This window comes from Psychrobacter sp. 1Y11 (assembly GCF_052259045.1).
Lineage (GTDB): Bacteria > Pseudomonadota > Gammaproteobacteria > Pseudomonadales > Moraxellaceae > Psychrobacter.
In genome coordinates, this window is the sequence record NZ_JBQQER010000012.1 from 1 (window position 1) to 84,438 (window position 84,438).

Here is an 84,438-nt window from a genome sequence, read left to right on the forward strand (position 1 = left end):
ACTTGAGCCAAGCACGCCGATCAAACCTAGCGAACCATTAACGCCACTTGAGCCAAGCACGCCGATCAAACCTAGCGAACCATTAACGCCACTTGAGCCAAGCACGCCGATCAAACCTAGCGTGCCTTTAACACCACTTGAACCTAGTACGCCTATCAAACCTAGTGTTCCTTTAACGCCGCTTGAACCAAGTACGCCAATCAAACCTAGCGTACCATTAACACCGCTTGAACCAAGTACACCCATTAAGCCTAGTATTCCTTTAACCCCGCTAGAACCTAGCACACCAATCAAATACCCAGAACCACAAAAAGACCGTGCTGATTACTATCTATTAGGTTTCTTTGACTATAACGGTGCAGGTGAGACGCGCGATATCCGTTCTGACTTACTAGGCTCTTTCCAAGCCATGATTCAATTTGGGCAGAATCATACGGTAGATCCTCACGGCAACGAAGCAAAAAACATGCCGCGCCTAACCGCAGAAAAAGAGGCGTTATTACTGGTTACGCCTACACTTGAGATGGGTGCGATCAATGAGCTGGTTGCTGAGATTTACCAAGATGGCCTGCTATTACGCAGGGTCAATTTAGACGACCCGACCCAAATCCCAAACTCTGATCAAAACAACAGCGATGATAGACCACGTGTCGCCTATAGTAAGCGGGCTTGGTCAACCAAACTCAACTGGGAAGAGGTACAAAGCGGCCTCAAAGTTCGCATCGTCGATGCGCAAAATCGTAGCGGCGAATTGTCAGAAGATAAGATAGATTTTGCTGCTCCAGGCGAATTGATATTGACCAATATTCGTCTTGGTCTTTTGAGCGCAGTGACTGTAAATAACAATGGTCATTATATGCTGCTACAACCAGAAAAGGCGGGCGCAGATTATTTCCAGACCATTCCAGCAGCACAAATGACTATCGCTAAATACGATGACGTCGTGCTTGATCGGGTGATGGTAGCGAACGGTACTATTTATGATACGGCTTCAGGTAGTAGCTCTGAGGGCGGCGTATATAGTGGCGACATGCGCGAAAATACCGCAAAATCAACTTTTGGTGTTGGTATTAACCTCGCCAATTGGGGTGTCACTAGTGCTTCTATGCAAAGCCAAGAACAGCCGCAGCTCACCCAAAACGTCAATGCGCATCACGCTCGTGGCAAATACGCGAACGGTATCTTCAACCATGGCTTAAGCGGTGGTAATGGCATGCTGACTTTGATCGATTCGGTCGGCAATGAATTTAGTCACGAAATTGGCCATCATTATGGATTGGGGCATTACCCAGGTAAAGTTGGCGATAAAAAATTCTGGTCAGAGCACCATGCCGATAGTGGTTGGGGGTTCATGCCGCTTAGAAATAGAATGCGGGGTAACTTTGAATGGTGGCGTAAAGATGTCGGTCCCGGTACTGAAGACTCACCTACTTTCTTAGGTCAATATGGCTATGGTCGTGACGCCATGTCGGGTGGCTCTAATAACAGTGACATCTCGCGCTACACCCATTACACCGGCTATAGTACGAAAACCAAAATTCAGCCAGCCTTCGATCGTTACATGTTTGCCAGTGACTCAGTGACGGGCTATAAAAAATGGAATGCTGAGCGTCAAAGAATGCAGATCGTACAACCTAAAGTGCCAAGATCTAATAATGTTTGGTACAACAGCGCCGATGGCAACTATTTAAGACCGCGTTTGCAGGGCGTGCCTGTCTATACTATTTTAGGCGGTTATGACCCTGTTGAGCAAAAGGGTATTATTTATCCGGCAGCGCGTGGTAACTGGGGTAACGTCTTTGATTTACCGGCGGCGAGTAGTTCAGCTGACGTCGCTAGCTGCTGGCTGACCGTTACTTATAGTAATAATATGGTTAATAACATTGCCCTTGCCCCTCATCGTATGAATGGCAATGCCAATAAATTTCATGTCAATTTAGCAATCTCTGAAAATCCTAGCAAAGTCAATTTGTATTGTAAAAAAACCAACGAAGCACAGGTATTATTATCTTCAACGACTATTGGTCCATATAGCGACCCCATCAAGCCAGCCGTTACCTTTGGTAAAGAGCATGGCTTTAGCGCCTTAAGAAAAATCGAATTACCACTATTAGAGCAACAACTTATCACCCAAGCGGCCAACCCGACTATCAATTTGGACGCCGAGGGTGAGCTGATATATCACTCTTATAAAGATGATCGTGATGCGCTCAGTCAAGCGCTCAGCCCGCTTGCCTTTCAGGTACTCGAGCGTTATGAGCAGCAACAACAGACCATGTATCGCTTAAATCGTTGGGTCAATGTGTATCGTGATGATTTAGTCGAGGGCGGGCCGGAGGTCATCACTGCCTTTCAGAAGTTTATTGCAGAGTTAAATCTACGGGATGACCAACCTTTAGCAGATGTCAGTTCACTGCTTAATGGCAATAACTGCCTAAAAGTTGAGACATTAGAAGATGGTAAGCTCAATGCTTTTATCAGCGGACCAAGTGCTTGCACAGGAGATGACTCTGAGCAATGGATTCAAGACAGCAAAGGTCGTATCCATAATAAAATGGCGATAGATCAGTGCCTCATGCCGCAAGGTGGCAATGTCATTAACCTAGCCCCTTGTGATGATCAAGCAAGCTCGCAAGTTTGGCAAATGGATGTATCCGCCAACGCCATCAAGCAAGGCAATCAATGCTTTGACTTAGAAAATGGCTATTTAAATAATAATCGAGCCCGCTTAATTCGTTATGGTTGTAATAATGGCGGTAATCAAAAATGGACGATGCTCACACAAAACTCAAGCGTGATATTATCTAGCGCTGGTAAAAACCTACCATTAATTGTAGATATTATGCAAAAACAAAAGATTATGGCAAGTAATAGACAAATTCAATTAGCAACTGTAGATACTGTAGAAGAGCCGTCAATGCTAAAGAAATTGAGCACGACGATAAGTACTTGGTTTTACAGTCTAATCATATAGTAAATAATTGTACAGAAATTCTTACTTACTCATGTACCTCTGGTGTTTAGCAGAAATGAACTAGGATAAAAGAAGCGCCAAGCCTCATTCTCACCTTGACCAATAAATAAGCTCTTATATCGTATAGGGGCTTGTTTATCGTCGCTTATTTTATAATATATAGTTACTCATTATATATTTTATAGTAAGGTAGTTTACTCTTAAGACTTTTCATTTAAAAAGGCTCGCTTAGTTATTTTTGATGAGTAAGACTTAACACTATTTTTGGAGTCTGCAGCAGTGAGCGAACATACTAATAATAAGAAAAATTTACCGCATCGCTTAGTAGCCATGATTTTGCGTAGCTTTGAGCAGTTCGCAGGCCTTCTATCGATGCAAACCTTAACCAACCTCCCTGACCGTCTAAAAAACTTATGGCAAGTGCTACGCAGCTCTTATTGGTTTATTCCTACTACTTGCGTGCTAGCGGGTATCTTATTAGCGCCACTGCTGATCAGCATTGATCAGCAGTTTGATCGTGCTGCAGTGAGCGAAATCAGTTTTGCGTTTACTGGCAGTGATGAGGCGGCGCGGGCGATCATGACGGCGATTGCAGGTGCAGTATTGGGCGTCGCTGGTACGACCTTTTCGATTACCATTGCCGTACTATCTATGGCCTCATCACAGTTTGGCCCGCGGCTATTACGTAACTTTTTAACCGATACGCCCAATCAGTTTGTGCTTGGCGCTTTTATTGGTACCTTTAGTTATAGCCTACTGGTACTTAAGTCTATTCATAAGCAAGACGTTGATTTTGGCGTTCCTGAGTTTGCGGTGACCTTTGCTATCGTTATGGCGATCATTTGTGCCTTGCTATTGGTGTATTTTGTGCAGCATATGGTACATGCTATTCAGGCTTCACATGTGATTCAAGGCGCTAGCTATGATGTCATTAATAGCGTCGAATACTGGTATCCTGATCATTGTGACATTGAGCATCAGCGCCATGTGGCGCGCGGCGATGTCGATGCCTATCAGACGTGGTCTGCTACGGTTATGTATGCGCCAAGCTCAGGCTATTTGCAGCAAATTTATATCGAATCGCTTATTGTGCTTGCGCAGGACTATGGCGGCGTCATCCAGCTGTGTAGCAATTTAGGCGATTTCGTCACTGATCAAAACGTGATAGGCTACTTTTATCAGCGTCCGCCTCATCATAGCAGCGATGTGCAAAAGTCTAAAACACCTGATTTAGTGGTATTACCGCGTACTCCTGATGGCGACTTTTGGCGTCGCTTTGCCGCCAACCTTCACATCGAGCGTCGTCCTTCACACTTAAACGATATCTCCTATAAATTAGGACAAATAACTGAGATTGCCATACGCGCCCTCTCCCCTGGTATCAATGACCCACGCACCGCTGTTAATTGCGTACAGTCGTTGACGGTGTGTTTGAGTACCATGATGCGCCGCCAGCAGCCAAGTCCTTATCATTTTTATATACCGCCGCTTGATGGAGATAGCGATGACGTGGCTGTCAATCAGTCCGATAAGGCGATACTGTCACTGGTCACAAAAACGCTTGAGGTATCAGACTTTCTTGACACCTCACTGGGGGAAATTCGCCGCTACGCGATCGCTGACTTAATGGTACTAAAGGCGCTGTGCCGCGCTATGACCGACCTCAACTGTGCTCGTGTCAATAACGCTCAGCGACAAATGCTGATGCATGAGCTAACTTTGATTGAGCGTGCTGGCCGTGCGAACCTAGCTCACAGCGAGCTGGTTGATGATCTGAGTGCCATGTGCGAGCAAGCGAGGCAGTTTATTCAAGGTGATGATGCACAGCGTCAGCACTTTACTTATACTAGTACCTTTGCAAGCCATATCAATAAAGCGTTAGCAAGCCAATCTAGGTAATTTAACACTATAAATTTTGCGTTTTACTCTGCCCTTATATTTACCTTTACCTGAGACAACTTTATGGCATCTACCTCCGGCCTAAGCATCCTTGAGATCAGTGCTATCTTCCTATCGATAACCGCGCTGCTAAGCTACGTCAATCACCGCTTTATCGGCTTACCAACCACTATCGGAGTGATGGTGATCTCCATTTTGCTCTCGATCTTTGCTATATTTTTGGGATTTTTGGGCTTCGATCAGCTGATCGATTACGAGATCAGCTTATTAGATCAGCTTGATTTTACTGAAGTCTTGCTAGATGGCATGCTCTCTATGTTGCTGTTTGCTGGTGCTCTGCATGTCAACATCAGTGATTTGCGCCGCTATAAGCTTCCTATCGGTATATTGGCCTGTATTGGCACTATCATCTCAGCGGTTCTTATTGCTACCGCGATTTATTTGATGCTACCGCTGCTAGGTTTTGGCCTACCTTTTATTTGGTGCTTGTTGTTCGGCGCTTTAATCTCACCGACAGATCCTATCGCAGTGATGGGTATCTTGGCCTCTGCGGGCGCGCCCAAAAGCTTAGAAACCGTTATCGCAGGCGAGTCGTTATTCAATGATGGTATCGGCGTTGTTATCTTTGTCATTTTGCTCGGGATTCTGACTAGTGGTGATATCCCAACCGCTAATTATGTGGCGCATACTTTAGCAGTTGAAGCTGGCGGCGGTATTGTTTTTGGCTTAGTGTTAGGCGCGATTTTGTATTATATGCTCAAAAGCATTGATAGCTATCAAGAAGAGGTGCTCTTGACTTTGGCAGGTGTCATTGGCGGTTATGCGCTCGCTAGCTATTGGCACTTGTCAGGGCCACTAGCGATGGTGATGATGGGCTTAATGGTCGGGAATCGCGGACGCGCCTTGGCGATGAGTGATAAGACGCGTCACTATATTGACCTGTTTTGGGAGCTCATCGATGAGATTCTAAACGCTATTTTATTTGTCTTAATCGGTCTTGAGATTGTGATAATTGCTTACTCTAGCAACCTATTTATCGCTGGTGGCCTGACCATTATTATCGCTTTACTAGCGCGCTTTATTGTCGTGGGTATGACTACAAAAACTTTTAGTCGACAGCTTGACTTGCCCGATGGTGCTTGGAAAGTATTAACTTGGGGTGGTTTGCGCGGTGGTATATCCGTCGCCTTGGTATTACAGTTACCCATAGGCGCTGAGCGCGATATTTTATTGGCCTTGACCTATGCCGTGGTTATATTTTCAATCTTAGTACAAGGCTTGAGTGTCGGCAGGGTCGCAAAGAGCATTCGTCATGACGAGCCTCCAGCAAAAGCGATTCTATAAGCTTTAGTAGTTCTTATCTAAAACCTAGCCGGCAGCACTGTTATATCAAACCTTTACGTTTCATATTGCGATAAACCACAATGACAATGATAACGTTCAATATGAGGATGAATAATTTAAACCAGTCAAAAGGGCTAGCAAACAGATAATACAATTCAACCGGAATAAATATACCGTAGCCAAGCACGCTGAACCAATAAGCCCAAGTCCTATCTTGCCATAAGCCATAAGCCTCGATAAAACGAATACTCGCGTAAATACAGATAAAGAGTAAAAATAACGGCCAATTCTCACTGGCTCGCTGCGCAATCGCGACGCTGCTCTCAACCTGCGGAGCTAATAGCTGTCCAAAGTACTGCTGCCAAGACACCGTCGCTGTCATCAGCCATTGCTGAAGGTCGCTGTGCCATAGCCATAGTGCTCCTGCCCCTAACAGCGCGCCCACGCCTTTGACAATCTCGTAAAGGGCAACCGCTTTTATCGATTCGCTAGCCGCGCTTTTATTTGGCCTAGCCGTGTTAGACAAAGAAAGTCTCCACAACTCGGCCCTGCAGCTGCTGCGCAAAGAACGGCGTATTTTTGCCATTAGAAAGCATCGTCTCGCTCGTCACTTGCCATTCCACATTCGGATCTACCAAGATTGCGCCACCTGTGTTTTCATACTGAGCGCTGATACCGGCAATTTTTGCTGGATTAAGGCATATCTTATCGACCAACTGATTTAAGGTTAAAATCTTATCACGTACCAGCTGACAAGCAAGCGCCATAAAAGTATCGAAGTTAGAAATGCCTGGGGTGCTCTCAGCAAAAGGCGCTTTTTTGGCGGTCGCATTAAGAGGTTCGTGATGACTACAGATCGCATCTATCGTGCCGTCCTGTAGACCACGGCGCAGCGCTTGCTGATCAGTGTTACTACGTAGCGGCGGCAACACATAAGCTTGGGCATTAAACCCTTCCAAATTGTCATCGGTGAGATACAATTGATGCATAGCCACGTCACAAGTCACCGGCAAGCCTTTATCTTTCGCCCAGCGCATCAGCTCAACTGAGGATTTGCAAGACAACTGACTAAAGTGCGCGGCAATACCAGTCTCCTCCACCATCAATAACTGCGTAGATAAGGCCACGGTCTCAGCGATCCAAGGAATACCTTGGAGACCATGATATGAGGCAATGTAGCCTTCATGCGCGACCCCTTCACCAGAGAGACTTGGCTCATCAGGATAAAAAAAGACTTTTAAACCAAAAGTGGCCGCATACTCTAAAGTGCGCAATAACACTAGATCATTAGCGAAAGGCTGACGTGCATTTGAAACAGCAATACAGCCGCCTTTTTTTAGGCCGGCAATGTTAGAGGGATTATCGCCTTTTAAGCCTTCGGTCAAGGCACCAAGGATATGCAAATAAATACCGCCATCTTCAAGCGCGCGCTCACGCAGGCCCTTGAGCAGCGAGCCATTTTCTAAAATGGGGTTGGTATCCGGCGGAATCACCACATGCAAAAAGCCATTAGCCCGAGCAGCACGTCCTTCTGAGATTAGCGTACCATGCTGCTGTTGCCCCGGTTCGCGCAGACGCGCGCATAGATCAACTAGTGGCGGTAATACCCACATCTCGCGATCAGTTGCTGATGTTGCTAACTGTGCCGTCGCCGTGTCTGGCAGTGATTTTTTGAAGGCTTCTGGGAGTAAGTTGTGCATCTGAATATCAGAATTTGTGTAAGTTGTCATGAGCGTTATTACCGTGTCAATAAGGAGTATAAATAAGAGTAAAATAGCGTAGCGGGATATTAGGGTCTGTTTGACCTTGCCTCTCTGTCACTGACAAATCTTAGCTACGGGCCGCTTGATGCGCGCGCTGTCCTTCCATCGCCAAAGCCAACACCGCCATACGAATAGCCACCCCATTACTGACCTGCTTTAAGATTACCGACTGTACGCCATCTGCCACACTAGAGGCAATCTCAATGCCGCGGTTCATCGGCCCTGGATGCATAATGAGTGCATCAGGCTTGGCTAGTGCGACACGCTCAGGGGTGATGCCGTAATGTTTGTAGTACTCACTTGATGAGGCAAGCAGCGGCGAGCCAATCCGTTCGTTCTGTATTCTAAGCCCCATAATGACATCGCAATCGGTGACACATTCATTCATATCTTCATAGACATTTACACCAAAGCGCTCGATACCTTTAGGTAAAAGCGTTCGCGGCGCAATCACTCGGATATCTTTAACCCCTAACGTTTGTAGCGCACTAATATCTGAGCGTGCTACGCGTGAATGCTTAATATCGCCAATAATCGCCACCGATAGCTCCTCAAACGGTCGCCGCGCTTCACGGTGGATCGTGAGCATATCGAGCATGCCTTGGGTTGGATGCGCGTGCCAGCCATCACCGCCGTTGATGATGGCAATATCTGGGGTGACCTCTGTGGCCATGAAGTGCGCCGCTCCTGAAGCCGAGTGACGCACCACAAAAATATCCGCGGTCATCGCTTGCAAGTTCCATAGCGTGTCGCGTAAACTCTCCCCTTTTTTGGTACTTGAGCGCGCAATATCGATATTGAGCACATTAGCGCCCAGACGCTTTTCTGCTACTTCAAAGGTCGTGCGTGTCCGCGTTGAGGGCTCAAAGAACAAATTCATTACCGTACAACCCTCAAGCTCAGGCCGATTCAGTAACTGCCCTTTTTCATCAATAAAAGTCTCGGCCTTGGCGATGATGCTTTGAAGTTGCGCCTTATTAAGTCCTTCTACCCCTAAAAAATGGCGGATTCTGCCATCGTCGTTGAGCTGCGGGCGACTAAGAGAGATATCGAGCTGCTTGTGGATAGCTCTAGGATCGACCTTAGCGTAGTCCGTGGGCGAGGTATTAGCGGTTGAACGGGTATCATTAGAAGTTGTCATAGTCGCGAATCTTTATTATTAATTTAGAAGAAAGATTTTATAAAATGGGTTTTATATAGATCTAGAGGCTCTAAGCTGTAAAATTATGAGCTAACAGCAAGCCTATAATCACAGACAAAAAGACTTTATAGCACTTATTTGCTACACTTTACGTGACTGCACTGCTGTCGTCGATAAGATAATAACAAATCAGTAGCAAAGTCAGTAATAAGGATAGTGTAGCTGATTTTAGTAGTCGCACAAAGGCACCGTGTTGTCTATTTATCGCGCTTATTTATCGCGCTTATTTATCACGCTAAGGCATTATTGCCTGTTTAATAATTTTTGCAAGCACAGATAGCACTAGAATAGCCCTAGATAAGCGATGAGAATAAAATAGTAATTACTCATATTGTATCGAATATTATCGGATAACTATTGAACAAATAGAGCGCTTTGAACTTCCGTTGCCCAATACTTTTAACCTCTACCTTTATACCTCTTAGGAAACCCTATGATTACTTTGGCACAATATTTAAATGAACACTCCACAAACCCCGCGGTCACTAAACTTATTACGACGGTTACTGAGGTGGGTAAAACCATCTCAAAGTTATTACAAAAAGGCGCTTTAGCGGACATCTTAGGAGAAGCGGGTAATCAAAACGTCCAAGGCGAAGAGCAAAAGAAGCTCGATGTATTAGCCAATGACTTATTGTTAGAGGCTTTAGCGAACAATAAACATTGTGCAGGGGTGGCCTCAGAAGAGCTCGATCATGCGACGCCTGCTAATAAGGACGGTAGTCTACTTATATTGTTTGACCCCCTTGATGGCTCATCGAATATCGATATCAATATGGCAGTGGGTACTATTTTTTCTATCTTGCCGTATCAGAGTCAGGGGCAAGTCAGTGCAGATAAGGACTTTTTGCAAGCCGGCAATAAACAATTAGCCGCTGGTTATTTGTTATATGGTACGTCTACCGTATTAGCACTCACCATTGCCGATAGCGTTGTTATGTTCAGTCTAGACCCAGACACTGGTGATTATCTTCTGATAGCAGACCAGGTGCAAATCGATGCGGATACTAGCGAGTATGCTATCAACGCCTCTAACTATCGCTACTGGCAGCCGCCTATGCAGCAGTATATTGACGAGCTGATCGCTGGCAAGACTGGCGAACGCGGCCGCGATTTTAATACTCGCTGGGTGGCAGCAATGGTCGGCGATGTGCACCGGATCTTATGCCGCGGTGGTCTGTTTACCTATCCATTCGATAGTAAAGATCCTAACAAGGCCGGTAAATTGCGCTTAATGTATGAAGCCAATCCGATGAGCTTACTCATAGAGCGAGCGGGCGGTATGGCAACAGATGCCGTTACACGTATCTTAGATATTGAACCCACCGATATTCATCAGCGCGTACCGGTGGTGCTCGGTAGCAAAAACGAAGTGGATTACGTAAAACAGCTACACTCAGCGCAAGATAATCAATAAGGTCAGCTAGCTTAGTTGCAGCTTTTGCTTTGCCGTCTTTCGTCTTTATTTAAATTGTTCCCTTAACTTAAGTTATTGATTATGACCCTCAGACCTATCGAGCGCATTACCTCGGATAAGAACCAAGCGGTAAAGCTAGCAAAGGCGCTACTTACTCAAGCTCGCCAGCGCAAAAAACAGCGTCAGACTGTCATCGAAGGCGTACATTTGCTAGATGCGGTATTACGTAGTGATTATCCGCTAGTACAAGTGTTATTAGCAGAGTCCATGCAACAGCACCCAGAAGTTCAGCAAGTGCTCAGACGTTTGCCCACTTATACCAGCATTGCCGTTTTATCCGACTCTTTATACGCCAGCATCCGTAGTTTAGGCGCGGGTATCGATATTATGGCCATTATTGATATACCTAGCCCTGAGCTGTCGTCTGTTACTGAGGATTGTTTGATACTAAACGATGTACAAGATAGCGGCAATGTCGGGACTTTGCTACGTACCGCAGCGGCTGTGGGTATTAATACTGTGCTCTGCACTACCGCTACTGCCCAAGCTTGGTCCCCTAAGACCTTACGAGCTGGCATGGGGGCTCAGTTCGCACTTGATATTTTTGAGGGTTTGAGTATTGAGAATATTCTAGAAAAAGTCAAAGTGCCGCTGTTAGCCACTAGCTCCCATACCAATACTCTTATCTATCAGCATGATTTGCGCAAGCCTCTTGCTTGGATTATGGGTCACGAAGGTCAAGGGGTTAGCGATGAGCTGATGCAGTGCGCGACCTCTATCGCGCTACCGCAGCCCAACGGTCAAGAGAGCTTGAATGTGGCTATCGCAGGGTCGCTATGCCTATACGAGACTTTGCGGCAAAGACAGTATAGCTAAAATCCCTAACCTCTTATGGTTTCAAGCGATAACTAGCTGACATATGGGTTCGCTCGTAGCCATTTAGTGGCTAAAAACTTCGTGCCTTTACTCACCGGCATGCCAGCGTGTAGGCTCAAAGGTTCAATACTACCGTCAAACTTGGTATTAGCAAAATATAATGCCATTCCTTTTTTGGGTCTGACTTCTAAATTTATCTTAGGAAAGTTAGTACCGCCGCCAGCCTCTACATCCGATAGATACATCAGCAAAGTACCTACGCGTTGGCCGCCTTTACCGATATTTTTTTGATAATTTTCATTTTTAGGATCAAAAAAATCATAATGTGGGCGATACTCTTGGCCCTTACTATATTGTAAAACCTGTAACCCTTCACCATGAACCACTGGCCAATGTAATAAGGCTTCTATCCTATTTTCTATCGTCGTTATCAATGGCGTAGCGCCGCGTTGAAAGCCGTAGCTTTTACTGGTTCTAGCATCGTGCTCTGCAAAAGTACCATCGACAGGGCTTACAACTCGAGAGTCTCGCATTTTCCCTTCAGTACTGCTTATCAGTTGATCACATTCTTTATGACTTAAGAAGCTCTCAATAACAGCGACAAAGGGAGGGTAAAAAGTCGATGCCAGTCTAACAGTCTTATCCGGCAGAACTATCGAGTTATGACTCATATCCATATAAGGGAGATTGATAGTACCTGATTGCTGCGACATCAGCTCATAAGCTGCGCCATAAAAACCTCTTTCAAAAAGCGTGTTAATGATTTTATGATAGGCAACGCCGCGATCTATATTATTTGCGATCCACTGCTGCCAAGTGGGTTCTAATTGTAAAATTGCATTCATACTTACTCTTTCTCCTCTCGTCCATGAAAATTATCTTAATAGCATTATAGAGTCATATATTAGACTAAACAAAGCCTGTATCCAATAACCCTGCCCTAACCAATAACACTTAGGTTTAGGGCGTGTTTTTATAAACTATCAACTTATCTCACAATAAAAACTCAGCCTAATAAAAAGCCCCGCTATATCATAGCAGGGCTCGTGTAATGCAAATTAAGTATATTGATAGTATGAGGGTTTAAGCCTTATACTTTGCTAGTCAATTCAGGTAAAGCTTCGAATAGATCCGCTTCTAAGAAGTAATCAGCAACGCTAGCAATAGGCGCTTCTGGATCATTATTGATCGCCACGATAACTTTAGAGTCTTTCATACCTGCTAAATGCTGAATTGCACCAGAGATACCAGCGGCGATATACAGTTGCGGCGCAACGATCTTACCTGTTTGACCGACCTGCATATCGTTTGGAACATAGCCTGCGTCTACAGCGGCACGTGATGCACCGATAGCAGCGCCCAGTTTATCCGCTAGAGGCTCAATGTATTTAGTGAAGTTTTCACCATTTGCCAAGGCACGACCACCAGATATGACGATACCTGCTGAAGTCAACTCTGGACGATCTGAGGCGGCCATTTCTTCATTAACAAAGCTTGACTTACCTGCATCTTGTACATTATCGATAGTTTCAACGGTAGCTGAACCACCTTCACTTGCTACTGGATCAAAAGCAGTCGTACGTACAGTTAAGACTACTTTTTCTTCAGAGGTTTTCACCGTTGCAGTCGCGTTACCGGCATAGATAGGACGCTCAAAGGTTTGTGCATCTACTACTGCTGAGATCTCAGACAGCATGCTAACGTCAAGTAGCGCTGCAACGCGAGGCATGAAGTTCTTACCGGTTGTGGTAGCAGCGGCAACGATATGGCTGTAATCGCCAGCGATATCCGCTACCAATAGCGCAACGTTTGCTGCTAGTTGATGCTCGTAAGCGGCATTATCCGCTAACAAGACTTTGCTGACGCCTTCAGCTTTTGCCGCTTCATCAGCAGCTGCTTGTGCGCTACTGCCAGCAACTAGTACATGAACGTCATCACCTATCTGTTTCGCAGCGGCAATAGTATTTAAGGTTGCCTTTTTTAGACTGGCATTGTCATGTTCTGCATATACCAAAATGGCCATTGTTCTTATCCTTTATATATTCGCGTAATCGTTTATGTGCTTTAATATCTATGATGGCAGCTTCTGTGATACGTCTTATTCTCTAGTCTCTGTCTTATAAGAAAACTTATAAGAAGTTATATTTTGAGAGAATTCATGCCTATCACTCTGCCAAATCTATAGTTTAAATTAGATTACTTTAGCTTCATTTTTTAGCTTATCAACCAACTCATCTACAGACTTCACAGTGATACCGGCTTTGCGTTCTGCTGGCGGCTCAACTTTAGTGATCTGCTGCTTAGAGGCCATGTCTACGCCAAAATCAGCTGGCGTTTTTTCGTCAAGTGGCTTCTTCTTCGCTTTCATAATGTTTGGTAGCTTAGCGTAGCGTGGCTCGTTTAGACGCAAGTCAGTAGTAATAATAGCAGGTAGATCTAAAGCAACCGTTTGCAGACCGCCATCAATCTCACGAGTGACGTTTACTTTGTCGCCTTCTACTTTGACCTCTGAAGCGAAAGTACCTTGACCCACGCCCATTAGCGCCGCTAACATCTGGCCCGTTTGGTTGTTGTCGTCATCAATTGCTTGCTTACCTAACAAGATGATATCTGTACTCTCGCTTTCAGCGATATTCTTTAGGATTTTGGCCACTTGTAATGGGTATGGCTTCTCGTCAGTTTGAACAAGTACACCACGATCAGCACCTAGTGCTAGAGCTGCACGGATCTGCTCTTGTGACTCTTTTGGTCCGATTGAAGCGACGATGATCTCATCAATGACGCCTGCTTCTTTTAGGCGTACCGCCTCTTCTACAGCGATTTCATCAAATGGGTTGATAGACATTTTAGTGTTTGATAAGTCTACACCTGAATTATCGGCTTTGACACGAACTTTTACGTTATAATCAATGACACGCTTGACCGCGACTAATGCTTTCATACGTTCCTCGTTTATGAATATTATGAATTAAAGCCATTCATTGATGGCTATTATGAATCTTACTTTTATTAATCTTACCTTTGACACAAAGTTCACTATAGTAAGTAAGCTGAACTGTGATGAATGTTTACACTTAGCTTATAAGACCCGACTATCTTGCGTGAGCAAGGCTTTTAGGTCAAGATGACGCCGTGAATAATGGGTCATAAATTTATAAGCATTTGGATAAATACTATAATTGAAATTATAATGGACTTACTACTTTTTCTAAAGCCTTGTTATTAGTACCCTTTATAGCATCAGTCACCAACGAATTGCTTAACTTTTTGTTATTATTTCGAAAATATCTCAACCCTACCTTTCTGCTCAATGCCGTTATCGTAGGCTGTTACCAAGATTTTATTATCCCGAATATCATCAAATAGTGACCAGTCAGGACTTGTATCACTGGTTTTTATGACGCTTATATCAGCTGTTGTTTCCATAATTACTGCAAAAACTTCCGTTTTAGATTTTATACCATTTTTACGAAGAATTTGCTTGATATCATTCTCGCTTAATTTTGCTTGTTTTAAATTATTATAAAGATACTCTCCATTCGCCATCAAAATAATAGGCTGATTATCTATAAGCGCTTTAAAGGATTTGAACTTTCGTCTAACAATAGAAAGTAGCGCTTGCAACGTGAACAGCATACCAATGGCGAACACGCCTTGAAGTAGCGAAGTCGATTTTGACAATACGGTAGAAGCCAAAATACTACCAATACCAATAGTCATAGCTAGATCATAGCTCGATAACTTTGAGAAACTCCGTAAGCCGACAATGCGAGTAAATAATATCAGAAAGAAATAAAACCCCATGACTGACAGCGCTATGCCGACAACTTGTTGCCAATCAATCGAAAACCAAGTTTGCCAGTCCATATTCTTATCCAAGTAGTTTTGACTTTATAGATGACACTCATTGTAAGATATCAATCGAGTTTTCCTTGTTACTTTCTTTTTATTATGTCTCTTAAGCTGTTGAACATTGGTAAGTAACGATGTTTCTTAAAGACGATGTTTCTTCAAAAAAGCGTTTAGCTATTTATCAACAATCGCTTATAGAACTCATCCAAAATTTAGACAAAAAAAAGCAACCTTATCAGAGGTTGCTTTTGCTATACAGTCTAAACAATAGGGTTGTTGTTATCACAACATAGTAATCTGTGCGTGTAAATTTACAAGTAAGATTGACTGAGTCTCAGTCGTTACTTACAGGAAATACACTTAAAGTGCTTCGATTTGCTCAGCTTGGGGACCTTTTTGGCCTTCACCTAAAACAAATGATACTTTTTGGCCTTCAGCTAGAGTTTTGAAACCACTACCTTGGATAGCGCTGTAATGAGCGAATACATCTTGTCCACCATTATCTTGTGCGATGAAACCAAAGCCTTTAGCTTCATTAAACCACTTTACGGTGCCTTCAACTTTATCAGACATAATTTTTCCTAACTCTTAAACGATTGGTGAGACATAGGTCATCACCGATTAATTGATAAATACTCATCTACCTTCGGAGGAAAACCTTTAACCAAACACCGTAATTTATCTTAGCGATTGCTTACAGTTATTGGCTTACAGCCTACGAGTATTCTTTGATTATAGCAGCTTTTATTAGTAGTAACAGGTTAAATTAGAAATTTTTGTAAACTTTTACTTGCCAATGAGTCAGTCTTATGTCCATAAATAATAAAGGAGATTTAATTTGCTATAGGTAGCCAAGGAGAAGCTAATACCAGTAAGCACAAAGCAAAGAATATCAGCGCAAAAGATTGGCTATAGGCTATATATTTAACCGGTACGACCAAATCTGAGGGTGAGTCTGGAATGCCTTTACGCTTAAGCAGTCGGGTGCCATATATCCAGCCAAAGACGGTATAGATGCCATAAGCGGCTGGCACAGCCACAGCAAGTGGCGCTAAATCTATGGCGTATAAGGCGATTGTTGAGACAAAAAACCAGGCGGTATCTGCAAATGAGCTGAACTTAAAGAGCGCTGACTTAGGGAGCTTACCGTCACTACGCTTGAGCATTGAGCACTCGATCCAAATCAGAACAGCGACTACGGCGCTAAGAGTAATATATGCGAACTGCGGCGTTAGCCAGTCTAGATTTGATAATTGCACAACACAACCTATAATTTGGGAATGAGATTTAATTTTGGCTTATTTTACGCTTAGTCTAGAGAGACGCGCTTAGGTCAACAGTTACGAGGTATACAGTAACCCTTTATATAATATATCGTGCTTTATAAAAAACAGGTTCAAAGACTAAGGTGAGTGTTTATATGAGGCAATCCCAATTAGTTTTCAAGCTCATTGCTAGATTAGACACCTCTTTTGCTCGCCTATAAACCTTCTATTTATAAAAAACCCATGCTATCAAGCTGATAACATGGGTTAATGTTTTTAATAAAACTAAAATCTCAAAAATCAGACTTTAAAACTACAGAGATAACTCATTGAATTGAGTTTTAGTTTTTATCTTTGTCGATAATTTTATTACCACCGATCCAAGGCATCATACCGCGCAATTTAGCGCCAGTAATCTCGATTTGATGCTCAGCGTTGTTACGACGACGGGCAGTCATTGACGGATAGTTCGTCGCGCCCTCAGAGATAAACATTTTCGCATACTCGCCTGACTGGATGCGTTTTAGCGCATTACGCATCGCTTCGCGTGATTGCTCATTGATGACTTCGGTGCCCGTTACATACTCGCCGTACTCAGCGTTGTTACTGATAGAGTAGTTCATATCAGCGATACCGCCTTCATACATCAGATCAACGATAAGCTTGAGCTCATGTAAGCACTCAAAATAAGCCATCTCTGGCGCATAACCGGCTTCAGTAAGCGTCTCAAAGCCCATTTTTACTAGCTCTACTGCGCCACCGCAAAGGACTGCTTGCTCACCGAATAGATCCGTTTCAGTTTCATCTTTGAATGTGGTCTCGATGATGCCTGAACGACCACCACCTACGCCTGCAGCGTAAGATAGGGCCAACTGCTTGGCTTGACCTGAAGCATCTTGATAGATAGCGATGAGATCAGGAATACCGCCGCCTTTAGTGAACTCGTTACGCACCGTATGACCAGGCGCTTTTGGCGCGACCATAATGACATCAAGATCACTGCGTGGCTCCACTTGATTATAGTGAATCGCAAAACCGTGAGCGAACGCTAATGTTGCGCCTTCTTTGATATTCGGCTCGATCTCATTATTATAGAGCTCTTTTTGGAACTCATCAGGCGTCAGAATCATTACTACATCAGCGGCCTTTACCGCTTCAGCTACTTCTGCAACTTTTAGCCCAGCGTTTTCAGCTTTTTTTCTGGAGCTAGAGTTGGCACGTAGACCAACTGTGACGTCTACGCCTGAATCTTGCAAGTTTAACGCGTGAGCATGGCCTTGTGAGCCGTAACCGATAATGGCGACTTTTTTACCTTGGATGATAGATAAATCACAGTCTTTATCATAAAAAACGTTCATACAGAGTCCTTTTCCTTAATCATGGAGAGCCATGGCTAGTAAATGCTTATAGCATCGCCAATCTTTTTAATAATTGTACGCTATAAGCTTATTGTGAATATTGAGTTATCACCTTTTAAATAGTAATAACTGACAGTGTTAGTTTAGACAGCAAAACTTAATAGTTTTTATACACTTAGCGTTTTTTCGCCGCGGGCAATGCCTATTACGCCAGAGCGGACGACTTCAAGCACGCGCTCACGACCAATAGTGTCGATGAAACCGTCAAGCTTGGCTTTATCACCAACGATTTGAATAGTGTATAAGCTAGCATTGACATCAACGATCTGCGCGCGAAAGATATCGGCGCTACGCTTAATCTCTTCACGGACATTGCCGGTCGCGCGTACTTTAATTAGCATCAGCTCACGCTCAACGTGAACCGTTTCTGATAGGTTAAGCACTTTAACGACTTCAATGAGCTTATGCAACTGCTTAGTAATTTGCTCTATTTTTTCTGGAGAAGTAATCGTCGTTAGCGTCAAACGCGAGATAGTGGAATCATCGGTTGGGGCGACGTTCAAGGTTTCGATATTATAGCCGCGCTGCGAAAATAAGCCGACCAATCGCGACAACGACCCTGCTTCGTTTTCCATTAATACCGAGATCAGATGTGGTTGTTGCATTAAGTACGCTCTCCTTTGGTTAGCCACATATCACGCATTGTCTGTCCGGCAACTTGCATCGGATAGACGTGTTCATTACGATCAACATAGACGTCGATAAATACTAGCTTATCAGTCATCGCCATAGCTTCTGCTATTTGTGCTTCCATGGTTTCAGGATCGGTAATCTTTATACCGACATGCCCGTAGCTCTCAGCGAGTTTTATAAAATCGGGTAAAGAATTCATATAAGACTGAGCATGACGACCTTCATATAGCATGTCCTGCCACTGCTTAACCATGCCAAGCTGCGCATTATTGATATTCAAGATTTTGACGGGCAGATTGTACTGTAAGCAAGTCGATAGCTCTTGGATATTCATCTGAATAGAGCCTTCGCCGGTGATACACACCACGTCGCGATCTGGACAAGCCAGCTTAGCTGCCATAGCATAAGGCAGACCCACACCCATTGTGCCAAGGCCACCTGAGTTTAGCCATTGACGCGGCTCTCTATAGGTATAATAAAGGGCAGCAAACATCTGATGCTGACCGACATCGCTTGTGATAATAGCGTTGCTATTGGTTACTTTATCTAAAGCTTGTACCACGCTTTGCGGCTTAATACCGTTTTCAGTGCTCGTGTCATAACGTAGGCCATGACGCTTACGCCACTCATTTATCTGTGACCACCAATCAGTTAATGCAGGCTGATCAAGCTCCTTATCATTCCCTACGCTCTCAAGCATATCAGTCAAGACGGATTTGACATCACCAACGATAGGAATATGAGCGAAGATAGTCTTTGAGATAGAAGCCGGATCGATATCGATATGAATAATCGTCGCATTCGGGCAGAATTTTTTGACATTGTTGGTAACACGATCGTCGAAACGTGCGCCTACTGCGAGGATAACGTCAGCGTGATGCATACTCATATTGGCTTCATAAGTACCATGCATACCGAGCATCCCTAGAAACTGCTCGTCAGTACCATCAAAAGCACCCAAGCCCATCAGTGTATTGGTTACGGGTAGATTCAGACGATGCGCAAGATCGCGAAGCTCCTCATAGGCGTTACTCCAAATTACGCCACCCCCTGAGTAGACTACTGGGCGCTTCGCAGCTAATAAAGTCTCAACCGCTCGTTTGATCTGACCGCCATGACCTTTTTGTGAAGGCTGATAAGAGCGCATTGATACCGATTCTGGGTACTCATAAACGTATTTTTCGCTTGGCGCTGTCATGTCTTTTGGCACATCGATAACGACAGGACCCGGACGACCTGAGCTTGCGATATGGAAGGCTTTTTTGACGATGGTTGGGATTTCGCTAGCATGACGCACTTGGAAGCTATGTTTGACGATTGGACGCGAGACGCCAACCATGTCAGTCTCTTGGAATGCGTCTTCACCGATTAGGCTACTAGGTACCTGCCCTGAGATCACTACCATCGGCACTGAGTCCATAAAGGCCGTAGCAATAGCCGTTACTGTATTGGTCGCGCCTGGGCCTGAAGTTGCAAGTACAACACCCGTATTACCCGTCACTCGCGAGTAGGCATCGGCCATATGGCCGGCCGCTTGCTCATGACGCACTAAGATGTGCTCAATAGCTTCCTGTTGGAACAGGGCATCATAGATATGTAGGACCGCGCCACCGGGATAACCGAAGATATACTTGACGCCTTCATCAGTTAGCGCTTGTATCAGCATCTCAGCACCAGAGAGCATGACAGGCTCATGCTCAGCAAGCTGCTGCTGCTTTTCTTCAAAATGTTTGGCGGCGTTAGCCGTTTGCGTGTGTCCGGTCATATTCGGACTTTGCGTAGTTTGCGTCACTATCATCACCTTTATTTACAGCGCAGATGCAGCTTTTATGAGTATAGATCAGGGCATAAGAACTTATATGCTTTAATCTACTACCCAAGATTGTGCTTATCTTTGTCCATAGAAGAGTATCTACTCACTATGCAAAAACAGCTCGGCTTTATAAAAAGCATAAAGCAGCTTGCTACTTGAACACAGCCATTTTAAGGTCAGTTTTGTGAGGAGGTATATCGATATATGATGACTAGATGCGAGTGCATCTATAAAAGAGGCTTTCTATTATTCAAGTACTAACCAAATACCAATAAAGCGTTACTACAATAAAGGCTAATAGGTCACTTAATCACCAAAGATAAAAGAGTTTAAACTCACTAATAATCATTATTACGATTGCGTCTTAGTGTCTTTGCGTAAGCTATCTAGCTTTAAATTTTGCAGCATCAAAATCAGTTTGTAACATTCATACGCCATTATTTATGGCAACAAACCGATGCGTCGGTAAAGGTGTAAAAATAATAAAGTTATCTTAGTCATTGTAGACCGATAAGTCCGGAGACAAATAGCACAAACAACAATAGGCCAATAGATGACCGCTATCCTTGCTTTGCTATTGTCACAAAGAAAACAAAACTATTAAGCCGCCGATAAGCATCCTAATAGACTTTATTTTCAAGTGCTACGGCAAAATTATAAATGCCGCTCACTGACCAACTGTTATTATAGTCACTGTTTTAGTTATTATTGTCAAGAGAAACTTATGAAGCCCGAGCCCAACTATAAGTTTTAAAATAGCCTTTGAAACAAAATCTTTGGTATTATGTTTTGAAGGTTTTTATTAAATTGAGCTAAGTTTTTTTAATTATGTATAATGTGGCTAGGCTTTGATACTCATATAGATATCGATAGATAAACACTCCCTGTTTTTTCATTGGCAAAAAGGATTCTGATAATGGCTTACGTCCCCTTGACAACTATCGCTTCTAAGCTTGTTTTTGGCTTGCTGACTTGCAGTATTTTATTATTATCTATGAATGCCAGTCATGCGATTCAGGTTTATAAGTCGATTGGAGCGCATGGGGAGATCAAATATAGCCAACATCCTCCGCAAAATGGCAAAAATATCGAGATGATTGAGTTTCGCAGTGATGGTCGCCAAACCGATGCTGGTCAAATGGCTAATAGAACAAGTGACAGTCCAGATACTATTCCTAAAGACGCTGAAGCACAGCGAGTTGAGCAGCTTGAGGCTCGTATTAAAGCTCAAGAAGCCAATGCCAATGCTCAGCGCTGCCAATCGCTACGTAATAACCTAACCAATCTCAATGTGGGTGGACGCATCTATGAGATGGACGCTAGTGGTAAGCGCGAATACTTAGATAGCCGTGAGATTGAGCTTAAGCGCGAGCGAGTACAACAAGCGATTAACCAGTATTGTGGCTAAATCGTTTTATACGCTCACAATTAGGCCACGCTGCCGCAGTCTAAACGGCTAAGCCCTGGATCACATGACGAACGGCGGCTGGCATATCTTGTGCTTGCATGCCGCGCTGCCCTATCAACAGTGATGAGCGACAATTATCATTCATACCTAGTTTCAATAAGGTATCTCCTGCTAAGCCATGAATGACCACTGCCTGTCTGAGACTTCGCGCTTCATCAGCTAAATCCAACTGTGCTATCAGTCCTGCACATACTCCTGATAGCACATCACCCATACCCGCCGTTGCCATTCCGGCATTGCCAGTAGCGCAAACATAAACTTTCGATTTAGCTTTACTATGTTTATCGTTTAGATTCTGCTCTAATATCAGCGTCCCTGCCCCTTTTAGTACCCAATCACCGCCATACTTGTCAGCGCCGTGCTTAATGGCGGTTAAGCGATCTTCTTCTATTTCGCTAATCTTTTTATCTAACAGTCTCGCCGCCTCACCACTATGCGGTGTTAAGTACACTTTATGCCGATTGCTGTGCGCCTTTAACTTTTTAATTAAGTTATGCTTCTCCCTCTGCAAAGTCGCCAAATGGTATAAGCCATCCGCATCGATGACCATAGCTTTATCTGCTTCAATGCTAGCGGTAACATAAACGACAAATAAGTCTTTGGCTTTATCATCTCGGCCAAGTCCCATGCCTATAGCGATAACGCTAGCATCTTTAATCAAGGTTTTGACACCCTTAACATCGTGCAGATCGATAGTCATTGCATCAGGTAATGACGTCAGTAACGCCCCATGAAAAGCGTCATGGCAGGCTACTGTTATTTTGCCAGCTCCAGTTGCCATCGCACTAGAAGCGGATAAAATTGCCGCACCGCCCATGCCTTGCGAGCCGTCTATACGGTTGCCACCTATCACTAGAACGTGACCATAACTGCCTTTATAGCTGTTTTGCTGGCGCGGCGCTAAGGCGTAAGCGGTCTTCAATAAAGTAGCTACAGGCGTTATGGAGCTGATAGGTATGAGCGGGATATCCAAAACTTCACCAGTATAATCTTTACCATCTTTGGTATGTAAGCCTAGCTTGCGCGCGACAAGGCATAAAGTAATATCAGCGCGTATTGCCAAATGATCAAATACTTGCCCTGTTGAGGCCACAAGACCACTAGGAATATCTACCGCCACCACCAAAGCACGGTCACACTCAGTCAGTTGATTAAAAGTGGTAATCGCTTGCTGATAAATACCTGTTGGTGCGCGATCCAGACCGATACCGAAGATAGCATCGATATAGACATCAGCTCTGGATAAGTTACCTTCACCAAACTCCTGATCTTCAAACCCCTGGTCTTCAAAACATAGATAAGAGCAACCACTGGTTAATGCCAAGCGTTGGGCTTTAAGGGCATCACTGATCTGCTCTGTCTCCTTCTCGCTATTTTTAGCGTTATAATTATCGCCCTTGTCGATAGCTGTCATGCCAACAGTCATGACTTTGACTTGCCAGCCCGCTTGCTGCAAATATAAAGCAATCAGCCAACCATCACCGCCATTATTACCTCGTCCCACCCAAATAATGGCGCGTTTACCTCTATTGTACTGCTGAGTAGCGAGGTGAACATTATCATAACTCAGCCAGCGGTTTTTTTTACTTTGCATGCTATCTTCGATGTTTATAATACGCTGCGTCATCTGCCAAGCCGCCTGCTGCATCAGAGCAAAACTGCTATAGCCTTTGGCAAACCATTCTTGCTCCATAGCATAGACTTGCTGGCTGTTATACAAAGCGATGGGCATCGTTGCGGAACTCGAAAGCAACTCTTTAGTGGTAGACATAAATAATCCTTATATGGTTTAGAGTACAAAGAGATGCTAATAAGGGTAGCAAATGCCGGCGACGGCTTCTGTATGGATATCATCAGTATTGTGCTATCTTTTTTGGGTTAGCTCGCTTGTCATGGCATAATAGCTTTCTAGAACTCGTTCACTCATCCCTCTATCTCAGCCAATTATCTTAGCCTATGAAATCATCTCCCACCCTGATACCTAGCACTGACCAACCTACCTTTACCTCACCTAAAGAGATAAAGCAGTGGATTAAAGCGCAAGCGCAGGATTTAGGGTTCGCAGATTGCGGATTTATATCCGTACAGCATCCTTTGTTTGCGCAGCAGCTTGAACAGTTGCAGCTTTGGCTCGCCAAAGGTTATGAAGGGCAGTTGCAGTTTATGCATGGCAACCATCATCTACGCGCTCATCCTGAACAGTTAGTAGAAGGCGCTAAGACTATTATTAGTGTGCGTATGAACTACTTGACTGATGCCCCTAAACCGCGCACCGTTGAAGATGAGGATCGCCCAAATCAGGGTATTATCGCGCGCTATGCTCGCGGGCGCGACTATCACAAGACCATGCGTAGTCGCCTCAAACAGTTGGCTCTGAGAATAGAAGCGATGCTGCCGGAATGGAGGCATTTAGCGATTGGAGCTGATATCGGTGCAGATAACGACTTCGTCTTTCGGCCTTTTAGTGATTCTGCGCCTATTTTTGAGAGACCCATCGCCGATGCAGCTGGACTGGGCTGGACCGGTAAGCATACGTTACTGCTCAATAAACAAGCCGGTTCTTTTTTTGTATTAGGCGAGCTGTTCATTAGTCTAGAGCTGCCTGATGATCAGCCGATTACAGCGCATTGCGGTAGCTGCCAGGCTTGTATTGATATCTGCCCTACTAAGGCAATCGTAGCTCCGCATGAGCTTAATGCAGCAGCTTGTATCTCTTATTTGACCATTGAGCATGACGGTGTTATCGATGTTAAATATCGCCGTGCTATTGGTAACCGCGTGTTTGGCTGCGATGATTGTCAGCTAATATGCCCGTGGAATCGTTACGCCAAGATTACGACCGTTGAGGACTTTGCTCCAAGGCACAAACTCGATAGCAGTAGTCTGCTTGAGCTGTGGCAGTGGAGCGAAGCCGATTTTTTACAATACACGCAAGGCAGTCCGCTTAGGCGTACAGGCTACGTGAACTTCCTACGTAATATCGCTATCGGCCTAGGCAATGCTAACGCTAGAAAAAATAATATCGAGCAATTAAAATCCAAGCTTGGTGTGCACAATGACATATTGGACGAGCATATACACTGGGCTATAGAAGAGCAAGTTATTAGATTAGCAAACTAGCCGATAGTAACCGTTCTACTTCAAAACAAACGTAAGAAAAAACGCCTCTTACTATGTAAAAGGCGTCTTTGTACTATCTATCGTTAACTATTATATTAGCTAAATTCTAACTAAAAACATTATTATGGCTTAGGGATGCGTAGTACTTGACCGGGATATATTTTATCTGGATCAGATAACATAGGCTTATTGGCTTCAAATATTTTCATATAATCACTCGATGAGCCATAAACGTCTTGTGCGATTTTAGATAAGCTGTCCCCTGATTTAACCGTATACATCGTCGATTCTGGTGCATCTTCTTCGATATCGATATTGTCAATAACTTTGGCCACGTTTTGTACGTTACCGATAGCGATAATGGCTTTTTCGCGATCCGCTTGAGTCTTTGCATTACCACTGATCTCAGCGGTATCAGTAGAACCATTATATTTGACTTTCAGATTGCTGATTTGCAAATTCTGCTGCTGAATACGGCGCAGTAAAATATTGGCCACCGATTGAGCCGATGGTTCGCTATCTTTTACTGGGGTATTGGCATCTGCTTTTGTTTCTTTTTTTGCATCGTGCTTGTCATCATCACGATTAAAAATTTTATCACCAATATCTTTTGCGAAACTGAACATTCCCATCTAATTACTCCTTAAATATTATTGTTTGTTGTGTACTTAATGAGTATAACAAAGACAATAGCTTTGGGTAGTAGCGGTATGTTGAGTAATGTTAAGCTTATGAAAACTTATGTCATTTAGAAGATAAGCTAAACATGCTACCAGTTTACGATAGCAAACATAAAACAAAAAAAAACCGCTTATCTATTAAGATAAACGGCGTAACAATTAGCTAATGACAGGTTAAAAAAACCTAATTATAGCTGAGCTTGTACATAATCAATGGCTTTTTGCACTGTAGTCAACTCTGCTGAGTCTTCATCAGGGATAGTGATACCAAAATCACTTTCAAAAGACATGACTAGCTCAACTAAATCTAAAGAATCAGCGCCTAAGTCTTCCATGAAAGAAGCTTCATTTTTGATATCTTCAACATTCATACCTAACTGCTCTGCTACGGCAGATTTTATTCTTAGCTCAATATCATTATTGCTCATGTAGAGTACTCCTTGGTGTCTATCAATTTGAGAATTATAGCAATTATCTAAGGTGTTAAGGACTCGGTTGGACTACGATAGTGAGGGCTGGTACAGATAACCCAATATCGTTGTCAGTCTTAGCCCGAGTAACCAATTGCTATAATACAGGGGTTTGGCCTAAAAGTGTCCGTTATTATAACAGCATTTATTAGAGTTTACACTCGTTCACACAATTTTTTATAGTGCTAATGTAATCTTTTAGTATTTAGCTTTTTTGTGCTGTTTATTACATGTACATGCCGCCATTGACTGGAATGACCGCTCCTGTGATATAGCTGGCCTCATCACCTGCTAAAAACAGTACGGCAGCGGCGATATCTTCTGGTTGACCTAAGCGGCCAATAGGTACAGCATCTAACATAGAGTTGAGTAGCCGCTCGTCAAGCTCATCGGTCATATCTGTTTCGATCAGACCAGGCGCCACACAATTGATAGTGACTTGTCGTGAGCCAATCTCGCGCGCTAAAGTACGACTAAAACCTTCCAGACCTGCTTTAGTCGCTGCATAGTTGGATTGTCCAGCATTACCCATCTTGGCGACCACTGAGCTAATATTAATAATACGGCCACGGCGCGCTTTCATCATACCGCGAATCGCACGTTTACTCATACGGTATACGGAGGTGAGGTTAGTATCAATAACACTTTCCCAATCCTCATCTTTCATGCGCATCAGTAAGCCATCTTTGGTAATACCTGCGTTATTGACCAATACTTGTACGGCGCCATAAACACTCTCGATCTCTTCAAACAGCTTATCAATCTGCTCAGGATCGCGGACATCTAACACACGGCCTATACCGCCAGAGTCATGCAAATAATCATCAATAAGGGCGGCCCCTTTCTCAGTCGTTGCGGTACCAATGACAAAGTGACCTTCTTTTGCAAAGCGTTTGGCAACAGCCTTGCCTATGCCTCGGCTAGCACCAGAAACTAAAGTAATCGTGCGACTCATGATAATGCCTCCACTAATTTATCAAGGCGGGCAGGCTTATCCGTTGGATAGCTCGTAATAGGCTGCGCTTGACGCTTGGCCAAATTACTCAGTACGTTACCGCTGCCACATTCAATTAGAATATTGATTTGTTTATCCGCGAGCTCTTGCATAGTCTTTGACCATAACACTGCTTCACTGAGCTGCTCAGTCAAAGCTTGCTTAATGCCGGGTGAACTGGTTTCAACCCGTGCATGACGGTTTTGAATAACCGGAATCGTCGCTTGATCAAAATTAATAGCTGCCAAAGCTTCAGCTAGCGCTTGGCTAGCCGGTTCCATTAAAGCGCAATGCGAAGGCACGCTTACTTTAAGAGGAATAGCTTTTTTGCCCGTATTTTGTACTTTGTCGATGACAGCAGCAACGCCAAGAGCATTGCCTGAGATTACCACTTGCCCCGGACTATTGAAGTTTGCAGCGTTGACGATAGCGTCGTCCACATGCTCAGTCGCTTGCTCACATAAGGTTTTAACGCGGCTATCTTCGAGACCCAATACCGCCGCCATAGCGGTATCGATACCGGCGACTGCTTCTTGCATTAACTGACCACGTGTATGTACTAGCTGTATTGCATCAGCGAAACTAAGCACTCCAGAAGCACACAATGCGCTGTACTCTCCAAGAGAATGCCCTGCTAAGTAGCAAGGAGCAATATTCGCTTCAGTCAGCTTTTCTTGTAAGATACGCCAAATGGCGATACTCGCAGCTAATAGAGCTGGCTGAGTATATTGCGTCTGGTTTAGCTTTTCTTCATCCTGACAAATCGCCCACAAGTCCTCTCCCAGCGCGGTGCTGGCCTCAGCGAAAGTATCACGAATCTGCGGATAAATCTCGCTGAGCTCTGCGGTCATACCGACTGCTTGCGCACCTTGCCCAGGAAAGACAATTGCAATACGGGGTTTTGTTGTTATCGTATCAGGCGTTAATGCCATAGCCAATATTCCTTAGTGATTAAAAGCGCTTTTAACAATAAGCAAATATAATAAACATTCTAGTTATCATAACTGATTTTAGCCGCTCATCGTCTGTATTAATAACTTGTTTATTCGTGATTCAAAATAACCATGAGCAAACTATACACTGCTCAGCTTCATTATCATAGTTAACAACTGTACTCAGAGCATTATAACTATGATGAATTGCATCGATTAAAGACAAGCTATTAAGATAGACTTAACCAGTTAATAATTTATCAAATTTCAGATAACAAAAAGCCAAGCCACCGCGCTATACAATGTAGGATAGCAAGATAACTTGGCTTTTTTATAATCTTCTGGTTCAACAGTAAATATCATTATTAATAGCAGCTATCATCATTATAGCTAGCTACTATATTTAATGTGTTTACTTATTAAACAATAGATTATGCGTCTTGAGCAACTTTGAACAACTGACGACCGCGATAGAACCCGTCTTTAGTCATATGATGACGACGATGTTTTTCACCAGTAGTAGCATCTACGCTAAGCTCAGCCACTTCCATACGGTGGTGTGAACGGCGCATGTCACGACGAGAACGGCTTTTACGACTTTTTTGAACAGCCATGATATAGCTCCTATACTTAAAAAAAGGTAAGCTTAAAATTCAGCTTTAATCGATACTGACTTAAGCTTATGATCTATCAAACATCAACCACGAAAACTTAACACAGTACTAAATTAATGAGTTTGCTATCTATATTACTTGCCGATTGAGTCTAACTAAACCTTAGATTACGATAGGGTTAGCGGCCAACAGCGACTTACTAGAATGCAATAAACGGGATATTATACGCGGGTTTGTCAAATTAATAAAGCCCTGTGACAAACTCTTCTATCCCTATGCCTAAAAAAGACTACAGCTTGCCTTTGAGCGCTGATAAAGCAGCAAAAGGGTTTTCGCTCTCTTCTTCTTCTGGAATTTCTCCAAACTGCTCAACACTCATTTCACAATCATCATGTTTTGGTGCTAAAGGCATCTTGAGCAGCAGCTCATCTTCAATAAGCTTCTTAAGCGGTAGTAGGCGCTCAGGGGTCTGGTTGTCAACTATTTCCTCAAGGAGCAAATAGTCTTGCTCTTCATCCATTGAGCTTGCCTGACTCTCATCATCTAACAGCGCAATATCATAATCATCGGTCAGAGCCGTAGCTACGGGCTGCAAACAGCGTTGACAAGGCAGCCATACCTCGCCTTTTGTCTCAAAGGATAAATGTAAAACATTATTACGACGATATAGATGCGTGTGCAGTGGCAAATTAGCTTGTTGATGCTCATCCGTCAATGAGGTGGCTAAGCGCTCAAAGGAGGTAGGATCAACCTCACCTTGCCATTCAAAGCCAGTATCTTCCCATTTAGTTAAAGAAATATATTCAGGTATACGCGCAAGAGATGGCGCTTGATTATCATTAGTAGCAGCCTTTGATACAGAGTTAGTTTGAGAAGGTGACATAAGCGGCCTCGCTGATCAAAATGGGGTATAATATTGCTTGCCATACTAACCGAAAGCGCGCTAGGACACTAGAGCTAGTATGTTACTGTTTTTGCAGCGTAAAAACTGCGATTCATTAGCCCTGACAGCTATTCTTTTGCCCGTTATGTTTAGTCTTTTAGCACTAATTTTACGATTTATTTTTCTATATAATTATTTTTATGACATTACAAATTCCTACAACTGATACTCAACCTGAATTTTCTACTCTGTTGACTGATGATGACGCAGATACACTATTAGCGGCGCTCAATGGCTTAGCTATGGATGAAGGTCGTTTGCCTAGCTTGAGTAACAACAGTCTTGAGACCAATCTCAATGGCTTTGACGCTAATGATCTAAAGCGACTGGAAGACGATGATAAAGCCACTACAGCTTTAATGCAGCTATTTAATCAGCTATTTATCGATCAGCAAGTACAACTGGTACGCGGTGGTCATGAGCCTGAATACTTTCCAGCGCATAACGGCGAGTTGGCTCGTATTGAATTCGCACATGGATTTTTTAATAGTGCTTTGCATGAGATCAGCCACTGGTGTATCGCAGGCAAGGCTCGTCGGCAACTTAGCGACTTTGGTTACTGGTACGCCCCTGACGGTCGTAGTGAAGCTCAGCAGCACGCGTTTGAGCGCTTAGAGATCAAACCGCAAGCTTTAGAGTGCTTATTTACCTTAGCCTGTCAGCGGCCTTTTCAAGTCTCCCAAGATAATCTATTCGCTGATTTTGATAGCAGTCACAGCACTTTTGCCAGTGACGTCTATCGGCAAGCGCAAAGCTATATTGCTCAGCCGCAAAGCTTACCTAGAGATGCTCAAACCTTACTAAAAACACTTTTGGGCCTATTTATGAATAAAGACAGTCATTTGACTTATTAATAACAATAGTCATTTAACGATTTACCATCATTTGTAACGTCTCGCTACTACTATCTAAAACCTTTTTGATTTTATACTGTGTATTGAATAACCATTTATTTAATGTAAATGAGAAAAACAATAAACGAGGAGCCATTATGCAAACGCTGTATGTTCATCCGGAAAATCCGCAACCTCGGCTTATTGAACAAGCCGCTGCTATGCTGCGTGATGATAAGCTCATCATCTATCCAACCGATACGAGCTATGCATTTGGCTGTCGTTTGGGAGCGAAAGACGCGCTAGAAAAACTGAAACATATACGCGCTCTTGACGATAAGCATCAATTCACTTTATTATGCCGTGACCTAAGCGAGATTGCCACTTACGCCACGGTTGATAATATCCAATTCAAACAGCTCAAGGCACACACCCCTGCTCCTATCACCTTCATTTTAAATGCCACCAAAGACGTTCCTAAGAAATTGGCACACGCGAAGAAAAAGACCATTGGTATTCGCGTACCGAGCAACCCTATCGCGCAAGCATTACTGGAAGCGATGGATGAGCCTATCTTGACTAGCTCACTTATTTTACCTGACCGTGATGACATCTTAGATGACCCTTTCGATATCGAAGAGCTGTTAGATAATCAAGTCGATGGCCTAATTAATGCCGGCATTAAAACCACGAAGCTGACCACTATCGTTGACATGACCAACAGTCAACCTGATATTATCAGACAAGGCGCGGCTGACGTGAGTGATTTGCTCCTTTAAATCATACAAGCTCAAAACGATTAAACACAAAAAAGCGCCAATCAATTGGCGCTTTTTTATATAACATTCAGATTGCTTATAGATTAGTCACGATCAACTAACTCTACATAAGCCATTGGCGCATTATCACCATCACGGTGACCGCATTTAACGATACGTAGATAACCACCTGGGCGCGCTTGATAACGAGGACCTAGCGTGCTAAATAGTTTGCCTACCATAGCTTTGCTACGCATACGGCTAAATGCCAAACGGCGATTAGCAACGCTATCTTCTTTTGCTAAAGTAATTAATGGCTCGGCAACGCGGCGCAATTCTTTAGCTTTAGGTAAAGTTGTTTTGATCAGTTCATGCTCAAATAATGAGTTAGTCATGTTCTGGAACATTGCTTTACGATGACTGCCGGTACGACCCAGCTTGACTCCACTCTTACGATGGCGCATAGTCAAATATCCTTAATGTTTAACGGCTGCGATAAGAGAAGCGATCATCAACCCGCAGGTCAGCTGGTGGCCAGTTATCTAGGCGCATCCCAAGCTCTAAATCTTTAGACGCAAGAACGTCTTTGATTTCGGTTAATGACTTCTTACCAAGATTTGGGGTTTTTAGAAGTTCAGTCTCTGAACGTTGTACCAAATCACCGATATAGTAAATGTTTTCAGCTTTTAAGCAGTTGGCTGAGCGAACCGTTAGTTCAAGATCGTCCACAGGGCGCAATAGCACAGGATCGACCTCTTCTTTTTCTTTCACAGGCTCAGGCGCTTCTTCAGCTTCTAAATCAACAAAGATAGAAATCTGTTGTTGTAAAATAGTGGCCGCTTTACGAATTGCTTCTTCTGGATCTATAGTGCCATTAGTTTCAAGCTCAATGATGAGACGATCAAGGTCAGTACGCTGTTCAACACGAGCGTTCTCTACTTGATAGGCAACACGAAGCACAGGGCTAAAGCTTGCATCAAGCTTTAAGCGACCAATTGCTTTGGTATCACCATCTTCACGGCGCTGATTTGCTGGCTCATATCCACGACCCATTACTACACGCAAACGCATCTTAAGATGACCGCGCTCACTCAATGTACCCAATACTAAATCTGGGTTAATAATGTCTACATTGTGCGGCAAGTCAATATCTGCAGCAGTAATGGTGCCTGGACCTTGTTTATCCAAGGTCAAGAATACTTCATTTTGGTCATGAAGCGTCAATGCCAAGCCTTTTAAATTCAAAAGCAAGTCAAGCACGTCTTCCTGCAGACCCTCTAAAGTTGAGTATTCATGGTCAACACCATCAATCTCAGCTTCAATGACTGCAGCACCAGGTAATGAAGATAACAAGATGCGACGCAGGGCATTCCCTAAGGTATGACCAAAGCCGCGTTCTAACGGTTCGAGCGTGACTTTCGCAATCGTCTCGTTAACCGTATCCACGTTAATGGCATTCGGCGTTAGAAACTCAGTTGCATTTAGCATCATGATGTCACCTCGATTTGTTTATCTGGATTAATTAACGTTAATGGCTCAATGCTATAGACATAACATTGAGCAGTACGTTACTTACTTAGAGTATAGCTCAACGATCAAGCTTTCGTTAATTTCAGCAGGTAGATCAATACGATCTGGAGCATGCTTAAACGTGCCCTGTAGTTTGCTGTTATCAACATCAAGCCATTCTGGAATGCCACGTTGTGACGCTAGTTCAATAGCGTTTTTGATACGTAGCTGTTCGCGAGACTTCTCTTGAATAGCAATGACATCACCATCTTGCAACTGGATCGATGGAATGTTCACACGAACAAACTCATCACGACCAGCTCTTTTTACCATAACGGTGCGATGGCTGACTAGCTGACGTGCTTCAGCGCGAGTTGAGCCAAAGCCCATGCGGTATACCACGTTATCCAAACGACTCTCAAGCATAGCTAGTAGGTTTTCACCCGTAGCACCGCGCTTACGCGCCGCTTCTTTATAGTAGTTTGCAAACTGACGCTCTAGTACACCATAGATACGCTTAACTTTTTGTTTTTCGCGTAGCTGTAGAGAATACTCTGAGCTTTTGTTACGGCTAACGCCGTGCTGACCAGGTGGACGACCAGCTTTCTTTGTTTTAACATCATACGGCTTAACACCAGACTTAAGGCCTAAGTCAGTACCTTCGCGACGTGATAATTTGAGTTTTGGTCCAATATAACGGGCCATTGTTCTGTCTCCTTTAAGCTCTTATTATTAAAAGCTTCGTCTCTAATATTAGACGCGGCGCTTTTTCGGCGCACGGCAACCATTGTGTGGGATTGGGGTTACATCAGAGATGCTGTTAATTTTATAACCCAATGCACCTAGTGCTCTTACCGCAGACTCACGACCCGGTCCTGGTCCTTTGACCAAAACATCGACATTCTTAACACCATATTCTTGCGCCGCTTTACCAGCAACTTCAGCTGCAACCTGAGCTGCAAATGGTGTAGATTTACGTGAACCACGGAAGCCTTGTCCACCTGAAGTGGCCCAAGCCAATGCATTACCTTGACGATCGGTAATCGTTACAATGGTGTTATTAAAAGACGCATGGATATGGGCAACGCCCTCCGATACTGAACGACGAGTCACCTTTTTGCGACTACGAGTGTCTTTAGCCATCTTTTAGCTTCCTAAGTTAATTATCTTTTGAGAGGGCGTGTCGGACCCTTACGAGTACGAGCGTTGTTTTTGGTATTTTGACCACGAACAGGTAAGTTACGACGATGACGGATGCCACGGTAACAACCTAGATCAACCAAACGCTTGATATTCATTGACACTTCACGACGAAGATCACCTTCAGTCATGTATTCTGCAACTTGTGCACGGATAGCATCTAACTGTGTATCATCTAACTGACTGACTTTAGTAGTAGGGGCAATGCCAACTGCTTCTAAGATTTTCTGAGCAGTGGTACGACCTACACCGAAGATGTAAGTTAGTGAAATAACAGCATGCTTATTATCCGGAATGTTTACGCCGGCAATACGAGCCATTGATTTCTCTCCATTAAAGAAAAATATGCATTATTCATCATAAATAGCGCATTTTTTCAGATTTGTTGCTGTTAATACCGAACTGCTATTTTTTCTGCTTTAAAACTTTTATTGGCATTAACAAACAATAAAAATAGCATTAAAGCAAAAGCAATAAAAGTTTCTGGTATGAACTACGGCAAGTGGCGGATGATATCGCATCCGCCACTTTTTTTCAAGTATTAATTTAATAAACTGCTTAGGCTTAGAGCCATGACAAGTTATCAATTAACCTTGGCGTTGCTTGTGGCGCGGTTCTGCTGTGCAGATAACATGTACACGACCTTTACGGCGTACAATTTTGCAGCTACCACAAATCTTTTTTACTGAGGCTTGAACTTTCATGGAATGCTCCTTGAATAACCACCGCACTCTTCTATGACTGAGTGGGCGATTGAATTAACGTCTGATCATGGTATTGATGGGTCATCAAATGCGCTTGAATTTGCGAAATGAAGTCCATTACCACAACCACCATAATCAGTAGCGACGTACCACCAAGTTGGAACGGCACACCAAATGAGGATTGAACGACCATCGGCATCAAACAAATAACCGTCATGTACATCGCGCCTATGAAGGTCAGTCGATTTAAGACATGGTCAAGATAACGCTGAGTTTGTTGTCCGGGGCGAATACCTGGAATATACGCACCACTACGTTTAAGGTTTTCAGCAACCTCGCGTGGACTAAAAACTAATGCCGTATAAAAATAGCAGAAGAAGATAATCATCGCGCCGAACAGTACCAAATACAGCGGCTGTCCAGGAGACAACACTAACGCTATATTTTGTAATATCTTTTGGGTAAAAGTAGGATCAGCAGATTGACCAACCCATTGTCCTAAACTCGCTGGAAACAATAACAAGGAGCTGGCAAAAATAGCAGGAATAACCCCTGCCATATTTAATTTCAGCGGCAAATGCGACTGCTGCTGAGCATAAATTTTGCGACCTTGTTGCTGCTTTTGCGCATAGTTTACGGGGACACGGCGCTGAGCACGTTCGATATAAACGATACCCGCGGTCACCGCGATGCCTAATACCACAAAGATAAAAAGTACAATCAAGTTCATCTGCCCTTGATTGACCTGTTCAATAGATTGAGAAATCATACCTGGCGTACCGGCAACAATGCTCGCAAAAATCAACATTGAAATACCGTTACCTACGCCGCGCTCTGTAATCTGCTCACCAAGCCACATTAAGAACATAGCGCCTGCAACCAGTGAGGTCACAGCAGGAATATAAAAAGTCAAACCGCTAGATAAAGTCAGATTTTGACTGATCAAACCGGCACACATCCCTAATGACTGCACTAGCGCTAAAGCAAGCGTCCCTTGACGGGTATACTTGTTCAGCGTGCGTCGACCTGCCTCCCCCTCTTTTTTGAGGGCTTCAAGCGAAGGTACAACTGCGGACATCATCTGTACAATAATTGACGCTGAAATGTAAGGCATGATACCTAGTGCCATAATCGACATACGTTCAAGCGCTCCACCTGAGAACATATTGAACATGCTCAAAATAGTGTTTTCGTTACGCGAGAACAGATCTGCCAAATTAACCGGGTTAATACCCGGTACCGGAATGTGCGACCCTAAACGATAAACAATCAATGCGCCGATCAAAAATAACAAACGCGTCCAAAGCTCATCATACTTACGTATAAAAGCAAAAGGATTGAGCGGAATACCACTTGAGGTCATTGATTGTTTTGACACGTTACTACTCCTCGATGCTACCACCAGCAGCTTCGATTGCTTGCTTAGCGCCTTTCGTTACTTTGATACCTTTAAAGGTATAAGCTTTAGTAACTTCACCTGATAGCATAACACGGGCACGTTTCATGTCGTGACGGATAAGATTAGCTGCTTTTAGAGTTTCTAAGCTAACCACATCGCCTTCAACTTTATTCAGCTCAGACAAACGTACCTCAGCGGTAGTCATTGCCATTTTACTGGTAAAGCCAAATTTAGGTAGACGGCGATATAAAGGCATTTGGCCACCTTCAAATCCTGAACGAATGCTAGAACCTGAACGTGATTTTTGACCTTTAACACCGCGGCCACCTGTCTTACCAAGACCTGAACCGATACCACGACCACGACGCTGGGCGGTTTTTTTCGCGCCAACACCTGGTGATAATTCGTTTAATCTAAGTCCCATTACGCTTCCTCCACTTTTACCATGTAGTTGACGCGATTGACCATACCACGGGTTGAAGGAGTATCTTCAACTTCTACAGTATGATTAATACGGCGTAAACCCAATCCTTTCAAGCTCGCTTTGTGGCTCTTGAGGCGATGGGCACCTGATTTAAATTGAGTGACTTTCATTTTTTTCATCGTAACTCACCTAGTCTAAGTTAACCCAAGATTTCGTCTACAGATTTACCACGTTTCGCTGCCATCTTTTCTGGAGTTGACATATCACGTAAACCGTTAAATGTCGCGCGAACGACGTTGGCGGTATTGGTAGAACCATAACATTTAGTCAAAACATCTTTGACACCAGCAACTTCTAATACCGCACGCATTGCGCCACCAGCGATAACGCCAGTACCTTCAGATGCAGGCTGCATAAAGACTTTACTCGCACCATGACGTGCTTTGATCGGATGATATAAGGTAGCTTCGTTTAGCTCAACCGTAATCATATTGCGTTTTGCTGCTTCTAAAGCTTTTTGAATAGCAGCAGGCACTTCGCGGGCTTTACCACGACCGAAACCAACGCGACCATTACCATCACCCACTACTGTCAAAGCAGTGAAAGAGAAGATACGACCACCTTTAACCACTTTTGCAACGCGATCAACGGTAACTAGGCGTTCTACTAAACCATCGCTTTGTTCATTTTTATCATTTCTATCGTTTCTAGCCATGATTAAAACTCCAATCCATTTTCGCGAGCAGCTTCAGCTAAAGCTTTTACTCGACCATGATATTTAAAACCACTACGGTCAAAGGCAACTTTAGTAATGCCAGCTGCTTTTGCGCGTTCTGCGATCATTTGTCCTACAGACGTCGCTGCATCAGCGTTACCAGTCGCGCCTGAGCGCAAGCTGCTGTCTAAGGTAGATGCCTGAGCGATCACTTCACCACCGTTTGGAGAGATAATCTGGGCATAGATGTGCTTTGGCGTGCGGTTTAACGTTAGACGATTAACGCCTAAATGACGGATATGTGCACGGGTTTTCTTAGCTCGACGCAGACGAGCTGCTTTTTTATCAAACATGTCCTCTCACCTTATTTTTTCTTGGCTTCTTTGCGAATCACCTTCTCGTCACTATAACGAATACCTTTACCTTTGTAAGGCTCTGGTGGACGGAAACCACGGATATTAGCCGCTGCTTGACCAAGCTGCTGTTTATTGTTTGATTTCAAAACAATCTCAGTTTGCGTTGGTGTTTCAGCTGACACGCTTTCAGGCAATGTATATTCTACTGGATGCGAATAACCTACGTTTAAGGTTACTTTATCGCCAGCAGCTTGTGCGCGATAACCAACACCGATGAGTTGAAGGCGTTTTTCGAAGCCTTCACTAACGCCAGTAACATGATTGTTAAGCAAGGCGCGAACGGTGCCAGTGTGCATCATGGCTTCTTTTGAGTCGACTGTAGGTGAGAGAATGATAGCATCATCTTCCTGTTTCAGCTCGACCAATTCATGCAGGTGTAAAGACAAAGTACCATTCTTGCCTTTCACTTCGACCTGCCGATCGTTCAAAGTAACACTTACGCCGTTTGGCAGTGTCACTGGGGCTTTAGCCACACGAGACATAGGAATATTCCTTAAAAAAATTAAAACATCTGTTAGCTGACTACCATCAAAACATAAATTAAATTCAGTTAGGATAATAGCGAAAAAACTAACAGGCTAAAAAGCGTGTTAGTTTATCATAATTGATCTTGATTAACACCTATCAATTTATAATTAGTAAGTGCTGATGTGATATCAGGCTTACAGCTATTCAAAAAATAGTCTGTAAGCTTAATAAGATACAAATAGACTTTATCGTTTTATTGCTTAGCAAAAATGCTGATTAAGCAACAAAGGCAACGATTTCACCACCGATACCAGCAGCGCGCGCAGCACGATCACTCATGATACCTTGACTGGTTGAAACGATAGCCACACCCATACCTTGCTTAACAGTAGGGATGTTATCTTTGCCGCGATGCTGGCGTAGACCAGGACGGCTATAACGTTGAATCGTTTCGATGACAGCTTTGCCCTCGAAGTATTTTAATTCAATAGTTAATGTCGCTTTATTGTTCGCTTCTTCGCTAACTTCAGCGCTGGCTACATAACCTTCACTAACCAAAAGATCAGCGATAGATTTACGTAGTTTTGAGCTTGGCATAGCTACGGACACTTTATTAGCCATTTGTGCGTTACGAATACGGGTTAGCATATCCCCAACAGTATCTTGCATACTCATGTGATTACTCCTTACCAGCTTGCTTTACGAACACCAGGCACATCGCCTTGCATGACACGCTCACGCAGAATATTGCGTGATAAGCCAAACTTACGGAAATAGCCATGAGGACGACCAGTGATAGCACAACGATTACGTAAACGTACTGGCGATGAGTTGCGTGGCAGAGCTTGTAGCTCTAACATCGCATCCATACGCTCTTCATCACTTGCGTTCATGTCACTGATAGTTTCTTTTAGCTTCACACGCTTTTCAGCGTATTTAGCAACCATTTTTTCGCGCTTTAATTCGCGATTGATCATGCTCTTCTTTGCCATAACGTCTTTACCTTATTTAAATGGGAAGCCGAATGCTTTGAGTAACGCACGACCTTCTTCATCAGAGCTTGCTGACGTAGTAATTGTCACATCCATACCACGGATACGATCAATCTTATCAAAATCTACTTCTGGGAATACGATTTGCTCTTTGATACCCAATGAGTAGTTACCACGTCCGTCAAAAGCCTTAGGTGAAAAACCACGGAAGTCACGAATACGAGGAATCGCAATAGCAATGAGACGATCTAAAAATTCGTACATTTGCTCACCGCGAAGCGTTACTTTACAGCCGATTGGCCACTCTTCACGAATTTTGAAACCAGCAACTGATTTGCGTGCTTTGGTAACCACAGGCTTTTGACCAGCAATAGCGGTCATATCTGCTACGGCACCTTCAAGTAATTTCTTATCTTGTGATGCGCCGCCGACACCCATGTTCAATGTGATTTTAGTGATTTTAGGCACTTGCATCACATTTTCTACACCGATTTCTTTTTGAATCTGTTGCTTAAGTTCATTGTTATATAAAGCTTTTAATCTTGCCATTACTATTACACCCTTAGTGTCTTACGCAGTCGCCACTACTTCACCGTTTGAGCGATAAACGCGTTGTTTAACGCCTTCATCATTCGTCTGATAAGTAATACGGTCTGCTTTTTGGGTTTGCGCATTTAAAATTGCGACATTTGAAATATGCAAAAAGGCTTCTTGCTTAACGATACCACCTTCAACACCAGTCGCCTGATTTGGCTTTTGATGTTTGGTGACGATGTTAATGCCTTCAACTTTGATGCGATCGTTTTTAACAGCTTGTACAGTACCTTGCTTGCCTTTGTCTTTACCAGCAATCACGATAACTGTATCGCCTTTACGTAATTTAGCCATGGGTTACCTCACAATACTTCTGGTGCTAGGGATACAATTTTCATAAACTGATCACCACGTAGTTCACGAGTTACCGGTCCAAAAATACGAGTTGCAATAGGTGCTTTATTTTGATTGAGCAATACCGCAGCATTGTCATCAAAACGAATCACTGAACCATCAGGGCGACGAACGCCTTTTTTGGTACGTACAACTACCGCATTCATCACGTCGCCTTTTTTAACACGACCACGAGGAATAGCTTCTTTAACCGTTATCTTAATGATATCGCCGACAGATGCATAACGACGATGAGAACCACCCAGTACTTTAATGCACTGAACTCTTCTTGCACCGCTATTGTCTGCAACTTCCAGCATAGATTCGACCTGAATCATAGCGTTACTCCACACGTATGAGCAATAAAAGCCAGTTGCTGCCGCTAGCACAGTATGAGTAAGCGGCAGGTTTACACTAGTAGCCGCATTTTACTCATAGGTGTGTGATAAACGCTCGGCGCAATCAGCATCCCTAAAAAGGCGGATATTTTAACAGCTTCTGACTTTCAATGCAATTTACTTAAATTTTTTCTACAGTTTCAACCACGTCAACTAAAGTCCAAGACTTTGTTTTTGAGATTGGACGCGTTTCTTTGATGCGGACAAGGTCGCCTTGTTGGCAGACATTGTTCTCATCGTGGGCTTTGATTTTAGTAGAACGACGAAGCTGCTTGCCATACAAAGGATGACGAACCAGACGCTCAATCAAAACCGTGATGGACTTATCCATCTTGTTGCTGACAACACGACCAGTTAGGACGCTAGCATTGGTAGTTGCTTGATTGTTATCGCTCATGAGTCGCCTCGTTGTTTCTCGTTGATCAAAGTCTGAAGCTGAGCAATCGTACGACGATTGCCTCTGACTTCATGGGTATTCCCCAACTGACCGGTTGCTTTAGCCATACGAATACGGAAAGCATCAAGTTGCTTTTCATCAAGTAACTGGGTCAGTTCTTCTAATGATTTATCACGTAATTCACTGATCTTCATTACATTATCGTCCGCTTAACAATGGTAGTTTTAAAGGGCAGTTTAGCTGCTGCAAGCGTTAAGGCATCGCGAGCAAGCTCTTCTGAAACCCCTTCGATTTCATATAGCACTTTACCAGGTTTGATTTCGCAGACCCAATACTCGACAGGACCTTTACCTTTACCCATACGTACTTCTAGAGGCTTATTAGTAATCGGCTTGTCTGGGAAGACACGAATCCAAATCTTACCGCCACGCTTAATTTTACGGGTGATGGTACGACGTGCTGCTTCAATTTGACGGGCAGTCATACGACCACGAGTCAAAGATTTTAGACCAATTTGTCCAAATGCAACGGTGCTTCCACGATGAGCGAGCCCTGTGTTACGACCTTTGTGCATTTTACGAAACTTGGTACGTTTTGGCTGTAACATAGTTTAACCTCTGTCTGAGTTTCGACGGTTTCCGTTTCCGCGACCACGGCGTTTTGGCGCACGAGTCTGCTCTTCTTTGACCGGATTATAAACACTGTTCATACCGTCAAGGATTTCACCGCGGAAGATCCAAACTTTTACACCGATAGTGCCGTAAGTGGTTTCCGCACGTACTGATGCGTAATCAATGTCAGCACGTAGTGTATGCAAGGGCACACGACCTTCACGGTACCATTCAGTACGAGCAATCTCAGCGCCGCCTAAACGACCAGAGAGCTCAACTTTGATACCTTTAGCACCAGAACGCATGCTGTTTTGTACCGCGCGCTTCATAGCACGGCGGAACATCACACGGCGCTCAAGCTGGCTACCAATACCATCAGCAACTAGACGTGCATCAAGATCAGGCGAGGTGATTTCTTCAATGTTGACCTGAGCAGGTACGCCCATAATTTTGGTCAATTCTTTTTGAAGTCTTTCGATATCTTCGCCTTTCTTACCGATAACGATACCAGGACGCGCAGTGGCGATGGTGATCTTAGCGGCGCCAGTAGGACGCTCGATCGTGATGTTGCTGATCATGGCGTTATCTAGCTTTTTACGTAGATATTCACGAACTTGAATGTCGTTGATGAGGTATTCTGAGTATTGCTTTGGATCAGCATACCAGTTTGCGTTATGCTTTTTAACAACACCAAGACGAATTCCGATTGGATGTACTTTCTGACCCATAGCTTATTCTCCTACCTTTATAGTGATGTGACAGGTACGCTTACTGATACGATCAGCGCGACCCTTAGCACGTGGTAGGATACGCTTTAGCGTAATGCCTTCATCAACGTAGATAGTGGCGACTTTTAGGTCGTCGATATCTAAGCCGTGATTATGTTCGGCATTGGCGATGGCTGAGTTAAGGCATTTCTTAACGAACACAGCGCCTTTTTTATTGCTATACGTTAGGATATCCAAAGCACGCTCAATCGGCTTGCCACGAACTTCATCAGCAACGAGTCTAACTTTTTGTGCCGAGATGGCGGCACCGCGTAATTTTGCAGTTACTTCCATGGTAAGCACCTTATCTTTTTGCTTTTCTGTCAATGCCATGACCACGATATGTACGAGTCGGGGCAAATTCACCTAGTTTATGACCAACCATCTGCTCGCTTATGATAACCGGTACGTGAGTACGGCCATTATGAACAGATAACGTTAAGCCAACCATTTGGGGCAGAATCATCGAGCGACGCGACCATGTTTTAATGGGCTTGCGTGAGTTGGTGTCAATTGCAGTCTCAACTTTGGCAAACAAATGCGCATCAATGAATGGACCTTTTTTCAATGAACGAGGCATGAAATTCTTCCTTATTTCTTCTTGGCGCGGCGGCGACGGATGATCATATTGTCAGTACGCTTATTATGACGCGTTTTAAGTCCTTTAGACTTCTGACCCCAAGGGCTAGTTGGATGGCGACCTTTAACACGACCTTCACCACCACCATGTGGGTGGTCAACCGGGTTCATAGCGACACCGCGGACAGAAGGACGAACACCACGCCAACGTGATGCACCGGCTTTACCAAGTGACTTCAAGTTGTTTTCAGTGTTTGATACTTCACCGATAACCGCACGGCACTCAACGTGTACACGGCGAGTCTCACCTGAACGTAGACGTAGAATGGCGTAAATACCATCACGACCTAGTAACTGAACGCTTGCACCCGCTGAACGAGCCATCTGTGCGCCTTTACCGATTTTAAGTTCGATATTATGGATCACAGTACCCAAAGGGATGTTTTTAAGCGGCATACAGTTACCTGGACGAATCGGAGCAGTATCGCCCGATAGTACAGAATCGCCAACTTTTTGCTTCTTAGCAGCAATGATATAACGGCGCTCGCCATCAGCGTACTTAAGTAGAGCAATATGAGCAGTACGGTTAGGATCGTATTCGATACGCTCAACTGTCGCTGGGATATTGTCTTTAGTACGTTTGAAGTCAATAATACGATAATGATGCTTGTGACCGCCGCCAATGTGACGAGTGGTTATGCGACCATTGTTATTACGACCACCTGACTTACCTTTTGATTCGACAAGTGCTGCATAAGGACGACCTTTATAAAGGTGTGGATGCACCACTTTTTCAACAAAACGACGGCCTGGTGATGTTGGCTTTGCTTTTACGATAGGCATGAGTGTAATCCTTATTCGTTGTTCGCTGTTTCACTAGTAGAATCAGTCGTATTTGCGACCTCTTCACCAGCATCAGCCATTTGTACATCTTGACCAGCTTTTAAGGTAACATAGGCTTTTTTGAAGTCATTACGACGGCCGATGCTTCTACCAAAACGCTTTGTCTTACCTTTAACATTCAAAGTGTTCACTTTAGTGACTTCAACACCTTCAAACATCAACTCAACTGCTTTTTTGATTTCAAGCTTAGTGGCATTAGAATCAACTTTGAATACTTGCACACCAAATGAATCACCAAGCATTTGAGATTTTTCTGAGAATACAGGTCCTCTTAAGACCTGATAAAGTCTTGCGTTATTCATGCTAGTGCTTCCTCAAATTGTTTCGCAGCTTCAACTGACATGATGACTTTGTCAAAGGCGATCAGGCTCACCGGATCCACTTCAGATGTACCTAGTACATTGACGTGTGGAATGTTGCGAGCGGCTAAATATAAATTCTCGTCAACTTCTTTGGTGACGATTAATGCACGAGGTGCATCTAATTCATTTAGCTTTGCGATCAGCTCTTTGGTCTTAGGTGCAGAAACACTTATTTCTTCAACCAAAATCAAACGCTCTTGGCGAATGAGTTCAGCTAGGATGCACTGCATAGCACCGCGGTACATTTTGCGGTTAACTTTTTGTGACCAGTCTTGTGGTTTCGCGGCAAATGCACGACCACCAGAACGCCAGATTGGGCTACGAATAGAGCCTGCACGAGCGCGACCAGTACCTTTTTGGCGCCATGGCTTGATGCCACCGCCAGAAACTTCGGCACGGGTTTTTTGCGCACGTGTACCTTGGCGAGCACCAGCTAAATAAGCGGTGACGACTTGATGCACTAATGCTTCGTTGAATTCACGACCAAAAGCCGTATCAGAAAGCTCAACCGCCGCACCTGTAACTGTTTTTAAATCCACGTTAATCCCCTTGCTTAGGCTTTGACTGACGGACGTACGATGACGTCGCCACCGGTGGCACCAGGGATGGCACCCTTGATGACAAGTAACCCTTTTTCAGCATCAACTGAGACCACTTCTAGGCCCTGTACGGTGACGCGTTTGTTACCCATCTGACCTGGCATCTTTTTGCCTTTGAATACTTTACCTGGTGACTGGTTTTGACCAGTTGAACCAAGGGCACGATGAGAGACTGAGTTACCATGAGTGGCGTCTTGCATGCTAAAGTTGTGACGCTTTACGCCGCCTTGAAAGCCTTTACCTTTACTCTGTCCTGTGACATCAACAATCTGACCTTGTTCGAACAAGTCAGCTAGGATCTCACCACCAATCTCACGGCCTTCAAGGTCGCTATCATTGGTACGAAATTCCCAAACACCGCGGCCCGCTTTAACGCCAGCTTTTGCGAAGTGACCTTTTTGAGCTGCAGTTACGCGGCTGTCACGACGAGTGCCTGTGGTGATTTGGATGGCTTGATAACCATCTACGTCATTACTTTTTACTTGAGTAATGCGGTTTGCATCGACCTCAATCACAGTAACAGGGATAGAAACACCTGCTTCTGTGAAGATTCGGGTCATGCCGCATTTTTTACCGACTAAACCGATCGCCATTTTAAACCTCTTTATATCTTCTATTAATGGATTGGGCGTTGTTGCGTATTAACCCAAAGCAATTTGGACGTCAACACCTGCCGCTAAATCTAACTTCATTAACGCGTCCACAGTTTTGTCAGTAGGCTGAACGATATCAACCATACGCTTGTGAGTACGGATTTCGTACTGGTCACGCGCGTCTTTGTTGACGTGTGGCGAGGTTAAAACGTCGAAGCGCTCAATGCGAGTCGGCAACGGTACAGGACCACAAACTTGCGCACCGGTGCGCTTTGCTGTATCAACAATCTCTTGTGCCGATTGATCAATCAGGCGATGATCAAAAGACTTAAGACGGATACGGATTCTCTGGTTAGCCATGCCAGCAAGCTCCTAATATGTGCTTTGTTCATTCTTGCGCTGCAAGTGGATAAACATAAGCCGTTTGGTTAAAGATCTACTTTAAGCGGCTTCCCATTCTATCTCAGAATTGTCTCTTGAAGAGAACCAGCAGCGTGCCAAAAGCAAAATAATTTAAAGCCCCGCCGACTCTTCCAGTTATCGGAAAATCAGCAAAGCCATAATGAAATAGTGCTAGAAACGATGCTCTAGCTGTCATAGCAGCCGCTTTTTTCTTAGGCGGATGCTTATAATTCAGTGGTGTGTATTATACACACCTTGTCGCTCATTGCAAGGGTAATATTAATCCAAAACAATATCGTACTGTTCTTGAGTATATAAATTCTCCACCTCAAAGGTAATGACCCGGCCTAGTAGATACTCTAAATCAGCGACAGTATCGGCCTCTGTGGTTAGCAGTAAGTCGATCACTGCTGCATGCGCGACGACGGTGAACTTCTTTGGTGAGTTGTAGGTGCGCGCGCAGCGCATAATTTCGCGAAATATCTCAAAGCAGACGGTCTCAGCGGTTTTGACAAAACCGCGTCCTTCGCAAGTGGCACACGGCTCACACAGCTGTTGGCCTAATGACTCACGGGTGCGCTTACGGGTCATCTCCACCAGACCCAGCTCGCTGACTTGGGTGATATTAGTTTTGGCATAATCTTCGGTCAATTGCTGCTGTAAGCTACTTAGGACATCATCCTTATGCTCTTGCTCAAGCATATCAATAAAATCAAGAATGATAATACCGCCTAAGTTACGCAAGCGCAGTTGACGTGCTATTGCGTGCGTAGCTTCTAGGTTGGTTTTATAAACGGTATCCTCAAGCGATCTACCACCAACAAAAGAGCCAGTATTGACATCGATAGTGGTCATCGCCTCAGTTTGATCAATAATCAGATAGCCCCCTGATTTTAGATTCACCCGGCGTTTAAGAGCGTCACTTAAGTCATCCTCAACACGGTGTACATCAAACAAGGCCGGCTCAGCGGTATAATGAGTTATGCGATCATAAACAAAAGGCACAAACTCTTTGGCAAAGTGGCGCAGTTGCGCGTAGATTTGCGCGTTATCAATAATGACCTTTTCGGTATCGATATGGACTAAATCACGGATGGAGCGCAGCGGCAATGACAGCTCTTGATAAATCAGCTCCGAGCTTTGATGATGGCTCATTTCTTGCCGGCGGGCACCAATAGTACGCCATAGCTGCAACAGATAGTAGATATCTTCTTCAAGCTTATTTACCGGGACGCGCTCAGCGGCAGTACGAGCGATCAGGCCACCTTGCAGGTTGACGGTTTGCATCAGACAAGTCAGCTCAGTCTTTAGGCGCGTACGCTCCTCCTCGCCATCGATACGCTGGGAGATGCCGATATGATCGCTGGATGGCAAATACACCAAATAACGCGACGGCAAAGAGATATTAGTGGTGAGGCGTGCGCCTTTACTACCCAGCTGATCCTTAGTGACCTGCACTAAAATGCGTTGACCTTCGTGCAGGCGATGTTGAATGAGGTTTTGGCTAGCCGCTGAAACGATTTCGGTGGTTTTGACTTCTGTGCTTTCAGCGCTTACTACCGGCGGCGTTGCAGCGAGTGTCGACACTAAGCTTTCAGCTTTGTCTTGTTGCATCTTAAGCGTGCTAGTCGTTTGGTTATCACTCGCTTGTGGATTTTCCTTGTGGCTAAGCTCGCTTTTACTTATAGATCTAGGAGGACGCTGCATGTCATTGACGTGCAAAAAAGCGGTGCGCGATTGGCCAATGTCGACAAAAGCAGCCTGCATGCCAGGTAGTACTCGTACCACTGTCCCTAAATAAATGTTGCCAACTAAGCCAAGTTTATGATGGCGCTCAATGTAGATCTCACTGAGTACCCCATTATCCATAACTGCTACGCGTGATTCCATCGGACTAACATTTATCAGCAGCTCTTCAGACATAATGCCTCTTCTTATATGGTCTTATATGACACAGCTTTATTGACAGTGACTCTCTTTAAAGATTTATAGTGTAGCAAATAGCACACTCTTCTGCCCACTACCCTGCCGTATCATTATGTGAGTTTGCTTCTCTTAGCTGACTTGCAGCTGGTCAATCACTGCTAAGGTCTGCGCCAAAGGTAGGCCTACCACATTAGTATAACTGCCATTGATACGGGTGACCCAAGCGGCTGCCAATCCTTGTATAGCATAACCACCCGCTTTGTCTGCTGGCTCACCGCTATCCCAATAGCTATCCATCATCGCGCTAGTCAATGGGATAAAGCTGACATCGGTACTTTCCATAATTTGCTGCTCGGCTATGATCTGCCACCGCGCTTCATTTCTACCCGCATTAATGAGCTGCACCTTGACCGCGCGTACCGCGGTCCAGACTTGATGAGTGCTATCCGACATCTGCTGCCACATACTATGAGCATGAGCGCGATCGACTGGCTTGACCAACACTGTTTTGCCATCAGCTAGCACGCCAATGGTATCTGCGGTCAACACAATAGCCGTACGCAAACTTGAAAAGTCCGCACGCTCAGCACTAGCTGCTAGCTGTAAATTCAACTGCTCAATAGCCGCATCAGACTTGTCTTTGACCATACGCTCTATATAAGTGGTGGGCAGCTCATCGCTGAAAGGGGTCTCGTCGATATCGACGCTCATGGTTCTAAAGCTCAATTGAGCCAAAGTTAGCAGCTCACGACGACGCGGCGAGCCAGACGCTAAAATGATATTAGACATAATATACTTAAAGATTTACTGATAAAGGCGAGGATTTATAAAGTCTCAAAAGCTTATAGTTAGGCTTAGTTTATAAACCTATGACTAAGCTTAACGAGTAAATTTGCGTAAAGCTAAGAGTACCAATGGCCAGCTAATGATACTTAACACTAATGAAAAAGCGGACTGGGCGACAAAAGTGCTTTGGGTGATTATTTGTAATAGCCACAGAGTCAATTGAAATATGAATAAACTTAAACCAGCAATTATCCAAGCGCTAAGCGTATTTAACTGCTTAAGATAAATACTAGAGATTTTAATCGTAAAAGCGACTACGACAGCGGCAAAAGCCTGCTGTCCAAGAAGGCTATCGGTCAATAAATCAGCGATAAGACCCACAGCAAAGGCGAGAAAAACCCCAGCGTAGCGTGGCTGGAATAATAGCCAAAAAATAAGCACCATCACCATAAACAAAGGTCGTAGCGTTGCCAAATACTGGCTCAAAGGATAGACGCTAAGCGATGAAGCTACTATGAAGCTCAAAACCATAGCGCTTATCAATAGCCCAGTAGGGTGTTCAGAATCCGGATACGCCATAAGTACTACCTGTGCAAAAGCTTAGCGATGATTGCTGACTGGTTAATTACTAGCTGCCTGATTAATAGGGCGCTCTTTATCCTGCAGCACTAAGACATAAGCATTATCAACAAAATTGGCCGCGGGCGTTACCTTGATACTCTTGAAGTTATCCGCTTGTGTGTCTTCGATATGGGCAATCGTACCGACGCGGTAGCCCGCTGGAATACGGCCGCCAAGTCCTGAGGATATCAGCACATCACCAACGCGCACGTCTGAGGTTTTAAATACATAGTTTAGACTCAAAGAAGTAGGCAAACCTACGCCCGTAACGATAGCGCGCTGACCGGTGCGCTTGACCGTCACTGCCACTGATTGCTGCTCATCACTAATGAGTAATACGCGGCTAGTATTAGGATAGACATTGATAACTTGCCCTAATATGCCATGCTCATCGATGACCGTCTGTGCCACTTGGACGCCATCGCGCTCGCCTTTGTTAATCACCACGATTTGCTTGAGCAGGTTAGTATCGGTGCCGATAACTTGTGCAAGATTGAGATCGAACTGTTCGGGCCTTGTGGTCGATAAAATACCTTGCAACCGCGCGTTTTGCGCCAGAATATAATCTTGCTGTTGTAGCTTAGCCTGCGCATGCAGCAACTGCGACTTGAGTTGCACGTTTTCGCGGCGCAGTGATTCTTTTGACTCCAAACTGCCGCTCGCCCAGTGTTTGGCATAACTTGGTAATATCGCTGACTGGTAAATCGGCTGCATAGAGGCATGACTAGTATCGCGTATCGGCTTAAACCACTCTGGGTTTTTACTATCAAACCACATCAAAACCAAAGCCACTATCAGAGCGATAGCAGTGATGCGTAATGACAAAGGCTGACGAGCAAAAATACTTGGAGTCATATAAGATCTAGCTTTTTAAAGAGTATAAAGTTCTAAGCGTTTAAGGTTTGCTGAGCTAATAGCAATAAAGGCCGTCTTAGTGACCGCCTTTATCAATAAATCTAATGAGGTTATGCTAACGATGATTACTCATTTATTCAGGCGTTTAGACAAAGATCATGTTCAAGCTTTTATTATTAATAAAATCAAGCGCCATACCGCCGCCGCGACTGACACAAGTCAGCGGATCTTCAGCGACCGTCACTGGTAAGCCAGTCTCTCTAGAGACGAGTTTATCCAAATCGCGCAGCAAAGCACCGCCACCGGTCAACACAATACCGCGCTCAGCAATATCTGAAGATAGCTCAGGCGGCGTCTGCTCAAGCGCGGCTTTTACTGCACTGACGATACCGCTCAAAGGATCGCTTAGCGCCTTTTGAATCTCTTGCGAATTGATCGTAAATGTCTTTGGCACCCCTTCAGCCATACTACGGCCACGAACTTCTACTTCTAGCTGCTCTTCTTCATTAAGCGCTGAACCGACTTCGGTCTTGATGCGCTCGGCAGTCGTTTCACCGATAACGCAGCCGTGAGTACGGCGTACATGAGTGATGATCGCTTCATCAAAGATATCACCGCCAATACGGATAGATTCGGCATAAACACAGCCAGATAGCGCGATAACCGCAATCTCAGTGGTGCCGCCGCCGATATCAACCACCATAGAGCCGCTTGCTTCATGGACTGGCATGCCTGCGCCAATAGCGGCCGCCATCGGCTCCTCTAACAACAACACCTTACTTGCGCCCGCTGAAGATACCGCTTCGCGAATCGCTTTGCGCTCTACTAAGGTGGATTTGCAAGGCACACAAACGACTACATTGGGTTGGGCCAAAAAGCGCTTGGCTTTTACCTTGGTAATAAAATGCTTGAGCATCTTTTGTGTCACTTCAAAATCAGCGATGACGCCGTCTTTTAAGGGTCTAATAGCGGTAATATTCGCCGGTGTTCGACCTAGCATTTGCTTGGCATCGATACCTACGGCGGCAACCGTCGGATTTTGGGTGCGATTGCTGCGCAAAGCAACGACCGTCGGCTCATCGAGCACTACCCCTTTATTAGGGATAAAAATTAAGGTGTTGGCAGTGCCAAGATCAATGGCGATGTTACTTGATAAAAATCCAAACAGGTTCATGACTATTATATCCAGCGTCTTACAAATGAAGGCAAATGAGGCGGCTAAGGCCTACTTATTAGTATTACAAGATCAGCATTTACCGCCTATGGTAACGAAAGCTTACCTGTGCAACAAGAGGGCCCTAAACTACAAAGGTGAAAGTGGGCTAAATTATACCGATTTAGGACGGAAAAAACATGGGTATTTACAGGAGTGAAGCAATAAATAACATCTTAAATGCTAGAATTTGTTACAGAAACTAAAGCGATGCCGTTGATGATTGCTGTAACTAAGATACAAGGTGTCTCCTCTGTATGCTAGTTTTTATTATGACGCTACACTCATAACAACAGATTTATAGCTGAAACGGCCTCTCATTAAGATATGATGAAATGGCAGTAGCAATAATGACCATAATATTAGAAATAAAGATCTGGTTTAGTGCAAAGCCGTCAATACATTGTGGTCAATTGGTGGCTAATGTGCGCCTCTACTCTGTAAACTTAGGTTAGATGCTTTATAATAACACTCATATGACTATCACTCATCAGCTACCCCTTTAAACTTTTGAATACTGGTAAGCTTCTCTTATTAATGAGACTTATCAAGGAGTAGCAACCCTATCTACTATTTTACTTTCCGTTGGAGAAATTATGTCACAGCAAGCACCCGACAAAACTTCTATTGATCACGACCATGTGAGCCGTGAAGAGATTTTAGAAATCGCTACCTTAGCACGTTTAGGAGTGGATAAAGACACCGCTGGCAGCTACGCTGAAGATATCAGTAAGGTTTTAGGTTTAATGAAGACTTTAGGCAGCGTTGACACCACAGGCGTTACGGCTTTATCTAATATTCATGAAGTCTGCCAAGCGCTGCGGAGCGATGTCGCCAAGCATGATATCGATCGCGAGCGCAACCAGTCCATGGCACCGGCGGTTGAAGATGGGCTCTATCTCGTACCGCAAGTCATTGAATAGCTTATAGATACCAGCTTATTAGGCCCTTCTACTTTTATTTCTCATTTAGCTTTATATTCATTAGCTTTATAACTATAACGGACGACACCTTATGTCTGAGATGCATCTCTTATCCACCGAGCAGCTGATTACAGGCTTGCAGGACAAACAATTCAGCAGCGCGGAATTAACCGATCACTACATCAAGCGCATAGAAAGCTTAGATAGTCAGATCAATAGTTTTATTACCCCTACTTTTGACACGGCCCGTGCGCAAGCGCAGGCGGCAGACGGTATGCGTGCCCAAGGCGATAAGCGTCCCTTGTTAGGCGTACCGATGGCGCACAAAGATATCTTTTGTACCCAAGGTGTGCTCACTACTTGCGGCTCAAAAATGTTGCATAACTTTATCTCGCCTTATGATGCCACTATCGTTAGCAATATCCGCGAGGCAGGGATGATTAATTTAGGTAAGCTCAATATGGATGAGTTTGCGATGGGCTCAGACAATAGCAGCTCTTATTATGGCAAGGTACAAAACCCTTGGAATCTAGAGCGCGTTCCTGGCGGGTCGTCTGGTGGTAGTGCAGCAGCAGTAGCGGCAGGCTTTGTGCCTATGGCAACGGCTAGTGATACTGGCGGCTCTATTCGTCAGCCGGCATCGTTTTGTGGTTTAACCGGTATCAAGCCGACTTATGGCCGCGTCTCGCGCTTTGGCATGATTGCTTATGCTTCAAGCTTAGATCAAGCCGGTACGATGGGCCGCAGCGCCCAAGATTGTGCTTATTTATTGCAGCCGATGGTCAGCTTTGATGAGCGTGATGCCACCTCAGTCAAACACGATATTCCAGATTATGTGCAAGATATCAAAGATGCCGAAGCTGCTGCTGGCGACAAACCTTTTGCCGGACTACGGATCGGTGTCGCGAAGGAATATTTCACCGAAGGCTTAGATAAAGAGGTCGAACAAACCGTACGCGCTGCCCTAAAACAATACGAAGAGCTAGGCGCGACAATTGTAGAGGTTAACATTACCAATCCTGATATCACGCTAGCGACTTATTATATGCTCGCTCCGGCTGAGGCTTCCTCGAACTTGTCACGCTTCGATGGCGTACGCTTTGGCTATCGCTGCGAGGATCCAAAGGATCTCACTGATCTTTATACGCGTACGCGTTCTGAAGGTTTCGGCCCTGAGGTGCAGCGCCGCATCTTGACTGGCACTTACGCGCTATCAGCGGGTTACTTCGATGCTTATTATACCAAAGCACAAAAAGTACGCCGTATGATCGTTGAGGACTTTGAAAAAGCCTTTACTAATTGTGATGTTATCGCCAGTCCAACCGCACCGACCGCTGCATATAAGCTTAGTGATGATCTAGATCCAGCCGCTATGTATCTAGGTGACGTCTATACTATTGGGGTCAACTTGGCAGGCTTGCCAGCGCTTAGCCAACCAGTAGGTCTAACCTCTGAGGGGTTACCTGTAGGCCTACAACTCATTGGTCAGTATTGGCAAGAGAGCAAACTGCTGAGCACCGCGCATCTCTTCCAACAACATACCGATCATCATTTACAGCATTCGCTTATCGCTAAGGAAAACGTATAAGCTAACTGTTGACGATTGAATCACTTACTGTATAAGACTACTTGGTCTCGCAAGATTAAAAACTGGACTCTAATAAGGATATAAGATGACTGTTATCGATATGTTGAAACAAGATCACGGCTTAGATAATGACCAAGCCAATAGCTTACAGGCTGAGCTAAAAAAGTTAGAGGCATTCTTTGATAAAAACTTTGAAGATAGTCCAGAATTTTTCCAAAAGTTTTATAGCAAGTTTGAACAGATGATTGCCCCTTATGGTTTTGAAGAAGGTGATGCGAAACAAGCTGAACCTTTGGTAAGTCATCTGTATCTTCAAGGCGATTTTAAGATCTTGGTAAGCTACATTATCCCTGCTTTTTATCAAAGTGGCGAAGATAGCGAGATTTTCTCAGATACTTATACCCAACTGATGAATAGCTATTAAAGTCTGTTTATAAAGCAGAGCTAGTGTAAGGTTTACTACTTGTCGAAGCAGCGCTTGTATAGTGCATAAAACATACTCTGCGCTAGCTTGGCTAAGTAATGACAAGCAAAAATAAGCGATTATGAATATTGTTATCATCGCTAGCTATCATAAATATAGATTACTTTTTTAGCATACCGCTGTTTTATTTTAAATTTTTTCGATAGGATTTTATGATGGAAATGACAGAATTTGCAGTTCGTAAAGAATTGCTCGTCGACGGCTTTGAGGTCGTCATCGGTATTGAGATTCACTGTCAGCTTAATACCGACAGTAAAATATTCTCTAGCGCCCCCACTGACTTTGGTAATGAGCCAAACACGCAAGCGAGTATCGTTGATCTAGGCCTACCTGGGGTATTGCCTGTTCTGAATACTGGTGTCGTCGACCGCGCCTTGAAGTTCGGTATCGGCGTCGATGCAGAATTAGGACTATTTAATACCTTTGATCGTAAAAACTATTTTTACCCCGACTTACCTAAAGGATATCAAATCACGCAAATGGCCAATCCTATCGTCGGCAAAGGCTACATCGATGTAGTGGTCAATGAAGGCGAAAAGGGTGAGTACCCCAAGCGTATGGGCATCACTCGCGCGCATTTAGAAGAAGATGCCGGTAAGTCTGTCCATGATGCGGTCGATGGTATGACTGGCGTCGATCTTAACCGTGCTGGCACGCCATTGATCGAGATCGTCTCTGAACCAGATATGCGCTCAGCGGCCGAAGCTTTGGCTTATATCAAAGCCATCCATCAACTAGTGACTTGGCTTGGCATCTCAGACGCTATCATGGCAGAAGGCTCGTTCCGCTGCGACTGTAACGTTTCTGTGCGTCAGCCGGGCGGTGAGCTTGGTACCCGTACTGAGCTGAAAAACCTGAACTCGTTTCGCTCTATCGAGCGCGCTATCACTCGTGAGATCGAGCGTCAAATCGATATTATCGAGGACGGTGGTAAAGTCGTACAAGCCACTATGCTCTACGATCTTGAAAAAGACGAAACCCGCGTTATGCGTACCAAAGAAGATGCCAACGACTATCGCTATTTCCCTGATCCTGACCTGCTGCCTGTACGTATCGAGCAAGCCACTGTCGATGCGATTAAAGCGGCTATGCCTGAGCTGCCTGTTGCCCGTCGAGCCCGGTTCGAAAGCGAGCTTGAGCTGTCTGAATACGATGCGCGTATCTTGACCGGTAGCCGTCAGATTGCTGATTACTTCGAAGCCGTCGTTAGTGAGGTCGGTCAAGACAATGCCAAGACTGCGGCGAACTGGGTCATGGGCGATTTGCTCGGCGCTTTGAATAAAGATGATACGGATATTACTGACTCCCCTATCAGTGCTAAGCAAATGGCAGGACTGCTTGCAAGACTGTTCGATGATACTTTATCAGGTAAACTCGCCAAAAAAGTCTTTAGCGCCTTGTACGCACGTGAAGGTGGCGATGGCGATGATGCGGCGGATAAAATCATTAAGGATAAAGGTCTTAAGCAAGAGACTGACACTGGCGCGATCAAAGCTATCGTCGAAGAAGTCATCGCTAATAATCAAGCGATGGTCGATGAATATAAAGGCGGTAAAGAAAAAGCCTTTAACGGTCTGGTCGGGCAAGTTATGAAAGCCAGTCGCGGAAGTGCCAATCCGCAACAGGTCAATCAGATCCTAAAAGAGCTGTTGGGTTAGTGCCTTATCAGAGAACAATGACTGTTATAAACGCAATTAAGGGGTAATAATGGGCCGTAACAATTAGCTCTTGCAATCTAAAGAAATTTGGGTAGAATAGCAGTCATTCGGGGCGTAGCGCAGTCTGGTAGCGCACTACACTGGGGGTGTAGTGGTCGCAGGTTCAAATCCTGCCGTTCCGACCAAACATAATAGTTAGACAGAAAAGCCAATCATTGTTTTCAATGGTTGGCTTTTTTTATGCTAAATTTGATTGGTGATTGCATTATGGTTCATAATAAGAGAAATTCTGCAAGGCTAGGAACAATTACCCGAACAACAGCTATTCATACCCTTAAGCTGTTTCTGCCTTGTACCTACTTTGATTTAAGGGTATTGGGGTATGAATGTGGCTCTATATGATATTAATGAATTTTTAACCTTGAATGATGTTGCCGAATACCTAACAGATAAATGTAATTATTATTTTGATTTAAGATGTTCAACTGACCAAAATAAACTCACTGAAACTATCATTCAACTTGTACGGAATCATAAACTGCATCCAGTATTTCATTATAATGGTAGTGTGGATTGGTTAGAAAAAAAAGTAATAACAAGTAAATCAGGTCGTTTCATTAACCATGAAATGGTTTTATTAGATATCTCTTACGATATGAGTGTTAGCGATTATTATTTTGTTAGTGGTGAGAATTTTAACAGGCTGATTGAAAACAACTGTTCAAACTATATTAATGTAATCAACTGTACTATTGAGCCGTATCACGTAGAGGGAAAGCAAGAAATTTTCGAAAATAACATTCTTTATTATCGCAAAGTAAAAGATGATTTTTCAATTATCTTTCATGATTTACGTTACCCAAAATCAGATCTAGACAAACTATTCAACCAAACTGAAGTCAAAACCGATAACGAAGTTATCGAAAAGCTAAGACAAGAGATAGCAGACCTTAAAGCCGAAAATAACAAACTTAGAGGACATCAAGCAGTTAAGTCAGCGGATGACATAAAAGACGTACCACACCAATCATATAGAACATTAGATAGGGTTATGTATGCAATGGCTAAAATTACTGGCTTAGACAATTCAAAGCCTTACAGCCAAAAACAATCCATCTTTAAATGCAGAAATTACTACTATATTACAAAATGATGGCTTGCCACTCGAATATGAAGCTGTAGGCAAATGGCTGTCACGTATCAATGATATAAAACCATTAAAGTAATCTATAGTAGATAACTTGCTATCTACTATAGAACCTCCGACAAGCCCTATCTACTAACATAGTCCATGTAAGCCGTAGCACAAGTTACAGCTCAATAAACCACATGGAGCTAGACACATGACCAAACCAGCCACTACAAACCGCTCAACCTCATCAATTCGAAAACCATGTAACAAACCACCAAAATGGTCATTCACCGTATTGAAGTGTTTGCTCGTTATTTTAGTACCTTTGCTATCGAATTCGCCTGATATTCAGCTTAACTTTTATATGATTAATATCCTAATCTAATTTCAAAAAACGCTATAAAAAAGCCAGCCCTTAAGTCTAAGAGTTGGCTTTGTTTGTAAAGTTAATTATTAAACAGAAGCTTTAGTAATAGCGCTCAATTCCTGATTAATAATAAAAGTCTTGGCTCGAATACCATTAAAGCCAAACGACTCTAAGCGCTCAGTATGTTTAGCTTGATATCTATTAGCGTCCTCTAGATTATCAAACACATATATTCCGCCCGCCTCCTGCGTGTCTTCATTCTCTGTCCATAGCTTATAAACTAAACCACTCTCGGTCGCGATATCGCCAGCCAAGTCCTTCATTTGCGTATAAAACTCATCACCAAAAGGCCCACTGTACGGAAAATCCATTTGTAAAAGGTACTGCATAATTCGCTCCATTATTTATTGATGCTCAAGATTATTACTCTATCATAAAGCATGCTCAACCATATAAAAGGACGATAGCGTTATAGCACGCTATTTAAATACTTGCGCGTAGTTTGCGAGTGAAAAGTCTGTATCAGTATTACTATCTATATTGGTAACAGGTGAATGGGATGAGCTATCCGGTAAATCCACCCAGTAGCTTTGTGGATGGTTAGCTTGCAAATAATTATATAGATACTGTCTGGTACTATCGACAATCTCATTATCTTTTGGATAGCTTGAGTCAGGCTGCCACTGATTGTATATCAGCGCATGTAGGGTCAATGAGCGGCTTTTTATGGCCTCAATGCTGAGTAACGTATGGTTAATACTACCAAGTCTGCCAGAGCTGACTAAGACAACAGGATAATCCTGCTCGGCGATATAATCTAGGGTTAGTAACGTATCGGTAATAGGCACCATAAGCCCGCCAGCACCCTCTAACAGTACGATATCATAATCCTTTAGCAGTGCATTGGTCGACGCTGTGATAAGCTTAGCTTCAATCACCCTATGCTCAAGCGCGGATGATAAATGCGGCGAGGCAGGCTTACTAAAGACGTAAGGACAACTCGTCCCCTCCTTATCTACTGACTGTAGAGGGATACCCATCATATTTCTATGGGCGACGATATCCTCTGCAATGTTGGAGCATCCTGTTTGCACAAGCTTTTGCGTGATGACCTTGTGCCCTTGCTGATGCAGAGTTTTGGCCAACTGCCCTGTCGCTACTGTTTTGCCAATATCGGTATCTATACCACCGATGAATAGTACCGTCATAGTTATTGATCCTTATTTTAAGACGTATAAGATTTTAGCGTTTTATTGATGTCAATATACCGTTAGAATGACTAGCTGCATCATTGTAGTAGCCAAAATCTAGTGACTACTGATGCTAATACTAAAAGCATCAAATAACCTTTAAATTAATGTAGGATTGCTGTTATGACAGGACCCACGCACGCCCGCGTCAACGATCATTTAGATATGCTCCGTGCTAACGATCAGTATCGACAACTTCCTAACATTAAGCATCAAGATCAGTGCATCATCGCTGATGATCAATCCTTGCTAAATATCTCCAGCAATGACTACTTAGGCTTAGGCAATGACACTGGCTTGCAGAGCGGGTTTTTGGCTCAGCTGCAAGCGCTTTGTGCTTCACAGCTACCCAAAATGGGCTCGACTTCCTCGCGTTTGCTTACAGGTAATCACGAGCAGTTGCAATTGCTCGAACTAGACTTACTCAAGTGGTATCACCTTGCCTTATCAGATGATGAACGTCAAACCTCCACCAAGTCTATCTTGGTACTTAACAGTGGCTATCACGCTAATATCGGGATTTTACCTGCGCTCGCAAAACTGCCTGTTAACACTTGTATACTATCAGACGACTTGATACACGCTAGCATAATTGATGGCATCCGTCTTATCCGTAGCAAGCAGTGTACTTATAAGCGCTACCGTCACAATGATTTAGCGCATCTGACAGCTATTATTGACAGCTTAGATAAGTCTGTTGAACGCATTATCATCGTCACCGAAAGTGTCTTTAGTATGGATGGCGATCGCGCAGACTTAAAGGCCTTGGTCAAACTCAAAGCGGGCGATCCCCGAATTGAACTCTATGTCGATGAAGCGCATGCCGTCGGCGTCTTAGGTCATAATGGACTGGGTTTGAGCGAGGAGACGCAAACCTTGGAGGACATAGATTATCTCGTCGGCACCTTTGGCAAAGCTTTTGCCTCAACAGGCGCTTATATTATATGTGATGAAAAGGTGAGAGAGTGGTTAATCAACCAAATGCGCTCCTTTATCTTTAGCACCGCACTGCCCCCTATTATGCATAGTTGGACCCGCTTTATCGTAGAGAAGATGTCTTCGCTTCATCCTCTGCGTACGCACCTAGCGCAGTTATCGATGCAAGTGCGAGACGCTATTGAGTCTACAAGTAGTAGCTCGATTAGCAGCTATCAATCACCTATTATCCCTTATGTACTTGGAAGCAATGACAAAGCGATAAGTAAGGCCAAGCAGCTGCGGGAGGCGGGGTTCTATGTACTGCCAATCCGCCCGCCTACTGTCCCTGTAGGCACCGCGCGCATTCGATTGGTGATGAACGCTAGGCTTACCACAGAGGACTGTGACCGTTTAATATCGCTCTTATAAAATACTGAAGTTGTTTTTTGCTGTGAACAGAATATCCTAGTCACTACTTATAGATAAGTACTGGTTAATCACGGCTTTTAATCGATCACATAGTGTGGTGACTTCTGCTTGGGTCATGATGATCGGTGGCATAATGTAAATGAGTTTGCCAAAGGGTCTGACCCAAATTTTATTTGCAACAAGCAGCTTTTGAAAAGTAGGCATGTCCACGTTGTCATTAAGTTCAATCACGCCTATAGCGCCTAGGGTACGCACATCGGCTACTTGAGGATAGTCTTTGATTGCAGCGAGCTGCGCTTGTAGGTATTTCTCTATTTCTCTAGCTCGAGCAGGATAATCCTGCGTGATGACCAAGTCAAGTGAGGCAATAGCTACTGAGCACGCTAGCGGATTGCCCATAAAGGTTGGACCATGCATCAAGGCTGCATAAGGACTACCGGCAATGGTATCAGCGACATCACGCTGGCATAGGGTCGCCGCAAAGGTCATATAACCGCCGGTTAGGGCTTTTCCTATGGTCATAATATCTGGTGAGATATGCGCATGCTCACAGGCAAACATTTTACCCGTACGCCCAAACCCTGTGGCGATCTCATCAGCTATCATTAGCACATCATAGCGACTGCACAGCTTACGTATCAGCTGTAAATACTGCGGACTATAAAAACGCATGCCGCCCGCGCCTTGCACGATAGGCTCAATGATGAAAGCAGCCATATGTGTATGATTCGTCTCAAAGAACTCAGTCAGTTTCACGCGCGCACTCTTTGGTATCTCACTGTTAAAGCCATCAATAGGCTTGTCTGTGAACAGCTGTACGGGTAGTTGATTACCATAGATGCTGTGCATGCCGCCAACAGGATCGCAAATGCTCATGGCATGCCAAGTATCGCCATAGTATCCAGAACGGGTGGTAGCGATTTTATTTTTCTCAGGTTTGTCTTTAGCGAGCTGATATTGCATGGCCATTTTTAATGACACTTCAACGGCGATGCTACCGCTGTCTGCATAAAAAATAGCATCAAGACCATTAGGGACGATAGAGAGCAGTTTTTTACCTAAATCGATAGCGGCCTGATGGGTAAGACCACCGAACATGACATGAGACATCTTTTGCAATTGCTCGCTGATGGCCTGATTGAGTGCAGGATGATTATAGCCATGAGTACAGGCCCACCACGATGACATACCATCTATGAGGGTTTCGCCCGACTTTGTATACAGATAGACCCCATCACAGCGCTCGATGACTAGGTTGGGATAAGCAGGTGGCAGCGAGGTATAGGGATGCCAAAGATGATGCTGATCAAACGCATCCGTATCCTCAGCATAAGTTGGCGTTTCATCTATAGTATGTAAATTATCGCTCATAAATCCATCAATCGCTTATAAAAGGGTTATCACAATATAGCGGTAACTGCTTATAAAAGCTATACGCAGCCTCTTACTAAAACGGGAAATTGTTCTATAGACTTTTAGCCCCCAAGCCGTTAGGGTAAATAGCTTATCCTCTATTCCATTATTAGTCTTCCTATGCCTAAACTTGCCTCTGAGCTTTCTTGTCATTCAAGCTATGCCCCATGGGAAGCTTATCACCGTCCTTACGTACGCGATCTAGCGTTTGTACTCGCCTGCCCTAATGTGCTGACTCAATGGCTTGATTTTGCACCGCATCAAAGCACTCATAAAGTCGAAGTCCATCCCAGTGAGTTTTGGCTGGCGCAATTTAACGCTTATCGTCAGCGTTTGGATGAGCTTGATACTACTCACACCTATCAAAATTTGACCCGTTATCTACTCAGTCGGCCTAGCCCCAATCGTTTGGGCTTTCACTTTGAGGGTTTGTTATCATTTTGGTTAGAAGACGGCTTTGCGCGTGGATTGCATCCGTATGAGACACTCGCCAATAACGTGCAGCTATATAATGGCAAGCAAACCATTGGTGAGCTGGATTTGATTTTGTACAATCACAGCGAGCAGTTGATTGAGCATTGGGAGCTGGCGATTAAGTTTTTTATGGGTGCGTCGCCGTTTACCTCTGAGCACTGGGTCGGTATCAACTCCAATGACAATCTACAGCGTAAGATGACTTATATGCAGACTAAGCAGTTTAGGGTGGTGTGGGTCGATACCGAGGCGCATGGTCGCGTCAAAATCGGTAAGCGTTATGGGGTGATTAAGGGACGCTTTTTTTTGCCGATGGGCACGCCTGGTTTTGTCTATCCAGACTGGTTAGAGCCTACCTTTCCCATGCATCTATGGTGTGATATAAACGATAAGACTAGTCTTGCTAAGCTTAATACTAACCGTTTGCGGCAAGCGCATTATATAGAATGGTTCACCAAACGTGACTTTTATGATGCTCGTCAACCTCTAGCTAATTGTTTAGAAAACAAAAAACCTAAAGCTGGGTTATATTTTGCCCAAGATTGTCCAGTAGTGATTTATCCGCCTGTCATTAGTAGCTAAACTAAATTATGAGCCGTTACCAAGCGTAGCGACCATATAAGCTAATTTCACTACGCTTAGCTTTTTCAGAATCTAAGTCATCAGTCAGCACTTTTATACCGCCGTACTGACTATCTAAAGACAGTCCAAGCGCCCGCGTCTGCGGCTCAACCAATGCGGTAAGCATAAAGGGATAGCGATTATTACTGAGCAGATAACCCACAGATAGCTGATACAAGTCTTGCACCTCATTGGCTTGTCCATGTGCGCCAAGCTGCCAATTATTATCTAGTTGATGCATAAGACTACCCTCAACCCGCCAAGGTAGCGTCTGCGTGACATCCTTCGTCTCAAGCCGACCTTCCAGACTATATAGCGGTCGTCCATTAACATCATAATCAAGCGCATAGCGAGTGCTCGGCATCTCCTTCCAGCGCATACGTCCAAGGACATCATATCCGCGAATATTTAACTGCGTCTTATCTGAGAGCTTACCGGTTAGATTCAAATCAATTGAGTAACCGTAACCTGAAGGATCATCAGGATTCCAGCCTAGATTCTCCTCTCCTAGCGCTGGCTCGTCGTAGTAGTAATCAAGATAAGCATCTGCTTTATCAATAGTATCTCGAATAGTATTGAGCTCACTATCTGCTAAAACCCGATTGCTTAAACTCCCTGTAACCTTACCATCTAAAGCATGTAATCCTTGCCAAATATTAGCTTGAGTCGTTAAGTGCCAATCAGGAGCTATAGACTGGGTAAAACCAATATTGGCCCCTACTCTTTCGTTATGCTTAGCCTCCAAAATTAGCGGATAAGATTTACTTACGGTTGGGTTTTGCTTGTTCTCGTACTGCCAGTAGACTTCTGCCGTCTCTTCACTAAACTCCATTAGATAGTCATAACGCCAAGCTAGTCCATAGCTGATCGCACTATTTACTGGTTGTATATTTAGCGCCAGTCGGCCCTGTGCATAGGCATGCTCACCTGACTCTAAAGGCGCATCCCAATCATCGATAAAAGCGGCAATAGGCTGAGCAGGGCTATCTGCTGTTGCCATAACCTCAAACCCTACTTTGGGTGTTTGCGTTGGTATTTGGCTAGCAAAAATATTGGTAGGCAGAAAAGTTGGCGCTCTACTCTCTGAAAGACTAGATTCTTGCGCGATAGCAGATATAGATAAGCTCGACCCTAAGCATATCAATGTCATAGAAGTAATAGAGCTATCGAGTCGATGACGAGTTAATGATTGCCAAGTTGTACGTACAGCTATAAGTAGTCTTGAGGAGATCATGGACGTTCCATAGATGACAAGCGATAGAATTTGGAGAGCAAAAAAAAGAGACAGGCCTTACTGTCTCTTTTTATATCTTCAATCATTGTATAGATTTCAAAACCCTTGAGGGATCATGTTGAATCTATAATCTTATAAAACAATTAAGCTGTTATCGGTAAACTTAGCCGTAATCTTACCGTCATTGTCCATCAGATCACCCAAGTCTTTACCATTAACGATGATATCACCAAGCTTACCATTACTATCGGTAATAAAATCACTATCCTCATCGACATTTAGGGTGATAGAGGCATTATTTTGCTTAATGATAAACTGAGTGCTGACGACGTCGTAGTCGTTGTTCAAAGTTGATTTTCCAGTAACAAATAGAGTCTTACCATCCACGCTGGCAGTTAGGCCTTTAAGCTCAACAGCATTGCGAGCCGTACGCTCAAGCTGGGCTTGAAAGTCGAGTGGAATCGTTAATTTATCATTTTTGGTGACATCGCCTTTGATAGCTAGTAATATTTTCATACCTACAAAATTGCTAGCACTCTCTACAATATTACCCGTACTATCCACAGTGATAAACTTCTTGATATCATCGGCATTAGCAAGAGCATTCAGGGTAAGCGTTACATTAGTCGCTGGCTTTTCCTTAATCATCTGACCAGTTAAATCAATCTTGTAAGGTATAGTGCGTACTGCTAAGGTACCGTCGGCAAGCTCTTTGCTAATGTCCATGACTTCAATAGCAAAGTTTCTCGCTTCGATCACGCTATCATTGGCTTCTAATTTTAGCTTAGCTAAAGTAATGACGCCTTTTTCTAGAGTGACGCCTGCTGCATTGGCTTCATCAAAATCAAACTCATCATTGAAGGTAACTTTTTCGCTGAACTGGCCATTGACTGTGGCGCCTTTGGTCGTTGAACTCAATAGTACAGCTTCTTTGCCAGTACCAATTTTAATACTATTAAAACCAAGACTACCCTTAAAATTGTCAGTATTAGTGTTTGAGCTCAAGGCATTTTGATAATCATCGAAACTTAGGTCAAAAGCATCCTCAACCGTAACTATTTCTTCAAACTGACCTGTTTGCGAGTTGTAATCATACTCATAATCTTCAATCTCCACCTCAGTGGTTCCGGTTAGAGCAAACTGACCATCGGTATTTAAAGTCGCTAAAAAACCTGCTGCTGGTACAAGAGAGATATTACCTAAGGCCACCTCAAACTCTTCATCATTAGCTAACGCTATAATGTTTGCAGCCGTTAGTCTTGAGAGATTATTCTCTTGCATATAATAAGAAAGATTGTTCGGCACCTCTAAAGCATAGCCAAGTCGATCGTCCTGTTGGTCTGTGATAATAGCACTGGCACCCTCATAAGCTTCAGTGACTGCTTGATTATCACTAACGAACAGCTTAGCGGTACGTATCATCTCTTTAGCTTGCTCAAGATCAGACAGACTATTATCGACAGGAGGCTGAGTGGGAACACCTGGTGTGCCTGAGCCGTTATTAGAAGAAATATTGCTATCATTATCATCGCCACAAGCGCTCAATGCTAAAGTAGTGGCTAAGGCTAGTACCGAAAGTTTAAAAAATTTCATTGCAATATCCTTTATGTCAGACGCCTTTATCAAAGACTATTCTGAATCAAATTATTTTATATTCCGCATTATAAGCAACCTTAAAGATTTTTATAGAAACGGAATAAAGAAACTAAAGTTCGCTCATTTGTTGCCAGAATATTACAACTAACGGTGAGTTTAGTCTACAAGTTTTTGAGAAAATATAATTTTTCTTTGCAATAGTCATCGGCTCATTTCACTCTGATAGTTAGTAGTTCTCAATGACCTGCATAACTTCGTACCTGAGCATATCAGCGCTCGGCATGCGCTCAGCGTGAAAGCGAACGATAGCGATACCTGCGCTGGCGAGCGCTTTGTCTTTTTTATCATCGGCCTTTTGCCGCGATTTACTGCTATGGGTCCAGTCATCTAATTCGATAGCGACTAAAGTGGTTTGCGCGTCGATATCAGTAATCACATAATCAACGCTTTGGCGGCAGATACGGTTGAACCAAAAACTGCGCTCGCTCGCCTCCTCGGAATTGGCTTCAATAATACGGGATAGCTGGACTTGGACGAAGATATGATATTCAGGGAAGGCGTTTTTGAGCTTATTAAAGAAGATGACTTCAGTATCGGTCATGATAGGCATAGTGGTGAAAGGCCAAATCGCCAAATCATCGCCGCGTACCGGCGCAGGATCCGGCTCTGCTCTTTTTGAGTTTGACTGATGTTTTATAACGACTATCAGGCCTAAAAACCCGATAGCAGCGAGCAAAAATACAATGCCAAGTGACATAGGTATACCTTATAAATTTGAGGCGACCGCCCAGCCTTTGTAGGCTGATAAGTCATACAGTAGTAAATAGAGAAACAGCTGCTATCGTATACAAGCTTATCTTAATCAGCAATCAGTAAAATAAAAAACACGACAATGTATGTCGTGTTTTGAATGAAGCGAGATAGTCGCGACTCAATATGAGCATCTATGTTTACCAATATTTGACCCAAGCCCCACTGGTATCTACTTTGGGGTCATTGTTGATCTTATCTTTTAGCGCCAGTGCTGCAACTTTGCCGCGCTCAGGGCCAACAACAACACGGACGCCGCGACTGGTCTTGCTAGTCGTCACTTGATATCCTGCATCTTTGAATTTTTTAGCGACTCTTTCGGCAGCTGCTTCATCGCTAGCCAGCGAGACTTGCACGCCAAAGCTGCCTTTGGCATCGGTCTCTTTAACTTCCTTACGCGCTTCTACCAAGCGCTGCTGGGCATCACGCTTTGCCTGTGCCTGCGCTTTTTCTTGCTCACGCTTGCGCTCCGCTTCTGCCGCTTCGCGTTCTAAACGCTGGATTTGTTTGCGCGAAGGGATAGTAATCGTCTGGCCTAACTGTAGGGCAGCGGATGGTGAAGTATTATTGGCCTGTGCCAAAGCTTCGACGGGTACATTGTACTGACGCGCTAGTTTGATTAAGCCGTCACCGGACTTGACTTTATATTCGCTCGGTGAACTCGGTGGTTCAGACTTAGCTGCTTGTGCTTTTTGCTCAGCCGCCTTTTTTTCAGCAGCTCTTTGTTCTGCCACTCTTTGCTCAGCGGCTTTTCGTTCGGCTTGTTCTTTAGCCGCTGCCTTTTCTCGAGCCTCAGCTTCTGCTTTTTGTTTAGCGACGCGCTGCTGCTCTTGCTCAGCGACTGTTTTTGCTTCAGCTGCTCGTCGCTGGTCTTCTGCAGCGCGACTGTCCGTACTAGCGGATGCCACTGTAGTTGTAGCTGGTTGCGACTGTACCGTAGGAGTGTCTAGGGTGATTGGCGTCTCTTGTGTCGACTCTTCTTCGGCGGCTACAGGCGTAGCATTATCAATATAGCGTTGGTTTTCCGCTCGTGCCTTGGCTAGAGCTTGTGCCTCTGCAGACTCTTGCTCAGCCAAAAACTGCTCAGCACGTTTTTCTTGTTCCGCCACTCGGATGGCACGCTCTTTTTGCTTTTGAGCCAATAGCTTTTTTTCAGTCTCGATATCTGTCGTCAGCGGGTTTACGGCCTGTTGCTCGTCAGTGCTATTCTCAACGAGCGCCGGTGTCGCAACCGTATTATCATTGGTTCCAATCTGTTGCACCATGGCATACAGCATCACGCTACCGCCAATAATCATGCCTATGCCCAATAAGGCTTGTCTAGAAAAATTCATCCGTTTCATTTCCTCAGTTGGTAACAATGATTACTCAATACCCTTGGCCCCTTAGACGCACAGCTTATAGTGCAAACTTATCTAATAAATCAATGCCATTTTTACTATAAACGACTTAGCATTCAGTTATAAAGCCTATGACTATCATAGTAAAGCGCTTTGATTATAAAACAATTTTTTCATATTGTCTGCTATCGTACTATTTCAATAGGCTACCCAAAGCTTAGCTATAATTATCACTAAATACAATTAGGAAATTAAGAGTATTCATCGGCTGATTTTGTCGATTTTAGCTTTCTAAAGAGTTCCGTTCTAGCGCTATACTGACTCTATAGCTAAAGCTGAAAGCGTCTCTCCAATGGTATGAAAAGAGCCGCAAACTAGTAGCAGGTCTTGTGGTTGGCTCTCCAAGGTAATAGCTTTCGTGGCTTGCTGTAGACTCTCAAAAGTATGAATATGCTCTTGAGGAATATGAGCGCTCATCGCTGCTACTAATTGCTCAACGCTTGCCGCTCTTGGATAATCTATCTCAGCAACAAACCACTCAGATATCGGCAGATCGGCCTGAGTGAGACGTTCGATAACCAGCTCGATATCCTTATCCGCTAGCATAGAAAATACTATCTTAATCGTCGCCGTTTTATTATCGGCTTGTTGCCTGTGCTGCTGCCAAAGCGTAAATAACTGCGCGAGCATAAAATCAACGCCATGCTCGTTATGGGCGACATCGAATAGCCAGTGCCGATTAGCTAGCTGCCGATAATCAAAGCGCCCTGCTAGCTTGACGCTACTTAAGGCTTGTTTGATAGCGTCAATGCCGATATCGAGCGGACTGGCTAGTACAGCTGATAACGCGTTGGCAGTATTGGTCAGCGATAGCTTTGGGCGCGGTAATTGTAGCGTCACTGCTGCATTACTATATTGCCAAGTGGGTTTAACGCTGGCATTTAGCTTATCCTTGCTATTAGCCTCTACTTCACGGTAATAAAAATCTTCTCCCACTTGATAGCAAGTCACGTTATGCTGCTCAATTAACTCTTTAACGCTATTAGGCATCTCAGTAGCGCCATAAATCAAGGGGATACCTTCGCGTAAAATACCGGCTTTTTCACGACCAATCGCCTCAATATTATCGCCTAACCAGTCGACATGATCGATGCCGATATTAGTAATCACTGCCAAATCAGGATCGATGATATTGACCACATCTAAGCGCCCGCCTAACCCAACTTCTAACACCCAAACCTCGCAGTCAGCTTCAGAGAAGATCAGAAGTGCGGCTAAAGTTGTCATCTCAAAAAAGGACAAGGTTAATCCGCATTGCAGCCTTGCGATCTCAACTTGATGAAAAGCGGCGATTAAGGTCTTGTCGCTAACCATCTCGCCATTAATACGGACGCGCTCATTGAACTCAATTAAATGCGGCGACTGATAGAGCGCGGTCTTATAACCCGCAGCTTGACATAGCTCGCTAATCATCGCAGTCGTTGAACCTTTGCCATTGGTGCCTGCCACCGTAAAAACGTAGGTATCTTCTTTGGCCGACTCGACGACTCCTAGACGCTCGGCGATCGGCAACACTCTAGAGAGCCCCATATCTATCGCTGAGACATGTATCTGCTGCATATAATCTAGCCATTCAGTCAGGCTAGAGTCTTTAGTAGGCGTACTCGCCTGAGTAGTTATAGAAGAGAAATCCATAAATAACCTATATCAAAAATGGGCATGAAAAGAACTATAAACCGTAATTATATTTGCCTCAAAGTGTATAGCAAATTTGCTCAAAACCCCAATTCAAAATGACAAGTCAAAACCAAAAAATAGCACTTACCGCTATTCACGATAAATGCTATTAAAGAAGCTGTTAGTTCAGCTCAAAGCGGTACTAAATCTTCGGCTAAGCGTCAACGTTGGGCTGATGACAAAGCTTAGCAAGGAGGCGATAAATAGTGTCTATCATTTGATGACGATGCACCACTTCATCGACAACGCCGTGCTCTAGCAAAAACTCAGCACGTTGGAACGGCTCTTCTAAAGTTTCGCGGACAGTTTGCTCAATCACCCGCTTGCCGGCAAAACCTATCATCGCTTTTGGTTCGGCTAAATGGATATCACCAAGCATAGCGAGAGATGCAGTAACGCCGCCGTACACAGGGTTAGTCAGCACTACAATATAAGGAATACCTGCCAGACGCAGGCGCTCAACGGCAGCTGCAGTACGCGCCATCTGCATCAAGGATAGTAACCCTTCTTGCATACGCGCGCCCCCAGAGGCAGCAAAACAAACCAAAGGCTTACGCTCTGCTAAAGACTTCTCCGCCGCTTGTACAAAGCGATCGCCGACTACTGAGCCCATAGAGCCGCCCATAAACTGAAAGTCAAAAGCGCAGGCTACCACTTCAAGATTGCGCAGCTTGCCGTATAGCACGATCAGCGCTTCGCTCTCGCCTGTCTTGGTCTGCGCTTGCTCCATGCGCTCAGGATATGGCTTACTATCGACAAATCCTAACGGATCTTTTGCGACAAACTCTTGCCCAAGCTCGCCATCGACTTGCTCCAAAAACCATTGTAAGCGTTCACGAGCCGTCATCGCAAGATGATGATCGCAGTGGGGACAGACATAACAGTTAAAGATAAGCGCCGTGTTAGTAATCATCGATAGACAGTTTGGGCACTTGGTTGAAGGCTCAGTCTCAACCGCTGTTAATTGCGGCGTGAGCTGCTGCTTGATGCCGGGTACAGGACGATTAAACCACGATTGGCCTGCCGTATCGGTACTGGTTTTGGTACTATCCTCTGACATCTCAGGTTTTTCTATAGTCTCAGTCATATTATTCGCCATTATCAAAAGGTTATCCGGCACGTTTGCTCATAACCATTTATAGTGTTATGGATTACTGCTTATACATCATTGCAGATATGGTCTTAGTTTACACACGTAAACTAAAATTAGCAAAGCTATTAAACCTATTGCGATTAGCGACTATTAACAACAGCTTGCTCGGACCGATAGAGTATTAGACCCTAAGTAGGATAATACTACAAACTATCTAAAGCACCTCTTAGCTCATCCATCTGAGTCATAATACGCTGCTGCGCTTCGGCTACCGCCTTACTATCGTTCCCATCAATATCGGCAAAGTTCTGCACTAAAGCACTCCCGACAATGACACCATCCGCGTGCTCACCAATGGCTTTGGCTGAGGCGCCATCACGGATACCAAAGCCGACACACACTGGCAAATCAGTCTCCGCTTTGATCGCTTGGACTTGCTGCGCGACATCAGTCGTATCAAGCGTGGCTGAACCGGTGACGCCTTTGAGCGAGACGTAATAAATATAACCGCCACAATGGGTCAAGACTTGCTCACGGCGCTCAGGCAAAGTCGTCGGCGATAATAAGAAGATCTCATTCATCGCATGCTCTGATAAATGCTGAGTAAAGCTACCCGCCTCTGCTGGCGGTAAATCAACCATGAGGATGCCATCAACGCCTGCCTGCTCACAGAGCTGTACGAAGTTATCATAACCAATGATTTCAACAGGATTGAGATAACCCATCAGGATAATAGGCGTCTGTGTATCTTGCTTACGAAACTCAGCAACCATATTTAGCGCATCACGAGTGCTCGTGCCCGCCGCTAATGCGCGTTCACCTGCTAAAGCAACGGTCGGACCATCGGCCATAGGGTCAGAGAAAGGTAAACCAACCTCAATCATATCTGCGCCATGCTTGACTAAATCATGCAGCAAGCCTACAAAGCTACTAGGATTAGGATCACCAGCCATTACATAAGGAATTAGCGCTTTTTTATTTTGCGATTTTAAGGTTGCAAAGGTACTTTCAATTCGGGTCATAATTTTCTCTAATTATTATTTATTTAATAAAACGAGAGGCTATTATCAGCCTCTATTAATCATATTATTGAATGCTACAACTCAATGCCTTCCGCCTTCATCACCGAATGCAGATCTTTATCACCGCGACCTGACATATTGACCACGATGGTCTGTTCAGGGGTCATGGTTTTGGCCAGTTTTAACGCATAAGCACAAGCATGAGCGGTCTCAAGGGCTGGGATAATGCCTTCTTTACGCGTGACTTCATGGAAGCCTTCTAACGCTTCTTTATCAGTACAGCCGACATATTCGACACGGTTCATATCTTTTAGAAAGCTATGCTCAGGGCCAACACCTGGGTAATCAAGACCGGCAGAGATCGAATGCGTTTCTTGAATCTGACCCTCGTCATCTGCCATTAGATAAGTTCGGTTACCATGCAACACGCCAATACGACCTGCAGCGAGTGGCGCAGAATGGCGTCCGGTTTCGATACCATCGCCAGTAGCTTCAACACCATACATCTTCACGTCAGTATCGTTTAAAAAGTCAAAGAATAAACCGATAGCATTGGAGCCACCGCCAACACAAGCGACAAGCGCGTCCGGTAATCTGCCCGTTTGCTGTTGATGCTGTACGCGCGTCTCTTTACCGATAATCGCTTGAAAATCACGTACCAATAACGGATAAGGATGCGGACCCGCGACCGTACCAATTATATAGTACGTAGTATCGACATTCGTCACCCAATCGCGCATGGCTTCATTCATTGCATCTTTTAAAGTACGCGAACCTGACGTTACTGGCACTACTGTTGTGCCAAGCAAACGCATGCGGTAGACGTTCATTTTTTGTCGCTCGACGTCGTCCGCGCCCATATAGACGATACACTCTAATCCTAACCGTGCGGCAATAGTAGCCGTCGCTACGCCATGCTGACCCGCACCAGTCTCCGCGATGATGCGTTTTTTGCCGCTCATCTTCGCTAGTAGCGCTTGCCCGATAGTGTTATTGACCTTGTGCGCGCCGGTATGATTGAGATCTTCACGTTTGAAGTAAATTTGTGCGCCGCCTATCTCATCGCTCAAACGCTTGGCGTGATACAGTGGTGTCGGACGACCGACGTAATTGACCAAGTCGTTATGATACTCTTCCCAAAAGGCCGGATCGGCTTTGACTTTAGTATAAAGCGTTTCAAGCTCTTCTAGCGCTGCCATTAGAGTCTCAGAGACAAAGCGACCGCCATGCACCCCAAAATGACCACGAGGATCGGGGTATTGGTTGAAGTCGGCTACGTTTTTTGGGTTAGTAAAAGTATTTATAGCTTGTGCTGAATTAGCTTCGGTTATAGTACTCATCAAAATATCCTGTAGATAATAAATTTTAAAAATGCTTATAAGTTAAAGGGAAAGTAGCAAAGGCAGTGGGCTGTATAGGATCAGTAATAGTATCTATGGAATAAAATAATGAATGGCGAATAAACAGCCTAGCCAAATGACAGCTAGCAGTATCCAAATCAAATATTTAAATTGCCAATACCAAAACCCTGCGGCAAAACAGGCAAAAGCACAGCTAAAGAAAAAATAGCCGTGGAAGACAGCGGCTGCACCCGTATAATGAGAAACAGGGGAGCCATATCTACCGCCTAACGCAATTTGTTGCTCAACCAGTCCAATATAAGCTAGAGATCTGAAAACAATGATACCTAAAATACAGCAGAGCCAAGTAAATCGATAAAACCCTTTTGCTTGATCTTTGCCATAATCAATCTCTTCACCGATCATTGCCATCGATCTCGTTTAACCGCTTTCATAAAGCCGCGCATTTTTTCTTTATCTTTTTTACCTTTAGCAGACTCAATGCCGCCGCTCACATCAACCGCATAAATCGGCAGATCTAAAGTCGCCGCGACATTGTTAATATCTAGCCCGCCTGCCAAAATAATCGGCAGCGCACTGTCTGTTGGGATTAAATCCCAATCAAACTGATCACCGGTACCGCCATATTTCTGCGGATTATAAGCATCGAGTAAAATACTACTCGCGCCAGCTTTAGCAAAATCATTAATTTGAGCATTGACACTTGCTAGCGTATCTTGCTCAATGTTGACACGTAGTGCTTTTATCCAGCGTTTATGCACGCTATTAGCCAGTTGCTGACATTGCTCAGGACTCTCATCGCCATGAAACTGGATAATATCAAAAGCGACTTTATCGGCTAACTCCATAAGCTCGTCTTTATCCATATTGACCACTAAGGCGACGACGCTAGTAAAGGCTGGCACTCCGGTAGTCAATTGCTGCGCTTGCGCTATGGACACCGCACGCGGACTTGGCGGATAAAACACTAAGCCTACAGCATCGACCCCTAGCTGGGTGGCTGCTTTAATATCAGCAAGCTGAGTGAATCCGCAAAATTTTACCTGCATCTTTTAGCCTTAACCAATTAACTTAAGGATTGTCTTAATAAGGTAGGAGTAGTTGTTGATCGAAACATCTATCACTAGATATGGATATAATTTGTTAAATAAAGAGCAAATCAATTGCATCCAAAAACTTATCCTAGCATACTTTTATTCATAGTTTTGTTTATGATTACCATAAGGATTTTTCAATGTCTAAAAAGGCAGCGGCAACTAGCAGCGGTAAAGATAACGATAGTAAAGAAAAGTCAGATAATAATGCACATCTGCCCCATTATCTAATGTGGTTTCGCCGTGATTTACGCGTGCATGACAATACCGCTTTGGCCGCTATTTGTGAACACGCTAATGCCAATGAAGCGCCTGTTACCGCCGTCTACTTTATCACTCCTGAGCAGTGGCATGAGCACGATGACTCGCTCACACAAGTCGATCATATCGCACGCACTTTGCCGATTCTAGCGCAGGATCTAGAAGAGCAATTAAACATCACTTTGAACGTTTATCTCTGTGCAGATTTCAATGAATCTATAGAAGCTATCATTGAGCTTTGTCAGCAGCTAAAGATCACTACTATCATGGCCAATCATGAGTACGAAGGCAATGAGATCGATCGTGATGAAAAGTTAGCAAAGCAACTTGCTAAAGACGATATTGAGTTTATTCGTCATCACGATCAGTGTATATTGCCGCCGCTGAGTATTACCACTAACGACAGTGATAGTATGTATAAAGTCTTTACTCCATTTTATCGTAAATGGCGCGATACTTTGGAAGCAGGTTCACTTAGCGCTCATAAATCCGCAAAAGTGACTGCTAATAATAAAACCAAAGCCAGCATAAAATCTATGGCGATAAGCTCTGCTAAAGACAACGCCAATACTAGCGCCAGTATAGAAAAGCTTGCTCAAAAGATAGTCGCTGATTATCAAAAATCCCTAGAAAACGATGACGAGCAATTATTCACCGATAAGCCCGCGCAGCTTAAGCAAGCACGCGAGGATTATCCGGCTGGTGAAGACGCCGCTATTCAGCGTCTAAATGATTTTGTCGCTGATGATATCGACAACTATGACGTTAGCCGTGATAAGCCAATTTTGCAAGGCACTAGCCATATGTCGACCTACTTAACGATTGGCGCTATCAGTCCAAGGCTATGTTACCTGCAAGCAGCACAAGCGCAAGAAAAACTACACGGTAATGATAGCGATAATGAGGACATTAATCGTTGGATAAGCGAGCTGGCTTGGCGAGACTTCTATCGTCATGTGCTCGTCGATAAGCCCAAACTCATCAAGCATAAAGCCTATAAAGAAGATGCCGATAACAAGGTCAGTTGGTCGTATGATAAAGACGACTTTGCTGCTTGGTGCGCGGGCAAAACAGGCGTGCCGCTAGTTGATGCCGCGATGCGTTGTCTGAACGCCACAGGCTTTATGCACAATCGCTTGCGCATGGTGACGGCGATGTTTTTGACCAAAGACTTGCTCATCGATTGGCGCTGGGGCGAGCGCTACTTTATGCAGCAGCTCATCGATGGTGACTTTGCCTCTAATAATGGCGGTTGGCAGTGGAGCGCCTCCACGGGCACCGACTCCTCTCCCTACTTTCGCATTATGAACCCGTTTAGCCAAGGCAAAAGCCATGATGCTAATGGCGAGTTTATCAAAACTTGGCTGCCTGAGCTAAAAGACATCCCTGCCAGTACTTTGCATTCTGAGGACAAAATGCGTCAGGCGCTGAAAAAAGGCGGTAAGTTTGCGGATATAGACTACCCTGCGCCTATGGTTGAGCATAAAAAAGTGCGCAAACTGGCCATTGCTGAGTTTAAAAAATAGAGAATAGTTAAATTTTCATCTAAAAATCAACGTAAAAGACAGCGCTCAATTATCACAAACTGAGCGCTGTTTTTACTATCATGAATTCGCTATAAAAATTAACTCGCGGTACTCGTCGGCATCCGGCAAGCGCCCGCGCCTTGCGTAGTCACTGTGACCACCGCTCCGGTCATGGCAAATAGCTGTTGCAATTGTTGTTGGGCGTTTTGCAAGGCTAAAGTCATGACATCACCGCGGCAGGCGCGCTCAAGCACTTCTTTTTTGGCCATACTTTGTGCTTGCTCTAATATGGTCGGATCAACTTGCATCATCCCAAACGCACCTGTCTGCCAGTCGTATATCTCAATATCATCAAGGTATACGGCAAAGACCTCTGAAGGCGGTATAGTGATGTTAATCTTTGGCATGATAGCGACTGGATTTTCAGTACTGGCATTTTGCTCATTGTTATCGTCGAGCGCCTCGGTTGGCTGTACCACTTGTACCATCTCGGGCGTCAAGGCGCTCAGATCGATACCTGCTTGCACGCGCCCTTTAGCAATGAATAAGGCCTTTTGCTCATCTTGCCACAGCTTTGCCCAGCTGCCCTCGCGCTCACTGGTAATAATGGTATCGACACTAAAAGCCACCGTTTGCAGACGATTAAGCTGCTGAATTTGCGTCACTACCCCTTCGCGGGTAATCGTCTCGACAGGCTCTTCCTCAGGATTGCTTTGCATCACATAAATCGCAAAGGCTAACGCCGCTAAACCTATAAATAGTAATAGCCACGATATCTTGGCAATTTTTGGCTTCGGCTTACGCTCTTTAATAAGCCTATTATTAGGGTCAGAGGCGGATTGCTCAGGAGTACTCATAGCGGCTACCTTTTTATGGATTATTGGTTGTTGATACAACGCTTATTAACGCTAAACGTTAATAGCTTAAAACCTTCAGTGCAGAATATTTATTTTAAAATCATAAGCTTATGATGAATAAACACTGATACTTAAATGCTATCAAAGCGTCTAACTTCAAGGAGTCGCTACTAATTGTCTACACAAATCCTGATTAAGGGATATTCAAACCCTTCGCTTTGTTTTAATAATAAGGACTTGCTAGGATGGAAATGACAAAAAGTCATTGCGTCTGAGCCTAACTTTACCTAACATAGACAGGTTACGCTGAGGCACTATAAAAGCTCTATTATAAAATCGTTAATCGACTCGTTTCAGCGACTTTTTACCAAGGCAAGCTAGCGCTGGCATAAAATTTTAGCCTTACGTTTAGCGTCTTTTTTATTTATTGTATGATTGAAGATAAGGTTACGCTTTATTTATGAAAGCCAGTCAGTTCTTGTTCGCCACGCTAAAAGAGACTCCAAGTGATGCCGATATCGCCTCAAGCCAATTGATGGTGCGTGCCGGTCTTATTCGTAAAATCGCTTCTGGACTCTATATTTGGTTGCCTTTGGGACTACGCGTCCTACAGAAGGTGGAACGTATCGTCCGTGAGGAGATGCAAAATATCGGCGCGCAAGAAGTGCTCATGCCGATGACTCAGCCCGCTGAGCTATGGCAAACCACCGGGCGTTTCGAAGATTACGGCCCTGAGCTGCTACGTTTCAAAGACCGCCACGATCGCGACTTTGTACTCGGGCCCACGCACGAAGAGGTCATCACCACATTGGCTCAAAGCGAGCTGCGTAGCTATAAGCAGCTACCGATTACGTTTTTCCAGATTCAAGGCAAATTCCGTGATGAGATTCGTCCGCGCTTCGGTGTGATGCGAGCGCGCGAATTTACCATGAAAGACGCCTACTCTTTTCATGTCGATCAAGCCTCGCTTGCCAAGACTTATCGGGATATGTATGACGCTTATACGCGTATCTTTACCCGTCTAGGCCTAGATTTTCGCGCCGTGCAGGCAGACACCGGTTCTATCGGCGGCTTTGCATCGCACGAGTTCCACGTGTTAGCCGACAGCGGCGAAGATGATATCGCCTTTTCGGACGCCTCTGACTATGCAGCGAACGTTGAGCTTGCCGAATCACTATCCTTTAACATGGCTGAGCGTCAACCGCCAAAGCAAGCGCGTGAGGATGTGCTCACCGAAGGCATGACCTCTTGTAAGATGGTCGCTGAACACTTAGATATCCCGCTGGCTAACACCGTCAAAACCTTGATCGTCCATGGTCATAAAGAAGACGATACGCCGCAGTTAATCGCAATAGTTTTGCGCGGCGATCATCAGCTTAACACCATTAAAGCTGAAAAAATTGAAGAAGCCAATGTGCCTTTAACCATGGCCTCTGATGCAGAGCTAAAAGCGGCAGGTCTCCATAAAGGCTATATCGGCGTTGATCTAGATATGCCGGTGTTTGTCGATCGCTCAGCAGCCACTTTATCCGACTTCGTAGCGGGCGCGAATGTCGTTAATAAACATACTATCGGTATGAACTGGGTACGTGACACCCGTATCACTCGCATCGTTGATGTGCGTAACGTCCAAGAAGGCGACCCCTCTCCTGACGGTAAAGGGACTTTGAAGATCAAGCGCGGTATCGAGGTCGGTCACATCTTCCAATTGGGCGATAAGTACTCACAAGCGATGAATGCGACCGTTTCTGGCGAAGATGGCAAGCCCGTCACCTTAATGATGGGCTGCTACGGTATCGGCGTTAGCCGTATTATCGCTGCTGCTATCGAGCAAAATAACGATGAAAACGGTATCATGTGGCCACAAACGCCAGACGTTGAGGATTCATTGGCGCCGTTTGAAGTGGCTATTGTACCAATGAAGTCTAAAGAAGACACCGTGATGCAGACCGCGACCGCGCTTTATGAAGAGCTAAAAGCAAAAGGCGTCAATGTCCTACTCGATGATCGTAACGAGCGCCCTGGGGTCAAGTTTGCTGATCTTGAACTGGTTGGTATACCACATCGTATTGTGGTCTCCGATCGTAACTTAGCTGAAGGTAAATACGAGTACGTCGATCGCCGCGATAGTGAAAAGCAAATGCTGAGCCGCGAGGAAGTATTGGCAAAGGTAGTTGGTTAATACGCTTTTATATAAAAAATAGCCTAGCTCATTGATTGAGCTAGGCTATTTTTATGCTTCATGCTTGATTAGCACCCACTACTGACGAATCAAACGACTCGGCTTAGGCAATAGCGAGATATCACTGACGCGACAAGGATTGATATCGATACCACCGCGGCGCGTGTACCATGCTCTAACCATTAAAGCTGTAGGTTTAAAACGCTCGCTTAAATCGGCAAATATCTGCTCGACACACTGCTCATGAAAGCCATTGTGTTGGCGGAAGCTCAAAATATAGCGCAGCATACTCGCGTCATCAACTTCGATATCGCTACTCATCTCTACCGCCAAAGTTCCCCAATCGGGCTGATTGGTCACTGGGCAGTTACTACGCAGAAGGTTAGAATAAAAAGCGTAAGGCTCCCTACTCTCCTTATTAGATACTTCCTGTTTATTATCTATCGGTTTGCTCTGTAATAGCGAAGCATCAGGATGCAGTGTTAGAGCCACTTTATCGGTACTATCTGCTAGTGCATTATCAATACAAGCGCCGTTAGGCTGCGTAATTAACAGCTCAGAGTCAATCTTTGTCAAATCAAACAATTCAACTTTTACCTCACCCTGCGCACACGCCGAGAGGTCTTTTGCAAGCAGCGCCTCTACGTCATCCCAACAGGCAAACTTAGTAAAGTCAATGCTATTAAGATAAAGCTTAAGCGATTTGGACTCCACGATAAAAGCGGACGTTGCAGGAATACTAAAACGCGCCATCGCTACTTGCGAGATACCTTGGGTATTTAGCCAAGACACCTCAAAAGCGTGCCACCAGTCCATACCCATATTGAGTTTATCAGCTTGCCAGTCAATAGCCTCGCGCCCCATACTGCGTTCAATTGGATATAAGGTTTCGGGACTATACTCAGTGGGATAGTCGGTGGTTTGCTCGCCTAAAATACCGTGGATACTCATAACCTGCCTTTTCTCTTTGCTAGTAAACGTTACTTATTAAAACTAACCGTCTTAACATCGAACTACAAGCGAATCCGCGAGCCGTCACTTAACAAGCGATAGGAGATAATATAGAACACCACGCAAAAGACAAAAATAGCCGCCATCGAATACCAGACGTTAACGTCAGAGTAACCCAAAATACCGTAGCGGAAAGAATTTACCATATAGACAATCGGGTTCAATAACGACACGTTTTGCCAAAAAGTTGACAAGCCTTCCATCGAATAAAACACCCCGCCCAAAAAAGTCAGTGGCGTCAAAACAAAGCTTGGAATGATGGAAATATCGTCGAAGGAGCGCGCAAATACCGCGTTAATAAAACCGCCTAAGGAAAACAAAATAGACGTTCCTAATACGGTAAAGATAGTGACGAATAAATGCTCAATGCCTAAGTCGGTAAAAAACAGCGCCACGATAGAGACAATGATCGCAATCACCAAGCCGCGAAAGATACCGCCGCTGACATAGCCAGTCAAAATCGCATGCTTGGACACCGGCGATACCAGTAGCTCCTCGATACTGGCGGTAAATTTAGCACTAAAAAAGCTTGAGACCACATTTGAGTAGCTATTGGTAATCACCGCCATCATGATAAGGCCCGGGACGATGAACTGCATATAAGGCACGCCGCCCATCTCACCAACTCTATCGCCGATCATGCGGCCAAAGATAATAAAGTACAAGGTCATGGTAATGACAGGAGGCAGTAAAGTCTGTGGCCAAATACGCAGAATACGGCGAATCTCTTTTAGCAGGATGGTCTTAAAAGCCACCCATTTTTTGCTCCAAGACATAGACTCATTCGGATTTACAACGACGGGCTCTCTCATAGTCCTGCCTCCTTCATGCTATCGGCACTCTGAATGTTTTGCTCCACCAAACGCATAAACAACTCTTCTAGCCGGTTCGATTTATTACGCATACTAGCGACATCAATATCGCGCTCTGTTAATTGCTCAAAAACGCAGTTGAGGGTTTCACCTTGAGTTAAGGTCACCTCAAGGGTCATCTCATCAGGCTGCACAATGTCAGTGACTTGCTCAATAACTAAAGACTCCGTCAGCGGTTTGGTTAAGTCCAGAACAAAGGTTTCAACCGATAACTGCCCAAGCAAATCTTTCATTTCAGTATTGATGCGTATCTCGCCGTGATCCAAGATAGCGATGCGCTTACACAGCTGTTCCGCTTCCTCCAAATAATGCGTGGTCAGAATAATCGTCGTATTTTCTTCAACGTTGATCTGCTGCATAAACTCCCACATAGAGCGGCGCAGCTCGATATCGACACCTGCCGTCGGCTCATCGAGGATGAGGAGCTTTGGCTTGTGAATCAGAGCGCGAGCAATCATCAAACGCCGTTTCATGCCGCCCGATAGCTCACGCGCTTTACTCCCGCGTTTATCCCATAGCCCTAAAGCAGTTAACAGGCGCTTGGCACGCGGCTTGGCTTCACTAGCCGGTATACCGAAGTAACCCGCTTGGGTGATCAAGATATCTTCAACTTTCTCAAACATGTTGAAATTAAACTCTTGCGGCACCACGCCAAGGTACTGCTTAGCGACTGAAGGATTGGCTAATAAATCGGTACCAAAGATCTCCACACTGCCAGTCGTTGGCTTAAATAGCGAGCTGATGATACCGATCATCGTTGATTTGCCAGCACCGTTAGGCCCGAGCAGCGCAAAGAACCCACCTTGCGGCACGGTTAGATTGGTCCCTTTTAAAGCCGAAAACCCATTATCATAAGTTTTGGATAAGTTCTTAATTTCAAGTGCTGGTACCTCAGACATGAAGACCTCTTTATTAATGATATAAATAGTTTATAACGTTTCAACGTTTCTAAAAGTTTCTATCAGGCTGTTTTATTATTATTGCTGCAAGCTGTCTAAGTGAGGTTGGTTAAGAGATATTTCAACTGACCTATCGTCTAAAAGACTTAAAACACGCTATCAATAATTCCAATCATCGCTTTGAACCATTGCTAAGCTATCAGTACTGTTTTTTGTACTATGCTCGCAATAGAACGCCCTCTAAAGTAAGCCATCAAAAAAAGCGCCTATCTCAACTTATGAAATAGACGCTCATTCAAAAAACGACTGCTTGTTAATGATTACTTATTGATTAAATAATAGCGATATAGCGGCTTAACTCGCTTCCGCAATCATATAATCCACCGCGTTCTGTACTTCTTCATCAGGGATAGAAGCGCCACCTTTGGCAGGCATAGCATTGAAGCCGTTAATGGCATGATCATATAGAGTCTCTTCGCCTTTGGAGATACGTGGGCCCCAAGCGCCAGCGTCACCCAACATAGGCGAGCCTAATAGGCCTGAAGCGTGACACGTTTGGCATACGGCATTGTAGACCGTTGCGCCATCACGAGGGCCTGCGCCTGCGACGGGTCCGGCGGCGCGAGTAGTGACGTTACAAGTCTCGCCCTCAAAACAGACGTTACCGACAGGCTGAATACGAGCAATGAGGTTGGGATATAGAGCGATAAGCTTTTGCACTTGTGGTGTATCTTCAGGGATTGGCTCTTCTTCAACAGCAGGTGCTGCTGCCGCTTGCACCGTTTCGTCAGCCGCCACGTCGTCCTCAGCCATTGCCGCATCACCTTCAGCCACTGCTGCTGCTTCGGTGGTATCAGCCGCTGCTTGGGTTTCATCACCCAAAACTTGCGGCGCGTTTTCTACCACCTCCTGTGCTTCCTCTACATCAGAGACGGCTACAGGTGTGTCTACTATTTCTTCAGCTTGGCTCACAGCGATACTAGCGATTCCTAGAATGGCAGCTGCCGATAACATCACTACTTTTCTCATTCGTCACGTTCTCTTATTACATCGACAAGCGGCGGCATTTGAATAGCTGACGCCTTACCCTTATAACGGCATAACTTTTATCATTCTCTAGTTGGCCGTTATGCAGCAGGCATTATTATTCTATATGCAGTCGCACTTGTCATCGGTGATTATTTATCAGTATGAATTCTCCCTAACATTATAAGGGAAAAGGCGGGTAAATTGCCATGCTTGTTTACTGACTATACTGTTTTTTCGCAAAAAAACATAAAGCTCAGCATCAGTCGTTGGCTTTGCTGCTTTTATTTGTTAGACTAAGCGGTCTTTATTTTTAGACAAGCGCTCGTAGCTCAGTTGGATAGAGTATCGGTCTCCGAAGCCGAGGGTCGTGGGTTCGATTCCCGCCGAGCGCACCATGATTTTAAACTTAAGATTTATTGAAGTTTCGCCTCAAGTATTAGATTGTTTGAGGTTTTTTTGTGTCTGTATTTCCTCTATCAAGTTACAATAAACGCTTATACCACTCGTCATAACATCACTTAGCACTACTCATAAACACCACCTAAGCACTCAGCTTATTGTCAAGTTTAGTCTCTAGCATCAATCTAATGAACTTCTTAAACTGATCAGGGTTAGACAGTAAGTGCATGGTCATACCTTCATACGCTTCTTGGCTCTCAAATAACGCATCCATCGCCGCATCAGGATAGCCACCTAGCATAATCTGATCGGTACTGTTATTACTAAACTGCTTTACCACAATCTCATTTTCAGTCACTTTATCCCAAATCGTGTTTTGGAAATTGATCATGTCTTTATCGGTAAAGTCCTCACCAGCGAACACTTCATTTAACCGGTTAATGACTTTTGATAACAGCTCTTCTTCTTTATCTTTAGGTTTGGCCGTACCAGCGCCGCCGCCAGCTTCCAGCTCACCACTGCCCTCTTGTAGCTTTAGATCTTGCTGATGCAGCTTTGAGACACGGTAGTGACTCATGACGATGTTGGTCAGATCAATATCATCTTCATCGTTCACGCTTTCACGTAGCATGGGCTGTAAGTTACGCGCGTATAGGCTCAGCTTTTCTAGATCTTTGCTATCATAATCGACAATCTGCGACATAAACTCATATTGACGGGTGAAAGTACCTAAATCCTTTTTAAAGATCTCTAGCGCATCTTGATCAGCCTTAAAACCTTTGTAGTCATTCTCGGCATTGGTCATCAGCACCACATCGCCTGTCGCTTTGGTACGCTCAAGCATTTCCTTAGCATGCTGGGCTTGCTCGCGTGCTTGGCTGTAGCGCTTCTGCCAACGCTCAACCGCTGGCTTGCAGATATTGCTAATGGCAGCATTAGACTTATTCTTACTATAGAAAGCATCAACAAACTGCTCGACCTCATTCCGTAAGAAAATTTGAGGCGCACATAGTTTATCAAAGAGATGGTGAACCTGATCGGGGTCAGACACATCCACTAAGCTTGCGGTCTCATAGTACGGCTGGAAGGCCTCTAGGATATCTTCAGGATCATTAAAGAAATCGAGCACAAAGGTGCCGCTCTCAGCCTTACCCTTATAGGTACGATTCAGCCTTGATAAGGTCTGTACACAGTCCACGCCCGTGAGCTTCTTATCGACGTACATGGCGCAGAGCTTCGGCTGATCAAAGCCTGTTTGGAACTTATTGGCCACTAGCATCACTTGATAATCATCACTATCAAAGGCTTTACGCATATCACGGCCTTTTAGCCCGATATTCATATTATGCTCAGTGAACTTCTCGCTAAGTAGCGCGCCGCTATCAGGATCATTGTCATTAAAGGTGACCTCTCCTGAGAAGGCGACCATAGCATTGATACCGCGGTAACTGTAATCACTGATATATTTATCAAAGGCTAGCTTATAACGTACCGCTTCTTTACGTGAGCCTGTCACCACCATGGCTTTGGCTTGCCCGCCGAGTAAGCCTTTGATGTTGTCGTTAAAGTGCTCAATGATGATTTTCACTTTCTGCGCGATATTGTGCTCGTGCAGTCGCACCCAGCTACCCAGCTTAATTTTGGCGCGGCGAGCATTGACCTCATCGTCATCGCTAGCCAGCTTTTGGGTAAGCTGATACATCACTTTGTAGTTGGTGTAGTTTTTTAGCACATCTAAGATAAAGCCCTCTTCGATGGCTTGGCGCATAGAATAGACATGATAAGCGGCTGGCAGGTTATCACTAGCGGCTGGCAAGTCAGGATT

89 protein-coding genes and 2 tRNA genes are annotated in these 84,438 nt (G+C 44.4%); 20 read left to right on the top strand and 71 right to left on the bottom strand.

Annotated elements, in window-relative coordinates; genetic code table 11:
- Positions 1 to 121 precede the first annotated feature (121 nt).
- From ACTXGJ_RS10410 to ACTXGJ_RS10420, 3 genes are all read left to right on the top strand, one after another.
- Positions 122 to 2,974, top strand: a complete 2,853-nt coding sequence (locus tag ACTXGJ_RS10410) for a M66 family metalloprotease (RefSeq protein WP_443565970.1) — start codon at positions 122 to 124, stop codon at positions 2,972 to 2,974.
- Between the two features lie 279 nt (positions 2,975 to 3,253).
- On the top strand, positions 3,254 to 4,873 hold the full coding sequence (locus ACTXGJ_RS10415) for a DUF2254 domain-containing protein (RefSeq protein ID WP_439244133.1): 1,620 nt from the start codon (positions 3,254 to 3,256) through the stop codon (positions 4,871 to 4,873).
- A gap of 63 nt (positions 4,874 to 4,936) precedes the next feature.
- On the top strand, positions 4,937 to 6,217 hold the full coding sequence (locus ACTXGJ_RS10420) for a cation:proton antiporter (protein WP_439244132.1): 1,281 nt from the start codon (positions 4,937 to 4,939) through the stop codon (positions 6,215 to 6,217).
- A 40-nt stretch (positions 6,218 to 6,257) separates the two neighbouring features.
- Here ACTXGJ_RS10420 and ACTXGJ_RS10425 read toward each other — a convergent pair whose 3' ends face one another.
- The 3 genes from ACTXGJ_RS10425 to ACTXGJ_RS10435 form a co-directional block, all read right to left on the bottom strand.
- Complete coding sequence (locus ACTXGJ_RS10425) at positions 6,258 to 6,743, bottom strand: DUF2127 domain-containing protein (RefSeq protein ID WP_439244130.1); 486 nt, start codon at positions 6,741 to 6,743, stop codon at positions 6,258 to 6,260.
- A complete protein-coding gene (locus tag ACTXGJ_RS10430) occupies positions 6,736 to 7,917 on the bottom strand; it encodes a dihydroorotase (protein ID WP_439244175.1) in 1,182 nt (393 codons plus the stop codon). Before ACTXGJ_RS10430 ends, ACTXGJ_RS10425 begins: the two co-directional genes overlap by 8 nt.
- A gap of 130 nt (positions 7,918 to 8,047) precedes the next feature.
- Positions 8,048 to 9,121, bottom strand: coding sequence for an aspartate carbamoyltransferase catalytic subunit (locus ACTXGJ_RS10435; RefSeq protein ID WP_439244128.1), 1,074 nt, complete (start codon positions 9,119 to 9,121; stop codon positions 8,048 to 8,050).
- A 493-nt stretch (positions 9,122 to 9,614) separates the two neighbouring features.
- Here ACTXGJ_RS10435 and ACTXGJ_RS10440 point away from each other — a divergent pair, with 493 nt between their 5' ends.
- Both ACTXGJ_RS10440 and ACTXGJ_RS10445 read left to right on the top strand, forming a co-directional pair.
- Positions 9,615 to 10,598: a class 1 fructose-bisphosphatase gene (locus tag ACTXGJ_RS10440; RefSeq protein WP_443565932.1), complete on the top strand. Its 984-nt coding sequence runs from the start codon at positions 9,615 to 9,617 to the stop codon at positions 10,596 to 10,598.
- A gap of 81 nt (positions 10,599 to 10,679) precedes the next feature.
- A complete protein-coding gene (locus ACTXGJ_RS10445) occupies positions 10,680 to 11,474 on the top strand; it encodes a TrmH family RNA methyltransferase (RefSeq protein WP_443565934.1) in 795 nt (264 codons plus the stop codon).
- Between the two features lie 32 nt (positions 11,475 to 11,506).
- Here ACTXGJ_RS10445 and ACTXGJ_RS10450 read toward each other — a convergent pair whose 3' ends face one another.
- From ACTXGJ_RS10450 to ACTXGJ_RS10490, 9 genes are all read right to left on the bottom strand, one after another.
- Positions 11,507 to 12,319: a 2OG-Fe(II) oxygenase gene (locus ACTXGJ_RS10450; protein WP_443565936.1), complete on the bottom strand. Its 813-nt coding sequence runs from the start codon at positions 12,317 to 12,319 to the stop codon at positions 11,507 to 11,509.
- Positions 12,320 to 12,564: 245 nt separating this feature from the next.
- The gene (locus ACTXGJ_RS10455) at positions 12,565 to 13,497 is read right to left on the bottom strand and encodes an electron transfer flavoprotein subunit alpha/FixB family protein (RefSeq protein WP_439244123.1); all 933 of its coding nucleotides are present in this window, start codon (positions 13,495 to 13,497) and stop codon (positions 12,565 to 12,567) included.
- Between the two features lie 168 nt (positions 13,498 to 13,665).
- Positions 13,666 to 14,415 carry an electron transfer flavoprotein subunit beta/FixA family protein gene (locus tag ACTXGJ_RS10460; protein WP_439244122.1) on the bottom strand — a complete coding sequence of 250 codons (750 nt, stop codon included), beginning with the start codon at positions 14,413 to 14,415 and terminating at the stop codon, positions 13,666 to 13,668.
- Between the two features lie 332 nt (positions 14,416 to 14,747).
- A complete protein-coding gene (locus tag ACTXGJ_RS10465; RefSeq protein ID WP_439244120.1) occupies positions 14,748 to 15,341 on the bottom strand; it encodes a DUF421 domain-containing protein in 594 nt (197 codons plus the stop codon).
- A 345-nt stretch (positions 15,342 to 15,686) separates the two neighbouring features.
- Entirely contained in the window at positions 15,687 to 15,899 is a 213-nt protein-coding gene (locus tag ACTXGJ_RS10470) for a cold-shock protein (RefSeq protein WP_439244118.1), read from the bottom strand.
- Positions 15,900 to 16,159: 260 nt separating this feature from the next.
- A complete protein-coding gene (locus tag ACTXGJ_RS10475) occupies positions 16,160 to 16,585 on the bottom strand; it encodes a hypothetical protein (protein ID WP_439244116.1) in 426 nt (141 codons plus the stop codon).
- A 347-nt stretch (positions 16,586 to 16,932) separates the two neighbouring features.
- Entirely contained in the window at positions 16,933 to 17,949 is a 1,017-nt protein-coding gene (ilvC, locus tag ACTXGJ_RS10480) for a ketol-acid reductoisomerase (RefSeq protein WP_439244114.1), read from the bottom strand.
- 167 nt (positions 17,950 to 18,116) lie between these two features.
- Positions 18,117 to 18,614, bottom strand: coding sequence for an acetolactate synthase small subunit (ilvN, locus tag ACTXGJ_RS10485; RefSeq protein ID WP_439244112.1), 498 nt, complete (start codon positions 18,612 to 18,614; stop codon positions 18,117 to 18,119).
- Positions 18,614 to 20,326, bottom strand: a complete 1,713-nt coding sequence (locus ACTXGJ_RS10490; protein WP_439244173.1) for an acetolactate synthase 3 large subunit — start codon at positions 20,324 to 20,326, stop codon at positions 18,614 to 18,616. The genes ilvN and ACTXGJ_RS10490 overlap by 1 nt, the downstream gene beginning before the upstream one ends.
- A 1,045-nt stretch (positions 20,327 to 21,371) precedes the next feature.
- Here ACTXGJ_RS10490 and ACTXGJ_RS10495 point away from each other — a divergent pair.
- Positions 21,372 to 21,863 carry a DUF4124 domain-containing protein gene (locus ACTXGJ_RS10495; protein ID WP_439244110.1) on the top strand — a complete coding sequence of 164 codons (492 nt, stop codon included), beginning with the start codon at positions 21,372 to 21,374 and terminating at the stop codon, positions 21,861 to 21,863.
- Positions 21,864 to 21,903: 40 nt separating this feature from the next.
- On the opposite strand, the gene ACTXGJ_RS10500 is transcribed toward ACTXGJ_RS10495, so the two are convergent.
- Positions 21,904 to 23,694, bottom strand: a complete 1,791-nt coding sequence (locus ACTXGJ_RS10500) for an NAD(P)H-hydrate dehydratase (RefSeq protein WP_443565941.1) — start codon at positions 23,692 to 23,694, stop codon at positions 21,904 to 21,906.
- A gap of 185 nt (positions 23,695 to 23,879) precedes the next feature.
- Here ACTXGJ_RS10500 and queG point away from each other — a divergent pair, with 185 nt between their 5' ends.
- The gene (queG, locus tag ACTXGJ_RS10505) at positions 23,880 to 25,043 is read left to right on the top strand and encodes a tRNA epoxyqueuosine(34) reductase QueG (protein ID WP_443565942.1); all 1,164 of its coding nucleotides are present in this window, start codon (positions 23,880 to 23,882) and stop codon (positions 25,041 to 25,043) included.
- Between the two features lie 122 nt (positions 25,044 to 25,165).
- Here queG and lysM read toward each other — a convergent pair whose 3' ends face one another.
- From lysM to ACTXGJ_RS10535, 6 genes are all read right to left on the bottom strand, one after another.
- Positions 25,166 to 25,675 carry a peptidoglycan-binding protein LysM gene (lysM, locus tag ACTXGJ_RS10510; protein WP_439244106.1) on the bottom strand — a complete coding sequence of 170 codons (510 nt, stop codon included), beginning with the start codon at positions 25,673 to 25,675 and terminating at the stop codon, positions 25,166 to 25,168.
- 236 nt (positions 25,676 to 25,911) lie between these two features.
- Positions 25,912 to 26,151, bottom strand: coding sequence for an acyl carrier protein (acpP, locus tag ACTXGJ_RS10515; RefSeq protein ID WP_025644348.1), 240 nt, complete (start codon positions 26,149 to 26,151; stop codon positions 25,912 to 25,914).
- Between the two features lie 268 nt (positions 26,152 to 26,419).
- Entirely contained in the window at positions 26,420 to 27,154 is a 735-nt protein-coding gene (fabG, locus tag ACTXGJ_RS10520) for a 3-oxoacyl-ACP reductase FabG (protein WP_439244171.1), read from the bottom strand.
- Positions 27,145 to 28,119 (bottom strand): ACP S-malonyltransferase, encoded by a 975-nt coding sequence (gene fabD, locus ACTXGJ_RS10525; RefSeq protein WP_439244104.1) that lies wholly within the window; start codon positions 28,117 to 28,119, stop codon positions 27,145 to 27,147. Before fabD ends, fabG begins: the two co-directional genes overlap by 10 nt.
- A gap of 431 nt (positions 28,120 to 28,550) precedes the next feature.
- Complete coding sequence (gene rpmF, locus ACTXGJ_RS10530) at positions 28,551 to 28,733, bottom strand: 50S ribosomal protein L32 (protein WP_025644354.1); 183 nt, start codon at positions 28,731 to 28,733, stop codon at positions 28,551 to 28,553.
- Positions 28,734 to 29,022: 289 nt separating this feature from the next.
- Complete coding sequence (locus ACTXGJ_RS10535; RefSeq protein ID WP_443565943.1) at positions 29,023 to 29,616, bottom strand: YceD family protein; 594 nt, start codon at positions 29,614 to 29,616, stop codon at positions 29,023 to 29,025.
- Positions 29,617 to 29,816: 200 nt separating this feature from the next.
- Here ACTXGJ_RS10535 and ACTXGJ_RS10540 point away from each other — a divergent pair, with 200 nt between their 5' ends.
- On the top strand, positions 29,817 to 30,530 hold the full coding sequence (locus ACTXGJ_RS10540) for an elongation factor P hydroxylase (protein WP_443565944.1): 714 nt from the start codon (positions 29,817 to 29,819) through the stop codon (positions 30,528 to 30,530).
- A 137-nt stretch (positions 30,531 to 30,667) separates the two neighbouring features.
- Positions 30,668 to 31,288: an L-threonylcarbamoyladenylate synthase gene (locus ACTXGJ_RS10545; protein WP_439244101.1), complete on the top strand. Its 621-nt coding sequence runs from the start codon at positions 30,668 to 30,670 to the stop codon at positions 31,286 to 31,288.
- Positions 31,289 to 31,371: 83 nt separating this feature from the next.
- Here the strand turns inward: ACTXGJ_RS10545 and rplQ are convergent, their stop codons facing one another.
- The 33 genes from rplQ to ACTXGJ_RS10710 all read right to left on the bottom strand — a co-directional run bounded on the left by rplQ (position 31,372) and on the right by ACTXGJ_RS10710 (position 51,003).
- Positions 31,372 to 31,731 (bottom strand): 50S ribosomal protein L17, encoded by a 360-nt coding sequence (rplQ, locus tag ACTXGJ_RS10550; protein WP_439244100.1) that lies wholly within the window; start codon positions 31,729 to 31,731, stop codon positions 31,372 to 31,374.
- Positions 31,732 to 31,750: 19 nt separating this feature from the next.
- Positions 31,751 to 32,758: a DNA-directed RNA polymerase subunit alpha gene (locus ACTXGJ_RS10555; protein ID WP_439244099.1), complete on the bottom strand. Its 1,008-nt coding sequence runs from the start codon at positions 32,756 to 32,758 to the stop codon at positions 31,751 to 31,753.
- A gap of 81 nt (positions 32,759 to 32,839) precedes the next feature.
- Positions 32,840 to 33,481 carry a 30S ribosomal protein S4 gene (gene rpsD / locus ACTXGJ_RS10560; protein WP_439244097.1) on the bottom strand — a complete coding sequence of 214 codons (642 nt, stop codon included), beginning with the start codon at positions 33,479 to 33,481 and terminating at the stop codon, positions 32,840 to 32,842.
- A gap of 48 nt (positions 33,482 to 33,529) precedes the next feature.
- Positions 33,530 to 33,919, bottom strand: a complete 390-nt coding sequence (rpsK, locus tag ACTXGJ_RS10565) for a 30S ribosomal protein S11 (RefSeq protein WP_025644368.1) — start codon at positions 33,917 to 33,919, stop codon at positions 33,530 to 33,532.
- Between the two features lie 20 nt (positions 33,920 to 33,939).
- A complete protein-coding gene (gene rpsM / locus ACTXGJ_RS10570; protein ID WP_149490921.1) occupies positions 33,940 to 34,296 on the bottom strand; it encodes a 30S ribosomal protein S13 in 357 nt (118 codons plus the stop codon).
- 267 nt (positions 34,297 to 34,563) lie between these two features.
- On the bottom strand, positions 34,564 to 34,680 hold the full coding sequence (gene rpmJ / locus ACTXGJ_RS10575) for a 50S ribosomal protein L36 (protein ID WP_025644371.1): 117 nt from the start codon (positions 34,678 to 34,680) through the stop codon (positions 34,564 to 34,566).
- 31 nt (positions 34,681 to 34,711) lie between these two features.
- The gene (gene secY, locus ACTXGJ_RS10580) at positions 34,712 to 36,043 is read right to left on the bottom strand and encodes a preprotein translocase subunit SecY (protein WP_439244170.1); all 1,332 of its coding nucleotides are present in this window, start codon (positions 36,041 to 36,043) and stop codon (positions 34,712 to 34,714) included.
- 19 nt (positions 36,044 to 36,062) lie between these two features.
- Entirely contained in the window at positions 36,063 to 36,503 is a 441-nt protein-coding gene (rplO, locus tag ACTXGJ_RS10585) for a 50S ribosomal protein L15 (RefSeq protein ID WP_439244095.1), read from the bottom strand.
- The gene (gene rpmD, locus ACTXGJ_RS10590; RefSeq protein ID WP_010196714.1) at positions 36,503 to 36,682 is read right to left on the bottom strand and encodes a 50S ribosomal protein L30; all 180 of its coding nucleotides are present in this window, start codon (positions 36,680 to 36,682) and stop codon (positions 36,503 to 36,505) included. The genes rplO and rpmD overlap by 1 nt, the downstream gene beginning before the upstream one ends.
- A 20-nt stretch (positions 36,683 to 36,702) precedes the next feature.
- Positions 36,703 to 37,218, bottom strand: a complete 516-nt coding sequence (gene rpsE / locus ACTXGJ_RS10595; protein WP_439244093.1) for a 30S ribosomal protein S5 — start codon at positions 37,216 to 37,218, stop codon at positions 36,703 to 36,705.
- 2 nt (positions 37,219 to 37,220) lie between these two features.
- On the bottom strand, positions 37,221 to 37,571 hold the full coding sequence (gene rplR / locus ACTXGJ_RS10600; protein ID WP_443565945.1) for a 50S ribosomal protein L18: 351 nt from the start codon (positions 37,569 to 37,571) through the stop codon (positions 37,221 to 37,223).
- Between the two features lie 11 nt (positions 37,572 to 37,582).
- A complete protein-coding gene (gene rplF, locus ACTXGJ_RS10605) occupies positions 37,583 to 38,116 on the bottom strand; it encodes a 50S ribosomal protein L6 (protein ID WP_439244092.1) in 534 nt (177 codons plus the stop codon).
- Between the two features lie 262 nt (positions 38,117 to 38,378).
- Positions 38,379 to 38,777, bottom strand: a complete 399-nt coding sequence (rpsH, locus tag ACTXGJ_RS10610; RefSeq protein WP_025644385.1) for a 30S ribosomal protein S8 — start codon at positions 38,775 to 38,777, stop codon at positions 38,379 to 38,381.
- Positions 38,778 to 38,788: 11 nt separating this feature from the next.
- On the bottom strand, positions 38,789 to 39,094 hold the full coding sequence (gene rpsN, locus ACTXGJ_RS10615; RefSeq protein ID WP_439244090.1) for a 30S ribosomal protein S14: 306 nt from the start codon (positions 39,092 to 39,094) through the stop codon (positions 38,789 to 38,791).
- A gap of 12 nt (positions 39,095 to 39,106) precedes the next feature.
- Positions 39,107 to 39,643: a 50S ribosomal protein L5 gene (gene rplE / locus ACTXGJ_RS10620; protein ID WP_439244089.1), complete on the bottom strand. Its 537-nt coding sequence runs from the start codon at positions 39,641 to 39,643 to the stop codon at positions 39,107 to 39,109.
- A 21-nt stretch (positions 39,644 to 39,664) separates the two neighbouring features.
- Positions 39,665 to 39,982 (bottom strand): 50S ribosomal protein L24, encoded by a 318-nt coding sequence (gene rplX / locus ACTXGJ_RS10625; RefSeq protein WP_317200609.1) that lies wholly within the window; start codon positions 39,980 to 39,982, stop codon positions 39,665 to 39,667.
- Positions 39,983 to 39,990: 8 nt separating this feature from the next.
- On the bottom strand, positions 39,991 to 40,359 hold the full coding sequence (gene rplN, locus ACTXGJ_RS10630; protein ID WP_317200662.1) for a 50S ribosomal protein L14: 369 nt from the start codon (positions 40,357 to 40,359) through the stop codon (positions 39,991 to 39,993).
- Positions 40,360 to 40,540: 181 nt separating this feature from the next.
- Positions 40,541 to 40,816 carry a 30S ribosomal protein S17 gene (rpsQ, locus tag ACTXGJ_RS10635; protein ID WP_025644394.1) on the bottom strand — a complete coding sequence of 92 codons (276 nt, stop codon included), beginning with the start codon at positions 40,814 to 40,816 and terminating at the stop codon, positions 40,541 to 40,543.
- Positions 40,813 to 41,010, bottom strand: coding sequence for a 50S ribosomal protein L29 (gene rpmC, locus ACTXGJ_RS10640; protein WP_110923946.1), 198 nt, complete (start codon positions 41,008 to 41,010; stop codon positions 40,813 to 40,815). The genes rpsQ and rpmC overlap by 4 nt, the downstream gene beginning before the upstream one ends.
- Positions 41,010 to 41,423, bottom strand: a complete 414-nt coding sequence (gene rplP / locus ACTXGJ_RS10645) for a 50S ribosomal protein L16 (protein WP_025644399.1) — start codon at positions 41,421 to 41,423, stop codon at positions 41,010 to 41,012. Before rplP ends, rpmC begins: the two co-directional genes overlap by 1 nt.
- A 3-nt stretch (positions 41,424 to 41,426) precedes the next feature.
- A complete protein-coding gene (gene rpsC, locus ACTXGJ_RS10650) occupies positions 41,427 to 42,155 on the bottom strand; it encodes a 30S ribosomal protein S3 (protein ID WP_439244087.1) in 729 nt (242 codons plus the stop codon).
- 3 nt (positions 42,156 to 42,158) lie between these two features.
- Positions 42,159 to 42,488 carry a 50S ribosomal protein L22 gene (rplV, locus tag ACTXGJ_RS10655; RefSeq protein ID WP_025644408.1) on the bottom strand — a complete coding sequence of 110 codons (330 nt, stop codon included), beginning with the start codon at positions 42,486 to 42,488 and terminating at the stop codon, positions 42,159 to 42,161.
- 10 nt (positions 42,489 to 42,498) lie between these two features.
- Positions 42,499 to 42,774, bottom strand: coding sequence for a 30S ribosomal protein S19 (gene rpsS / locus ACTXGJ_RS10660; RefSeq protein WP_439244085.1), 276 nt, complete (start codon positions 42,772 to 42,774; stop codon positions 42,499 to 42,501).
- Between the two features lie 11 nt (positions 42,775 to 42,785).
- The gene (rplB, locus tag ACTXGJ_RS10665) at positions 42,786 to 43,616 is read right to left on the bottom strand and encodes a 50S ribosomal protein L2 (RefSeq protein WP_439244084.1); all 831 of its coding nucleotides are present in this window, start codon (positions 43,614 to 43,616) and stop codon (positions 42,786 to 42,788) included.
- Between the two features lie 11 nt (positions 43,617 to 43,627).
- Positions 43,628 to 43,978 carry a 50S ribosomal protein L23 gene (rplW, locus tag ACTXGJ_RS10670; RefSeq protein ID WP_025644414.1) on the bottom strand — a complete coding sequence of 117 codons (351 nt, stop codon included), beginning with the start codon at positions 43,976 to 43,978 and terminating at the stop codon, positions 43,628 to 43,630.
- Positions 43,975 to 44,577: a 50S ribosomal protein L4 gene (gene rplD / locus ACTXGJ_RS10675; RefSeq protein WP_025644417.1), complete on the bottom strand. Its 603-nt coding sequence runs from the start codon at positions 44,575 to 44,577 to the stop codon at positions 43,975 to 43,977. Before rplD ends, rplW begins: the two co-directional genes overlap by 4 nt.
- Positions 44,578 to 44,591: 14 nt before the next feature.
- Positions 44,592 to 45,230, bottom strand: coding sequence for a 50S ribosomal protein L3 (gene rplC, locus ACTXGJ_RS10680; RefSeq protein WP_025644419.1), 639 nt, complete (start codon positions 45,228 to 45,230; stop codon positions 44,592 to 44,594).
- A 48-nt stretch (positions 45,231 to 45,278) separates the two neighbouring features.
- Positions 45,279 to 45,590: a 30S ribosomal protein S10 gene (gene rpsJ / locus ACTXGJ_RS10685; RefSeq protein ID WP_025644420.1), complete on the bottom strand. Its 312-nt coding sequence runs from the start codon at positions 45,588 to 45,590 to the stop codon at positions 45,279 to 45,281.
- 321 nt (positions 45,591 to 45,911) lie between these two features.
- Positions 45,912 to 47,555 (bottom strand): Rne/Rng family ribonuclease, encoded by a 1,644-nt coding sequence (locus ACTXGJ_RS10690; RefSeq protein ID WP_443565946.1) that lies wholly within the window; start codon positions 47,553 to 47,555, stop codon positions 45,912 to 45,914.
- Positions 47,556 to 47,687: 132 nt separating this feature from the next.
- Positions 47,688 to 48,347: a Maf family protein gene (locus tag ACTXGJ_RS10695; protein WP_439244082.1), complete on the bottom strand. Its 660-nt coding sequence runs from the start codon at positions 48,345 to 48,347 to the stop codon at positions 47,688 to 47,690.
- Between the two features lie 90 nt (positions 48,348 to 48,437).
- A complete protein-coding gene (gene mreD, locus ACTXGJ_RS10700) occupies positions 48,438 to 48,923 on the bottom strand; it encodes a rod shape-determining protein MreD (protein ID WP_439244080.1) in 486 nt (161 codons plus the stop codon).
- 42 nt (positions 48,924 to 48,965) lie between these two features.
- Positions 48,966 to 49,820 carry a rod shape-determining protein MreC gene (gene mreC, locus ACTXGJ_RS10705; RefSeq protein ID WP_439244079.1) on the bottom strand — a complete coding sequence of 285 codons (855 nt, stop codon included), beginning with the start codon at positions 49,818 to 49,820 and terminating at the stop codon, positions 48,966 to 48,968.
- A gap of 145 nt (positions 49,821 to 49,965) precedes the next feature.
- Positions 49,966 to 51,003: a rod shape-determining protein gene (locus tag ACTXGJ_RS10710; RefSeq protein ID WP_025644429.1), complete on the bottom strand. Its 1,038-nt coding sequence runs from the start codon at positions 51,001 to 51,003 to the stop codon at positions 49,966 to 49,968.
- A 626-nt stretch (positions 51,004 to 51,629) separates the two neighbouring features.
- Here ACTXGJ_RS10710 and gatC point away from each other — a divergent pair.
- From gatC to ACTXGJ_RS10740, 6 genes are all read left to right on the top strand, one after another.
- A complete protein-coding gene (gene gatC, locus ACTXGJ_RS10715) occupies positions 51,630 to 51,956 on the top strand; it encodes an Asp-tRNA(Asn)/Glu-tRNA(Gln) amidotransferase subunit GatC (RefSeq protein WP_439244077.1) in 327 nt (108 codons plus the stop codon).
- Positions 51,957 to 52,047: 91 nt separating this feature from the next.
- Positions 52,048 to 53,544, top strand: a complete 1,497-nt coding sequence (gatA, locus tag ACTXGJ_RS10720) for an Asp-tRNA(Asn)/Glu-tRNA(Gln) amidotransferase subunit GatA (protein WP_443565947.1) — start codon at positions 52,048 to 52,050, stop codon at positions 53,542 to 53,544.
- A gap of 85 nt (positions 53,545 to 53,629) precedes the next feature.
- Positions 53,630 to 53,968 carry a hypothetical protein gene (locus ACTXGJ_RS10725; protein ID WP_443565948.1) on the top strand — a complete coding sequence of 113 codons (339 nt, stop codon included), beginning with the start codon at positions 53,630 to 53,632 and terminating at the stop codon, positions 53,966 to 53,968.
- A gap of 212 nt (positions 53,969 to 54,180) precedes the next feature.
- On the top strand, positions 54,181 to 55,686 hold the full coding sequence (gene gatB / locus ACTXGJ_RS10730; RefSeq protein ID WP_443565949.1) for an Asp-tRNA(Asn)/Glu-tRNA(Gln) amidotransferase subunit GatB: 1,506 nt from the start codon (positions 54,181 to 54,183) through the stop codon (positions 55,684 to 55,686).
- 108 nt (positions 55,687 to 55,794) lie between these two features.
- A tRNA-Pro gene (locus ACTXGJ_RS10735) sits at positions 55,795 to 55,871 on the top strand.
- Between the two features lie 197 nt (positions 55,872 to 56,068).
- The gene (locus tag ACTXGJ_RS10740) at positions 56,069 to 56,839 is read left to right on the top strand and encodes a hypothetical protein (RefSeq protein WP_443565950.1); all 771 of its coding nucleotides are present in this window, start codon (positions 56,069 to 56,071) and stop codon (positions 56,837 to 56,839) included.
- Between the two features lie 432 nt (positions 56,840 to 57,271).
- Here the strand turns inward: ACTXGJ_RS10740 and ACTXGJ_RS10745 are convergent, their stop codons facing one another.
- Together ACTXGJ_RS10745 and bioD are read right to left on the bottom strand one after the other, a co-directional pair.
- Positions 57,272 to 57,574, bottom strand: a complete 303-nt coding sequence (locus ACTXGJ_RS10745; RefSeq protein ID WP_443565951.1) for a monooxygenase — start codon at positions 57,572 to 57,574, stop codon at positions 57,272 to 57,274.
- Between the two features lie 90 nt (positions 57,575 to 57,664).
- On the bottom strand, positions 57,665 to 58,393 hold the full coding sequence (bioD, locus tag ACTXGJ_RS10750) for a dethiobiotin synthase (protein WP_443565952.1): 729 nt from the start codon (positions 58,391 to 58,393) through the stop codon (positions 57,665 to 57,667).
- A 165-nt stretch (positions 58,394 to 58,558) separates the two neighbouring features.
- On the opposite strand from bioD, the gene ACTXGJ_RS10755 reads away from it, so the two are divergent.
- Complete coding sequence (locus ACTXGJ_RS10755) at positions 58,559 to 59,782, top strand: 8-amino-7-oxononanoate synthase (RefSeq protein WP_443565953.1); 1,224 nt, start codon at positions 58,559 to 58,561, stop codon at positions 59,780 to 59,782.
- A 36-nt stretch (positions 59,783 to 59,818) separates the two neighbouring features.
- Here the strand turns inward: ACTXGJ_RS10755 and bioA are convergent, their stop codons facing one another.
- On the bottom strand, positions 59,819 to 61,153 hold the full coding sequence (gene bioA / locus ACTXGJ_RS10760) for an adenosylmethionine--8-amino-7-oxononanoate transaminase (RefSeq protein ID WP_443565954.1): 1,335 nt from the start codon (positions 61,151 to 61,153) through the stop codon (positions 59,819 to 59,821).
- A gap of 162 nt (positions 61,154 to 61,315) precedes the next feature.
- Between bioA and ACTXGJ_RS10765 the strand changes: the two genes are divergently transcribed.
- Positions 61,316 to 62,251, top strand: a complete 936-nt coding sequence (locus ACTXGJ_RS10765; protein WP_443565955.1) for a DUF1853 family protein — start codon at positions 61,316 to 61,318, stop codon at positions 62,249 to 62,251.
- A 16-nt stretch (positions 62,252 to 62,267) separates the two neighbouring features.
- Here ACTXGJ_RS10765 and ACTXGJ_RS10770 read toward each other — a convergent pair whose 3' ends face one another.
- The 10 genes from ACTXGJ_RS10770 to ACTXGJ_RS10815 all read right to left on the bottom strand — a co-directional run bounded on the left by ACTXGJ_RS10770 (position 62,268) and on the right by ACTXGJ_RS10815 (position 73,532).
- Positions 62,268 to 63,440 carry a hypothetical protein gene (locus ACTXGJ_RS10770; RefSeq protein ID WP_443565956.1) on the bottom strand — a complete coding sequence of 391 codons (1,173 nt, stop codon included), beginning with the start codon at positions 63,438 to 63,440 and terminating at the stop codon, positions 62,268 to 62,270.
- Between the two features lie 216 nt (positions 63,441 to 63,656).
- Entirely contained in the window at positions 63,657 to 65,117 is a 1,461-nt protein-coding gene (locus ACTXGJ_RS10775) for a hypothetical protein (RefSeq protein WP_443565957.1), read from the bottom strand.
- 229 nt (positions 65,118 to 65,346) lie between these two features.
- Positions 65,347 to 65,877: a DUF2726 domain-containing protein gene (locus ACTXGJ_RS10780; protein ID WP_439244055.1), complete on the bottom strand. Its 531-nt coding sequence runs from the start codon at positions 65,875 to 65,877 to the stop codon at positions 65,347 to 65,349.
- Positions 65,878 to 66,070: 193 nt separating this feature from the next.
- Complete coding sequence (locus tag ACTXGJ_RS10785; protein WP_443565958.1) at positions 66,071 to 67,264, bottom strand: SPOR and LysM peptidoglycan-binding domain-containing protein; 1,194 nt, start codon at positions 67,262 to 67,264, stop codon at positions 66,071 to 66,073.
- A gap of 318 nt (positions 67,265 to 67,582) precedes the next feature.
- Entirely contained in the window at positions 67,583 to 68,965 is a 1,383-nt protein-coding gene (gene folC / locus ACTXGJ_RS10790; RefSeq protein WP_443565959.1) for a bifunctional tetrahydrofolate synthase/dihydrofolate synthase, read from the bottom strand.
- Between the two features lie 196 nt (positions 68,966 to 69,161).
- Positions 69,162 to 70,067 (bottom strand): acetyl-CoA carboxylase, carboxyltransferase subunit beta, encoded by a 906-nt coding sequence (gene accD, locus ACTXGJ_RS10795; protein WP_439244167.1) that lies wholly within the window; start codon positions 70,065 to 70,067, stop codon positions 69,162 to 69,164.
- Between the two features lie 236 nt (positions 70,068 to 70,303).
- Entirely contained in the window at positions 70,304 to 71,122 is an 819-nt protein-coding gene (gene trpA, locus ACTXGJ_RS10800; RefSeq protein WP_443565960.1) for a tryptophan synthase subunit alpha, read from the bottom strand.
- Positions 71,123 to 71,196: 74 nt separating this feature from the next.
- Entirely contained in the window at positions 71,197 to 72,462 is a 1,266-nt protein-coding gene (gene trpB, locus ACTXGJ_RS10805; RefSeq protein WP_443565961.1) for a tryptophan synthase subunit beta, read from the bottom strand.
- Between the two features lie 93 nt (positions 72,463 to 72,555).
- Positions 72,556 to 72,894 carry a hypothetical protein gene (locus ACTXGJ_RS10810; protein WP_443565962.1) on the bottom strand — a complete coding sequence of 113 codons (339 nt, stop codon included), beginning with the start codon at positions 72,892 to 72,894 and terminating at the stop codon, positions 72,556 to 72,558.
- Positions 72,885 to 73,532, bottom strand: a complete 648-nt coding sequence (locus ACTXGJ_RS10815; RefSeq protein WP_443565963.1) for a phosphoribosylanthranilate isomerase — start codon at positions 73,530 to 73,532, stop codon at positions 72,885 to 72,887. The genes ACTXGJ_RS10810 and ACTXGJ_RS10815 overlap by 10 nt, the downstream gene beginning before the upstream one ends.
- Before the next feature lie 185 nt (positions 73,533 to 73,717).
- On the opposite strand from ACTXGJ_RS10815, the gene ACTXGJ_RS10820 reads away from it, so the two are divergent.
- Entirely contained in the window at positions 73,718 to 75,364 is a 1,647-nt protein-coding gene (locus ACTXGJ_RS10820) for a cryptochrome/photolyase family protein (protein WP_443565964.1), read from the top strand.
- A 98-nt stretch (positions 75,365 to 75,462) separates the two neighbouring features.
- Here the strand turns inward: ACTXGJ_RS10820 and ACTXGJ_RS10825 are convergent, their stop codons facing one another.
- Positions 75,463 to 76,221 carry a DUF4230 domain-containing protein gene (locus ACTXGJ_RS10825; protein WP_443565965.1) on the bottom strand — a complete coding sequence of 253 codons (759 nt, stop codon included), beginning with the start codon at positions 76,219 to 76,221 and terminating at the stop codon, positions 75,463 to 75,465.
- A gap of 460 nt (positions 76,222 to 76,681) precedes the next feature.
- On the opposite strand from ACTXGJ_RS10825, the gene ACTXGJ_RS10830 reads away from it, so the two are divergent.
- Positions 76,682 to 78,403: a proline--tRNA ligase gene (locus ACTXGJ_RS10830; protein ID WP_443565966.1), complete on the top strand. Its 1,722-nt coding sequence runs from the start codon at positions 76,682 to 76,684 to the stop codon at positions 78,401 to 78,403.
- A gap of 78 nt (positions 78,404 to 78,481) precedes the next feature.
- Here the strand turns inward: ACTXGJ_RS10830 and queF are convergent, their stop codons facing one another.
- The 4 genes from queF to ACTXGJ_RS10850 form a co-directional block, all read right to left on the bottom strand.
- A complete protein-coding gene (queF, locus tag ACTXGJ_RS10835) occupies positions 78,482 to 79,354 on the bottom strand; it encodes an NADPH-dependent 7-cyano-7-deazaguanine reductase QueF (protein ID WP_443565967.1) in 873 nt (290 codons plus the stop codon).
- Between the two features lie 62 nt (positions 79,355 to 79,416).
- Positions 79,417 to 80,190, bottom strand: a complete 774-nt coding sequence (locus tag ACTXGJ_RS10840) for an ABC transporter permease (protein WP_439244165.1) — start codon at positions 80,188 to 80,190, stop codon at positions 79,417 to 79,419.
- Between the two features lie 32 nt (positions 80,191 to 80,222).
- Positions 80,223 to 81,185, bottom strand: a complete 963-nt coding sequence (locus tag ACTXGJ_RS10845; protein WP_439244037.1) for an ABC transporter ATP-binding protein — start codon at positions 81,183 to 81,185, stop codon at positions 80,223 to 80,225.
- 354 nt (positions 81,186 to 81,539) lie between these two features.
- Positions 81,540 to 82,214, bottom strand: a complete 675-nt coding sequence (locus tag ACTXGJ_RS10850; protein ID WP_443565968.1) for a c-type cytochrome — start codon at positions 82,212 to 82,214, stop codon at positions 81,540 to 81,542.
- A 318-nt stretch (positions 82,215 to 82,532) separates the two neighbouring features.
- Here ACTXGJ_RS10850 and ACTXGJ_RS10855 point away from each other — a divergent pair.
- Positions 82,533 to 82,609 (top strand) — tRNA-Arg (locus tag ACTXGJ_RS10855).
- A gap of 146 nt (positions 82,610 to 82,755) precedes the next feature.
- Here ACTXGJ_RS10855 and ACTXGJ_RS10860 read toward each other — a convergent pair.
- Positions 82,756 to 84,438 (bottom strand): type I restriction enzyme subunit R domain-containing protein (locus tag ACTXGJ_RS10860; RefSeq protein ID WP_443565969.1); only part of this gene is annotated, 1,683 nt, incomplete at its 5' end.

Excerpts from the sequence above, each read along its gene's own strand:
- secY (WP_439244170.1), bottom strand. The coding sequence starts at position 36,043 with ATGACCTCAAGTGGTATTCCGCTCAATCCTTTTGCTTTTATACGTAAG.
- rplO (WP_439244095.1), bottom strand. The coding sequence starts at position 36,503 with ATGGGACTTAGATTAAACGAATTATCACCAGGTGTTGGCGCGAAAAAA.
- ACTXGJ_RS10430 (WP_439244175.1), bottom strand. The coding sequence starts at position 7,917 with ATGCACAACTTACTCCCAGAAGCCTTCAAAAAATCACTGCCAGACACG.
- rplN (WP_317200662.1), bottom strand. The coding sequence starts at position 40,359 with ATGATTCAGGTCGAATCTATGCTGGAAGTTGCAGACAATAGCGGTGCA.
- ACTXGJ_RS10775 (WP_443565957.1), bottom strand. The coding sequence starts at position 65,117 with ATGAAATTTTTTAAACTTTCGGTACTAGCCTTAGCCACTACTTTAGCA.
- ACTXGJ_RS10850 (WP_443565968.1), bottom strand. The coding sequence starts at position 82,214 with ATGAGAAAAGTAGTGATGTTATCGGCAGCTGCCATTCTAGGAATCGCT.
- ACTXGJ_RS10540 (WP_443565944.1), top strand. The coding sequence starts at position 29,817 with ATGACATTACAAATTCCTACAACTGATACTCAACCTGAATTTTCTACT.
- ACTXGJ_RS10825 (WP_443565965.1), bottom strand. The coding sequence starts at position 76,221 with ATGAGTACTCCTGAGCAATCCGCCTCTGACCCTAATAATAGGCTTATT.
- ACTXGJ_RS10830 (WP_443565966.1), top strand. The coding sequence starts at position 76,682 with ATGAAAGCCAGTCAGTTCTTGTTCGCCACGCTAAAAGAGACTCCAAGT.
- bioA (WP_443565954.1), bottom strand. The coding sequence starts at position 61,153 with ATGAGCGATAATTTACATACTATAGATGAAACGCCAACTTATGCTGAG.
- gatB (WP_443565949.1), top strand. The coding sequence starts at position 54,181 with ATGATGGAAATGACAGAATTTGCAGTTCGTAAAGAATTGCTCGTCGAC.
- rplF (WP_439244092.1), bottom strand. The coding sequence starts at position 38,116 with ATGTCTCGTGTGGCTAAAGCCCCAGTGACACTGCCAAACGGCGTAAGT.
- queG (WP_443565942.1), top strand. The coding sequence starts at position 23,880 with ATGAAATCATCTCCCACCCTGATACCTAGCACTGACCAACCTACCTTT.
- mreC (WP_439244079.1), bottom strand. The coding sequence starts at position 49,820 with ATGACTCCAAGTATTTTTGCTCGTCAGCCTTTGTCATTACGCATCACT.
- ACTXGJ_RS10770 (WP_443565956.1), bottom strand. The coding sequence starts at position 63,440 with ATGACATTGATATGCTTAGGGTCGAGCTTATCTATATCTGCTATCGCG.
- rpsE (WP_439244093.1), bottom strand. The coding sequence starts at position 37,218 with ATGGCTAGAAACGATAGAAATGATAAAAATGAACAAAGCGATGGTTTA.
- rplC (WP_025644419.1), bottom strand. The coding sequence starts at position 45,230 with ATGGCGATCGGTTTAGTCGGTAAAAAATGCGGCATGACCCGAATCTTC.
- ACTXGJ_RS10845 (WP_439244037.1), bottom strand. The coding sequence starts at position 81,185 with ATGTCTGAGGTACCAGCACTTGAAATTAAGAACTTATCCAAAACTTAT.
- ACTXGJ_RS10695 (WP_439244082.1), bottom strand. The coding sequence starts at position 48,347 with ATGTCTAATATCATTTTAGCGTCTGGCTCGCCGCGTCGTCGTGAGCTG.
- rpmJ (WP_025644371.1), bottom strand. The coding sequence starts at position 34,680 with ATGAAAGTTCAAGCCTCAGTAAAAAAGATTTGTGGTAGCTGCAAAATT.
- ACTXGJ_RS10435 (WP_439244128.1), bottom strand. The coding sequence starts at position 9,121 with ATGACAACTTCTAATGATACCCGTTCAACCGCTAATACCTCGCCCACG.
- rplE (WP_439244089.1), bottom strand. The coding sequence starts at position 39,643 with ATGGCAAGATTAAAAGCTTTATATAACAATGAACTTAAGCAACAGATT.
- rpmD (WP_010196714.1), bottom strand. The coding sequence starts at position 36,682 with ATGAAAAAAATGAAAGTCACTCAATTTAAATCAGGTGCCCATCGCCTC.
- ACTXGJ_RS10535 (WP_443565943.1), bottom strand. The coding sequence starts at position 29,616 with ATGTCACCTTCTCAAACTAACTCTGTATCAAAGGCTGCTACTAATGAT.
- ACTXGJ_RS10545 (WP_439244101.1), top strand. The coding sequence starts at position 30,668 with ATGCAAACGCTGTATGTTCATCCGGAAAATCCGCAACCTCGGCTTATT.
- fabD (WP_439244104.1), bottom strand. The coding sequence starts at position 28,119 with ATGGCATTAACGCCTGATACGATAACAACAAAACCCCGTATTGCAATT.
- ACTXGJ_RS10765 (WP_443565955.1), top strand. The coding sequence starts at position 61,316 with ATGCCTAAACTTGCCTCTGAGCTTTCTTGTCATTCAAGCTATGCCCCA.
- rpsQ (WP_025644394.1), bottom strand. The coding sequence starts at position 40,816 with ATGAGCGATAACAATCAAGCAACTACCAATGCTAGCGTCCTAACTGGT.
- rpsD (WP_439244097.1), bottom strand. The coding sequence starts at position 33,481 with ATGGCCCGTTATATTGGACCAAAACTCAAATTATCACGTCGCGAAGGT.
- ACTXGJ_RS10440 (WP_443565932.1), top strand. The coding sequence starts at position 9,615 with ATGATTACTTTGGCACAATATTTAAATGAACACTCCACAAACCCCGCG.
- rpsK (WP_025644368.1), bottom strand. The coding sequence starts at position 33,919 with ATGGCTAAAGACACTCGTAGTCGCAAAAAGGTGACTCGTCGTTCAGTA.
- ACTXGJ_RS10490 (WP_439244173.1), bottom strand. The coding sequence starts at position 20,326 with ATGCTCTCTGGTGCTGAGATGCTGATACAAGCGCTAACTGATGAAGGC.
- ACTXGJ_RS10450 (WP_443565936.1), bottom strand. The coding sequence starts at position 12,319 with ATGAATGCAATTTTACAATTAGAACCCACTTGGCAGCAGTGGATCGCA.
- ACTXGJ_RS10500 (WP_443565941.1), bottom strand. The coding sequence starts at position 23,694 with ATGTCTACCACTAAAGAGTTGCTTTCGAGTTCCGCAACGATGCCCATC.
- ACTXGJ_RS10445 (WP_443565934.1), top strand. The coding sequence starts at position 10,680 with ATGACCCTCAGACCTATCGAGCGCATTACCTCGGATAAGAACCAAGCG.
- rpsC (WP_439244087.1), bottom strand. The coding sequence starts at position 42,155 with ATGGGTCAGAAAGTACATCCAATCGGAATTCGTCTTGGTGTTGTTAAA.
- ACTXGJ_RS10465 (WP_439244120.1), bottom strand. The coding sequence starts at position 15,341 with ATGGACTGGCAAACTTGGTTTTCGATTGATTGGCAACAAGTTGTCGGC.
- ACTXGJ_RS10455 (WP_439244123.1), bottom strand. The coding sequence starts at position 13,497 with ATGGCCATTTTGGTATATGCAGAACATGACAATGCCAGTCTAAAAAAG.
- rpmC (WP_110923946.1), bottom strand. The coding sequence starts at position 41,010 with ATGAAGATCAGTGAATTACGTGATAAATCATTAGAAGAACTGACCCAG.
- trpA (WP_443565960.1), bottom strand. The coding sequence starts at position 71,122 with ATGACCCGAATTGAAAGTACCTTTGCAACCTTAAAATCGCAAAATAAA.
- ACTXGJ_RS10815 (WP_443565963.1), bottom strand. The coding sequence starts at position 73,532 with ATGCAGGTAAAATTTTGCGGATTCACTCAGCTTGCTGATATTAAAGCA.
- ACTXGJ_RS10810 (WP_443565962.1), bottom strand. The coding sequence starts at position 72,894 with ATGGCAATGATCGGTGAAGAGATTGATTATGGCAAAGATCAAGCAAAA.
- ACTXGJ_RS10755 (WP_443565953.1), top strand. The coding sequence starts at position 58,559 with ATGACAGGACCCACGCACGCCCGCGTCAACGATCATTTAGATATGCTC.
- trpB (WP_443565961.1), bottom strand. The coding sequence starts at position 72,462 with ATGAGTACTATAACCGAAGCTAATTCAGCACAAGCTATAAATACTTTT.
- rplR (WP_443565945.1), bottom strand. The coding sequence starts at position 37,571 with ATGTTTGATAAAAAAGCAGCTCGTCTGCGTCGAGCTAAGAAAACCCGT.
- ACTXGJ_RS10785 (WP_443565958.1), bottom strand. The coding sequence starts at position 67,264 with ATGAATTTTTCTAGACAAGCCTTATTGGGCATAGGCATGATTATTGGC.
- queF (WP_443565967.1), bottom strand. The coding sequence starts at position 79,354 with ATGAGTATCCACGGTATTTTAGGCGAGCAAACCACCGACTATCCCACT.
- folC (WP_443565959.1), bottom strand. The coding sequence starts at position 68,965 with ATGGATTTCTCTTCTATAACTACTCAGGCGAGTACGCCTACTAAAGAC.
- rpsM (WP_149490921.1), bottom strand. The coding sequence starts at position 34,296 with ATGGCTCGTATTGCCGGCGTAAACATTCCGGATAATAAGCATGCTGTT.
- rplX (WP_317200609.1), bottom strand. The coding sequence starts at position 39,982 with ATGGCTAAATTACGTAAAGGCGATACAGTTATCGTGATTGCTGGTAAA.
- gatC (WP_439244077.1), top strand. The coding sequence starts at position 51,630 with ATGTCACAGCAAGCACCCGACAAAACTTCTATTGATCACGACCATGTG.
- rplQ (WP_439244100.1), bottom strand. The coding sequence starts at position 31,731 with ATGCGCCATCGTAAGAGTGGAGTCAAGCTGGGTCGTACCGGCAGTCAT.
- ilvN (WP_439244112.1), bottom strand. The coding sequence starts at position 18,614 with ATGCAACAACCACATCTGATCTCGGTATTAATGGAAAACGAAGCAGGG.
- ACTXGJ_RS10725 (WP_443565948.1), top strand. The coding sequence starts at position 53,630 with ATGACTGTTATCGATATGTTGAAACAAGATCACGGCTTAGATAATGAC.
- ACTXGJ_RS10820 (WP_443565964.1), top strand. The coding sequence starts at position 73,718 with ATGTCTAAAAAGGCAGCGGCAACTAGCAGCGGTAAAGATAACGATAGT.
- rpsS (WP_439244085.1), bottom strand. The coding sequence starts at position 42,774 with ATGCCTCGTTCATTGAAAAAAGGTCCATTCATTGATGCGCATTTGTTT.
- bioD (WP_443565952.1), bottom strand. The coding sequence starts at position 58,393 with ATGACGGTACTATTCATCGGTGGTATAGATACCGATATTGGCAAAACA.
- accD (WP_439244167.1), bottom strand. The coding sequence starts at position 70,067 with ATGTCAGAGGATAGTACCAAAACCAGTACCGATACGGCAGGCCAATCG.
- rplB (WP_439244084.1), bottom strand. The coding sequence starts at position 43,616 with ATGCCTATCGTAAAAGCAAAGCCAACATCACCAGGCCGTCGTTTTGTT.
- rpsH (WP_025644385.1), bottom strand. The coding sequence starts at position 38,777 with ATGAGTATGCAAGATACTGTTGGGGATATGCTAACCCGTATTCGTAAC.
- ACTXGJ_RS10495 (WP_439244110.1), top strand. The coding sequence starts at position 21,372 with ATGGCTTACGTCCCCTTGACAACTATCGCTTCTAAGCTTGTTTTTGGC.
- rplP (WP_025644399.1), bottom strand. The coding sequence starts at position 41,423 with ATGTTACAGCCAAAACGTACCAAGTTTCGTAAAATGCACAAAGGTCGT.
- ACTXGJ_RS10470 (WP_439244118.1), bottom strand. The coding sequence starts at position 15,899 with ATGTCTGATAAAGTTGAAGGCACCGTAAAGTGGTTTAATGAAGCTAAA.
- gatA (WP_443565947.1), top strand. The coding sequence starts at position 52,048 with ATGTCTGAGATGCATCTCTTATCCACCGAGCAGCTGATTACAGGCTTG.
- ACTXGJ_RS10690 (WP_443565946.1), bottom strand. The coding sequence starts at position 47,555 with ATGTCTGAAGAGCTGCTGATAAATGTTAGTCCGATGGAATCACGCGTA.
- ACTXGJ_RS10745 (WP_443565951.1), bottom strand. The coding sequence starts at position 57,574 with ATGCAGTACCTTTTACAAATGGATTTTCCGTACAGTGGGCCTTTTGGT.
- acpP (WP_025644348.1), bottom strand. The coding sequence starts at position 26,151 with ATGAGCAATAATGATATTGAGCTAAGAATAAAATCTGCCGTAGCAGAG.
- ACTXGJ_RS10420 (WP_439244132.1), top strand. The coding sequence starts at position 4,937 with ATGGCATCTACCTCCGGCCTAAGCATCCTTGAGATCAGTGCTATCTTC.
- mreD (WP_439244080.1), bottom strand. The coding sequence starts at position 48,923 with ATGGCGTATCCGGATTCTGAACACCCTACTGGGCTATTGATAAGCGCT.
- lysM (WP_439244106.1), bottom strand. The coding sequence starts at position 25,675 with ATGGGAATGTTCAGTTTCGCAAAAGATATTGGTGATAAAATTTTTAAT.
- rpsJ (WP_025644420.1), bottom strand. The coding sequence starts at position 45,590 with ATGGCTAACCAGAGAATCCGTATCCGTCTTAAGTCTTTTGATCATCGC.
- ACTXGJ_RS10780 (WP_439244055.1), bottom strand. The coding sequence starts at position 65,877 with ATGTCACTTGGCATTGTATTTTTGCTCGCTGCTATCGGGTTTTTAGGC.
- rpsN (WP_439244090.1), bottom strand. The coding sequence starts at position 39,094 with ATGGCAAAGAAGAGCATGATCAATCGCGAATTAAAGCGCGAAAAAATG.
- ACTXGJ_RS10840 (WP_439244165.1), bottom strand. The coding sequence starts at position 80,190 with ATGTCTTGGAGCAAAAAATGGGTGGCTTTTAAGACCATCCTGCTAAAA.
- ACTXGJ_RS10740 (WP_443565950.1), top strand. The coding sequence starts at position 56,069 with ATGAATGTGGCTCTATATGATATTAATGAATTTTTAACCTTGAATGAT.
- ACTXGJ_RS10460 (WP_439244122.1), bottom strand. The coding sequence starts at position 14,415 with ATGAAAGCATTAGTCGCGGTCAAGCGTGTCATTGATTATAACGTAAAA.
- rplW (WP_025644414.1), bottom strand. The coding sequence starts at position 43,978 with ATGAATAACGCAAGACTTTATCAGGTCTTAAGAGGACCTGTATTCTCA.
- rpmF (WP_025644354.1), bottom strand. The coding sequence starts at position 28,733 with ATGGCTGTTCAAAAAAGTCGTAAAAGCCGTTCTCGTCGTGACATGCGC.
- ilvC (WP_439244114.1), bottom strand. The coding sequence starts at position 17,949 with ATGAACGTTTTTTATGATAAAGACTGTGATTTATCTATCATCCAAGGT.
- ACTXGJ_RS10555 (WP_439244099.1), bottom strand. The coding sequence starts at position 32,758 with ATGATGCTAAATGCAACTGAGTTTCTAACGCCGAATGCCATTAACGTG.
- rplV (WP_025644408.1), bottom strand. The coding sequence starts at position 42,488 with ATGGAAGTAACTGCAAAATTACGCGGTGCCGCCATCTCGGCACAAAAA.